Source organism: Massilia scottii (genome assembly GCF_030846495.1).
In the GTDB taxonomy this organism is placed as follows: Bacteria; Pseudomonadota; Gammaproteobacteria; order Burkholderiales; family Burkholderiaceae_D; genus Telluria_A; species Telluria_A violaceinigra.
In genome coordinates, this window is sequence record NZ_JAVCWM010000003.1 from 1 (window position 1) to 115041 (window position 115041).

Annotated in this window: 107 protein-coding genes and 1 tRNA gene (1 of these 108 only partly in view); 47 read left to right on the forward strand and 61 right to left on the reverse strand. The window is 64.2% G+C overall.

Features of this window, described 5'->3' with window-relative positions:
* Together RBA41_RS04195 and queG are read right to left on the reverse strand one after the other, a co-directional pair.
* Positions 1–1335 (reverse strand): DUF6531 domain-containing protein (locus RBA41_RS04195; RefSeq protein ID WP_306621359.1); only part of this gene is annotated, 1335 nt, incomplete at its 3' end.
* Between the two features lie 594 nt (positions 1336–1929).
* The gene (gene queG / locus RBA41_RS04200; RefSeq protein WP_306621361.1) at positions 1930–3021 is read right to left on the reverse strand and encodes a tRNA epoxyqueuosine(34) reductase QueG; all 1092 of its coding nucleotides are present in this window, start codon (positions 3019–3021) and stop codon (positions 1930–1932) included.
* A gap of 56 nt (positions 3022–3077) precedes the next feature.
* Here queG and tsaE point away from each other — a divergent pair, with 56 nt between their 5' ends.
* From tsaE to RBA41_RS04215, 3 genes are read left to right on the forward strand one after another with little or no spacing between them, the layout of a single operon-like run.
* Positions 3078–3563, forward strand: coding sequence for a tRNA (adenosine(37)-N6)-threonylcarbamoyltransferase complex ATPase subunit type 1 TsaE (gene tsaE / locus RBA41_RS04205; RefSeq protein WP_306621363.1), 486 nt, complete (start codon positions 3078–3080; stop codon positions 3561–3563).
* Positions 3527–5008, forward strand: coding sequence for an N-acetylmuramoyl-L-alanine amidase (locus tag RBA41_RS04210; protein ID WP_306621365.1), 1482 nt, complete (start codon positions 3527–3529; stop codon positions 5006–5008). Before tsaE ends, RBA41_RS04210 begins: the two co-directional genes overlap by 37 nt.
* A gap of 11 nt (positions 5009–5019) precedes the next feature.
* Complete coding sequence (locus RBA41_RS04215; protein WP_306621367.1) at positions 5020–5823, forward strand: D-hexose-6-phosphate mutarotase; 804 nt, start codon at positions 5020–5022, stop codon at positions 5821–5823.
* A gap of 4 nt (positions 5824–5827) precedes the next feature.
* Here the strand turns inward: RBA41_RS04215 and RBA41_RS04220 are convergent, their stop codons facing one another.
* Together RBA41_RS04220 and RBA41_RS04225 are read right to left on the reverse strand one after the other, a co-directional pair.
* The gene (locus tag RBA41_RS04220) at positions 5828–6886 is read right to left on the reverse strand and encodes a carbonic anhydrase (protein ID WP_306621369.1); all 1059 of its coding nucleotides are present in this window, start codon (positions 6884–6886) and stop codon (positions 5828–5830) included.
* 109 nt (positions 6887–6995) lie between these two features.
* On the reverse strand, positions 6996–7640 hold the full coding sequence (locus RBA41_RS04225) for a VTT domain-containing protein (protein WP_099875254.1): 645 nt from the start codon (positions 7638–7640) through the stop codon (positions 6996–6998).
* Positions 7641–7822: 182 nt separating this feature from the next.
* Between RBA41_RS04225 and RBA41_RS04230 the strand changes: the two genes are divergently transcribed.
* The 5 genes from RBA41_RS04230 to RBA41_RS04250 all read left to right on the forward strand — a co-directional run bounded on the left by RBA41_RS04230 (position 7823) and on the right by RBA41_RS04250 (position 13201).
* Positions 7823–8755, forward strand: a complete 933-nt coding sequence (locus tag RBA41_RS04230; RefSeq protein WP_306621373.1) for a peptidylprolyl isomerase — start codon at positions 7823–7825, stop codon at positions 8753–8755.
* Positions 8756–9022: 267 nt separating this feature from the next.
* Positions 9023–10900 (forward strand): DNA mismatch repair endonuclease MutL, encoded by a 1878-nt coding sequence (gene mutL / locus RBA41_RS04235; protein WP_306621375.1) that lies wholly within the window; start codon positions 9023–9025, stop codon positions 10898–10900.
* Entirely contained in the window at positions 10897–12126 is a 1230-nt protein-coding gene (locus RBA41_RS04240) for a multidrug effflux MFS transporter (RefSeq protein WP_306621377.1), read from the forward strand. Before mutL ends, RBA41_RS04240 begins: the two co-directional genes overlap by 4 nt.
* On the forward strand, positions 12123–13073 hold the full coding sequence (gene miaA, locus RBA41_RS04245; protein ID WP_306621379.1) for a tRNA (adenosine(37)-N6)-dimethylallyltransferase MiaA: 951 nt from the start codon (positions 12123–12125) through the stop codon (positions 13071–13073). Before RBA41_RS04240 ends, miaA begins: the two co-directional genes overlap by 4 nt.
* A 51-nt stretch (positions 13074–13124) precedes the next feature.
* Positions 13125–13201: transfer RNA gene (locus RBA41_RS04250), tRNA-Met, on the forward strand.
* A 95-nt stretch (positions 13202–13296) separates the two neighbouring features.
* Here RBA41_RS04250 and RBA41_RS04255 read toward each other — a convergent pair.
* A complete protein-coding gene (locus tag RBA41_RS04255) occupies positions 13297–13509 on the reverse strand; it encodes a hypothetical protein (RefSeq protein ID WP_306621381.1) in 213 nt (70 codons plus the stop codon).
* Between the two features lie 24 nt (positions 13510–13533).
* On the reverse strand, positions 13534–14814 hold the full coding sequence (locus RBA41_RS04260) for an SGNH/GDSL hydrolase family protein (protein ID WP_306621383.1): 1281 nt from the start codon (positions 14812–14814) through the stop codon (positions 13534–13536).
* Between the two features lie 109 nt (positions 14815–14923).
* Here RBA41_RS04260 and RBA41_RS04265 point away from each other — a divergent pair, with 109 nt between their 5' ends.
* The gene (locus RBA41_RS04265; RefSeq protein ID WP_306621385.1) at positions 14924–15838 is read left to right on the forward strand and encodes a LysR family transcriptional regulator; all 915 of its coding nucleotides are present in this window, start codon (positions 14924–14926) and stop codon (positions 15836–15838) included.
* A gap of 3 nt (positions 15839–15841) precedes the next feature.
* Here the strand turns inward: RBA41_RS04265 and RBA41_RS04270 are convergent, their stop codons facing one another.
* From RBA41_RS04270 to RBA41_RS04285, 4 genes are all read right to left on the reverse strand, one after another.
* Positions 15842–16186 (reverse strand): putative signal transducing protein, encoded by a 345-nt coding sequence (locus tag RBA41_RS04270; RefSeq protein ID WP_306621387.1) that lies wholly within the window; start codon positions 16184–16186, stop codon positions 15842–15844.
* A gap of 89 nt (positions 16187–16275) precedes the next feature.
* Positions 16276–17427, reverse strand: coding sequence for a CaiB/BaiF CoA transferase family protein (locus RBA41_RS04275; protein WP_306621389.1), 1152 nt, complete (start codon positions 17425–17427; stop codon positions 16276–16278).
* Between the two features lie 12 nt (positions 17428–17439).
* Entirely contained in the window at positions 17440–18594 is a 1155-nt protein-coding gene (locus tag RBA41_RS04280) for an acyl-CoA dehydrogenase family protein (RefSeq protein ID WP_306621391.1), read from the reverse strand.
* Positions 18594–19778: a lipid-transfer protein gene (locus RBA41_RS04285; RefSeq protein ID WP_306621393.1), complete on the reverse strand. Its 1185-nt coding sequence runs from the start codon at positions 19776–19778 to the stop codon at positions 18594–18596. The genes RBA41_RS04280 and RBA41_RS04285 overlap by 1 nt, the downstream gene beginning before the upstream one ends.
* A gap of 102 nt (positions 19779–19880) precedes the next feature.
* Here RBA41_RS04285 and RBA41_RS04290 point away from each other — a divergent pair, with 102 nt between their 5' ends.
* Positions 19881–20516, forward strand: a complete 636-nt coding sequence (locus tag RBA41_RS04290; RefSeq protein ID WP_306621395.1) for a TetR/AcrR family transcriptional regulator — start codon at positions 19881–19883, stop codon at positions 20514–20516.
* A gap of 63 nt (positions 20517–20579) precedes the next feature.
* On the forward strand, positions 20580–22292 hold the full coding sequence (locus tag RBA41_RS04295; RefSeq protein WP_306621397.1) for a cation:proton antiporter domain-containing protein: 1713 nt from the start codon (positions 20580–20582) through the stop codon (positions 22290–22292).
* A 90-nt stretch (positions 22293–22382) separates the two neighbouring features.
* Here the strand turns inward: RBA41_RS04295 and RBA41_RS04300 are convergent, their stop codons facing one another.
* Positions 22383–24347 (reverse strand): AAA family ATPase, encoded by a 1965-nt coding sequence (locus tag RBA41_RS04300; RefSeq protein ID WP_306621399.1) that lies wholly within the window; start codon positions 24345–24347, stop codon positions 22383–22385.
* Positions 24348–24800: 453 nt separating this feature from the next.
* Here RBA41_RS04300 and RBA41_RS04305 point away from each other — a divergent pair, with 453 nt between their 5' ends.
* Together RBA41_RS04305 and RBA41_RS04310 are read left to right on the forward strand one after the other, a co-directional pair.
* A complete protein-coding gene (locus RBA41_RS04305) occupies positions 24801–24938 on the forward strand; it encodes a hypothetical protein (protein WP_157778460.1) in 138 nt (45 codons plus the stop codon).
* A gap of 204 nt (positions 24939–25142) precedes the next feature.
* Positions 25143–25451, forward strand: coding sequence for a PEP-CTERM sorting domain-containing protein (locus RBA41_RS04310; RefSeq protein ID WP_306621402.1), 309 nt, complete (start codon positions 25143–25145; stop codon positions 25449–25451).
* Positions 25452–25512: 61 nt separating this feature from the next.
* Here the strand turns inward: RBA41_RS04310 and RBA41_RS04315 are convergent, their stop codons facing one another.
* The 3 genes from RBA41_RS04315 to RBA41_RS04325 form a co-directional block, all read right to left on the reverse strand.
* Positions 25513–26067 carry a DUF1697 domain-containing protein gene (locus tag RBA41_RS04315; protein ID WP_306621404.1) on the reverse strand — a complete coding sequence of 185 codons (555 nt, stop codon included), beginning with the start codon at positions 26065–26067 and terminating at the stop codon, positions 25513–25515.
* Between the two features lie 3 nt (positions 26068–26070).
* On the reverse strand, positions 26071–26679 hold the full coding sequence (gstA, locus tag RBA41_RS04320) for a glutathione transferase GstA (RefSeq protein ID WP_306621406.1): 609 nt from the start codon (positions 26677–26679) through the stop codon (positions 26071–26073).
* 184 nt (positions 26680–26863) lie between these two features.
* Positions 26864–28492, reverse strand: coding sequence for a sensor histidine kinase (locus RBA41_RS04325; protein ID WP_306621408.1), 1629 nt, complete (start codon positions 28490–28492; stop codon positions 26864–26866).
* Between the two features lie 170 nt (positions 28493–28662).
* Between RBA41_RS04325 and RBA41_RS04330 the strand changes: the two genes are divergently transcribed.
* Complete coding sequence (locus RBA41_RS04330; RefSeq protein WP_306621410.1) at positions 28663–29016, forward strand: hypothetical protein; 354 nt, start codon at positions 28663–28665, stop codon at positions 29014–29016.
* Positions 29013–29855, forward strand: a complete 843-nt coding sequence (locus RBA41_RS04335) for an HDOD domain-containing protein (protein WP_306621412.1) — start codon at positions 29013–29015, stop codon at positions 29853–29855. The genes RBA41_RS04330 and RBA41_RS04335 overlap by 4 nt, the downstream gene beginning before the upstream one ends.
* Positions 29856–29936: 81 nt before the next feature.
* Here RBA41_RS04335 and RBA41_RS04340 read toward each other — a convergent pair whose 3' ends face one another.
* Entirely contained in the window at positions 29937–30278 is a 342-nt protein-coding gene (locus tag RBA41_RS04340) for a hypothetical protein (RefSeq protein WP_099875234.1), read from the reverse strand.
* A 605-nt stretch (positions 30279–30883) separates the two neighbouring features.
* On the opposite strand from RBA41_RS04340, the gene miaB reads away from it, so the two are divergent.
* From miaB to RBA41_RS04400, 12 genes are all read left to right on the forward strand, one after another.
* Positions 30884–32245 carry a tRNA (N6-isopentenyl adenosine(37)-C2)-methylthiotransferase MiaB gene (miaB, locus tag RBA41_RS04345; RefSeq protein WP_306621416.1) on the forward strand — a complete coding sequence of 454 codons (1362 nt, stop codon included), beginning with the start codon at positions 30884–30886 and terminating at the stop codon, positions 32243–32245.
* The gene (locus RBA41_RS04350; RefSeq protein ID WP_306621418.1) at positions 32242–33291 is read left to right on the forward strand and encodes a PhoH family protein; all 1050 of its coding nucleotides are present in this window, start codon (positions 32242–32244) and stop codon (positions 33289–33291) included. Before miaB ends, RBA41_RS04350 begins: the two co-directional genes overlap by 4 nt.
* Positions 33275–33739 carry an rRNA maturation RNase YbeY gene (gene ybeY / locus RBA41_RS04355; RefSeq protein ID WP_306621420.1) on the forward strand — a complete coding sequence of 155 codons (465 nt, stop codon included), beginning with the start codon at positions 33275–33277 and terminating at the stop codon, positions 33737–33739. Before RBA41_RS04350 ends, ybeY begins: the two co-directional genes overlap by 17 nt.
* A 252-nt stretch (positions 33740–33991) precedes the next feature.
* Positions 33992–36328, forward strand: a complete 2337-nt coding sequence (locus RBA41_RS04360; RefSeq protein ID WP_306621423.1) for a hypothetical protein — start codon at positions 33992–33994, stop codon at positions 36326–36328.
* 175 nt (positions 36329–36503) lie between these two features.
* Positions 36504–38108 (forward strand): FAD-dependent oxidoreductase, encoded by a 1605-nt coding sequence (locus RBA41_RS04365; protein ID WP_306621425.1) that lies wholly within the window; start codon positions 36504–36506, stop codon positions 38106–38108.
* 152 nt (positions 38109–38260) lie between these two features.
* Positions 38261–39139: a CorC family transporter gene (locus RBA41_RS04370; protein WP_054268494.1), complete on the forward strand. Its 879-nt coding sequence runs from the start codon at positions 38261–38263 to the stop codon at positions 39137–39139.
* Positions 39139–40695 carry an apolipoprotein N-acyltransferase gene (lnt, locus tag RBA41_RS04375; protein ID WP_306621430.1) on the forward strand — a complete coding sequence of 519 codons (1557 nt, stop codon included), beginning with the start codon at positions 39139–39141 and terminating at the stop codon, positions 40693–40695. The genes RBA41_RS04370 and lnt overlap by 1 nt, the downstream gene beginning before the upstream one ends.
* A 103-nt stretch (positions 40696–40798) precedes the next feature.
* Positions 40799–41710 carry a glycine--tRNA ligase subunit alpha gene (gene glyQ, locus RBA41_RS04380; RefSeq protein WP_306621432.1) on the forward strand — a complete coding sequence of 304 codons (912 nt, stop codon included), beginning with the start codon at positions 40799–40801 and terminating at the stop codon, positions 41708–41710.
* Positions 41711–41727: 17 nt separating this feature from the next.
* Positions 41728–43815 carry a glycine--tRNA ligase subunit beta gene (gene glyS / locus RBA41_RS04385; protein ID WP_306622030.1) on the forward strand — a complete coding sequence of 696 codons (2088 nt, stop codon included), beginning with the start codon at positions 41728–41730 and terminating at the stop codon, positions 43813–43815.
* 11 nt (positions 43816–43826) lie between these two features.
* Positions 43827–44390: a D-glycero-beta-D-manno-heptose 1,7-bisphosphate 7-phosphatase gene (gene gmhB / locus RBA41_RS04390; protein ID WP_306621434.1), complete on the forward strand. Its 564-nt coding sequence runs from the start codon at positions 43827–43829 to the stop codon at positions 44388–44390.
* Between the two features lie 96 nt (positions 44391–44486).
* Positions 44487–45179 carry a lysophospholipid acyltransferase family protein gene (locus RBA41_RS04395; RefSeq protein WP_374709491.1) on the forward strand — a complete coding sequence of 231 codons (693 nt, stop codon included), beginning with the start codon at positions 44487–44489 and terminating at the stop codon, positions 45177–45179.
* A 14-nt stretch (positions 45180–45193) separates the two neighbouring features.
* Positions 45194–46126, forward strand: a complete 933-nt coding sequence (locus tag RBA41_RS04400) for a M48 family metallopeptidase (RefSeq protein ID WP_306621438.1) — start codon at positions 45194–45196, stop codon at positions 46124–46126.
* A gap of 14 nt (positions 46127–46140) precedes the next feature.
* Here RBA41_RS04400 and RBA41_RS04405 read toward each other — a convergent pair whose 3' ends face one another.
* From RBA41_RS04405 to rfbB, 10 genes are all read right to left on the reverse strand, one after another.
* Positions 46141–46698: a YcxB family protein gene (locus tag RBA41_RS04405; protein WP_306621440.1), complete on the reverse strand. Its 558-nt coding sequence runs from the start codon at positions 46696–46698 to the stop codon at positions 46141–46143.
* 45 nt (positions 46699–46743) lie between these two features.
* On the reverse strand, positions 46744–48021 hold the full coding sequence (gene waaA / locus RBA41_RS04410; protein WP_306621442.1) for a lipid IV(A) 3-deoxy-D-manno-octulosonic acid transferase: 1278 nt from the start codon (positions 48019–48021) through the stop codon (positions 46744–46746).
* Positions 48021–49001, reverse strand: coding sequence for a lipopolysaccharide heptosyltransferase I (waaC, locus tag RBA41_RS04415; protein ID WP_306622032.1), 981 nt, complete (start codon positions 48999–49001; stop codon positions 48021–48023). The genes waaA and waaC overlap by 1 nt, the downstream gene beginning before the upstream one ends.
* Positions 49002–49023: 22 nt before the next feature.
* Positions 49024–50418: a phosphomannomutase/phosphoglucomutase gene (locus RBA41_RS04420; RefSeq protein ID WP_306621444.1), complete on the reverse strand. Its 1395-nt coding sequence runs from the start codon at positions 50416–50418 to the stop codon at positions 49024–49026.
* 324 nt (positions 50419–50742) lie between these two features.
* Complete coding sequence (locus RBA41_RS04425; protein ID WP_099875222.1) at positions 50743–51051, reverse strand: H-NS histone family protein; 309 nt, start codon at positions 51049–51051, stop codon at positions 50743–50745.
* Between the two features lie 81 nt (positions 51052–51132).
* On the reverse strand, positions 51133–52227 hold the full coding sequence (locus RBA41_RS04430) for a glycosyltransferase family 4 protein (protein ID WP_306621447.1): 1095 nt from the start codon (positions 52225–52227) through the stop codon (positions 51133–51135).
* A gap of 219 nt (positions 52228–52446) precedes the next feature.
* Positions 52447–53337, reverse strand: a complete 891-nt coding sequence (gene rfbD / locus RBA41_RS04435; RefSeq protein ID WP_306621449.1) for a dTDP-4-dehydrorhamnose reductase — start codon at positions 53335–53337, stop codon at positions 52447–52449.
* Positions 53334–53879, reverse strand: coding sequence for a dTDP-4-dehydrorhamnose 3,5-epimerase (gene rfbC, locus RBA41_RS04440; RefSeq protein ID WP_306621451.1), 546 nt, complete (start codon positions 53877–53879; stop codon positions 53334–53336). Before rfbC ends, rfbD begins: the two co-directional genes overlap by 4 nt.
* Positions 53879–54772, reverse strand: coding sequence for a glucose-1-phosphate thymidylyltransferase RfbA (rfbA, locus tag RBA41_RS04445; protein WP_306621453.1), 894 nt, complete (start codon positions 54770–54772; stop codon positions 53879–53881). The genes rfbC and rfbA overlap by 1 nt, the downstream gene beginning before the upstream one ends.
* Complete coding sequence (gene rfbB / locus RBA41_RS04450; protein ID WP_306621455.1) at positions 54769–55833, reverse strand: dTDP-glucose 4,6-dehydratase; 1065 nt, start codon at positions 55831–55833, stop codon at positions 54769–54771. Before rfbB ends, rfbA begins: the two co-directional genes overlap by 4 nt.
* A 69-nt stretch (positions 55834–55902) precedes the next feature.
* Here rfbB and RBA41_RS04455 point away from each other — a divergent pair, with 69 nt between their 5' ends.
* Positions 55903–56754: a symmetrical bis(5'-nucleosyl)-tetraphosphatase gene (locus RBA41_RS04455; protein ID WP_306621457.1), complete on the forward strand. Its 852-nt coding sequence runs from the start codon at positions 55903–55905 to the stop codon at positions 56752–56754.
* On the opposite strand, the gene RBA41_RS04460 is transcribed toward RBA41_RS04455, so the two are convergent.
* The 6 genes from RBA41_RS04460 to RBA41_RS04485 all read right to left on the reverse strand — a co-directional run bounded on the left by RBA41_RS04460 (position 56751) and on the right by RBA41_RS04485 (position 61458).
* Complete coding sequence (locus RBA41_RS04460; protein WP_306621459.1) at positions 56751–57500, reverse strand: lysophospholipid acyltransferase family protein; 750 nt, start codon at positions 57498–57500, stop codon at positions 56751–56753. The two genes, RBA41_RS04455 and RBA41_RS04460, sit on opposite strands and share 4 nt — an antisense overlap.
* A 91-nt stretch (positions 57501–57591) precedes the next feature.
* Entirely contained in the window at positions 57592–58902 is a 1311-nt protein-coding gene (locus tag RBA41_RS04465) for a dihydroorotase (protein WP_306621461.1), read from the reverse strand.
* A gap of 2 nt (positions 58903–58904) precedes the next feature.
* A complete protein-coding gene (locus tag RBA41_RS04470) occupies positions 58905–59870 on the reverse strand; it encodes an aspartate carbamoyltransferase catalytic subunit (RefSeq protein ID WP_099875215.1) in 966 nt (321 codons plus the stop codon).
* Positions 59863–60381, reverse strand: coding sequence for a bifunctional pyr operon transcriptional regulator/uracil phosphoribosyltransferase PyrR (gene pyrR / locus RBA41_RS04475; RefSeq protein ID WP_099875214.1), 519 nt, complete (start codon positions 60379–60381; stop codon positions 59863–59865). The genes RBA41_RS04470 and pyrR overlap by 8 nt, the downstream gene beginning before the upstream one ends.
* Entirely contained in the window at positions 60365–60757 is a 393-nt protein-coding gene (gene ruvX, locus RBA41_RS04480; RefSeq protein ID WP_306622034.1) for a Holliday junction resolvase RuvX, read from the reverse strand. The genes pyrR and ruvX overlap by 17 nt, the downstream gene beginning before the upstream one ends.
* Positions 60758–60795: 38 nt before the next feature.
* On the reverse strand, positions 60796–61458 hold the full coding sequence (locus tag RBA41_RS04485) for a YqgE/AlgH family protein (protein ID WP_099875213.1): 663 nt from the start codon (positions 61456–61458) through the stop codon (positions 60796–60798).
* A gap of 181 nt (positions 61459–61639) precedes the next feature.
* Here RBA41_RS04485 and RBA41_RS04490 point away from each other — a divergent pair, with 181 nt between their 5' ends.
* Entirely contained in the window at positions 61640–63094 is a 1455-nt protein-coding gene (locus RBA41_RS04490; protein WP_306621466.1) for a cryptochrome/photolyase family protein, read from the forward strand.
* An 88-nt stretch (positions 63095–63182) separates the two neighbouring features.
* Here RBA41_RS04490 and RBA41_RS04495 read toward each other — a convergent pair whose 3' ends face one another.
* The 6 genes from RBA41_RS04495 to RBA41_RS04520 form a co-directional block, all read right to left on the reverse strand.
* A complete protein-coding gene (locus RBA41_RS04495) occupies positions 63183–69056 on the reverse strand; it encodes a hybrid sensor histidine kinase/response regulator (RefSeq protein WP_306621468.1) in 5874 nt (1957 codons plus the stop codon).
* Positions 69057–69084: 28 nt separating this feature from the next.
* Positions 69085–71397: a methyl-accepting chemotaxis protein gene (locus RBA41_RS04500; RefSeq protein WP_306654142.1), complete on the reverse strand. Its 2313-nt coding sequence runs from the start codon at positions 71395–71397 to the stop codon at positions 69085–69087.
* A gap of 44 nt (positions 71398–71441) precedes the next feature.
* Positions 71442–71975 carry a chemotaxis protein CheW gene (locus RBA41_RS04505; protein ID WP_229413365.1) on the reverse strand — a complete coding sequence of 178 codons (534 nt, stop codon included), beginning with the start codon at positions 71973–71975 and terminating at the stop codon, positions 71442–71444.
* A 3-nt stretch (positions 71976–71978) separates the two neighbouring features.
* Positions 71979–72350 (reverse strand): response regulator transcription factor, encoded by a 372-nt coding sequence (locus tag RBA41_RS04510; protein ID WP_054268474.1) that lies wholly within the window; start codon positions 72348–72350, stop codon positions 71979–71981.
* Positions 72351–72367: 17 nt separating this feature from the next.
* On the reverse strand, positions 72368–72769 hold the full coding sequence (locus RBA41_RS04515) for a response regulator (RefSeq protein ID WP_054268473.1): 402 nt from the start codon (positions 72767–72769) through the stop codon (positions 72368–72370).
* A 105-nt stretch (positions 72770–72874) separates the two neighbouring features.
* Positions 72875–73078, reverse strand: a complete 204-nt coding sequence (locus tag RBA41_RS04520) for a rubredoxin (RefSeq protein ID WP_370663816.1) — start codon at positions 73076–73078, stop codon at positions 72875–72877.
* A gap of 56 nt (positions 73079–73134) precedes the next feature.
* On the opposite strand from RBA41_RS04520, the gene thiD reads away from it, so the two are divergent.
* Both thiD and hemL read left to right on the forward strand, forming a co-directional pair.
* The gene (gene thiD / locus RBA41_RS04525; RefSeq protein WP_306621475.1) at positions 73135–73977 is read left to right on the forward strand and encodes a bifunctional hydroxymethylpyrimidine kinase/phosphomethylpyrimidine kinase; all 843 of its coding nucleotides are present in this window, start codon (positions 73135–73137) and stop codon (positions 73975–73977) included.
* Positions 73974–75263 (forward strand): glutamate-1-semialdehyde 2,1-aminomutase, encoded by a 1290-nt coding sequence (gene hemL / locus RBA41_RS04530; protein WP_306621476.1) that lies wholly within the window; start codon positions 73974–73976, stop codon positions 75261–75263. Before thiD ends, hemL begins: the two co-directional genes overlap by 4 nt.
* A 24-nt stretch (positions 75264–75287) precedes the next feature.
* On the opposite strand, the gene RBA41_RS04535 is transcribed toward hemL, so the two are convergent.
* From RBA41_RS04535 to mpl, 11 genes are all read right to left on the reverse strand, one after another.
* Positions 75288–75647: a colicin immunity protein gene (locus tag RBA41_RS04535; RefSeq protein WP_306621478.1), complete on the reverse strand. Its 360-nt coding sequence runs from the start codon at positions 75645–75647 to the stop codon at positions 75288–75290.
* 13 nt (positions 75648–75660) lie between these two features.
* Positions 75661–75990: a colicin E5-related ribonuclease gene (locus tag RBA41_RS04540; RefSeq protein WP_306621481.1), complete on the reverse strand. Its 330-nt coding sequence runs from the start codon at positions 75988–75990 to the stop codon at positions 75661–75663.
* Between the two features lie 191 nt (positions 75991–76181).
* Positions 76182–77147: a magnesium/cobalt transporter CorA gene (gene corA / locus RBA41_RS04545; protein ID WP_306621483.1), complete on the reverse strand. Its 966-nt coding sequence runs from the start codon at positions 77145–77147 to the stop codon at positions 76182–76184.
* A gap of 81 nt (positions 77148–77228) precedes the next feature.
* Positions 77229–77672 carry a DUF4124 domain-containing protein gene (locus RBA41_RS04550; RefSeq protein ID WP_306621485.1) on the reverse strand — a complete coding sequence of 148 codons (444 nt, stop codon included), beginning with the start codon at positions 77670–77672 and terminating at the stop codon, positions 77229–77231.
* Between the two features lie 20 nt (positions 77673–77692).
* Positions 77693–78412, reverse strand: a complete 720-nt coding sequence (mtgA, locus tag RBA41_RS04555; RefSeq protein WP_306621487.1) for a monofunctional biosynthetic peptidoglycan transglycosylase — start codon at positions 78410–78412, stop codon at positions 77693–77695.
* Between the two features lies 1 nt (position 78413).
* A complete protein-coding gene (aroE, locus tag RBA41_RS04560) occupies positions 78414–79241 on the reverse strand; it encodes a shikimate dehydrogenase (RefSeq protein ID WP_306621488.1) in 828 nt (275 codons plus the stop codon).
* Positions 79238–80122 carry an energy transducer TonB gene (locus tag RBA41_RS04565; protein ID WP_306621490.1) on the reverse strand — a complete coding sequence of 295 codons (885 nt, stop codon included), beginning with the start codon at positions 80120–80122 and terminating at the stop codon, positions 79238–79240. Before RBA41_RS04565 ends, aroE begins: the two co-directional genes overlap by 4 nt.
* Positions 80123–80202: 80 nt before the next feature.
* A complete protein-coding gene (locus RBA41_RS04570) occupies positions 80203–82263 on the reverse strand; it encodes a ribonuclease catalytic domain-containing protein (RefSeq protein ID WP_306621492.1) in 2061 nt (686 codons plus the stop codon).
* Between the two features lie 15 nt (positions 82264–82278).
* Entirely contained in the window at positions 82279–82878 is a 600-nt protein-coding gene (locus RBA41_RS04575; protein WP_306621494.1) for a chorismate--pyruvate lyase family protein, read from the reverse strand.
* On the reverse strand, positions 82875–83462 hold the full coding sequence (locus RBA41_RS04580; RefSeq protein WP_306621496.1) for a YqiA/YcfP family alpha/beta fold hydrolase: 588 nt from the start codon (positions 83460–83462) through the stop codon (positions 82875–82877). Before RBA41_RS04580 ends, RBA41_RS04575 begins: the two co-directional genes overlap by 4 nt.
* On the reverse strand, positions 83459–84850 hold the full coding sequence (gene mpl / locus RBA41_RS04585) for a UDP-N-acetylmuramate:L-alanyl-gamma-D-glutamyl-meso-diaminopimelate ligase (protein WP_306621498.1): 1392 nt from the start codon (positions 84848–84850) through the stop codon (positions 83459–83461). The genes RBA41_RS04580 and mpl overlap by 4 nt, the downstream gene beginning before the upstream one ends.
* Before the next feature lie 208 nt (positions 84851–85058).
* On the opposite strand from mpl, the gene RBA41_RS04590 reads away from it, so the two are divergent.
* From RBA41_RS04590 to RBA41_RS04625, 8 genes are all read left to right on the forward strand, one after another.
* Positions 85059–85691, forward strand: coding sequence for a hypothetical protein (locus RBA41_RS04590; RefSeq protein WP_306621500.1), 633 nt, complete (start codon positions 85059–85061; stop codon positions 85689–85691).
* Positions 85688–86257 carry a TlpA family protein disulfide reductase gene (locus RBA41_RS04595; protein WP_306621502.1) on the forward strand — a complete coding sequence of 190 codons (570 nt, stop codon included), beginning with the start codon at positions 85688–85690 and terminating at the stop codon, positions 86255–86257. The genes RBA41_RS04590 and RBA41_RS04595 overlap by 4 nt, the downstream gene beginning before the upstream one ends.
* 138 nt (positions 86258–86395) lie before the next feature.
* The gene (aroQ, locus tag RBA41_RS04600; protein WP_099875194.1) at positions 86396–86833 is read left to right on the forward strand and encodes a type II 3-dehydroquinate dehydratase; all 438 of its coding nucleotides are present in this window, start codon (positions 86396–86398) and stop codon (positions 86831–86833) included.
* 93 nt (positions 86834–86926) lie between these two features.
* On the forward strand, positions 86927–87391 hold the full coding sequence (accB, locus tag RBA41_RS04605) for an acetyl-CoA carboxylase biotin carboxyl carrier protein (protein WP_306621505.1): 465 nt from the start codon (positions 86927–86929) through the stop codon (positions 87389–87391).
* 9 nt (positions 87392–87400) lie between these two features.
* A complete protein-coding gene (gene accC / locus RBA41_RS04610; RefSeq protein ID WP_099875192.1) occupies positions 87401–88801 on the forward strand; it encodes an acetyl-CoA carboxylase biotin carboxylase subunit in 1401 nt (466 codons plus the stop codon).
* Positions 88798–89745, forward strand: coding sequence for a 50S ribosomal protein L11 methyltransferase (gene prmA, locus RBA41_RS04615; RefSeq protein WP_306621508.1), 948 nt, complete (start codon positions 88798–88800; stop codon positions 89743–89745). Before accC ends, prmA begins: the two co-directional genes overlap by 4 nt.
* A gap of 4 nt (positions 89746–89749) precedes the next feature.
* Complete coding sequence (locus RBA41_RS04620; protein ID WP_306621510.1) at positions 89750–91807, forward strand: zinc-ribbon and DUF3426 domain-containing protein; 2058 nt, start codon at positions 89750–89752, stop codon at positions 91805–91807.
* Between the two features lie 8 nt (positions 91808–91815).
* A complete protein-coding gene (locus RBA41_RS04625; protein WP_306621512.1) occupies positions 91816–92763 on the forward strand; it encodes a carbohydrate kinase family protein in 948 nt (315 codons plus the stop codon).
* Between the two features lie 117 nt (positions 92764–92880).
* Here the strand turns inward: RBA41_RS04625 and RBA41_RS04630 are convergent, their stop codons facing one another.
* A complete protein-coding gene (locus tag RBA41_RS04630) occupies positions 92881–93180 on the reverse strand; it encodes a DUF167 domain-containing protein (protein WP_306621514.1) in 300 nt (99 codons plus the stop codon).
* Positions 93177–93707 (reverse strand): YggT family protein, encoded by a 531-nt coding sequence (locus RBA41_RS04635; protein ID WP_306621516.1) that lies wholly within the window; start codon positions 93705–93707, stop codon positions 93177–93179. Before RBA41_RS04635 ends, RBA41_RS04630 begins: the two co-directional genes overlap by 4 nt.
* A 107-nt stretch (positions 93708–93814) precedes the next feature.
* On the opposite strand from RBA41_RS04635, the gene RBA41_RS04640 reads away from it, so the two are divergent.
* Both RBA41_RS04640 and RBA41_RS04645 read left to right on the forward strand, forming a co-directional pair.
* Positions 93815–94036, forward strand: coding sequence for a hypothetical protein (locus tag RBA41_RS04640; RefSeq protein ID WP_306621518.1), 222 nt, complete (start codon positions 93815–93817; stop codon positions 94034–94036).
* Complete coding sequence (locus RBA41_RS04645; protein WP_306621520.1) at positions 94009–94914, forward strand: hypothetical protein; 906 nt, start codon at positions 94009–94011, stop codon at positions 94912–94914. Before RBA41_RS04640 ends, RBA41_RS04645 begins: the two co-directional genes overlap by 28 nt.
* Positions 94915–95274: 360 nt before the next feature.
* Here the strand turns inward: RBA41_RS04645 and RBA41_RS04650 are convergent, their stop codons facing one another.
* The 11 genes from RBA41_RS04650 to RBA41_RS04700 form a co-directional block, all read right to left on the reverse strand.
* A complete protein-coding gene (locus RBA41_RS04650) occupies positions 95275–96051 on the reverse strand; it encodes a ribonucleotide-diphosphate reductase subunit beta (protein ID WP_306621524.1) in 777 nt (258 codons plus the stop codon).
* Positions 96052–96084: 33 nt separating this feature from the next.
* Positions 96085–96276 carry a hypothetical protein gene (locus tag RBA41_RS04655; protein ID WP_306621526.1) on the reverse strand — a complete coding sequence of 64 codons (192 nt, stop codon included), beginning with the start codon at positions 96274–96276 and terminating at the stop codon, positions 96085–96087.
* A 285-nt stretch (positions 96277–96561) separates the two neighbouring features.
* A complete protein-coding gene (locus RBA41_RS04660; protein WP_306621528.1) occupies positions 96562–97698 on the reverse strand; it encodes a ribonucleotide-diphosphate reductase subunit beta in 1137 nt (378 codons plus the stop codon).
* Between the two features lie 94 nt (positions 97699–97792).
* Entirely contained in the window at positions 97793–100753 is a 2961-nt protein-coding gene (locus tag RBA41_RS04665) for a ribonucleoside-diphosphate reductase subunit alpha (RefSeq protein WP_306621530.1), read from the reverse strand.
* 576 nt (positions 100754–101329) lie between these two features.
* Positions 101330–102757: a sigma-54-dependent transcriptional regulator gene (locus RBA41_RS04670; RefSeq protein ID WP_306621532.1), complete on the reverse strand. Its 1428-nt coding sequence runs from the start codon at positions 102755–102757 to the stop codon at positions 101330–101332.
* On the reverse strand, positions 102754–104481 hold the full coding sequence (locus tag RBA41_RS04675) for a sensor histidine kinase (protein ID WP_306621534.1): 1728 nt from the start codon (positions 104479–104481) through the stop codon (positions 102754–102756). The genes RBA41_RS04670 and RBA41_RS04675 overlap by 4 nt, the downstream gene beginning before the upstream one ends.
* A gap of 3 nt (positions 104482–104484) precedes the next feature.
* A complete protein-coding gene (locus RBA41_RS04680) occupies positions 104485–104733 on the reverse strand; it encodes a PP0621 family protein (protein WP_306621536.1) in 249 nt (82 codons plus the stop codon).
* Positions 104730–105533 (reverse strand): cytochrome C assembly family protein, encoded by an 804-nt coding sequence (locus RBA41_RS04685; RefSeq protein ID WP_306621538.1) that lies wholly within the window; start codon positions 105531–105533, stop codon positions 104730–104732. The genes RBA41_RS04680 and RBA41_RS04685 overlap by 4 nt, the downstream gene beginning before the upstream one ends.
* Positions 105534–105599: 66 nt before the next feature.
* A complete protein-coding gene (locus RBA41_RS04690; protein WP_306621540.1) occupies positions 105600–106397 on the reverse strand; it encodes an ABC transporter ATP-binding protein in 798 nt (265 codons plus the stop codon).
* A gap of 1 nt (position 106398) precedes the next feature.
* Positions 106399–107214 carry an ABC transporter permease gene (locus tag RBA41_RS04695; protein ID WP_306621542.1) on the reverse strand — a complete coding sequence of 272 codons (816 nt, stop codon included), beginning with the start codon at positions 107212–107214 and terminating at the stop codon, positions 106399–106401.
* Between the two features lie 64 nt (positions 107215–107278).
* Complete coding sequence (locus RBA41_RS04700) at positions 107279–108253, reverse strand: ABC transporter substrate-binding protein (protein ID WP_306621544.1); 975 nt, start codon at positions 108251–108253, stop codon at positions 107279–107281.
* Between the two features lie 210 nt (positions 108254–108463).
* Here RBA41_RS04700 and RBA41_RS04705 point away from each other — a divergent pair, with 210 nt between their 5' ends.
* The 6 genes from RBA41_RS04705 to RBA41_RS04730 form a co-directional block, all read left to right on the forward strand.
* Entirely contained in the window at positions 108464–108679 is a 216-nt protein-coding gene (locus RBA41_RS04705; protein ID WP_306621546.1) for a hypothetical protein, read from the forward strand.
* Between the two features lie 403 nt (positions 108680–109082).
* Complete coding sequence (locus RBA41_RS04710; protein ID WP_306621548.1) at positions 109083–109481, forward strand: hypothetical protein; 399 nt, start codon at positions 109083–109085, stop codon at positions 109479–109481.
* On the forward strand, positions 109453–110163 hold the full coding sequence (locus RBA41_RS04715) for a hypothetical protein (protein WP_306621551.1): 711 nt from the start codon (positions 109453–109455) through the stop codon (positions 110161–110163). The genes RBA41_RS04710 and RBA41_RS04715 overlap by 29 nt, the downstream gene beginning before the upstream one ends.
* Positions 110164–110209: 46 nt before the next feature.
* The gene (locus tag RBA41_RS04720) at positions 110210–112141 is read left to right on the forward strand and encodes an NHL repeat-containing protein (protein ID WP_306621553.1); all 1932 of its coding nucleotides are present in this window, start codon (positions 110210–110212) and stop codon (positions 112139–112141) included.
* A 153-nt stretch (positions 112142–112294) separates the two neighbouring features.
* The gene (locus RBA41_RS04725) at positions 112295–114178 is read left to right on the forward strand and encodes an NHL repeat-containing protein (RefSeq protein ID WP_306621555.1); all 1884 of its coding nucleotides are present in this window, start codon (positions 112295–112297) and stop codon (positions 114176–114178) included.
* Between the two features lie 140 nt (positions 114179–114318).
* On the forward strand, positions 114319–115041 hold the 5' portion of the coding sequence (locus RBA41_RS04730) for an NHL repeat-containing protein (RefSeq protein ID WP_306621557.1). 963 nt of this gene lie beyond the right edge of the window; 723 of the gene's 1686 nt are visible here — the first part of the coding sequence; the start codon lies at positions 114319–114321; its stop codon lies beyond the right edge, outside the window.

Genomic DNA, 115041 nt, shown 5'->3' on the forward strand with positions numbered 1-115041 from the left:
CGCGGGCTGGCTTTCGCCGACAATCCGCCTCGTGCTGCGATTGACGTCGAATCCAAGGTCGATGCTACGGCTGCTGCCGAGCGGATCGGTGACGATCCGGCTGGTGTGGCTGGGATAAGCAAATGTGTAGCGCTGCGCACCGTCGGCGTGCTCCGTCAGCACGGCCTGCCCGTCTCCGTTGTACGCATACGTGGCGAAGCGCTTGCCATGTTCATCGGTAATTCCGGTAAGCAGGAAGCGATCATTGGGGTCTTCGTAGTGGTACGTACGCGATGACGTCTCGATGCCAAAGCGGTCCAGGTAATGCACACCGATCAGGCGAGCCGTGCCTGCAATGGCCGGGTAACCTTGTATGACAGTCCGCTCATATTCGTAGCGGACGCTGCCGGAAGCGCTGGAGATCAACACGATGACGTCACCGTCCCATGCGATTGTCAGGCTACGACCGCTTTTGTCGACAATCTTGCTAAGCTGATTTTTTACGTCGTAGGTGTAATGCGTGGCCGTGCCGGTGCGCGTATGAACGCTACTGAGCCTGAAATCGTCATCGATCCGGAGGTAGCGCTCGACGATGCCGTCCGGCGTTGTCACAAGCCAGATGGCGTCATCTGGGCCTTGCACTTCCAGGGTCGTGCTTCTGTCGTAGCTGGATTTATATGTGCCGTCGCCCTGCCGCCGGAATTCGAAAGTGCTGCCGTCGCTCAGTGCCCCGGTGACAATCGCTCTGGTCTTGCCAGTCGAGTCTTTTGGCGCAGAAAAGACTCGCTCGAAGGAAAATGACCAGCCCACGCCTGCTGATTGGCCAGCCCCGCTATCACGCACGCTACGGTAGGTGCGCTGGACGCTCAATACATCGTTGGCGCCGCCACCCAGATCGGTTTCATGTTGGATTTTGGCGCCGCTCATAAACTGAACCGGGTTTCCTGCCGCCTCTCCGCATTTCAACGGCGTCGGACGTTCCAGCCCTGCCTTACGACAAAAGCCCTGTCCATAAGTCCGATATCCTGGTTTGCAATGCAGATTGGCCTCTCCATACCAGCGAACGCTGCCTCCGGGACGCAAGCTGTAGTAGCACAGAAACATGTCGCGCCGGTCTTTGTAAGGCCGCATCTCGACAAGCGGCTGTTTCGTGTGATTCCACGCCCCTTTTTGACAGGCAGTAACCGGATCAGTCGTATAACGAATTGGACTCATAATTCCGGTGAAATACCACCAGCCGATTGTCCCCTCTGGTAGGCTACTCTCCGCACACGCATTGCCGAGCCCCACTAGCAGCAGTATCAGCGCGGACCGTATGGGATGAATAAGCGACTGAAACAGGCTTGCGTTGGTCATGGTTTTCCGGTCCTTTGCGGGAGAAGCTGGCGAAAATTGCCAGTTGGAAAACCAAGAATATCGACTTCAATAACTAGAACATTACCTCATCGCACACCATAATGTGCACCGGCTTATTCCAGATCATGCCTCCGAGAAATACGTACATTACGCTCCCGACAAGTTGATGGTCCTTTTCGTGTATTCCGTGCCAGGTACCCGCCCAACATATACGTGATTTTTGTCTTCCATATCCGGCACCCGACGTGATGCATGCTAGACGGCATGAGCGCTGCACCCGCTCCTATTCTTCTCTTGCCGCCCGCCCGCAGCCTCGGCGCGGCTAGTTCCTGCTCAAAGTGCCGGTAATGCGCCAGCAAGTCGGCGCTGATCATCTGCATAGGCGACTTGTGCGGACCGTCGATACGGTGAATTTTCCCGGATCAGCATCCCGCCTCCGCGCGCACAGACCCGCTGATTTGCTTATGTATGAACAAGATCGCCTGACATCGATCTATAGGTCCGCACTTTGTTGTGCTGTTAGAACAGTCCAGCGGATCAAGCTTCCGATCCCATCTATCGGGGACGAGCGCACAACCAGACGCCACCCGCACCTCAAGCATGCCGCTTCAACGCCCACGCCACATGCTCGCGCACCATCGGCGAGACATCATCCGCGCGTGCCTGCAAGGCCGCCACGATCCGTGCATCGCCACGGGCGCCCTCGGCCGCATTGCCCAGCCCGACCGCCAGATTGCGCAGCCAGCGTTCGTGGCCGATGCGCCGGATCGGACTGCCCTCCAGCTTGCGCTCGAATTCCTCCTCGCTCCAGCCGAACAGACTCACCATGTCCGCACTGCCGAGTTCATTGCGTTCATCGAAATCGGGCACCACGGCGCGTTGCGCGAACTTATTCCACGGGCACGCGGTCTGACAATCATCGCAGCCGTACACGCGGTTGCCGATCAAGGGGCGCAGCTCTTCCGGGATGCTGTTTTTCAGTTCAATGGTCAGGTACGAAATGCAGCGGCGCGCATCGAGCCGCCCGGGCGCCAGAATCGCCTGGGTCGGGCACGCCGCGATGCACGCACTGCACTGGCCGCAGTGGGCGCTGGCCGGCGCATCGACCGGCAGCGCCACGTCCACCAGGATTTCCCCGATGAAAAACATCGACCCCGCATCGCGATTCAGAATCAGGGTGTGCTTGCCGCGCCAGCCGATGCCGGCTTTTTCGGCCAGCGGCAGCTCCATCACCGGCGCCGAGTCGGTAAACACCCGGAAGCCCAGCTGCCCGGTCTCGCGCTCGATGCGCTCGGCCAGCTGCTGCAGGCGGCTGCGCAGCACCTTATGATAGTCGCGGCCGCGCGCATAGATCGAAATGACGGCCGCGCCCGGGTCGCGCAGACGCGCCGCTTCGCGCTCGCGCCAGTCGTCCGGGGTGGCCGCCGGCAGGTAATCCATGCGCGCGCTGATGACCCGCACCGTGCCCGGCACCAGCTCGGCGGGACGGGCGCGCTTCATGCCGTGGCTGGCCATGTAATCCATCTCGCCATGACGGCCCGCGTCCAGCCAGGCCTGCAGGCCGGCTTCGGCATGCGACAGGTCGGCGTCGCTGATGCGCACGTCGGCAAAGCCCAGCTCGGTCCCCCAGCGCTTGATGGAGTGCGCCAATGCGGACAAATCGGGTTCGGCGTGGGAAGAATGCATGCTGGGCGGGAGTACAATCGGGGAACTGACAAACATCACAGACCACATTCTATTCCATGCAGCACTTCAAAGCCCACCTCCACGACGAAGCCGGCACCGCCGCACTGGGTGCCGCACTGGCGCGCGCCTTGCTGCCGGGCCTGGCAATCCACCTGCACGGCGACCTCGGCGCCGGCAAGACCGCCCTCACCCGCGCCCTGCTGCACGCGGCCGGCCACGCGGGCACCGTCAAGAGTCCGACCTATACCTTGTCGGAGCCGTACAGCATCAAGCTCGACGGGCGCGCCGTGAACGTCATCCATTTCGACCTGTACCGCATGGCCAGTGCGGAAGAATTCCTGGACGCCGGTTTTCGCGAAGAATTTAATGAGGACAACATCTGCATCGTCGAATGGCCGGAAAAAGCCGATCCGGTGCTGCCGCCGCCCGACCTGAGTGTGTCCCTGCACGTTGCCGGGCTCGGCCGTGATGTAGAATTGCAAGCGTTGTCTGACCTGGGTTTGCTATGCCTCAACCGCCTTACATTCGCACCAAACCTTTGATTCCGGGACCAGTAACCCGGCGCACCATCCTCAAAGCTGGCGGCACCCTGCTGCTTTCCGTGTTTCCCGTCCTGCCTGCCGCCGCCGCGCAAATTCTCGCGGTGCGCGTCTGGCCGGCTGCCGACTACACCCGCGTCACGCTCGAAAACGACAGCGACCTCAAGGTCACCCACTTCACCGTGCCCGACCCGCAGCGCCTGGTAGTCGACATCGAAGGACTGGAACTCAATCCCACCCTGAAAAGCCTGGTGGCCAAGATCCAGTCGGGCGACCCGTACATCAAGCAGGTGCGCGTGGGCCAGAACCGGCCCAACGTGGTGCGCCTGGTGTTCGACCTGAAAGAAGAAATCAAGCCGCAGGTATTTACGCTCGAACCGGTCGGCACCTACAAGCACCGCCTCATTTTCGACCTGTATCCGGTCAAGGCGGTCGACCCGATCGCGGCGATGATCGAAAAAGGCGAGTGGTCGCGCGCCGACGCGCCGGTCGGCAGCCCGGAACTGCCGGCGCCCGCGCCCAAGCCGCCGGTGGCGGCAACACCGGCGACGCCGCCGGCAACCGTGGTGGTAACGCCGCCGGCACCCGTGCCGGCGCCAATCCTTGTGCCCCCGGCCGGCCCCGTGCTGGCCCAGCCAACCGTGCCGGTGCCGAAAACCGAGCTGCCCGAACCGGCCCCGGTGCGTCCCGACCCGCCGCGCGTGGCAGCGCACAAGGGTGACAAGGGCGGCAAGGTGGTGCGCATGATGACCATTGCGCTCGACCCCGGCCACGGCGGCGAAGACCCGGGCGCGATCGGCTCGGCCGGCACGCGCGAAAAAGACATCGTGCTGGCCATCGCCAAGCGGCTCAAGTTCAAGCTGGAGGAGCAGCCCAATATGCGCGTCATGCTCACGCGCGACGGCGACTACTTCGTGCCGCTCGGCGTGCGCGTGGAAAAAGCGCGCAAGGTGCAGGCCGACCTGTTCGTGTCGATCCACGCCGACGCCTTCATGCTGCCGACGGCGCGCGGTTCGTCGGTGTTCGTGCTATCCGAAAAAGGCGCCACCTCGACCGCCGCGCGCTGGCTCGCCAACAAGGAAAACCTGGCCGACGCCATCGGCGGCGTGAACATCCAGAGCCACGACAAGCAGATCGCCGGCGTGCTGCTCGACCTGTCGACGACGGCCCAGATCAACGACTCCATGAAGCTCGGCAAAGCGGTACTGGGCGAAATCAGCGGCATCGCGCGCCTGCACAAAGGCTCGGTCGAACAGGCCGGCTTCGCGGTGCTGAAAGCGCCCGACATTCCATCGATCCTGATCGAGACGGCCTTCATTTCGAACCCCGAAGAAGAAGCCAAGCTGCGCGACAACGGCTACCAGGACCAGATCGCGGCCGCCATCACCAAGGGCATCAAGCGCTATTTCGCGGCCAATCCGCCGCTGGCCAAGGGCCGCCAGACATAAAGGAAGGATTCATGAGCACAATCGAGATGGTCGACTACGGCCAGCTGCCGGCCGTGCGCATTCGCGGCGCCGACGGGGCACAGGCCATCGTCACGCTGTACGGCGCGCACCTGGTGTCGTGGCAGGGAGCCGATGGCGCCGAGCGCCTGTTCTGCAGCGCCGCTTCAAAACTCGACGGCAGCCGCGCCATCCGCGGCGGCGTGCCGGTGATCTTCCCCCAGTTCGCAGAACGCGGAACCGGCATGCGCCACGGCTTTGCGCGCGTGGCCACCTGGCGCCTGGCCGACAGCGGCGCGCACGATGGCGCCGCGTTTGCCGTTTTCATGCTCGAAGATGGCGACCTGGCGCCGGCGCTGGCGCAAGCCTGGCCGCACGGCTTCGCGCTGGCGCTGCGGGTGGAAGTGAACGGCGCCGCGCTGGCGCTGACGCTGGAGGTGCGCAATACCGGCGCCGATGCGTTTGCGTTTTCGGCCGCCCTGCACACCTACTTTTCGGTCAGCCACCTGGCGCGCGTGCGCATCGGCGGGGTGCAGGAAGGCGATCTGCAAATCGACGACAACTTCGACCATATCTATCGCGGCATCGACGGCGCCATGACGCTCGTTGACGGCGGCGCCACCCTGCACCTTGCGCAAAGCGGCTTTGGCGACGCGGTGGTGTGGAACCCGGGTGCGCTCGACGCGGCCGCGCTGAGCGACATGGAGGAAGCCGAATACCAGCGCTTCGTGTGCATCGAACCGGCCCTGATCGAACCGTTGACCCTGGCCCCGGACGCCGCCTGGCGCGGCGCGCACACGATCAGGATCGGCGCATGAAGAGTTAGTTCGATTCCTTGATCATGCGTCCCGAGCTGGCCTGGATCGGCCGGGCGTTGAGCGGATACATGCGGGAAAACAGCGCCATCTGGGCCGGCGAGGCCTGCATCGGCTGCTTCATCACCAGCCACAGCACGCCTTCATTGCAGGGCGGCGTGGTGAGCGATCCCATGAAGGTGAAGTAGTCGCGCCGCTGCGGCAGCACTTCGGCCACATCGAGCACCACGTTCGGATTGACGACATCGAGCTTTTCCAGCGGCAGGTTGTTCCACACGGTCTGGATCATATTGTTTGACTTGCCGCGTTCGAGCAGCACCGCCAGCACCGCCAGCCTGCCCTCCGGGTCCTTGTGATGCAAGTGCACCACCATCTCGAAGCCCTTGCCGTTGACACGTTCCTCGGACGGGCGATGGAAGTGGAACTGCTGCAGCTCGTACGAGCGGTTCTGCACCGTGATGAAATTACCGCCACCGACCGTCACCTGCACCGTGTGGCCGTTATCGACCACGCTGAACCCGGACGGCTTGTAATCGAAGGTAATCTGCTCGAGGTCGACCTTCATGCCATCGCGCAGGTCGATCGGCGACTGGCGGGTGCCGGTGCCGCACTTGGACCACGCCGAATTGATCTTGCCCCAGTTGGCCGGACCGGTCTCGCCTTCGTACGACCAGTGCTCGCTGTGGAACGGGCGCGCCGGCGGCGCCTGGGTGATGGCGACGATCGCCTCACGGCGCGAGACCGCCGCCTTCCTGGCTTTGGCGGCAGCGGCCAGGCGGGCGGCCTGGTTGGCGCGCATGACGGCCAGGCGGGCGGCGATCTTGGCCGACAGTTCGGCTTCGGCATCGGCCTCGCTCAAGGCTTGCGACGCGGCCTCCTTGGCCGACGGCGCGGCCGCTGGCTTGCCGGTGGCCAGCGCCGCCAGCTTGATGGCGTCGGCGGTTATTGGCTTGGCTGCCGGCTTGGCCGCCGCCTTGGCGCCGGAAGAAGCGGCCGCGGGAGGATCGTTGGCGCCTGCCGTCGAGATGGCCAGACTGCAAGCAAAGAGGGCGATCAGGTTGCGCATGATGTTCCAGAAAGTAAGAAATACAGTCTGGTTATCGGCGGGTGCGCGGAGAAACTTGAGTCCACAAAGCAACATCGGCGCGAAAATGTCGCGCCGATGGGGGAAGTGCTTAACGGCTGAGCATCTTGCGGCTGACTTTGTACAAGCCGCCGAGGGCGAGCGGCACGACGGCCGCGCCAACGCCGAGCAGGACGATGAGAGTCAGGTTGTCGCGCACGATCGGCAAGTTGCCAAAGAAATAGCCCGCCGTCACCAGACTGACCACCCACAGGAACGCGCCGGCGAAGTTATACAGCTGGAAACGGGCATGCGTCATGTCCGACACGCCGGCCACGAACGGGGCGAAGGTGCGCACCACCGGCACGAAGCGCGCCAGGATGATGGTCTTGCCGCCGTGCTTCTCGAAGAAATCGTGGGTGCGGTGCAAGGCATCCTTGTTAAGCCAGCGGTAATTATGGGTGAACACGCGTTGCCCGATGGCTTCGCCGATCCAGTAATTGAGGGTATTGCCCGTGACGGCCGCGGTGATCAGCAGGCTCATCAGTATCCAGTAGTCCAGCTCCCCGGTGGCGCAGGCCGCACCCGCAATGAATAAAAGCGTATCGCCAGGAAAGAAAAACAGGACCACCAGGCCGGTCTCGCAGAACACGATGGCAAACAGGACGGCGTAAACGTAGACACCATACTTGGCCAGCAACACTCCCAGCGTCTTATCGACATGCAGAATCATGTCGAAGAATTGCATCAGATCCATAAATATCCTAAAAGGTAGCGCCGCATAATAACATCACTCGGTGCCAAAATTTGTATCTGCCGGCCGGGGAACGGCAAGAAATTCAGGCGCTTCGGAAGTTTCCTGACTGGCCATCTTGCGGATTACAATTGTCGCCAGCGGCGCAGCGGACGCCATGCCAGCAACCGACCTGGAGACAACAGATGGATGTAATACACGGAATAAACAAGGCCAGCCTGCTCGCGGCCCTCGTCGCGGGCGCCCTGGCGCTGCCGGCGCATGGCGCGCGGCCGGCCAAGGAACTGGCGAGCAAGCCGACCGTGGCCGACGTGGTCAAGGCGTCGAAGCCGTCGGACTGGCGCGCACTCGATCCCGACAACACCCTCTATATGGAGGTGCCGGGCGGCCGCGTGATCATCGAGCTGGCGCCCACCTTTGCGCCCAGGCATGTAGCCAATATCAAAACGCTGGCGCGCGAAAACTACTTCGACGGCCTGGCGATCATCCGCTCGCAGGACAACTGGGTGGTGCAATGGGGCGACCCGAACGAAAAGAACCCGCGTCCGATGAAAAGCGCCAAGGCCACCCTGCCCGCCGAATTCACGGTACCGATGAAGAACGACGTCCACTTCACGCGCCTGCCCGACCGCGACGGCTATGCGCCGCGGGTGGGGCACTCGAACGGCTTTCCGTCGGCGCGCGACCCCAAATCCGGGCAAGCCTGGCTGACCCACTGCTACGGCATGGTCGGGGTGGGGCGCGACAACGGCGCCGACAGCGGCGGCGGCTCCTCGCTGTACGTGGTGATCGGGCACGCCCCGCGCCACCTGGACCGCAACATCACGGTGGTGGGGCGGGTCATCTCCGGCATGCCGCTGCTATCGATCCTGCCGCGCGGCCCCGCGCCGATGGGGTTTTACGACAAGCCCGAGCAGCACGTCCCGATCGCCGCGTTCAAGGTAGCGGCCGACGTGCCCGAAGCCGAGCGCAGCAAATTCGAAGTGATGCGCACCGACAGCGCCGCCTACAAAGCGGCGGTCGAAGCCCAGCGCAACCGCGGCGGCCCGTGGACCAAGGTCGCCGCCGGCCACATCGACCTGTGCAACGCCCCCATCCCCGTGCGCGAACAGCAATAATTTCCTAACCGGGGTCAGACCTCCGACTCGAAACTTTTTAGTTTCCTAACCGGGGTCAGAGCTCTGACTCGAAACTTTTTTGTTGCACAACACTTCCCCTGACCGCCATGCCGATGTCGTGGAACGGCGCGCTGTTCACAGTTTGCCGCGCCAGATTTCACAATGTTTCGAGTCAGAGCTCTGACCCCGGTTGTAGGAACTTGACTCAGGTTATGAGAACTCGGGGCGAGGTGCGGCAATCGCGGGAGCAGGGGATATAATTCGCGCATGAACGCTCCAATTTCCGCGCACCGCCCGATCCAGGCCCTCCCCGACCAGCTGATTTCGCAAATTGCCGCCGGCGAGGTGGTCGAGCGACCGTCCGCCGTGGTCAAGGAGTTGCTCGAGAACGCGCTCGACGCCGGCGCCACCCAGATCACCGTGCGCCTGGAAGAAGGCGGCGTCAAGCGTATCGCGATCACCGATAACGGGCGCGGCATCGCCCCCGACCAGCTGCCGCTCGCCCTGGCCCGCCATGCCACCTCCAAGATCGCGTCCCTGTCCGACCTGGAAAACGTGGCCACCCTCGGCTTTCGCGGCGAGGCGCTCGCGTCCATCGCGGCCGTGGCCGCCGTCTCGGTCACCTCGCGCACCGCCGATGCGCCCCACGCCTGGGAAATCGTCGGCTCCCATCACGGCACCGTCGCGCCGTCGTCCGGCGCGCACGGCACCACCATCGATGTCCAGGACCTGTATTTCAATACGCCGGCCCGGCGCAAGTTCCTCAAATCGGAACAGACCGAATACGGCCACTGCGCGGAAGTGGTGCGGCGCATCGCGCTGGCGCGCCCGGACGTGGCCTTTTCGCTGTCGCATAACGGCCGCACCATCGATCACTGGAACGTGAGCGAGATGGCGCGCCGCAGCGCCCATATCCTCGGCAGCGATTTCGCCGAGGCGCGCCTGGCCATCGACGAATCGGCCGGCCCCCTGCGCGTGCACGGCTACGCCGGTCTGCCGACCGCGTCCAAGGCGCGCGCCGATGGCCAGTTCTTCTACGTGAACGGGCGCTACGTGCGCGACAAGCTGCTGGTGCACGCGGTACGCGCCGCCTACCAGGATGTGCTGCACGGCGACCGCTTCCCTTCCTACGTGCTGGCGCTCGACCTCGACCCGGCCCTGGTCGACGTCAACGTGCACCCGTCCAAGATCGAAGTGCGCTTTCGCGACAGCCGCGCGGTGCACCAGTTCGTGTTCCACGCGGTCCAGCGCGCGCTGGCCAAAACCTCGGCCACGGACCACGGCAGCGTGCCGGCGCCGCAGATGGCGGCCGACGTGGGCGGCACGTCGTCGTGGCGCCGCGAGCATGAGCAGACCAGTTTCGGCGCCCAGCTCTCGGCCACCTATTCGCCCTCGCCCTACCCGCCCGGCAGCCGCTACGACAGCCCCGGCGTGGCGCAGACCATGGACAGCTACGGCGCTCTTTTTTCCGGCGCTTCCGGCAGCGCCGATGCGGCCAGCGCGCCGGTCACGCCCTACACCGCGCCGGCCCAGGGCATGTCGAACGATGAATATCCGCTCGGCTTCGCCCTGGCCCAGCTGCACGGTATTTATATCCTGGCCCAGAACACCAAGGGCCTGGTGCTGGTCGACATGCACGCCGCGCACGAACGCATTTTGTACGAGCAGCTGAAAAACGCGCTCGACGCGCAGGTCGGCGGCCAGGAGATGCAGGTCCAGGCGCTCCTGATCCCGGTGACCTTCTTCGCCGACGCGGTGGAAGTGGGCACCGCCCAGGAAAACCGCGAAACCTTGCAGGCGCTCGGCTTCGACATCGCGGCGCTGTCGCCCACCACGCTGGCGGTGCGCTCGGTGCCGGCCCTGCTCAAGAACGCCGATGCGCAGACCTTGGCGCGCGACGTGCTGCGCGATGTGCGCGAATTCGGCGGCTCGCGCGTGCTGATCGAGCGCCGCAACGAGCTGCTCGGCACCCTGGCCTGCCACACGGCGGTGCGCGCCAACCGCATCCTGAACCAGCCCGAAATGAACGCCCTGCTGCGCCAGATGGAAAGCACCGAACGCGCCGACCAGTGCAACCACGGACGCCCGACCTGGGTGCAGCTCGATATCTCATCGCTCGACAAGCTGTTCCTGCGCGGTCAATGACGATGCGCCAGACCGACACCACGGCCCCGCTGGCGCAGTACGCGCATGCGCCTATCCTCCTGCTGATCATCGGTTTCCTGATGCTGCAGCCGCTGTCCACCGATTTGTACCTGGCGTCGCTCCCGAGCCTGGCCACCGGCTTCGGCGCGCCTGCCGCCACCGTGCAACTGACGCTGTCGATGTTCGTGATCGGCTTCGGCGGCGCGCAGCTGGTCATCGGCCCGCTGTCGGACCGCTACGGACGCCGTCCCGTGCTGATTTGGGGCTTGTCGCTGTACGTGGTGGCCAGCCTGCTGTGCGCCGCGGCGCCGAATATCGCCCTGCTGATCGTGGCGCGCTTCCTGCAGGCGCTGGGCTGCTGTTCGGCCGTGATCGTCGCGCGCGCGATCGTGCGCGATGCGTATGCGCCGGCCGACAGCATGCGCGTGATCGCACGCGCCAGTTCGTGGCTTTCGCTCGCGCCGCTCACCGGCCCCATTCTCGGCTCCTACCTGCAGGTGGCCTTCGGCTGGCGCGCCGCGTTCGTGGCGCTGTCGATCCTGTCGGCGCTGCTGCTGGCGGCGGTCGTGCTGCGCCTGCCCGAGACCAATGTGCATAAAAACCCCAAGGCGACCGAGTTCAGTGGCCTGGCGGCGAATTACCGGCTGGTGCTCGGTTCGCGCGAATTCTGGGCCCATGCGCTGCCCGGCGCGCTGTCGTTCGGATCGATCTTCGCCTTCATCTCGGGTTCCTCGCTGGTGCTGATCCGCGTGCTCGGCGTGCCGACCGAGTGGTTCGGCTACTGCTTCGCGGTCGGCGTGTCCGGCTACCTGGCCGGCACCATCGTGTGCCGCCGCCTGCTGCCGCTGTTCGGCGCGGCCGTCACGCTGCGGATCGGCAGCACCATGTCGCTGGCCGCCGGCGCGGTGTTTTTAGCCGCCGTCGGCGCAGGCCTCGCGCATTGGAGCGTGGTGGTGCTGGCCATGTTCATGACGATGGGCGCGCACGGCATCAATTTTCCGGTGTCGCAATCGGGTTCGGTGTCGCCCTTCCCGCAGCAAGCCGGCACCGCCGCCGGTCTGATGGGCGCTCTATATATGAGCGTGGCGTTCGGCGTGGGCACCGCCGTCGGCGCGACCTTCGACGGCACCCTGTATCCGCTGGCGCTCATTTCGTGCGCACTTGGCCTGGCCGTGTTTGCGTCGGTGCGCGTGACCGCCACCCCGGTTGCGAGGGCCACGCCATGACGATGAAGCCATTGGCCGTTGCCATCATGGGCCCGACCGCGTCGGGCAAGACCGCCGCCGCGCTGGCGATTGCAAGCGTCATCCCCGCCGAGATCATCTCGGTCGATTCGGCGCTGGTGTACCGCGAGATGGATATCGGCACCGCCAAGCCCACGCCCGAGGAACTGGCGAGCGCGCCGCACCACCTGATCGACATCATCGACCCGACCGAGTCGTATTCGGTCGCCCAGTTCCGCGACGATACGCTGCGCCTGGTGGCCGAGATCAGCGCGCGCGGCAAACTGGCGCTGCTGGTCGGCGGGACCATGATGTACTTCAAGGGCCTGGCCGACGGCCTCGATGACTTGCCGGTGGCCGATCCGGCCCTGCGCGTTGAACTCGATGCCGAAGCGGCCGTCATCGGCTGGCCCGGCATGCACGACAAGCTGCGCGCGCTCGACCCGGAAACGGCCAACCGGCTCGCGCCCAACGACGCCCAGCGCATCAACCGCGCGCTCGAAATCATCGCCCTCTCGGGCAAGCCGATGTCGGAACTGCTGGCCAAACGCGAAAAAACCGCGCTGCCGTTCGAGTTGCTCTCGTTCGGGCTGGAGCCGTCGGACCGCAGTGTGCTCCACGCACGCATCGCCACCCGCTTCGACCAGATGCTGGGCGCCAATGACGACGCGGGCATCGTGGCCGAAGTGGCCGGCCTGCGCGCGCGCGGCGACCTGCATCCGGGCTTGCCGTCGATGCGCTGCGTGGGTTACCGCCAGGCGTGGGATTATCTGGATGGCAAGATCGACCGCGCCGCCTTGCGCGAAACCGGCATCATCGCCACCCGCCAGCTGGCCAAGCGCCAGCTGACCTGGCTGCGCTCGATGCCGGAGCGGGTGGTAATTGATTGCCTGAGTGACAACCCGGCCGGGCAGATGATGGACTTGATTGTGGCCCAGCAGCAAAAATAATCAGACGGCCTTGACACGCAAAAAGCAGATCTCTATAATCTTGGTCTGTCGGGTGATATAGCTCAGTTGGTTAGAGCACAGCATTCATAATGCTGGGGTCGGTGGTTCAAGTCCACCTATCACCACCACGAACACGGCAAGTAACGATTTGCCTTAAAACTCCTGAGACCTCAACCGCTCAGGGGTTTTTTTACGTTGGCTCCCCCGGCGGTATCCTGGCTCCCTAAGTAAAATTCATGGGCCCGCCCTCACTGTCGATGATGGCGCTCAGGCGCGCCAGGGCGGCGGCGTCGCCCACGAACACGTACAGCACCGGGTCGGTGCCGTCGATCGGCATGCACAGGGCTTCGGTGCGGTTATGGTCGAGCACATTGAGCGCAGCGGTTTGCAGGTCGCGCATCAGCTTTTTATTGCGCGCATCAAAAAAATCGTTCATGGGCAGCTCCTTGGCAGGGTGATTTCATCTCCTTGGACGCCGCCGGGCGCCATCTGGTTCAGTGCGGCGCTCGCTTTTTTCCATCAGCTCGCTCAAATCGAGGGCATGGGCCAGCGCGCGGTAGCCGGCGTCGCCCGGATGCAGATGGTCGCCGGAGTCGTATTCGGCGCGCATGCGCGTGGGGCGGGATGGATCGCGCAGCACCGCGTCGGCATCGAACACCGCATCAAATTCGCCGCCGCTGACGATCCAGCGGTTCACGCGCTGGCGCACCGCTTCCTTGGCCGGGCTGTAATGCCCTTCAAAGGGCGTGCCGGCCAGTGCGCCCTCGAACGGGATGAGCGTGGCGCCGACGATGCGCACATTGTGCGCGCAGGCGCGCGCGATCAGCTGGCGCAAGGCGCTGATGACCTGCTCCGCGCTCATGGCCGCATCGTGCGGCGCGAACGGGCTGCCGGGCCAGCCGATATCGTTTATGCCCATCATGACGATCACGCTGGCCACGCCGGGCTGCGCCAGCACATCCTGGTCGAAGCGCGCCAGCGCATTGGCGCCCATGCGGTCCCCCAGCAGGCGCGCGCCGGAAATGCCGGCATTGACCACGCCCACGCCGGCCGGCGCCAGGCGCTGCGCCAGCACGTCGGTCCAGCGCCGGTCCTGGTCGGGCGAGGAGCCATTGCCATCGGTGATCGAGTCGCCCAGCACCACCACGCTGCGCGCAGCGGCGGGCGCCTCGACCAGCACCGCGTTCAGAAACGCGCGTCCCGCGAAGCGCGCGGCCGCGGGCAGGTCGGCCGCCGCGGTGGCATTACCGCGCACCAGATACGGCGTTTGCTGCGCGCCCCAGTGAAAGGTCGATACCGGTGTGGGCGCCGGGTAGTATGTGGTGATGGCCAGCCGGGCCAGCGCGCCGGCGGGCAGGTCGACCGGATCGCTGACCAGCACCGCACCGGGCGCCGCGCTGGCGTGCACACTGCCGCCAAAGGTCACGGCGCGGCTGCTGCCGCCCACCACCGCGGCGCCGTGGCCGGCCAGGCCGACCCGCATCTGGCCCACCTGCAGCGCCGTTGCGCCATAACGGTTCGACAGCACGATGCGCAGGCGCCGCCCGCCCACGCTCAGCCGCACCACGTCGCGCACCGACTGCTGCTCGAACGACGCCGGCACGCCGACCGGCAGGATGAAGCTGTCGTCCCAGCGCGCCTGGGGACTGGCGCCCCAGCTGGCGACCCAGCGCGTCGGACTCGCGGCCGCAGCCTGCACGCACAACATGAACAGCACCGGCAATGTTCGCACTATCGACATGGTATTTCCCCTTTGAGTGAAGTAGGCGCTCAAGGTAGGTCATTCCTTACCATGCTGGTAGACCGGCAAATCGACTATCATCCATTCCAATATGGAATAAGGAGCGACGATGGATACCCTGCGCCTGATGCACCTGTTCACCCGCGCGGTCGACCTGGGCAGCCTGTCGGCCGTGGCGCGCGAAGCGGGCACCACGCAGCCGACGGTCAGCAAGGCGATCAACGCGCTGGAGGCGCATGTGGGCGTGCGCCTGCTCGAACGCAGCACCACCGGCCTGCTGGCGACCGCGGAAGGCATGCGTTTTCACGAGCGCGCGCGGCGCCTGCTCGATGAGTACGACGATGCGCTGGCGGAGGTGCGCGGCCACGCGCGGCAAGCGCAAGGCCTGCTGCGCGTAAACGCACCGGTGGCGCTTGGCCAGTTTCATCTGAACGCGCTGGCGCAGGAGTTCCTGGCGCTGCATCCCGACATTGAGATCGAGCTCATTCTCGACGACCGCTTCGTCGATCTGGTCGGCGATGGCGTGGACGTGGCCGTGCGCCTGGGCGGCCCGCTGCCGCCCGATGCCGTGGCACGCACGATTGCGGCATCAACGCGCTCGCTGGTGGCGGCGCCCTCGTATCTGGCGCGGCACGCGCGCATCAGGCGGCCGGACGACCTGGCGCAGCACGATTTTCTCCGCTTTGCGTGGCTGGCCACGGGCGACGAGATGGCACTGCAGAGCGGAGGGGAAGTAGTGAAGGTGACGACACGCGGGCGCTATCGTGTCAATAACGCGCTGGCGATTCGCGACAGCCTGCTGGCCGGCGCCGGGATCGGCCTGTGCCCGCACTGGCTGGTGCACGACCTGGTGCAGGCGGGCCAGCTGGCGCGCGTGCTGCCGGCGTGGAGCGGCACGCCGCAGCACGTGGCGCTGGTGTATCCGTCCAGACGCTACCAGCCGGCGCGCGCACGCCTGTTCATGGACTTCCTGGCACAGCGCATCGGCGCCCTGCCAGGATGGACAGCGACGGCCGACCGCTAGCGCTTACTCGGGCTGGCCGACATCGACATCGTCGCTCAGGGTGAAGTCGCCGTGCTCGCGCGCGGCCAGCAGGTCCTGCGCCTGCTGCAGGTACTCTTCGGGCGCCAGCACGCGCACGCCGCCCATGGCGGGCAGCAGGAACTGGTCGGCCTGGGCGTGATTCACGTCGGCCACCACCGCGGGAATGCCGGAAGCGACCAGGAAGCTGCGGGCCAGATGCGCGTCGGTCGGCGTGAAGAATTTCGCGACGATGAGCAGGTCGCGCCCCGGAATCGCTTCTACTTCGGCCGTGCCATCGGCCGTGTCATCCTCGGGGAAGGAGTCGGGGCCGTTCAGGGTATCTTGCATGGTGCCTCCGCATGGTGTTTGACTATCACGATCTTACTCCTGATCGCCGCCGGCGCCGGTTAATCCGGCCACACAAGCGCAACATCCGGTCAAATGACTCCCTGGGCGGCCAGATTGGCAATCGCGGCATCATCCCAGCCCCAGTCCACCAGCACCGCCGCGCTGTGCTGGCCGGGGTACGCAGGCGCACCGCTCAGCTCCGGCACGGTGCGCGAAAAGCGCGGCGCCGGCGCCGGCTGCATGACGCCGTCGACCTCGACGAAAGTGGCTCGGGCGGCGTTGTGCGGATGCAGGGGCGCTTCGTCCAGGTCGAGCACGGGCGCGAAGCAGGCGTCGGTCCCTTCCATCAGCGCGCACCACTCGTCGCGCGTGCGCCGCGCAAAAAGCGCCGCCATTTTGCCGCTCAGGGCGGGCCAGCTGGCCGGGTCCATCTGGGCGTCGAAAGCCGGATCGTCGGTGCCGGCAAGCTTGAGCAGCAGGGCGTAGAACTGCGGCTCGATCGCGCCCACTGAAACGAACTTGCCGTCGGCGCAGGCGTAGGTGTCGTAGAAATGGGCGCCGCCGTCGAGCAGGTTGGCTTCGCGCCCGTTGCTCCAGCCGCCCTGCGCGCGCAAGCCGTACATCATGGCGCCCAGAAGTGCGGCGCCGTCGGTCATGGCGGCGTCGATCACCTGGCCCTTGCCCGAAGTGCGCGCTTCCAGAACGGCGCAGACCACGCCGAAGGCGAGCATCATCCCTCCCCCGCCGAAGTCGCCCACCAGGTTCAGGGGCGGCGCCGGCGGCGCATCGGCGCGGCCCATCGCGTGCAGCATGCCGCTCAGGGCGATGTAATTGATGTCATGCCCCGCCGCCTGCGCCAGCGGGCCAGCCTGGCCCCAGCCGGTGACGCGCCCGTACACCAGCGCGGCGTTGCGCGCCAGGCAGGCGTCCGGCCCGAGGCCGAGCCGCTCCATCACGCCGGGGCGGAATCCTTCGAGCACCACGTCGGCCTTTGCGATCAGTTCCAGCGCGATCGCCTGCGCGGCCGGCTGCTTGAGGTCCAGCGCCAGCGAACGCCGTCCGCGCGCCAGTACGTCGTACTTCGTGCCCAGCATGGGGAACGGGGTGGCCGCGCCGGGCGCGCTCTTGCGCTCGATGCGGATCACTTGCGCGCCCATGTCGGCCAACATCATGGCGGCGAACGGACAGGGTCCGAGGCCGGCCATTTCGATCACTTTGATTCCTGCCAGCGGTCCTGCCATAGTGGTGCGCTCCTAAAGTGAACGGGCGATGATTTCCTTCATGATCTCATTGGCGCCGCCGTAGATGCGCTGCACCCGTGCGTCCACGTACATCTGGGCAATCGGATATTCGAGCATGTAGCCGTAGCCGCCAAAGAGCTGCACGCACTGGTCGATCACCTTGCATTGCAGGTCCGAGATCCAGTATTTGGCCATCGAGGCGGTCACCGTGTCCATCTTGCCCTTGATGGTCTCGTCGATGCAGCGGTCGACGAAGATGCGCGCAATCGTGGCCTCGGTCTTGATTTCGGCCAGCACGAAGCGCGTGTTCTGCATGTCGATCAAGGCCTGGCCGAAGGCGCGCCGCTCGCGCGTGTAGTCGATTGTCAGGCGCAGCGCGCGTTCGATCGCGGCCACGCCGGCCACGCCGAGGATGGTGCGTTCGTACGGCAGCTCGGTCATCAGCTGGGCGAAACCCTGGCCCTCGGCGCCGCCCAGCACATTATCCAGCTCCACATGGGCGTTATCGAAAAACAGCTCGCAGGTGTCCTGGCCCTTTTGTCCGACCTTCTCGAGAATGCGGCCGACGCGAAAGCCCGGGTTGTCCTTCGTTTCCATCAGCAGCAGCGAGACGCCCTTGGCGCCTGCGTCGGCATTGGTCTTGACCACCACCACGACCAGATCGGCCAGGTAGCCGTTCGAGATGAAGGTCTTGGAGCCGTTCACCTTGTAGCCATCAGGCGTCTTGACGGCCGTGGTGCGGATGCCTTTCAGGTCGGAGCCGGCGCCCGGCTCGGACATGGCGATCGCCGCCACCATCTCGCCGCTGGCCAGCTTGGGCAGGTACTTGAGCTTTTGCGCTTCGGTACCCTGGTTAAGCAGATAGTGGGCGACGATGGCGTGCACGTGGATGCCGAAGGCCATGTCGCCACAATAGCCCAGTTCCTCGAACACGATGGCCTGGTGCGCGAAGCTGCCGCCGGAACCGCCATACTGCTCGGGAATGTCGGCGCACAGGATGCCCATGGCGCCGCCCTTGTGCCACAGGTCGCGGTCGACGTGCTGCTGCTCGCGCCAGCGCTGCTGGTGCGGCGCGACTTCGCTGGCCACGAAGCGGCGTACGGCGTCGCGAAAGCCTTCCAGTTCAGGCGTCATCCAGGGCGAGGTGCCGCAAATGTTCATCTCCATCATGCGGCCCGGTACATGGTGACCACGCAGGCGCCGCCCAGGCCCAGGTTGTGCTGCAGCGCGACGCGGGCGCCGTCGACCTGGCGCGCGCCGGCGCTGCCGCGCAGCTGGTGGGTCAGCTCGTAGCACTGGGCCAGGCCGGTGGCGCCGAGCGGATGCCCTTTCGAGAGCAGGCCGCCGGACGGATTGGTAACGACCTTGCCGCCGTAGGTGTTGTCGCCATCGTTGATGAATTTGTCGGCGCCGCCCTCCGGGCACAGGCCCAGCGCTTCGTAGGTGATCAGCTCATTGTGGGCGAAGCAGTCGTGCAGTTCGACGACATCGAGATCGCCCGGGCCGATGCCGGCCTGCGCGTACACCTTGTCGGCGGCGGCGCGGCTCATGTCGTAGCCGACCAGGCGCATCATGTCGCCCGACTCGAAGGTGCTGGGGCGGTCGGTGGTCATGGCTTGCGCGGCGATGTAGACGTCGGCCTTCAGTCCACGCTTTTTTGCGAAGTCTTCCGATACCAGCACCGCGGCCGCGGCGCCGCAGGTCGGGGGGCAGGCCATCAGGCGCGTCATCACCCCCGGCCAGATCATCGGCGCGTCGAGCACGTCCTGGGGTGTGACTTCCTTGCGGAACAGTGCCAGCGGATTGTTCGCGGCGTGGCGGCTGGCCTTGGCGCGGATCTTGGCAAAGGCGTCGAACGGGGTGCCGTATTTTTTCATGTGGGCCAGGCCGGCGCCGCCGAAGTAGCGCAGCGCCAGCGGAATGTCGGGCATGCCGACCAGTTCATCGGTGACGGCGTCGAACGGCTCGAACGGGCTGGGACGGTCGGCGAACACGGAACCGAGCGCGCCCGGGCTCATTTGCTCGAAGCCGAGTACCAGCACGCATTCGGCGGCGCCGCTGGCGATGGCCTGGCGCGCCAAGAACAGGGCGGTCGATCCGGTCGAGCAGTTGTTATTGACGTTGACGATCGGGATGCCGCTCATGCCGACCTGGTACAGCGCCTTCTGGCCGCTGGTCGAGTCGCCGTACACGTAGCCGGCGTAGGCCTGCTCGATGTCGTCGTAGGCCACGCCGGCGTCGTCGAGCGCCTGGCGCGCGGCCAGGGCGCCCATCTGGTCGTACGGGGCGCTGGCGCCCGGCTTGGCGAAGGGGATCATGCCCACGCCAGTGACAAAAACGTTGCGGCTCATGCGCGTCTCCTGAAGTATTTTATGAACTAGGTCGCTCGACCTAGTGCGTCGATTATAGGTCAGCCGACCTGCTTTGCATAGCGCCATGCGATAATCCGGTCCATGTCCAGTCATCTCGCCAGCGCCCTCAAGAACAAAGCCTCCGTCACCACCGAAAAAGGGCTGGGACGGGCCCACGACATCCTGCGCGCGGCGCGCACCCTGCTCGCGGCCGAGGGCTATGCCGGGCTGTCGATGCGCCGGGTGGCACTGGAGGTGGGCATCAGCCTGTCGAACGTGCAGCACTACTACCAGAGCAAGGATGCGCTGCTCGAAGCGCTGCTGCTCTACACGATGGACCTGTTCCAGTCGAAGATGGATTCGATTTCGGCGGCCATGACGAGCGCCCCGCGCCTGGACCAGTTCCTGTCGACCTGCGACATGTTCCTCGACGAGATCACCGACCCGGTCACGCATGCGATCTTCTTCGAGATCTGGGCCCTGGCGTCGCGCAACGCCTTCGCATCGAGCCTGATGGACACCATGATGGCGCGCGAGCGCAAGGCCATCTTCAAGCTCATTCGCGGTCTCAATCCCGCCATCGGCGACGACGAATACCGCCAGCGCGCCATCCTGATGGTGGCGCAGATCGAGGGCCTGATGCTGTTCCGGCTCGATAAAGCCGGGCGCCGCGCCGAATTCGTGGCGGTGCGCGCCTCGGTGCGCAAGGTGCTGCTGGCATTGGCCACGGTGCCGTAGTCGTCCTTACAAGGCCATGTAAAGTATACTGCGGGCTCCGCCCATCACGAGGAGAGCGTCCGTATGCACCACAACATCAGCCTGATCACCACCATCGCCGCCGCACTTGGCTTCGGCCTCATATTCGGCATGATCGCCGTGCGCTTCAAATTGCCGGCGCTGGTCGGCTACCTGGCCGCGGGGATCGTGATCGGACCGGCCACGCCGGGCTTCGTGGCCGATGTGGCGCTGGCCGGGCAACTGGCCGAAATCGGCGTGATGCTGCTGATGTTCGGAGTCGGGCTGCACTTCTCGCTCGACGACCTGATGGAAGTGCGCGGCATCGCCGTGCCCGGGGCGGTGCTGCAGATCGGCGCGGCCACCGGCATGGGGATCGGCATGGCCTACCTGTGGGGCTGGAGCCTGGGCGCCGGCCTGGTGTTCGGGCTGGCGCTGTCGGTGGCCAGCACGGTGGTGCTGCTGCGGGCGCTGGAGGACCTGGGCATACTCGATTCGATCAATGGCCGCATCGCGGTCGGCTGGCTGGTGGTCGAGGATCTGGTCACGGTGCTGATGCTGGTGATGCTGCCGGCGCTGGCCGGCGCCTTGGGCGGAACGGGCCCCGACGGCGCCGCCGCCGGCGCGGACGCGAACATCTGGAAAACCTTGGGGATGACCCTGGGCCAGGTAGCCGCCTTCATTGTGTTCATGCTGGCGGTGGGGCGCAAGCTGTTCCCGTGGTTCTTGTGGCGCGTGGCGCGCACCGGTTCGCGCGAACTGTTTACGCTGGCGGTCGTGGCCACCGCGGTGGGCATTGCCTACGGCTCGTCGGAACTGTTTGGCGTCTCGTTCGCGCTGGGCGCGTTCTTTGCCGGGATGGTGCTGCGCGAGTCGCCCCTGAGCCACCGCGCGGCCGAAGAATCGCTGCCGCTGCGCGATGCGTTTTCGGTGCTGTTTTTCGTCTCGGTCGGCATGCTGGCCGATCCGATGGTGCTGGTCGACAGCCCGCTGCGGGTACTGGCGGTGGTCGGCGTGATCATGTTCGGCAAGTCGCTGGTGGCCTTTGCGCTGGTGGTCGCGCTGCGCTATCCGCTCAATACGGCGCTGACGGTGTCGGCCAGCCTGGCGCAGATCGGCGAGTTCTCGTTCATCCTGGCGGCGCTGGGCATGTCGCTCGGGTTGCTGCCGAAAGAAGGCCAGAGCCTGATCCTGGCCGGGGCGATCATCTCGATCGCGCTCAATCCCATGCTGTTCAAGACGATCGAACCGCTGCAGCGCTGGCTGCGCAGCAAGTCGGATGCGGCGCGCAAGCTGGAACGCTCCACCGATCCGCTGGCCGAGCTGCCGATGTCGGTGCCGCAGGAGCGCCTGAGCGGGCAGGTGGTGCTGGTCGGGTACGGGCGGGTCGGACGCATGATCGCCGATGCGCTCATGGCGCAGGGCGTGCATATCGTGGTGGCGGAGCAGAACCGCGAGCTGGTCGACCAGCTGCGCAAGCGCGATATCGCGGCGGTGGTGGGCAATGCGGCCGAACCGGCGGTGCTGATCCAGGCGCACATCGCGCGCGCGGCTTTGCTGGTCATTGCCACGCCCGATACCTTCCATGTGCGCGCCATGATCGAAACGGCGCGCGCGCTCAATCCGGGGATTCGCACGCTGGTGCGCACGCATAACGAGGAAGAGGCGGAGTTGCTGCGCAAGGAAACCGGCAGCCGGGTGTTCGTCGGGGAGAGGGAGCTGGCGCGCAGCATGGCCGAGCAGATCAGCGTGGATCTGGCGGCGCTGAAGCCACATTAACAACTAGCTCGTCGCTCCCGCACCAAGGCGGCACTCGGCGGGAAGTCGTTTCTGCCAATGGCAGAAACGACGGTTTGGAGGTTGTTGGTATTAAACCGCAGCAGCCTCGGTACACAGCTTCAGATTCCCCAAACGCTGGCCGGCGACGTGAAAGGCCAGCAGGTCGCGGCGCTCTTCCAACAGCGCAAAGACGGCATCCTTCGACAGCACGTACTGGTCGAGCAGGATATCCTTGATCGACTCGATCACGGCCTTGTAGTCGCGGATCGCGCCCAGGGTGTAGCTGTACAACTCGTCCGACTTCTCTTCCACCTGGCGGATCGTGTGCTCGCCGCTGCCTTCGTTCTTCAACTGCGTGTAATCGATCTTCGAGCGCGAATACATCGACAGGCGGTTGACCATCAGGTTGAGCATCTTGGTGGCTTTCTCGATGTCGTTCTGGCTGCCCACGGAAATCCCGCGCGCCCCGTAAAACAGCTCCTCGGCCGCCACGCCGCCGTACAGCTGGATCACGTCCTGCTCCAGTTCTTCGAGCGTACGCAGCGACACGTCGTCGCCCGACTGCAGCACATACCCCAGCGCGCCGAGCTTGGACACCGACTCGGTGCTGATCTTGAGCAGGTGCGATTTTTCCTTGACCTCGGCCAAGGTCATGCCCTGGCGCAGATACGGATCGATCTGCATGAAGAAGTGCCCCAGTTCGTGCAGCGCCACGCGCTCGCGCTGCTTGTGCTTTTCAGCCGTGGTGGCGCGGTCGGTCAGGCCCAGCGTGGCGCGCTCAAAAGCACGGAACATCAGATCGGTGTTGATGATCGCCTTTTCCTGGATCGAGATCATGCTGGCGCGTTCGACCACGGTTTCCAGCAGCGCGGGACTGAGGTTGGCGGTCATTTCGGCAACCTGGCCCAGATCGAGGTCGTTCCAGTCGACCAGGCCATCCTTCTTGCGGCCCAAAAAGTTCTTGAGCAGCGCACCGCGCTCGCCCTTGTTCGGCAGGCGGAAATTGATCTTGACCGAGAAGCGGCGCAGCATCGCTTCATCCATCTCGACCGAGGCGTCGTCGAAGTTCGAGGCCACCACCCAGATCACGCCGGCGCCCTTGTCGCTCTTGACGCCGTCGAGCAGGCCCAGAAGCGTGTTGGCGGTGTCGTCTTCCCACTTCTTTTCGCCGCGGCCGCGCGGCATGAACAGGGTTTGCGCTTCGTCCAGGAAGATGATGCAGCTGCCGCGCGCACAAGCCTTGCGGTACAGCGCATTGAGCGCCTTGGAGCCGCCGCCCACGTAGCCCGATTCGAGCGCCGAGCCGGAGGCCTGGATCAGCGGCACATTGAGCTTCTTGGCCAGGTAGCCAACCAGCTTGGTCTTGCCGGTGCCGGCGGGGCCGGTCAGCATCACGTTGAACGGCTTGTCGATGTTGTGCGACTTGTATTCGCTGCGGTTGCGGATCATGTCTTCGAGGTGCAGCACTTCCTGCTTGATGTCTTCCATGCCGATCAGGTCATCCATGCTGCCTTTGAGCTTGTCCGGCATGATGACGGCGGCGCTCATGCCCATGCCGGGGATGCCGAACTTGATCGCGTACAGGATCAGGAGGATCAGGAAGATATCGAGCGCGTGGCGCTTGAGGAAGGCAAGCGCTTCGGCGCTGGCGGCGTTCTGGCCCTCGTCGAGCAGGACCGCCTTGTGCGAGGCCAGGTAGTCTTCCTTGGCGATCGAATACGGAATGGCGTTCTTGAGCAGCACTTCACGCTCCAGGCTCAGGTGCGAGGTGCTCGGCACCTTGATCACGTGCAGCTGCGGCGCATCCTTGAACTTGAAGACGTAGCGCGGCGACTCCGACAGCGGCTTGGCCACCATCAGGTATTCCAGCTTGTCCTTCTGCGAGGCCAGCGCGGTGATGCGCGAAATGTCCTGGGAATAGACCAGCGGGCTGGTGTCCTGCTCCACGTCGGCGTTGTAGATGGCCAAACCGACAAGCAGGACGAACAGGAGTCCGGCGCCGATGCGCACGTAGACATTCTTGAGGGCGAGCTGGAGCTTGGCAAGATTGGGCATGTGGTTACTCTATGAATGGTGGCTGCGGACGGAATTACTATGCAAACATCGTTTCCTGCCGCGCGATGGTGAGGAGCGGCAGTGACAGCGACGTTCGATATCTGGACCATGAGAATTTCCGCAAACCATGTGGCCAATCGATGTCGCCTGACGGTACAGCTGCACGCCGGGCGACGTGGCACCGGCATGCTCCTTTGCCATCAATTAAATGCCTGATGGCAATAGGGATAGGGGAACTATACCGCCAAAAAAAAGCCAGGTATACCTTGATCTGCTGAAAAAATTTTGCGACGCAACACCTCTGATCAACTCGACAATGCGTCTTGTGGTGGACCTGAGCAAGCTCAAGGCGCGCCCGGGAAATGTCCGTATGTTCGTAACATTTCGTATCAGCCCTTGATGCTAAATGGCGATCATTAGATGATCCTTAAAACCCACGAATGGATTAGTGACATGCGTCGACTCTTCGCTTACTTCGCCGGCCTGTTCGGCGCCCGCCCCCTTGTCGACGACGACCACCTTACCGGTGCGGTCGATCTGTCCGATGCCGCTTACTGCCTGGGATTGCTGTCGCGCGACAGCGAGCCGTAACCCCACGTCAACCCTCCTGTCTTTTTAACAGTTTTCTTGCATTTTGCCGCAGTGCAGCATTTACCGAGAAATGTTAATTCCTCTGGTCAATAAAACATCAAAAAAACGACGTTTATAGCGGAATGGCTTGGAAATCGGTGGTGAGCGTGGTTAAATACATAGCCCGATGATTCGCATTTACTGCTCATCTGGTTGCAATGCAGCATGAGTAATCCTGCGCTTGCGAAAACCAAAAAGAAGAGGAACACCGTGAAAAAATACGCAGTCGCAGCAGCTTTCATGCTCGCCCTGGTCGCCGCCGCACCGGCGAGCGCTATCGAAGTCGTGGACAATCCACAGGCGGCAACCGCCCACATGGATTCCCACCCTCGGATGACCGCCATGGAAATGGCCGCGATGCCTGCCCCACAGATGTCGGAATTGCCCGAGCCTGAAGTGTTCGCGATGATGCTCCTGGGCCTGGTACTGATCGGATACCGCGCGCGCCGCGAAAGTGGCGAGAAGTTCCGCTAATTAAAGAATGCACGAAAAAAATCCCGCCATGTGCGGGATTTTTTTTGCCTGCCCCGCCCCTTCAATCCTTGACGGTGCCGGCGCACAGCGCCTGGAGCTTGCAGACCGTGTTCCAGTTGCGCGAGGTCATGCCATCGCCCAGCAGCTTGCCCATCGCCACGGCGATTTTGCTGTCGAGCACGCCAGCGGGACACCACAGGTAGGCGGCCAGGTCCGCCACGGCCAGTTGTTCCGGCGCCCAGTCCAGCGCCGCCAGCGGCGCCAGCAAGGCCGCTGCGCCCGGGTCGCTGAACGCGAATACCAGCAGGCGCGCATGATCGTTGGCCACCGGCAGCAGCGGATTGGCGGCGACGATACGGTCGAGCTCGTCGCTGACGAGCACCATCACCCTTGCCGCCACGCCCAGCTTGACCACCAGCGCATCCTGGATCAGGGCCGCCAGCGCCGCCGGCGCCTGGCACGGGGCGTTGAACACCACGTTGCCGCTATTAAGCAGCGTGCGCACCTCGGTGCAGCCCAGTTCGCCGACGAGCTGGCGCAGGTCGGCCATGGCGATGCGCTTGGCGCGGCCGACGTTGATGCCGCGCAGCAGGGCAATATAGCGTTGCCGGGTCATGACTTACTTGAGCAAGCCTTCGTCGCGCAGCGCCTGCTGCACCAGGGGACGCTCGCCCACGCGCTTGTGGAACGCTTGCAGCAGCGGAAAGGCCGACAGGTCGAACTTGACGATATTCGCCCAGTTCAGCACGGTAAACAGATAGGCATCGGCCACCGTGAACCGGGCGCCGGTCAGGTACTCGCGTCCGTCGAGCATGCGTTCGACATAGCCGAAGCGCAAGGTCAGGTTGGCGCGCGCATAGCCGGTCAGTTCTGCGCCGGCGTTGGGACGGAACAGCGGGCTGAAGTTCTTGTGCAGCTCGGTCGAAATGAAATTGAGCCACTCGATGAGCACGTAGCGCTCCGGGGTGCCGGCGGCCGGCGCCAGCTTTTTCTCGGGAGCCAGGTCAGCCAGGTACTGGACGATGGCCGGGCCTTCGGTCAGCAGCATGCCCTGTTCGGTGTCGAGGGCGGGCACGTATCCCTTGGGATTGATGGCGCTGAAGTCGGCCCCGCTGGCAGTGACCTTCTTTCTCAAATCGACGCTTTCGGTCGTGAATGCCAGCCCTGCTTCGAGCAGGACGATGTGGGGAGAGAGGGAGCAAGCACCGGGACTGAAGTACAGTTTCATGATGGTCCTTTGAGAGGCAAATGGGCGCAGCCAGCATGCCTGGCGCGGAGACGGGGGCGGCACCCGGCAAGGGCACGGCCAAAGAATGGCAAGCGTACAATAAAACGAGCGCTCGCGCTTGGGCACGCGCAAGGGTGGCGCTCAGCGCCTGCCGCGGGCGACGCTCATCCGCCGCAACCGGCTGTCAAGCCTGTACGCCCGGCCCCGCCGGAAGGGTGTCGGCATTGGTCCCGTCCCCGGCCTTGGCCCCGGCTTTGGCCTCGGCCTCGCCATCGACCGGCGTCACGCGCGGGATGCGCAGGGTGAAATGGGTGCCCTGCCCCAGGGTACTGCTCACGGCGATGGTGCCGATGAACTGCTTGACGATCAGGTTGTACACGATATTGAGGCCCAGCCCGGTGCCGCCCTGGCCGCGCCGGGTGGTGAAAAACGGGTCGAAGATGCGGTCGAGCGCCTCCGGGGCGATGCCCCTGCCGTCATCCTTGACGTGCAATTCGACCACGTCGCCGTCGAGGCGGGCGCTGATCATGATTTCGCCGGCGGTATCGACCTCGAACGCGTGCTCCACGCAATTGAGGGTCAGATTGGTGATGACCTGGGCGAAGGCGCCCGGATAGCTGTCGAGCACGATCTCGTCGGGGCAATTGAGCACCAGCGTGATCGGGGTTTTCTTGAGCTTGGGCTGGAGGCTGGAGACAATTTCTTCGATGTATTCGTGCAGGCCGAAGGGGCGGCGCGCCTCGCTGGTCTGGTCGACCGCGATCTGCTTGAAGCTGTGGATCAGGTGCGCCGCGCGGTAGCAATTGTTCATGATCAGGCGCGCGCTTTCGCTGGCCGTCTCGACGTAGCGCAGGATATCCGACTTTTTCAGGCCGGCGCCGTTGACGGCAACTTCCAGCTCGTCGGTGGCGGCCTTGAGCACCGAGGCGCTGGTCAGGGCGATGCCGACCGGGGTGTTGATTTCGTGCGCGACCCCGGCCACCAGGCTGCCGAGCGAGGCGAGCCGTTCAGCCTGGAGCAGGGATTCCTGGGTCTGGCGCAAGTCCTGCAGCGCCTGGGCGGTCTGCTGGGCCGAGCGGCGCGCCGCATCTTCGGCTTCGCGGATGCGGCCGATGGTCGATTTCAAGCGGCGCTGGATCTGGTTGAAGCCGCGGATCACGTCGCCGAGCTCGTCGCGCCGGTTCTCGGGCAATTCCTCGACCTCGTCGCTGCCGCGCGTGGCCAGGTCGAACAGGCCGTCGCGCAATTGCTTGAGCGGCTCGAACACCACCCGCAGCGACAGCGCCAGCGCCGCCACCAGGATCAGGTCGAGCACCAGCACATCGATCACCTTGCGCATCAGCTCGGACGCGAGGGTCTGGTCGATCTGGGCGCGGCTGAAATTGATCACCACCCGCCCTACCGACACCGGCTTGATCGAGGCGCTGGCCGAGCCGCCCTCCAGGAACACCAGCGGGGCGTCGACCGCCTGGCCGCCCGGTTCCGGGGCGCGCTCGACCGCCACCAGCTTGCCGTCCGGCGCGCGCACCTTGCCCGCGAACAGGCCGACCGAGCTGTCGTAGACGCGGATCGACACCACCTCGGGCGGCAGCATTTCGGCTTCGACGATGCTGTCGACCTTGGATTTGTCCAGGTCCCACAGGGCCGATGGCAGACTGATCTGCAAACGCGTGATCACGCCCTTGCGCAAGCGCTGGTTGCTTTCTTCCAGCGCCTTGCCCAGCGAATACTGGGTAAAGCTGCCGGAAATGCTCAGCACCAGGGTGACGATCACCACGAAGAGCAGTTTCAGCCGGCTTTGAATACTGAACATCCGATTCCTCCCGATCACCAGCGTATGCGCGCGATGCATCTCCGAATGTACGGTAAGCCCTTCCCCTTGGCAAGAAATTGAGGTGCCTACCTGTGCAAACTAAGGTTTTTGCGTGGCGCACAGCCCGGATCAGCAATGGTAAGATCGTAGCATTACGAGGGAGGATGCCTATGAGCGCAGCTTACCAGCACCTGGCCCTGGCGGAAGTGGAGCCGGGAATGGTTTTGTCCGACGACCTGCTCGACCGCCAGGGGCAAGTCCTGCTGCCCAAGGGCGCCATCCTGACCGACCGCACCATCGCCTTGCTGCCGAGCCACGGCATCGATGCCGTGCCCGTGCTGCGCAGCGGCGCCGCGGCGCCGGCCCCGGCCGCGCCGCGTAGCGCGTCCGACCTGGCGGCCAGCGGACAGCGCCTGGCCAGGCTGTTTCGCAAGCACCAGCCGGAAGACGCGCACGACTGGGCCACCAGCGCCCTGCGCCGCTACGTGGAAGATTACCGCGCCGCGCGCGAGGTCGCCTTGTGAGCGCCATCGTGCTCGACGACGTGCTGCGGCGCCTGGCCGACCTGCCCTCGCTGCCGGCGGTGGTGATGGAACTGCTCACCAGCATCGACCAGGAAGACATCGACATCACGGTGCTGGCCAGGAAAGTCTCGCACGACCAGGCCCTCACCGCCAAGACCCTGCGCCTGGCCAATTCCTCGCTGTACGGCTTGCAGGTGCGCGTGACCACCATCCAGCAGGCGATTACCTACCTCGGTTTCCAGACCACGCGCAACCTGATCACGGCCTCGGCCCTGACCGGCTGCTTCGCCGAGGGCCGCTGCCCCGCCTTCGACCACAAGGCGTTCTGGCGCCACTCGATCGGCACCGCCTGCTGTGCCAAGGTGCTGGCGCGGCGCGTGCGTTTCAACCAGGATTACGCCTTCACGGCCGGGCTGCTGCACGACATCGGGCGCCTGGTGCTGGTGAGCAGCTATCCGGATTTGTATCAGCAGGTAATGCAGTTCCGCGCGGTCAACGACACGTATGTGCAAGATGCCGAGATGGCGGTATTGGGTGTGGACCATGTGCAGGCCGGCGTGGCGCTGGCCGAGCACTGGAATTTTTCGGATACGATGAAGATGGCGATCGCCTTCCATCATGATCCCGGCGCGCCTGATGCAGGCTTGCTGGCCACTATCGTGCATGTGGCCAACGCCGTCGTGCATGCGCTCGACCTGGGGCGCGAAGACGACGATCTGGTGCCCGCGGTGTCGCCGGTTGCATGGACCGCATTGGGACTGAACGAAGAATGCTACCTGCAAGTGTTCCGCGAAACCGAACTGCAGTACGAAGAAATCACGATGATCCTGATGGGCTGACCGACCCGCCTCTGCGTGCAGAGGCGGAATCAGGCGCCCCGTTCCGCTGGCATGACAGCTGAAACCGCCATGCCGGAGGACTTAGTGCGCATAGTTACCGGACGTCGAGGCGTCTGGTGGCGTGCTTTTTTCCTCGGTCGCCTTTGGACGGCCTTGGGCATCCGACAGGCGATACTTGGTGCGGCGGTCGCCCATCAGGTCGCGCAGGTCGCGGATGCTCATGCCGGTCACTTCGTGCATGCGGATCAGGAGCGAGGCGCCAACCGGCAGACGGTGGTGGCGGATCTTGCTGATGACCGGTGGCGCGACTTCGAGCATGCGCGACAGCGCAGCATCGTTTTTCAGTTGCATCTTGCCAAGCAGAATGTCGAGCAGGTGGTTGGGGTTATAACTTTCCTGTGATGCCAGAGCATGGTGTGCCATGATTTACCTCGTGGTGAGTGGTTGAAATAATGCCGTTACGAACTATGTTAAAGACCCATACGCGTCTTAATAAGTTCCCGGAAAATCGCCCTTGAGCGTGATTAAACAGAATAAATCTGATAACTGGCTTAAAAGCACGTTCCCGGATCGTATGCGCTCTGCGCTACTCACTTCCAACGCACTTGAATTGCAAACTAATTATGAGACTCATATGCCTTTAGTACAACTTACCCGCGCATAGGTGTCATTGTTTGAAATCAAGGTATCCGCCGGAAAGCTTGTCACATAGTCATTTCAACACATGGGGATAAATTGTGGCGCACGCAAGAACATTTCTTGTGTTCAGTCCGCCTTGAGAATTCCATCGGAACTCATTGATTTACAAGAAGAAATAGGTAGTGTGCAATGAAGCAATTGTGAAAGATTATTGTGCGAAACTTTTCTCCGCGATACGCAAGAGTGACGGGTGGCTAGCTCGACCGTTGATTTTGCGCAATGAACGGCCCCCGGAAGCGTGCATGTCGCGGGAATGGCCGCCCCCGCTGATTTACGATAAACTGGCAACCCCGCCTGAAACCAGGCTGCAGCGCCACGTTGATCATTCCATGCAGAAAAAAGTCTTCATCAAAACCTTCGGTTGCCAAATGAACGAGTACGACTCGGACAAGATGGCCGACGTGCTCGGCGCTTCCGACGGCCTGGTACGCACCGACACGCCGGAAGACGCCGATGTGATCTTGCTCAATACCTGCTCGGTGCGCGAAAAAGCGCAAGAAAAAGTGTTTTCCGATCTCGGCCGCCTGCGCGAGCTCAAGCTGGCCAGGCCCGACCTGCTGATCGGGGTCGGCGGCTGCGTTGCCTCGCAGGAAGGCGCGGCCATCGTCAAGCGCGCGCCCTACGTCGACATGGTGTTCGGCCCGCAAACGCTGCACCGCCTGCCGCAGATGATGCGCGAGCGCCGCGCCAGCGGCGACGCCCAGGTCGACATCAGCTTTCCCGAAATCGAAAAATTCGACCACCTGCCGCCGGCCAAGGTCGACGGCGCCTCGGCCTTCGTGTCGATCATGGAAGGCTGCAGCAAATACTGCAGCTACTGCGTGGTGCCCTACACCCGCGGCGAGGAAGTCTCGCGCCGCTTCGAGGATGTGCTGACCGAAGTGGCCGGCCTGGCCGCCCAGGGCGTGAAGGAAATCACCCTGCTCGGCCAGAACGTGAACGCCTTCCGCGGCGTCATGGAAGGCGGCGACGTCGCCGACTTCGCCCTGCTGCTCGAATATGTGGCCGACATTCCCGGCATCGAGCGGATTCGCTTCGTCACCAGCCACCCGAAGGAATTCACCCAGCGCCTGATCGACGCCTACGCCAGGATCCCGCAACTGGTCGACCACCTGTACTTGCCGGCCCAGCATGGCGCCGACAATGTACTCAGTGCCATGAAGCGCGGCTACACCGGCCTCGAATACAAGTCGATCATCCGCCGCATCCGCGCGGTGCGCCCGAACATGTCGATTTCGTCCGACTTCATCGTCGGCTTCCCGGGCGAGACCCAGGCCGACTTCGACGCCATGATGAAACTGATCGCCGACGTCGGTTTCGATACCAGCTACAGCTTCATCTTCAGCAAGCGCCCCGGCACCCCGGCCGCCAACCTGGCCGACGACACCCCGCACGAGGTCAAGCTGGCGCGCCTGCAGCAGCTGCAGGCGGCGATCGACGCCAACACGCGCAAGTACAGCGCCGCCATGGTCGGCACGGTGCAGCGCATCCTGGTCGAAGGCCCGTCCGTGAAGAACGCCGCCGAACTGCAGGGCCGCACCGAAAACAACCGGGTCGTCAATTTTGAGCCCGGCATCAATGCGAGCGCGCTGATCGGCCAGATGGCCGACGTGCGCATCACCGAGAGTTTTAACTACACCCTGCGCGGCGAACTCGTTGCGCGCGGTGACACTTTAGCCTGCGCCAGTTGAAAACCAAGACACCCATCCAGCCTCACTACTTCATTCCCGAGCCGCTCGACAACACGCGCCTGGCCCACCTGTGCGGCCCGCTCGACGAAAACCTGCGCCAGATCTCGTCCGCGCTCGACGTGACCATCTTCCGGCGCGGCGAAAAATTCATCGTCAGCGGCCATAACGCCGAACACGCGGTCCAGATCCTGGAACGCTTCTACGAGGTCGCCAACAAGGTCGTCCCGATCGAGGAAGTGCAGCTGGCGCTGGTCGAACAGCGCTCCGGCCTGCACAACCAGCACAGCCCGGACAGCACGCCGACCGAAGCGCTGCCCGACATCGAAATCAACAGCCCGGTACTGAAAACCCGCCGCCACGACCTGCGCGGGCGCACCCCGCACCAGATCCAGTACCTGCGCTCGATCCTCGAACACGACATCAGCTTCGGCGTCGGTCCCGCCGGTACCGGCAAGACCTACCTGGCGGTGGCCTGCGCGGTCGATGCGCTCGAACGCGATGCCGTCAAGCGCATCATCCTGACCCGCCCCGCGGTGGAAGCGGGCGAGCGCCTCGGCTTTTTGCCGGGCGACCTGACGCAAAAAATCGATCCGTACCTGCGCCCCCTGTACGACGCGCTGTACGACCTGCTCGGTTTCGACCGCACCCAGAAAATGTTCGAGAAACAGGTGATCGAGATCGCCCCGCTGGCCTACATGCGCGGACGCACGCTCAATCACGCCTTCGTCATTCTCGACGAAGCCCAGAACACGACGGTCGAACAGATGAAGATGTTCCTGACCCGGATCGGCTTCGGCAGCAAGGCCGTGGTCACCGGCGACGTCACCCAGGTCGACCTGCACAAGACGCAAAAGAGCGGCTTGAGCGACGCCGTGCATGTGCTGAAAGACGTGCGCGGGATCGCCTTTACCCAGTTCTCGAGCGCCGACGTGGTGCGTCACCCGCTGGTGGCGCGCATCGTCGATGCCTACGAGAGCGCCGCCTCGGTCGACGACCTGGTCGCCTTGCCGAAACCTGCCGCAGCTAAAAATGTCCGCAAAAAATAAGCTTTCCCTCTCGGTCCAGTATCCGGACGCCCGCCTGCAGGAATCGATCACGCGCCAGAAAGTGCGGCGCTGGGTGCAGGCGGCGCTGTTCGCGCCGGCCGAACTGACCATCCGCTTCGTCGACGCCGAGGAAGGCCGCATCCTCAATCGCGACTACCGCGCCAAGGATTACGCCACCAACGTGCTGACCTTCGCCTACAACGAAGGCGAAGACATCGGCGAGGATGAGCCGACCCGCGCCGACATCATCCTGTGCACCGACGTGCTTGAAAAAGAAGCGCTGGAACAGAAAAAAACCGTGGAAGAGCACAGCGCCCACCTGATCGTGCACGGCGTGCTGCACGCGCAGGGCTACGACCATGACGACGACGACGAAGCAACCGAGATGGAGCAGCTCGAACGCGACATCCTCGCCGCCCTCGGCTACCCCGACCCCTACGCTTCCTGATGCTCCGCGTGGGCACGCCGTGTCCACGCATCCCGCCCCCCCGGCGGGGGCGCGCCCCACCCCACCGTATTTGCACAGCCATGACCTGCGTCCGGATTCGGCAGCGCTTCCACCATGGCACCTGTCACTTTCATGCCACAATGCTAACACTTTGATGGACCCGGGACAGGCCTCTGAAGTACCATACGGAAAAATTTAAATCGTCAGTACGGCGGCGCTCCTGCGCGGCACAGCACCTTTTCCTGGACCTCCGTGACCACTTTTCTTTACCTGCAGCGATTCGCCAACGGCGAGCCCGCAGCCATGCCTTTCGATGTCCTGATCTCCATCCTCGCGCGCCACGGCAAACTTGGGCGCGGCTTGTACGACACTGAAATCACCTTCGCAGCCGGCCAGACGGCCGCCGGCGCCACCATCATCGGCGAGCGCACCGGCGGCGCGCTGTGCGTCGGCTTCGAGCGTCCGCGTTTCGACGCGCCCCTGCGCGCGCTGGTGTGGGAGTGCATGCGCGAATTGGGCTGCGCCGTCTTCGACGACGCGCTCGACATGGTCTGCACGCCGCTGCACGGCGCCCCCGGCCTGCCGCCGGCCATCGGCGCCGCCTGCGCCAACGGCGTGCGGCGTATCGACAGTGCCCAGCAGCTCTGGCCCGAGCAGCTCGAAGCGAGCCTGCCGGCCGTGCCCCCCCCTGGCCTGGCCTACGCCAACGCCAACCGCAACGGCCCGCACCTGCAGTTGTTCGACGAGGGCGACGCTGCCGCCAACGCCTTGACGATCGAGCTGGCGACGCGGCCGGAGGCCTGCAATACGGCCACCCTGCGCGTGCTGCGCAACCTGGCCGCGCGCGTCGACGCCGCGATCGGCGCCAACCCCGGGCACCAGCCGTTCTACCGCTTCGCGCACGACGCAAGCTCGCTGCTGTTCCTCGCATCGGCGCAACTCGGCCCGCTCGCCCACAGCGCCACCATGGTCAGTCCCGGGCCGGGCCTGAGCGCGCACCGCCCCGGTTTTGCCAGCGACCGCGAGGTATATGCGAGCGCCCACGCCGAACAGGCCAGGCTGGTCGCGCACGTGCACGACAAATACCGGATCGCCCTCGATGGCAGCGGCACCAGCATCACCGTGCTGGCCGGCCTGCTCGACAAGCTGCACGTCTTCTACATGCACGAACGCAGCAAGCAGCCGGCCAACGCCGCCTTCAGCAGCCCGATCGCCACCAGCTGGGCCATCCGCGCCGGCTGCTACCTCGGGTCCGTGATCGCCAGCCAGATCGGCGGCCAGTGGGGCTACGTCACGCGCGGCCAGCAGCGCCTGATGGTGGTGCGCACGCACCGCGCTCGCGTGTGCCATCCGCACCTGCAGGTGCTCGACCACATCGTCAACGGCACCCGCGACAGCGTGGCGCGCTGGTATGCCCAGTTGGCCGTGAGCGACGCCAGCGCCTGCGCGCGGGTCGACGACATGGCTTGCCGCATCCCGCGCCTGTGCGCCATGCTGCTCGGACAGGACGCTGTCGCGGACGCCGCCGGCCTGCCGCTCGAAGCGCAGCTGCGGCGCGATCAACTCGACTACAGCTTCGCCTCGCTGCGCCCGCTCGAAGCCTGGCTGGTGCAGGTGCGCCAGCGCCACAGCGCCGGCAAGGTTGCGGCGCCGCTGCTCGCGCGCCTGGTCGACGCGGCCGGTGCCTATCTCGGTGAAGTCATCCGCAGCAATACGCCCGACCCCAGCCAGTGGCAATGGATGAACTACGACGACATGGTGCGCGCGCATCCGGCCTTTGCCCGCCAGCGCCCGCGCGCGCGCGATTTCCTGGTTTTTCTCGACAGCGTCGAACACACCACCTACCCGCTGGCCACCGTCAGCGCCTTGCTGACCGATGCGCGCGCCGAATCGCTGCAGGACTACGCGCGCAAGCTGCTGCCGCAGGGCGCCGACGGTGCCAACCCGCTGGCGCCGGGCGATATCGAACAATGGCCGGCCGAACCCAGGATGGACCTGGCGCTCGACCAGATCCGCAACGCCGTCCTGAAGTGGCGCCGCGCGGCCACGCCGGCCGACTACGGCACGATGTACGCGGACAATCCGGGCTGGCTGGGCAACGACAGCCTGGCCGACATCTACCGCCGCCAGCACCTGCTGCTCGAACGCGGCATGGTGGTGTGGGCGTCGCTGGTACAGGCCAATAACGCCCTGTTCGCCGAGGGACCGCACGACATGCCGGCGCTGCTGGCGTACAGCCTCGATCGCCATTTTGAAGCGCGCCCGCAAGCCCTGCAGCGCGTCTCGCAAGAGCTGTCCGCGTACAAGGGCAAGGGCAAGGATACCCCGGCGCCGCTGCAGCACATCACCACCTGCCTGGCCAATGAGCTGCAACGCCCGCAAGACCTGGCGGTGCCGGACATGCTCACGCGCCGCCGCGTGATGATCTCGGCCTTCCTGGCGATCCGCAAGCACATGCCGGCCGACGTGATGCAGGGCGCGTGGTTCCCGGTGCTCACGCACCCGGACACCTTGTGCCTGATGATCGCGCCGCGCCAGTTCTGGCCGCAGGAACTGGTCAGCGCGTGGAAGGGCGGCGCGATGGTGTAACGGCGGCCGGTGCGGCAATGTAGTATTTCCCGCACTCGCGCGCGGCTTGCGGGCCTACATGAAAAGGTAAATCCGCTCACCCGGTTTTGTACGGCATCGCACTGTAGCAATCGGCAGGACAGGCTCTACTTGGTTTTCTCAAAAAGAGGAAAACCAAGACAGGAGGAACCTGCCAATGACAGCAGCAAAGACAGCCGCAGCAAACGACGTACACGGTACGACATCCGCATGGCTCGCCACGGCGAGCCTTCCGCGCTACTCCCCCCTGACGAGCATTGAACGCGCCGATGTCTGCGTGATCGGTGCCGGCATCGCGGGCCTGACCACTGCCTACATGCTTCTGCGTGAAGGCAAATCGGTGGTGGTGCTCGACGCCTTCGGCGTGGGCGCCGGCGAAAGCGGGCGCACCACCGCGCATTTTTTCCCGCCCGACGAACGCTTTTTCGACATCGAACGCAGCTTCGGCAGCGACAAGGCCGCGCTGGTGGCCGATTCCTACCGCAAGGCCACCGACTGCGTCGAGTCGATCGTCCGCACCGAGCATATCGACTGCGAATTCGAGCGGCTCGACGGCTACCTGTTCAATCCCGACGGCGTCTGGAGCGACATTCTGGAACGCGAGTACGCGATTACCACGCGCCTCGGTTTGAACGTGCGCCGTTTCGAGCGCGTGCCGGGCCTGCACTTCGATACCGGTCCGTGCCTGCGCTTTGCGCGCCAGGGCCAGTTCCATCCGCTCAAATATCTCGACGGACTGGCGCGCGCCATCGACCGCCTGGGCGGCCGCATCTACGACCGCACGCGCGCGCTCGACCTGCGCGGCGAGCAGGCGCGCCAGCGCGTCACGACCGAACATGGACAGGTCGATGCGGCGGCCGTGGTGGTGGCGACCAATACGCCGTTCAACGAACGTGTTCTCATGCATACCAAGCAGGCCGCCTACCGCAGCTACGTGGTGGCGCTGCGCGTGCCCAAGGATGCGCTGCCGCGCGTGCTGCTGTGGGATACGGGCGACCCGTATTACTACGTGCGCCTGGCGTCGGCCGGCAGCGGCGCCGACCATGAACTGCTGATCGTGGGCGGACGGGATCACAAGAGCGGGCAGGATGCGCATCCGCAGCATCGCTACGACGAGATCGAAGCGTGGACGCGCCAGCGCTTTCCGATCGCCGGCGAGGTGGCCTGCCGCTGGTCGGGCGAAGTGATGGAGCCGTCCGACGGCATCGCCTTTTTGGGCCGCTACCGCGCCGGCCAGGAGAACGTGTACATGATCACGGGCGACTCCGGCAACGGCATGACGCACTGCACGGCCGGAGCGATTCTGGTGACGGACCTGATCGTCGGACGCAGCAATGTGTGGGCCGAGCTGTATTCGCCGTCGCGCAAGGTGCTGCACGGGCTGGGCGATTTCATTACCGGGCAGGCCAACACGCTGGCGCAGTACACCGACTGGCTGCGCGGCGGCGATGTGGAAAGCGCCGACCAGATTGCGAGCGGCGAAGGCGCGCTGCTGCGCGATGGCGGGCGATTGCTGGCCGTGTATCGCGGCGAGGATGGCGGGCTGCAGGCGGTATCGGCGGCGTGCACGCACCTGGGCTGCGCGGTGCACTGGAACGCGGGCGAGAAGTCGTGGGACTGCCCTTGCCACGGCTCGCGCTTCGCGCCGGACGGCGAGGTGCTGCACGGGCCGGCGAGGCGCGCGCTGACGGCGGCCACGCTGGAAGGAGAAACGGGTGCTGGGACGCATCCGGCAGCGGAGGACGAGCGCAGGACTGATTGACGCTAACGTCGCCCGCGCGCCAAGGCGGCACTCGGCGCGGGGGCGACGGGGGATCGCCTGCGAGGGGGGCCGGAGTCCGGTTCCGCTCAAAAAACAGGCACTTGCGCTTTTGGTGTATCCTACGCCTATCGCAACAACGGCTCACGCCAACTATGCCAGAGCACCCTTATGACGTCCGAACGGACGCCAAGACCCACCGGTCACTGTTTGAACGCCTGACCGCACTGATCTCTCCCGAGCCCGAAAACCGCGCCGAGCTGCTTGAAGTCCTGCACGACGCCCATGAACGCAACCTGATCGACGCCGATGCGCTGTCCATGATCGAAGGGGTGTTCCAGGTCTCGGACCTGTCCGCGCGCGACATCATGGTCCCGCGCTCGCAGATGGACGTCATCGACATCAGCAAGCCGATCGAGGAATGGATGCCGCAGGTGCTGGAAACAGCCCACTCGCGCTTCCCTGCCATCGAAGGCGAACGCGACAAGGTCATCGGCATCCTGCTGGCCAAGGACTTGCTGCGCTATTACGCCGAAGAAACTTTCGACGTGCGCGACATGCTGCGTCCGGCCATCTTCATCCCCGAATCGAAACGCCTGAATGTGCTGCTGCGCGATTTCCGCGCCAATCACAATCACATGGCCATCGTCGTCGACGAATACAGCGGCGTTGCCGGTCTGATCACGATCGAAGACGTGCTTGAGCAGATCGTCGGCGACATCGAAGACGAATACGATTTCGATGAAGAAGAAGACAACATTCTGTCGATCAAGGAAGGCCAGCTCGGCCCGCGCTGGCGCATCAAGGCGCTGACCGAGATCAGCCAGTTCAACGAAGAACTCGGCACCAGCCTGCCGGAAGACGACGTCGACACCATCGGCGGCCTCGTTGCCAGCCATCTCGGCCGCATGCCGCACAAGGGCGACGTGTTCGATGTCGCCAACCTGCGCTTCGAGGTGCTGCGCGCCGACGCGCGCCAGGTTCACGTCTTGCTGGTAGAAAAACTGCCGCTGCCCGAAGACGAACACGATTGATGTTGCGCCGCTCGACCGTTCCGCTCGATCCGGCGCTGCGCGCCCCCCGCACCACGCTGCTGCCCATGCTGTTCGCCGCCCTCGCCGGCGCGACCAGCGTGCTGGCGTTCGCGCCCATCGGCTGGTGGCCGCTGCAAATCCTCGCGCTCGCCTTTTTGTTCTACCAGGTCGGCATGGACACCAATGTCCGCCGTAGCAGCCTGATCGGCTGGGCCTTCGGCTTCGGCTGGTCGGTTGCCGGCATGCATTGGCTGTACATCACCATGAATCGCTTCGGCAACATTCCGGGACCGATGGCGGTGGCGGCCGTGTGCCTGCTGGGCCTGTACATGGGCTTGTTCGGCGCCTTCGCCGCCGGTATTTCCACCTGGCTGCGGCGGCGCTGGTCGCTGCCGGTCGCCAGTTTCCTGCTGCTGGTATTGCCGTTCGCCTGGGGCTTGTCGGACTGGATGCGCGGCTGGATCATGACCGGCTTCCCCTGGGTTGCCACCGGTTACGCCCATAACGCCAGCCCGCTCGGCGGCTACGCCCCCATCGTGGGCGTGTACGGCATCGGGGTCATTGCCGCCGTGTGCGCCAGTTGCATCGTCATGCTGACCCAGCGCGCGCGCTGGCCCGGCATGGGCTTGCTCGGCGCCATCCTCGCGGCCGGCTATGGCCTGACCTTCGTCGCCTGGACCGCAGCGCAAGGCCAGCCGATCAGCGTGCGCCTGCTGCAAGGCAACGTCGAGCAAAAGAAAAAGTTTGATCCAGCTCATGTCATGCGCGCGCTGGACATGTATCGGGGCATGATTACCGCCCAGCCGGCCGACCTGATCGCCCTGCCGGAAACAGCCGTCGCCAGCCTGCCTGAGTACCTGCCGCCTGATTATTTGCCATCGCTCAAGAAATTTGCCGCCGACAGCGGCAGCCACGTGCTGTTCGGCATCCCCATGTCCGACGGCCCCGACAGCTATGCCAACAGCGCGGTCGGCTTCAGCCCGTCCGGACAATCTTACCGCTACGACAAGCACCATCTGGTGCCCTTCGGCGAGTTCGTGCCGCTGGGTTTCCGCTGGTTCGTCGACATGATGCGCATTCCTCTGGGCGACATGAGCCGTGGCGCCGAAGTGCAGCCGGCGTTTGCCGTCAAGGACCAGCTGGTGTTGCCGAATGTCTGCTACGAAGACGTCTTCGGTGAAGAAATTGCCATGCAACTGCGCAACATGCCGCAGCCGGCCACGATGCTCCTCAATGTCTCGAACCTGGCCTGGTTCGGCGAATCGGTGGCGATTCCCCAGCATGTGCAGATGTCGCAGATGCGTTCGCTCGAAACCGGCCGTCCGATGCTGCGCGCCACCAACACCGGCGCGACGGTCGTGATCGATGGCCGCGGCAAGATCGTCAATGCATTGCCGATGTACACGCACGGCACCTTGTCTGCCCAGGTGCAAGGGATGGGCGGCATGACGCCATTCATTCGCATGGGTAATTATCTGTTCCTCGCACTGGCGGCGCTGGCACTGGGTTTTGCCTGGTTTTCCGGTCGCACCTATGCAAAAACGCAGCAAACATGACATTGTCGTCACTTGCCCCCCAGCGTCCCGCTAAAACCCGCTAAAATTGGTCGTTTTAGCAAACTCATTCGTTCGCGCCGTCAGCCGCGCGACAGCCACCAAGATGCTCACATTTCAACAAATTATCCTGACCTTGCAAACCTACTGGGACAAGCAGGGCTGCGCCTTGCTCCAGCCATACGATATGGAAGTCGGCGCGGGCACCTTTCACACGGGCACTTTCCTGCGCGCGATCGGACCGGAACCCTGGCGTGCCGCCTACGTGCAGCCGTCGCGCCGCCCGAAAGATGGCCGCTATGGCGAGAACCCGAACCGCATGCAGCACTACTATCAGTATCAGGTGGTCCTGAAACCGGCGCCGGAAAACATCCTCGACCTGTACCTCGGTTCGCTCAAGGCGCTCGGCCTCGACCTGCAAAAGAACGATGTGCGCTTCGTCGAGGACGACTGGGAAAGCCCGACCCTGGGCGCCTGGGGCCTGGGCTGGGAAGTCTGGCTGAACGGCATGGAAGTGACGCAATTTACCTATTTCCAGCAAGTGGGCGGCCTGGACTGCAAGCCGGTGCTCGGCGAAATTACCTACGGCATCGAACGGCTGGCCATGTACCTGCAGGGCGTCGAGAATGTGTACGACCTGGTCTGGACGGAATGGGAAGAAGACGGTGCCAAGAAGTCGCTCAGCTACGGCGACGTGTTCCATCAGAACGAAGTCGAGCAATCGACCTATAACTTCGAACACGCCAACACCGACCTGCTGTTCACCCAGTTCGCCAACCACGAATCGGAAGCCAAGCGCCTGATCGAACTCGAACTGACCTTGCCGGCCTACGAGCAGATCATGAAGGCTTCGCACAGTTTCAACATGCTCGACGCGCGTGGCGCCATTTCGGTCACCGAACGCGCCGCCTACATCGGGCGCGTGCGCACGCTGTCGCGCCTGGTCGCACAAGCCTATTACGACTCGCGCGAAAAACTGGGATTCCCGATGGCTCCCAAAGCGCCGCTCGCCGCCTGAAAGATAAAACTAGAATGATGAACAACACCTTGCTGGTCGAACTGCTGACCGAAGAATTGCCCCCAAAAGCGCTGGCCAAACTGGGCGCCGCTTTCGCCGCCGGCATCGCCAACGGCTTGAAATCGCGCGACTTCCTCGGCGACGACAGCGTGGCCACCGCCTACGCCTCGCCGCGCCGCCTGGCTGTCTCGATCACCGGCGTGCGCGCCATGTCGCCCGATAAATCGGTGCGCGAAAAAGTCCTGCCGGTCAGCGTCGCACTCGATGCCGAGGGCAAGGGCACCGCGCCGCTGGCCAAGAAGCTGGCCGCACTGGGCGTACCCGACCTCGATATCAGCACGCTCGAACGCGCCGTGGACGGCAAGGCCGAAAGCCTGTTCTACACCCGCAGCGTGGCTGGCAGCGCGCTGCACACCGGCCTGCAGGCCGCGCTGGAAGAGTCAAGCGCCAAGCTGCCGATTCCCAAATTAATGAGCTATCAGCGTCCGGACGGCACCACCGTGCAGTTCGTGCGTCCGGCCCACAAGCTGGTCGCCCTGCATGGCGAGGCCGTCGTGCCTTTGACCCTGCTTGGACTGGCAGCCGGCAAGCAGACGCTCGGCCACCGCTTCCTGACCGACGGCGCGCCCCTTGCGATCGCGCATGCCGACCAGTACGCGGCCACGCTCGAAGCGCAGGGCAAGGTCATCGCCAACATCGACGCGCGCAAGGAAAAAATCCGCAGCGCCCTGCTGCAAAAGGCCGGCGCCGACCAGGTCCTGATGCCCGAGTCGCTGCTCGACGAAGTGTCGGCACTGGTCGAGTGGCCCGTGGTCTACGAGTGCCACTTCGAGGAAGAATTCCTGGCCGTGCCGCAGGAATGCCTGATCCTCACCATGCAGACCAACCAGAAGTATTTTGCGCTGACCGATGCCGAAGGCAAGCTGCGTTCGCGCTTCCTGATCGTGTCCAACATCGAAACAAGCGATCCGCAGCACATCATCGGCGGCAACGAGCGCGTGGTGCGTCCGCGCCTGTCCGACGCCAAGTTCTTCTTCGAGCAGGATAAAAAGAAGACGCTCGAATCGCGCCTGCCGCTGCTGGCCAATGTGGTCTACCACAACAAGCTGGGCACCCAGGCCGCGCGCTCGCAGCGCGTGGTGGCCATTGCCACCGACATCGCCCACACCATGGGCTACAACGAACAGCTGGCCGCGCGCGGCGCGCAACTGTCCAAGGCCGACCTGCTGACCGACATGGTGGGCGAGTTCCCTGAGCTGCAAGGCATCATGGGCACCTACTACGCGCGTCACGACGGCGAGCCGGAAGAAGTGGCGCTGACCGCGACCGAACACTATCAGCCGCGCTTCGCCGGCGACACCCTGCCGTCGACCGACACCGGCACCGCCGTGGCGCTGGCCGACAAGCTCGAAACGCTGGTCGGCATCTGGGGCATCGGCCTGCAGCCAACCGGCGAAAAAGATCCGTTCGCACTGCGCCGCCACGCGCTCGGCGTGCTGCGCATGCTGGTCGAAAAGCGCATGGACGTGTCGATCATCGCGCTGCTCGGCTACGCCAACGCGCGCTTCGAAGGCATTGCCGGCTTCACCGATCCGGTGCTCGACGTGCGCGCCTTCATGTTCGACCGCCTGCGCGGCGTGCTGCGCGAGCGGGGCTTTAGCGCCAACGAAGTCGAAGCCGTGCTCACGTCGCACGTGGACCGCCTGCACGACATCGTCGAGCGCCTCGACGCGGTGAAAGCCTTTGCCGCCCTGCCGGAAAGCGTCACCCTGGCCGAAGCGAACAAGCGCATCACCAACATCCTCAAGAAAAATGGCGCCGTCACCGGAGAGCCATCCGAAGCGCTGCTCAAGGAAGACGCCGAACGCACCCTGTTCGCGGCCATTACGCGCGTGCGCCCGGAAATCGATGCGGCTTTTGCGGCGCGCGACTTTGCCGGCACGCTGAAAACCCTGGCCCAGTTGCGCGACGACGTCGCCAAATTCTTCGACGACGTCATGGTGATGGACGAGGATCTGGCGCTGCGCAACAACCGCCTGGCGCTGCTGTCGGTCCTGCACGGCATGATGAACCGCGTCGCCGACATTTCCAAGCTGGCGGCCTAGGAGAGAGCTGCATGAAGATGATCATCCTCGATCGAGACGGCGTCATCAACCACGATTCGCCGGCCTTCATCAAGTCGCCGGCGGAATGGATTCCGATTCCCGGCTCGCTCGAAGCGATCGCCCGCCTGAACCAGGCGGGTTATCGGGTGGTCATCGCCTCGAACCAGTCGGGCATTGCGCGCGAACTGTTCGACATGGCGATCCTCAACGCGATCCACCAGAAGATGCACGCCAGCGCGCAGCAGGCCGGCGCGGCCATCGACGCCATCTTCTTTTGCCCGCACGCGGCCATCGACAACTGCGACTGCCGCAAGCCGAAGCCCGGCATGTTCGATGAAATCTCCAAGCGCTTCAAAATCAGCCTGAAAGGCGTGCCGACCGTGGGCGACTCGCTGCGCGACCTGCAGGCCGGTTTCATCAGCGGCTGCACGCCCTACCTGGTCCTGACCGGCAAGGGCGAAAAGACACGCGAAACCGGCGGCCTGCCGCCCGGCACCCAGGTCTTCCCCGACCTGGCGACGATGGTCAGCGCGCTGCTCAAGGTCAATGCCGCGGCAGCGCATATCCCCATCTGATTGTCGTATCCGACTCCCTCACCGACTCACGCATCCCCGGAGACTTCTTTGCTTCATACCATTCTGTTCCTGCGTTCCCTGCTGTTTACCGTGGTCATGGCAATCGCCACCATCGTGTGGGCCTGCGTGTGCTTCCTGGCCGCGCCGCTGCCGTATAACAAACGCTTCTGGGTCACCTCGCGCTGGAACGTCTTCGTGATCTGGTGCGCCAGGGTCATTTGCGGCATCCATTATCGATTCAAGGGCTACGAGAACCTGCCCGACGAACCGGCCATCGTGCTCTCCAAGCACCAGTCGGCGTGGGAGACGATTTTCCTGCTGCCGAACCTGACCCGCCCCCTGGTATTCGTCTTCAAGAAGGAGATTTTGTATATCCCCTTCTTCGGCTGGGCCATGGCGCTCCTGCGCATGATCCCGATCGACCGCAAGCAGGGCAAGCACGCCTTCAAGCACGTGGTGGCACATGGCAAACGCCGCCTGGCCAACGGCCAATGGATTATCATGTTCCCTGAAGGGACGCGCATCCCGGTCGGACAAAAAGGTAAATACAAAAGCGGCGGAACGCGCCTGGCGATCGAAACCAATGCGGTGGTGGTGCCGATCGCGCATAATTCAGGTGAATGCTGGCCCAAGAACTCTTTTCTGAAACGCCCCGGTGTGATCACGGTATCGATCGGCAAGCCGATTTCGCCGGACGGGCACACTCCTGACAGCTTGATGCAAGAGGTAGAAAATTGGATAGAATCCGAAATGCGCGTCATTTCGCCCCACGTCTACAGCGCTGGCTGAGTGGGGTCGGCGCCATGATCCAGGCAGCGGCGCCGCAGCAGACCGAGTCTTCTCCCAAGATCAACGGCGACCAGCTCGAACTGTTCGCCCAGGATTTTTTTGCGGCGCTGGAACCGGCCGCAAAGCAGTCCATCGCGCCGCAGCCGCTGTTCAAGGCGCCGCCGGCGCCGCCCAAAGTCGTTTTCCCCACGCCGGTGCGCGCACCGGACGCGCCGCCGCTGCGGCGCATCCAGCTCGGTTCCCACAACCTCGAATTTGAATTGCGCCGTTCCAGCCGGCGTTCGATCGGTTTCATGATCGACGACCATGGCCTGCGCGTCACCGCGCCCAGGCGCATCACCCTGGCCGACATCGACAACGCCATCCGTGCCAAGCAGCGCTGGATCCTCACCAAGCTGCGCGAACGGGGCGAGCGGCGCGCGCTGCGCCAGGAACGCGCGCCCGTGGTGTGGGTCGACGGCGCCCAGCTGCCCTACCTGGGCGCGAACATCACGCTGCGCCTGGAAGACGCGCCGCGCAGCCGCTGCGAGTTCGATGCCGATGCGCGCGTGCTGACGGTGGGCGTGGTGGCGGGACTGGCCGAATGGCAGTTGCAGGAGCGGGTGAAGATCTGGTTCCAGGCCGAGGCCAGGCGCCTGTTCGCCGAGCGGCTCGACCTGTATGGAGAAAAGCTGGGCGTGCGCCACGCCTCGCTGACGCTGTCGTCGGCCGGCACACGCTGGGGTTCGTGCACGGTCGACGGCCATATCCGCCTGAACTGGCGCCTGATCCACTATGCGCTGCCGCTGGTCGACTACGTGGCGGCGCACGAACTGGCCCACCTGATCGAAATGAACCACAGCGCGCGCTTCTGGGCCAGGGTGGAGTCGGTATATCCCGATTACGACGGCGCCAAGACGGCGCTCAAGCAGCGCTCGCAGGAAATGCCGGTGGTATTCACCGCCTGAAGCGCGGCGCGCCCTCAGAGCCGCGTGGCGGCGCGCACCGACTCGCCGAAGCGGACCATGCTCTCGCCCTGCGCGGCATTCAGGCAGCGGAACGGCACCGGCAGGGTACCGCGCTTGAGGACCATCATGAAGCCGCGCGAATAGCGCCGGATCGAGCACACATCGCCCCACGGTACCAGGGTCACGCCGCTGCCGCTGGCGCGCACGATGCCGTGCGTGTCGATCGTGAATTCGTAGGTATTGCGGGAACGCCCCTGCGTGACGAAATGCAGGGCCGCGGACGATGTACTCTTGGTTTGCATCCAGTACGTAGCAAGAGTACCGATGCGACGGCGGCGGATGATATATCCGGCATGCTGCCACATGAAGCTGACGTATTCCGGCAGCGTATAACGCACCGAAAACTGCACCGTTTCGGGTGCGCTGGCTGGCACCAGGCCCGGTCCGAGTACCGGCAGCGGCATCAGCGGCGCATCAATGGTGACGCGGCTCGCTGAATCGAGCCGTTCGCGTTGAACCAGCACGGCGACGGGTTTGCGGCTGCCCACCGGCTTTGGATGAATGAACCACATGTGTTTCCCCAGTTTCTATTTGTTGTGATCACATGTTACCAAAGCCTAATAAATCAATCGTCGCAATAAACCAACTGTGCGCGCCGTCGCGCCACGGTGGCGTTGTGCATATGCGGCGGCCTGCGCTCCCATGGCGGCGCGCGCGGCCGGGTCGGCGAGCAGGCGCGCCGCTTCGCTGAGCAGCGCGGCGGCGTCCGGCACGCGGATGGCGCCACCGTCGGCGATGGCGTCGTCGGTGGCCAGCGCAAAATTGAAGGTGTGCGGCCCGACCAGCACCGGTTTGCCGAGGGCGCAAGGCTCGATCAGGTTTTGCCCGCCCAGCGGCAGCAGGCTGCCGCCCACGAAGGCCACGTCGCATGCGGCGTAGTAGGCGAACATCTCGCCCATCGAGTCGCCCAGCAGTACCTGGGTGTCAATCAACTGCGCGACGTCCTCCTGCCCGATGGCCGAGCGGCGCCGCAGCGAAAAGCCGCGCTCCCTGACCAGCGCCGCCACCTCGTCGAAACGCTGCGGGTGGCGCGGCACGATCACCAGCAGCGGCGCCGGGCCGGCCGGCATCGCCATCTTCCTGAACGCGTCGAGGATCAGCGCTTCCTCGCCGTCGCGCGTGCTGCCGCACAGCAGCACCGGGCGTTCGCCGATGCGCGCGCGCAGCCAGGCACCCGTCTCCAGCGCCGCATCGGGCACCACCACATCGAACTTGATGCTGCCGGTGACTTCCACGTTCGGCGCGCCGAACGAGCGCAGGCGCGCCGCATCGGCCTCGGTCTGGGCGGCCACCAGGGCGATGCCCCGGCCGGCATCGGTCATCAGCTTGCCGAAGCGCTGGCCGCGCCGCAGCGAGCGTTCCGACAGGCGCGCGTTGACCAATGCGACCGGAATGCGCTCGCCGCAGGTGGCGATCAGGTTGGGCCAGACTTCGGTCTCCATCAGGATGCAGATGCGCGGCGTGAACTGGCGGATAAAGCGGTTCACCATGCCCACCGTGTCGTAGGGCAGATAGGCCTGGATCAGGCGCTCGCCATGTCTGGAAAACAGCGCCTTGCCGGTGGCGCGTCCGGTAGGGGTCATGTGGGTCAGCAGGATGCGGCTGTCGGGATAAGCCTGGACCAGTGCGTCGATCAGCGGTTCGGCGGCGCGCGTTTCGCCGACCGACACCGCATGCACCCAGATCGTGTGCCAGCCGGCCACGCGGCCGCCATAGAAGCCGAGCCGCTCGCGCCAGTGCTGGCGGTAGCCCGGTTCCTTGAAGCCGCGCCACCACAGTCGCCCCAGCACCAGCGGCAAGGCCAGGTACCACATGACGCTGTAGAAGGTGCGCATCAGGCCGCGCCCCGCAGCTGCTTGACGGCGGCCAGCACCTCGGCCACGGCGGGCGGTGCGCCCTTGTCGCCCAGGTTGATGATGTGCGGCGACCAGTTGCCTTCGGTCTTCCACTTGGGCGAGTCGCAATAGAGCTCGATCACGGGGCGCATGAAGGCGGCGGCGATGTGGGTCAGGCCGGTGTCGACGCCGATCGCCAGCGCCGCGTTGCGCGCCAGGCTGACCGCTTCATCCATCGACAGCCTGGGCAGCACGGTGGCATTCGGCAGGCTGGCCGCCAGCGTGTCGGCTTCGGCCTTTTCAAGCGGCGAACCCCACGCCAGCAGCACCGGCAAGGGCGCCAGCGCGCGGCCGGTGGCGATCCAGTTCTCGGGTGCCCATTTCTTGGCGTCGCGTGCGGTCCCGTGGAAGAACACCGCGTAGTCCCCGGCCGGCATCCATGCCGGGCGGTTGGCGTGATCCGGTCCCGGCAGGCCGAAGTCGGGCTGGGTATCGACCGCGTAGCCAAGCGCCGCGGCGGCCACCAGGCGCCCGCGCGCGACCGCGTGCGTGCGCGGATCGGTAGGAATGCTTTGGGTGTGGAAGATGCGCGAGATGCCTTCGTAGCCCGAGCCTTCGCTGCCGTTGGCCAGGCCGACCTTGCGCCCGCCCTTGGTCACGCGCGCCGCACCCATGATGATGCCGGTCTTGAGCAAGCCCTGGGTATCGAACACGTAGTCGTACTGCTCTTCGCGCACAGCCTTGAAGAAGCCGCGAATTTCCATGCGCGTCTCCTTCTTGCCGAGGCTCTTGCGCCAGCGCCGCAAGGCGAACGGAATGATGCGGCGCACGTGCGGGTTCAGGCGCACCAGGCTGACATAGCCCTCCTCCACCACCCAGTCGATGTTGGCGTCGGGATGGTGGCGCAGGATGTCGGCCACCATCGGCAGGTTGTGCAGCACGTCGCCCAGGGACGACACGCGCACCAGCAGGATGTTCAGGCGCGCCAAGCTTGGCTCGCGCTCAGAACGGCAGTTCGGCGTCGGGCCGCACGGCCACGATCACGCGCCTGAATTCGCTCTGGATGCGGCGCAGCGCTTCCGGCGTTTCCGCTTCAAAGCGCATCACCACCACCGGCGTGGTGTTGGAGGAACGCGCCAGGCCGAAACCGTCCGGGTATTCGACGCGCAGGCCATCGATGTCGATGATGCGCTCGGAGCCGGGGAAGGTGGCTTCATTGCGCAGGCGCTCGATCAGGGCCGCGTTCTCGCCTTCGGCCAGATGCAGGTGCAGTTCGGGCGTGCTGTCGGACTGCGGCAGCGCGTTCATCATGGCCGACGGATCGCTTTCACGGGTCAGCAGTTCCAGCAGGCGCGCGCCGGAATACAGGCCGTCGTCGAAACCGTACCAGCGGTCCTTGAAGAAGATATGGCCGCTCATTTCGCCGCCCAGCGGAGCACCGGTTTCGCGCAGCTTGGCCTTGACCAGCGAGTGGCCGGTCTTCCACATCAGGGGACGGCCGCCATGCTTGGAAATCCATGGCGCCAGGTGGCGCGTGCACTTGACGTCGTACAGGATCTCGGCGCCCGGATTGCGCGACAGGACATCGGCCGCGAACAGCATCATCTGGCGGTCCGGATAGATGATCTGGCCATCCTTGGTAACCACGCCCAGGCGGTCGCCGTCGCCGTCGAAAGCGATGCCGATTTCGGCGTCGGTCTCCTGCAGGCAGCGGATCAGGTCCTGCAGGTTTTCCGGATGGGCCGGATCGGGATGGTGGTTCGGGAAGGTGCCGTCCACTTCGCAGAACAGTTCGATCACTTCGCAGCCCATGCCGCGATACAGGTCGCCGGCAAAGGCGCCGGCCACGCCGTTGCCGCAGTCGACCGCGATTTTCATCGGGCGCGCCAGCTTGACGTCGCCGATGATGCGCTCCAGGTAAGCGGCGCGGATGTCGTGGGTGCTGTAGGCGCCCGGCGTGGCGGCGGCGCTGTGGTCATGGGCGGCAATGCTGTCGGTTATGCTGTGATACAGCGCCTGGATGGTCTCGCCGTGAATCGCTTCGCCGGCCAGCACCATCTTGAAGCCGTTGTAGTTGGGCGGATTGTGGCTGCCCGTGACCATGATGCCCGAGGCCGCGCCCAGCACGTTGGTGCCGAAATAGACCATCGGCGTTGCCACCACGCCCAGGTCGATCACATCGACGCCGGACGCCTGCAAGCCTTCTGCCAGCGCTGCAGTCAGTTCCGGACCGGACAGGCGCCCGTCGCGGCCGATCACGACGGTGCGTTCGCCCTTGGCCAGCGCGGCCATGCCGAACGCCTGGCCGATCTGGCGCGCGATGCCGGCGTCGAGCGTGCTGCCGATGACTCCGCGAATGTCGTAGGCTTTGAAGATCGTCTTGGAAAGTGGAAGCATGGGATAGAAACCTTAGGAAAGTCGCGGCGCGGCAGGATGCTGGCGGGAACCTTGGAAAACCGTAGCGAGCGGTGCAGGTTTCGTTCGAGACGCGCAGCCGTACGAAGGTACGGTGAGCATCGCAGGGCGAAACTTGCGCCGCGCAGCAGGTTTGTCGAGGTTCCTGGCGTGCGCCATGCAGGAACAGGCGGTACCGGGCTTGCAAACAGTGCGTCGGGATGAATGAGGGGGAAAGCGCTTAAAAGAACGTGGTTGATATTGTAGCGGCAAGCGGGGCTGTTGGGAATTGCCGGCCCGCCGATCCTGCCGCTACATGGAAAACGACTAGACGCGCAGTTTGTCGATCGATTTGCCGCCGTCGATCCATTCCTTTACCCATTTCGGCTGGCGGCCGCGGCCAGTCCATTGTTGGGCTGCATTGTCCGGATGACGATAACGCACGGCCACGCTGCCGGTCTTGGCGCGGATGCCGGTACCAATCAGGTCCTTTAGTGGCACACCAACGCTCTGTGCAATTGCCAGAATCTGTTCGCGCGCCTTGGCGACTTCCTGGTGCTCGCGCTTCTTCATTTCTTGCTTGATTTGATCCTGCAGGTTGCGCAGGTCACCAACGGACATATTTGACAGATCCATCATCGTTCCTTCAAAGTGGGTTGAAACAAATTAAGTGAAATCTCACCAATTGTCGCAATATACTACATCCGTGTATTAATGCTAGTCCTTCTTGCGAAGTATGAGCCAGCGGGGTGACTTAAATCGAACAATACGCGCATACAGCCACACATAACTGACGACGAACAATAAACAGAAAAAAATCAATACGCCCGTGTCTTTCCAGAACACCGTGGCCGGGATTACCGCCATCAGGGAAAACATCCACAGGTAGGGCGATGTTAACGAATTGCGGCGCATCAGGGCGCGCGCTTCTTTGCGTCCGACCGCCCATTGCACGATGCGCCGGAAAATCAGGCTGTGCAGGTGAATTCCATCGGGCATCGCGGGGGATTTGCCGCGCAAGAACATGCGGCGATAGGCGGAGAAAATCGTTTCAAAGGCCGGATATATCAACAGCAACGCCGCATACCAGGTCGACACTTCGGGGTTGCGCATTACCAGCAGCAGCGCCAGTTCGCCCAGCATGAAGCCGATAAAATACGCACCGCCGTCGCCCAGGAATATCAGGCCGACCGGGTAATTCCAGATCAGGAAGCCGGCCGTGGCGCCCGCCACCATCAGCGCCGCCACCAGCACGAACACATCGCCCACCTGCCATGCCACATAACCAAGCGAGATCAGCATACAAATGGTTACCACGCTGGCCAGACCATTAAAACCATCGATGATATTAATCGCATTGGCGATCCCGGCCACCGCCAGCACGGTCAGCGGCACCGCCACCCAGATATACATGATGCGCCACGAACTGAAGGGAAAGTCAATACGGTCGAGTTTGGCGTCGAGCAAGAAATAACCAAGCAAGGCGGCCGCCATCGTCAATACCAGGCGGCGCAGGGCGCTGACATTGCCGGTATAGTCTTCGACGATGCCGCCGACAAATGCAACGCCCGCGCACATCATCAGCGACATCAGCCAGCCGGCCATGGCCGGCACGCGCCAGATCGAAATGAGCGCGCTGATGACGACCGCCATGAAAATCGGCAGCCCGCCAATGCGCGCCACGGTATGCGAGTGGACTTTTTGGACGCCGAAGAAATCGGCATCGAGCGCGGGGCCATGCAGCCTGGCCTGCTTGATCACAAGCAGGGTCAGCAAGGCGGAAGCGACAAAACTCACGAGAAATGAAAACATTATTATTTATATATGCAAAAACGCGGGCAGGCTCGTGCCCTACCCGGCGGACCAACGCATGCGGTGAATGTTGCCGTCGCCATGATCTGGTGTGAAGGTAATCCGTGATTGTACCGGATTACCTGCCCCTTAATTACGCCACAATGGGGGCCTGCGGGCGGCGATGCGCAGGTTTTATGCAAAAAAGAGCGCCATCGGCGCCTGTTGCGGCGCTTTTGCTCAATCCTGCGCGAGGCCGCCGCTTGCGGCCGCTGTCGCCAGGCAATCGGCCAGGGCGGCGTGCCAGTCCGGCAATGGGCCGCACAGGGCCATCAATTTGCTGGAATCTAAAAGGGAATTGGCGGGCCGGCGCGCGCTGGCGCCGTACTCGGCGGCGGTGATCGGGATCACCTGGCAGCTTGACCCGGTAGCGGCAAAAATCGCTTCGGCAAAGCCGGCCCAGCTGGTCTGGCCCTGGCTGCTGAGGTGGTACAGGCCGCCGTGCCGCTCCCACCACGGCGCGCCGCCCGCCAGCGCCAGGCCCAGCAGGCGGGCGCTGGCATCGGCCACCGTGCGGCTCCAGGTGGGTGCGCCGTGCTGGTCGGCGACGATGCGCAACTGCGCGCGGTCGCGTGCCAGGCGCAGCATGGTCAGCAGAAAATTATTGCCACGCATGCCATACAGCCAGCTGGTGCGCAAAATCAGATGTGGAATCCCGGCGGCGGCAATCGCCTGCTCGCCGGCAAGCTTGCTCTGTCCATAGACATTCAGCGGCGCCGGCGTATCGGTCTCGATGTAAGCGCCGCCGCTGCTGCCGTCGAACACGTAATCGGTGGAATAATGCAGCAGCGCGGCGCCCAGCGCGCGGGCTTCCTGCGCCATCAGGGCGGGCGCATCGGCATTGATGCGCAGCGCCAGCGCGCCCTCGGCTTCGGCACGGTCCACGGCCGTATAGGCGGCCGCGTTGACGATCAGCGCGGGCCGCACGGCGCGCAGCACGGCGCGCAGCTGGTCCAGATCGGCCAGGTCGCACGCGCCGCGCCCGGGCATGACCAGTTCGCCCAGCGGACGCAGGCTGCGCGCCAGTTCATGCCCGACCTGCCCGCTTGCGCCGGTGAGTAAAATCCTCATGGAAACACGTCGGACTGCGCCAGCAGCGCACCCTTGCTATCCTTGCCCGATAACATGGGCAACCCGCGCAGGGGCCACTCGATACCGATATCGGGATCGTTCCAGAGAATCACCCGTTCCAGCTCGGGCGCCCAGTAATCGGTGGTTTTGTACTGGACTTCGGCGCTCTCGCTGGTGACGATGAAGCCGTGCGCGAAGCCGGGCGGCACCCACAGCTGACGCTGGTTTTCGGCCGACAGATCGAGTCCGATCCAGCGCCCGAAAAAGGCCGACGATTGACGCAAATCGACCACCACGTCATAGACGGCGCCGGCGCTCACGCGCACCAGCTTGCCTTGCGGCTGGGTGATCTGATAATGCAGGCCGCGCAACACATTCCTGGCCGATTTGGAATGATTATCCTGGACAAAATGGGCGGCGACACCGGTCAGCTGCTCGAATTTGCGCTCGTTGAAACTTTCGAAGAAAAATCCCCGGTCGTCGCCGAACACGCGCGGCTCCAGGATCAGCACTTCGGGAATGGCGGTGGGCGTGACTTTCATCAGAAAATCCTATCATTTAAGACTTGCAGCAAATACTGCCCGTAAGCATTATCTTTTATCGCTTGGGCCAGCGCTTCCAGGTCGGCGGCGCTGATAAAACCCTTGCGGTAAGCAATTTCCTCGGGGACCGCGACTTTCAAACCCTGGCGCTTCTCGATGGTGGCAATGAATTGCGAGGCGTCCAATAGCGATTCATGGGTGCCGGTATCGAGCCAGGCCAGTCCGCGCCCCATCACTTCCACCCGCAATTGCCCGGCGGCCAGATAGGCACGGTTAACATCGGTAATCTCCAGTTCGCCGCGTGCGGAAGGCCGGATCGACGCGGCGATGTCGCACACCTGCTTGTCGTAAAAATACAGACCGGTCACCGCGTAATGCGATTTCGGCAGCCGCGGCTTTTCCTCGATCGACAGCGCATTCCGGTCCCGGTCGAATTCCACCACCCCGTAACGCTCCGGATCGTGCACGTGATACGCGAATACCGTGGCGCCATCGGCGCGGGCATTGGCCATGTTCAATTTATGATCAAGTCCATGACCGTAATAAATGTTGTCGCCCAAAATCAATGCCGAAGGCTGCGCGCCGACAAAATCGCGCCCGATAATGAACGCTTGCGCCAGGCCATCGGGCGACGGCTGCACCGCGTAGCGCAGGTTAATGCCCCAGGCGCTGCCGTCGCCCAGCAGCGCGTGAAAACGCGGCGTATCCTGCGGGGTCGAAATGATCAGGATATCGCGCATCCCGGCCAGCATCAGGGTCGTGAGCGGATAATAAATCATCGGCTTGTCGTACACCGGCAGCAATTGCTTGGAGACGCTGGTGGTGACCGGATACAGGCGCGATCCGGAGCCGCCCGCCAGGATAATGCCCTTGCGCGCCAGCGCCGCCGTCATGCCGCCGCTCCCGCATCCGCCAGCCCGTTCCGATAAGCGCCCGAGGCGATAGCGGCCGCCCATGCGCGGTGCTCCAGGTACCAGCGCACGGTATTGGCGATACCGCTGCCGAACGTCTCGGCCGGGGCCCAGCCCAATTCGCGCTGCAGCTTGCCGGCATCGACCGCATAACGCCGGTCGTGGCCCGGGCGGTCCGCCCCATGCACGATCTGGCTGCGATAACCGGCCGCGCCGACCGCGCGCGGCAGCGCGGCGTCGAGCAGATCGCACAGGGTGTGTATCACATCGATATTTTTCATTTCATTGCAGCCGCCGACGTTATACACCTCGCCCGGCCGCCCGGCCTCCAGAATGCGGCGCAGCGCCGCGCAGTGGTCGCCCACATACAGCCAGTCGCGCACCTGCTGCCCGTCGCCGTACACCGGCAGCGGCTTTCCGGCCAGCGCATTGGCAATCATCAGGGGAATCAGCTTTTCGGGGAACTGGCAGGGACCATAGTTGTTCGAGCAATTGCTGGTCAGGGTCGGCAAGCCGTAGGTGTGATGGCAGGCCCGCACCAGATGGTCCGACGCCGCCTTGGAAGCCGCATACGGGCTGTTTGGCGCATACGCGGTGCGCTCGGTAAAGGCCGGCTCGCCCGGCCCCAGGGTGCCATACACTTCATCGGTCGACACGTGCAGGAAGCGAAACGCGCTTTTCTGCGCGCTGGCCAGGTCCTGCCAATACGCGCGCGCCTCCTCGAGCAGCGCGAAGGTGCCATTGATATTGGTGGCGATGAACTCGCCCGGGGCGTCGATCGAGCGGTCCACATGGCTCTCGGCGGCGAAATGGAGCAGCGCGCGCGGGCGGTGCCGCTCCAGCAGCTGCGCCACCAGAACGCGGTTGCCGATATCGCCCTGCACGAACAGATGGCGCGGGTCGTCCTTGAGCCGCGCGAGATTATTCAGATTGCCTGCATACGTCAGTTTATCGAGATTCAATACCGGCTCGTCGCCGAGCGCGAGCCAGTCGAGGATGAAATTGGATCCGATAAAACCGGCACCACCGGTTACAAAAATCATTTAGTATCCGCGGAGGTCGGAAATTTGAAACCACGATTTTATGTGAAACGCGCCGGTACTGGAATTTAATTGTTAAGAACTTACGTAATTGGCGACCTGCAAGGGTGCGCCCACGAAGCCGCCGTCCTGCTCAATCGGATCGAGGAAGATGCGGCGGGACAGGCGCGCGTGCTGTTCGTGGGGGACCTGATCAACCGCGGCCCGGCCTCGCTCGACGCCTTGCGCCAGGTGGCGGCGCTCGCGCGCGCCAGCGGCGGCAAGAGCGACGCCCTGCTCGGCAACCACGACCTGCACCTGCTGGCGGTCGCCGTGGGCGCGCAAAAGATGTCGAAGTCCGATACGCTGGGCGCCATCCTGGCCGCACCCGAGCGCGACGAATTGATCGACTGGCTGCGCCATCGCCCGCTGGCGATGATGGCCGAAGGCCACCTGCTGGTGCATGCCGGCGTGGCGCCCCAGTGGGATGCGGCGCAGACCATGGCGCTGGCGGCGGAAGTCGAAGCGGTGCTGCGCGGGCCTGGCTGGATCGATTTTTTGCGCGACATGTACGGCAACGAGCCGGCGCGCTGGGACGATTCGCTCAGCGGCCTGGCGCGCCTGCGCTGCATCGTCAACGCGCTCACGCGCATGCGCCTGTGCGCGCCGGACGGCACCATGGACTTCAAGGAAAAGGAAAGCGCGGGCGCGCCGCCGGGGTCAGGCCTGCTGCCCTGGTTCGACGTGCCTGGCCGCCGCAGCGCCGGCACCCCGGTGGTGTTCGGCCACTGGTCGGCCCTCGGCCTGCTGCTGCGCCCGGGCGTCATCGGCCTCGATAGCGGCTGCGTGTGGGGCGGCAAACTGACGGCCCTCTGCCTGAACGACCGCAGCCTGCTGCAGGTCGACTGCCCCGAGTACAAGCAGCCCGGCAAACAGAAGGCCTAGCGGCCGACGATTTCCCGGGACAGCGCCGCGCCCACCGCGGCATGCGCGGCGGCGCACACGTCGCGCCGGTGCGCGCCGGCGGCATTGATCGGCTCAGAGCACACCAGGCGCGCGAATACCGGCGGGCCGGACAGAATCGCCACCAGGCTCTGGGCGAAGGTCATATCGCCGATAAATTCAATCGATGGGTGCAGCAGCCGCTGTGTATCGTCCATATAGCACACCGCATACGGCTGCACCATCACCTTGGCGTCCACCGCCGCCTCGAACAGATTGGCATGGAAGGGCATCAGGCTGCCCTGCTGCGCCGTGGTCCCTTCGGGGAAGAAGGCGACGCGCTCGCCCTGCTCCAGCTTGAGCACCAGGCCCTTGAAAATCTGGCGCAGGTCGCGCCGGTTGCCGCGCGCGAGGAATACCGTGCCGGCCTTGTCCGCCAGCCAGCCAAGCACCGGCCACTCGCGGATTTCGGACTTGGCCACGAAGCGGCACGGGTACAGCGCATTGATCACGAAGATATCGAGCCACGAGACGTGATTGGCCACCACCATCGCGTGCGCCAGCGCCGGCACGCCGGTCGACGGCATCACAGTCACACCACAGATGCCCACCAGACGGCGCGACCAGCTCTGGGTCACGCGGTCGCGCAGCCGGTGACTGGCCCACGGGAACACGAATGCGCACGCGGACAGGCCGGTCAACAGATGGAAAAACACGCGGCACAGCCGGAAATAGAGCTTGATCTTCACATGACACCAAAGGGACGGAAATGCCGGGTGCATGCATGCCACCCGGTGTGCATGCGGCGTCGCGCGCCGCATGCCACTTTAAGCGCTGAAGCTAGCGCTGAAACGCGATGCGTCCGCCCACGATGGTCGCCTTGACCTGCCCGGCCAGTTCGTAGCCGAGGAAAGGCGTGTGCTTGCCCTGGCTGGCCAGCGCCGACGCTTCGACCGTCCAGCGCGCGGCCGGATCGAACACCACCACATCGGCGGCAGCGCCCGGCGCAAGCTGGCCGACCGTCAGGCCGGCGATGCGCGCCGCGTCGGTCGTGATCTTGGCGATGGCGCGCGAGAGCGGGGAGCTTGACCCGGCCGCGCCGTGCTGCATGCCGGCGTAATCGTCGGCCCACTTGATCGCCAGCGACAGCAGCAGTTCCAGCCCGGTGGCGCCGGGCGAGGCTTCGCCGAACGGCAGCAGCTTCTCGTCGTCGTCGACCGGGGTATGGTCGGAGCAGATCGCGTCGATGGTGCCGTCGTACAGGGCGGCGCGGATCGCATCGCGGTCGCGCTGGCTGCGAAACGGCGGCGTGACGCGCGCGTTGGAATCGAAAAAGCCGATGTCGGCGTCGGTCATGTGCACATGGTGCACCGCCACGTCGCAGGTGACCGGCAAGCCTTCCTTCTTGGCCGCGCGCACCAGGTCAAGGCCCGCGCTTGAGGACATGCGGCACAGGTGCACGCGCGCGCCGGTGGCGCGCACCAGTTCGAACACGGTGTGCAGCGCGATCGTCTCGGACATGACCGGCACCCCGGCCAGGCCGAGGCGCGACGCCAGCGGCCCGCTGTGGGCAATGCCGCCGCGCCCGATGTGCGCATCCTGCGGACGCACCCACACGGTGAAGCCGAAGGTTTTGGCGTACTGCAGGGCGCGCAGCAGCACCGTGGTGTCTTCGATGACTTCCTCGGCCTGCGAAAAGCCGATGCAGCCCGCTTCCGTCAGCTCCATCATTTCGGTCAGGGCCTTGCCCTTCAGGCCCATGGTCAGCGCGCCCAGCGGGTGCACGTGCGCCTGCTGCAGTTTGCCGGCGCGGTACTTGAGCATTTCGACCAGGCCCGGTTCGTCCAGCACCGGATCGGTATCGGGCGGACAAATCAGGCTGGTCACGCCGCCCTGCATCGCCGCCTGCATCTCGGACTTGAGGGTGGCCTTGTATTCGTAGCCCGGCTCGCGCAGGCGCGCCGACAGGTCGACCAGGCCGGGAGCGACCACCAGGCCGGTGGCGTCGATGCTGTTGCCGGCATTGAATCCGGCCGGCGCGCTGCCGGTCGAAGCGACCTTGCCGTCGACGATAAACAAATCCGTTACAGCGTCGATGCCGTTGGCCGGGTCGATCAGGCGCCCGTTCTTGATATGAAGATGGTTGTTCACGTTCACCCTTGCGCTCCTGCCAGAATACTCATTACCGCCATCCGTACCGCGATCCCGAACGTCACCTGCGGCAAAATCACCGCCTGCGCGCCATCGGCCACCGCCGAATCGATTTCCACGCCCCGGTTCATCGGGCCCGGATGCATGACGATCGCATCGGGCTTGGCCAGCGCCAGGCGCTCGGGCGTGAGGCCGTAGCTCTTGAAATACTCCTGCGCCGACGGCAGCAGCGCGCCGCTCATGCGCTCGTTCTGCAGGCGCAGCATGATGATGACGTCGACGTCTTTGAGGCCCTCGTCCATGTTGGTGAACACGCGCACGCCCATCTGTTCCAGCCCGCCCGGCAGCAGCGTGTGCGGGCCGATGGCGCGCACTTCCGGGACTCCCAGGGTGGTCAGGGCATGGATGTCGGAACGCGCCACGCGGCTGTGCAGGATGTCGCCCACGATGGCCACGCGCAGGTTGGTGAAGTCCTTCTTGTAGTGGCGGATCGTGTACATGTCGAGCAGGCCCTGGGTCGGGTGCGCGTGGCGGCCATCGCCCGCGTTGACCACGTGGACGTGCGACTGCTTCGTATCGATCAGGTGCTTGGCGATCAGGTAGGGCGCGCCCGACTGCGCATGGCGCACCACGAACATATCGGCGTGCATGGCCGACAGGTTGTCGATGGTGTCGAGCAGCGACTCGCCCTTGCTGGCCGACGACGCCTGGATATTGAGGTTGATGACGTCGGCCGAGAGACGCTTGGAGGCGATCTCGAAGGTGGTGCGGGTGCGCGTGGAGTTCTCGAAGAACAGGTTGAACACGCTCTTGCCGCGCATGAGCGGCACCTTCTTCACTTCACGGTCGGAGATGCCGACAAAGCTCGACGCCGTGTCGAGGATATGATTGACGATCGATTTGGGCAGCCCTTCGATGCTTAACAGGTGCTGCAGTTCGCCATTTTTATTCAGTTGCGGATTAAGCATGGTCTTCTTCTATGGTGAGCGAAAATTGCCCGTCGCCGGCACGCGCCAGCGCAAGCGACTGATTGGCTTCCAGCGCGACCGAGGTGGCGACGAAATCGGCCGCCACCGGCAGCTCGCGCCCGCCGCGGTCGGCCAATGCCGCCAGCATGATGCGCGCCGGACGGCCATAGTCGAACAGCACATTGATGGCCGCGCGCGTGGTGCGCCCGGTGTAGAGCACGTCGTCCACCAGCACGATGTGGGCGCGGTCGACGTTGAACAGGATGTGGGTCGGTTTCACGTCCGGATGCAGGCCCTTCTTGGCAAAGTCGTCGCGGTAGAACGAGACGTCGATGAAGCCCAGGCGGTCCTTCAGGCCCAGATCGGCCGCGAGGCGTTCGGCCAGCCAGGCGCCGCCCGAGTGAATGCCGATGATCGCCGCGTCCTGCACCCCGTGCAAGCCATCGCGCACCTGGCCGAGCAGCGTCTGGTACAGCGCCTCGGCGTCGAACTGCTTAGTTGTTGTTGGCATGGTCGTCAAAGTATTGTTGCAAAATGATGGAGGCGGCTTGGTCGTCGATGATCTGGCCGCGTTTGGCGTGGATCACGGCCGACGAATAGCGTTCGTCGACCAGGGTGACCGGCAGGTTGAAGCGCCCGTGCAGCTGGTTGGCGAAGCGGCGGCAGCGCAGGGTCATGTCGTGTTCCGTGCCGTCGGGATGGCGCGGTTCGCCCACCACCAGGCGGGCCGGGGCCCAGGCGGCGATCAGGTCGCCGATCTGCTTGAAGCGGGCCGCATTGTCGATGGCGTTGACCACCGCGAGCGGCTGCGCCTGACCGGTCAGGGTGTTCCCCATCGCGATCCCAATACGCTTGATGCCGAAATCGAAGCCGAGTACGAGTTCAATCACCGCTTCAGCCACGCGCGCAGTTCCCGTGGTGCCGGTCAAGCATGGCCGGCCTCGGAGGCGAGCATCAGCGGGTCGATGCCCAGCAGCTTGATGGCGGCGTTGTAGCGCTCCTCGATCGGCAGATCGAACAGCACGTGCGCGTCGGCGCCCACCGTCAGCCAGCCATTGCGGCCGATTTCATCTTCCAGTTGGCCGGGGCTCCAGCCGGCGTAGCCGATGGAGACCAAAAGGCGCTGGGGGCCATCGCCGTTGGCTACCGCTTCGAGCACGTCGATCGAGGTGGTGAAGGCCACGTCCTCGGTCACCGTCAGCGACGACGAATAGCGCGCGCCGGGCGTGTGCAGCACGAAGCCGCGGTCGTCCTGCACCGGGCCGCCGAACATGATCGGTTCGTTGACAACGGCCGTGCGCAGGCCGTCGGCCAGTTTCAGGTCGATGCGCTCGAACAGCACTTCCATGGTCATGTCGGTCGGCTTGTTGATGACGACACCAAGCACGCCTTTGTCGTTGTGCTCGCAGATATAGACGACGGTGCCGCCGAAAATCGGGTCCTGCATGGATGGCATCGCTATCAGGAAATGATTTGCCAGGTTCAAGGTGGACGCCGATGCCATGGCGTTGCCCTCGTCGAGACGAACTTCGTCGTCCTGCGACATGCCGGGCACGGGCAGAGTTTTGCCGATTTTGCTTTTCTTCATACGCGTCACTCTCTCTGCTCGCTCTCTGATGTTTACTGCTAGTATCCGGGCTGGCAAACGATGGAATTTTCGATAGTTTACACTGATTTGTGGCCTCCACCACCGGAAGCGCCATCACGCGCGCAGCTAACTGCGATGGTAGCCGATAATTCCCCTTCCTTTCTTGACACCGAACACCATCATGACATTGAGTAAATCGCTCGTCTGGTTCCGCCGCGACTTGCGCGCCTTCGATCACGCCGCACTGCATCATGCGCTAACATCGTCGAATAGCGTTTATTGCGTGTTCATTTACGATAACACAATCCTCGACAGTTTACCGCGCGCGGACCGCCGGGTCGAGTTCATTCATGCCAGCCTGGCCGAACTCGATGCGGAGTTGCGTCAATTGGGCGGCTGCCTGATTGTGCGCCATGCCGACGCGGCGCAGGCAATTCCAACACTTGCCGCGCAATTGGGCGTGGATGCGGTCTTCGTCAACGGCGACTACGAGCCGCAGGCGATCGCGCGCGATGCCGCCGTGGCCAGCCGCCTGGAGGCCGAGGGCCGGCGCTTTTTCAGCTACAAGGACCAGGTCATTTTCGAGAAAAGCGAGGTGCTCACGCTGGCGGGCCAGAACTTTTCGGTGTTCACGCCGTACAAGAACGCCTGGCTCAAACGCATGGCGGCCGAACCGGATTGCGTGGCGCCCTATCCGGTCGAGCCGCATGCGGCGCGCCTTGCGCCTCCCATCGACGATGCGCCCTTGCCGACGCTGCGCGAGCTCGGTTTCGAGCCGACCAATCTGTCGGCCTTGTCGATCCCCACCGGCATGAGCGGCGCGGCGCGGCTGTTCGAGGACTTCATCGGGCGCATTGCCGATTACGGCGAGGCGCGCAACTACCCTGTGCTCAAGGGGCCGTCGTATCTGTCGGTGCATCTGCGCTTCGGCACCCTGTCGCTGCGCCATCTGGTGCGCACGGTGACGGAGCTGATCGCGCGCGGGGCCGGCGGCGAAGGCGCGCCGGTGTGGCTGTCGGAACTGATCTGGCGCGATTTCTACGCCATGATTCTGTTTAACCATCCGCACGTCGTCGAACGCGCGTTCAAGCCGGCCTACGATGCGATCGCATTCGAGACCGGGCCCGAGGCCGACGAGATGTTTGCCGCGTGGTGCGAGGGGCGTACCGGCTATCCGCTGGTCGACGCGGCCATGGCGCAGCTGAACCAGACCGGGTACATGCACAACCGCCTGCGCATGGTCACGGCCTGCTTTCTGATCAAGGACCTCGGCATCGACTGGCGCCGCGGCGAAGCGTATTTCGCGCGGCACCTGAACGACTACGATCTGTCGTCGAACAATGGGGGATGGCAGTGGGCGTCGTCGTCGGGATGCGATGCGCAGCCCTATTTCAGGATTTTTAATCCGGTGACGCAGTCCGAGAAGTTTGAAGCGAAGGGAAAGTTCATCCGGCGTTATCTGCCGCAGCTCGATGGCTTGTCGGACAAGGAGATTCACGCGCCGTGGACCGTGCCGCCGATGGTGCTGGCGCAGAAGAAGGTCGTGCTGGGGAAGGATTATCCGGCGCCGATTGTCAGGCATGACGAGGCACGGGCCAAGACGCTGGAGCGGTATGCGGTGGTGAAGGTCAACTAACGTCGTTCCCGCGCCAAGGTAGCGAAAATAAAAAACGCCTTGCACCGTTTGACCGGTGCAAGGCGTTTTTGTCTTTGCTACTTACCGCTTAATGCGCTACCGGCATCTCGCGATTGAGCAAACCGGCAATCGCCGCCAACAGCATATCTTCCTGGAACGGCTTACCGAAGTAGGCATTCACACCCAGATCCAGCGCGTAGTTGCGGTGCTTGTCCGCGGTACGCGAGGTGATCATGATGATCGGGATCTCGTTGGTGCCGCTGTTGCCGCGAATATTGCGGGTCAAATCGAAACCATCCATGCGCGGCATCTCGATATCGACCAGCATCAGGTGCGGCACCGTCTCTTGCAGATGTTCGAGCGCATCGACGCCGTCCTTGGCCAGCACCACCTGGTAACCCTCGCGCTCCAGCAAACGCTGGGTCACTTTGCGCACGGTCAGCGAATCGTCGACCACCATGATGACAAAGTCGGCTGCCCGCGTCTCGGGCACCACCGCCGTCGTTTCCACGACAATGCGCTGACGCGTTTGCGGATGATGGTCGAGGTGATGCGACAAGGCCACCGGATTAAGAATGAGCACGATATCGCCCGAACCGAGCACCGTCGCACCGGAAATGCCGATCATGCGCGACAACTGCGGCCCGATATTTTTAATAACGACCTCGCGGTTACCCTGGATATCGTCAACCTGCACCGCCAGGCGGTCGGCGCCGCTCTTGAGCACCATCACCGGGCACGAACGCTGCGACAGCGGACGCGCTTCGGCATCGCCCAGCAAAGTCGGCAGATAATGCAGCGCCACCTTCTGGCCCTGGAATTCCACGAAACCTTCGGCGTGCGCGGCGTTGACGGCCGCTTCTTTCATCTGCAGCACCTGCTCCACCAGAATCGATGGCAGTGCAAACGTCTTGGAACCGCTGGTGGTCAGCACGACCTGGGTGACCGCAAGCGTCAGCGGCAGGTGAATCGTGAAGCGCGCGCCCTTGCCTGCCTCGGTGGCAATCGCCACCCGGCCGCCAAGCGCTTGCGCTTGCGAGCGCACCACGTCCATGCCCACGCCGCGGCCGGCCAGTTCGGTCAGCGCATCGGCGGTCGAGAAGCCCGGTTCGAAAATCAGGTCGGCCGCTTCGGCGTCGGTGACGACGGCATGCGGCGCCAGCAGCCCGTTTTCACGTGCCTTGGTGCGAATACGCGACAGGTCGAGACCTGCGCCGTCATCGTTGAACTGGATGACCACCTCGTTACCCTGCTGGCTGACCTGGATCAGCAGCTCGCCCGTTTCGGCCTTGCCGGCCGCACCACGGCGGGCACGCGATTCGATACCGTGCACGATGGCGTTACGCAGCAAGTGCTCGAACGGCGCGGCCATCTGCTCCAGAACGCTGCGGTCGATTTCGACCGTGCCACCCCGGATATCCAGGTTGACCCGCTTGTCGATTTCTTTCGCCGTCTGGCGCGCCACGCGGAACAGACGCTCCGACAGGCTGGCAAACTGCACCATCCGCACCCGCATCAGATCCTGCTGCAGATCGCGCGTCAGGCGCGACTGCACGTTCAAGTCGTCGGTGGCGCCGTCGACCGTGCGCGTCAGGCTTTCGTGGAACGACGCAACGTCGTTCACCGATTCGGCCATCATCCGCGTCAATTCCTGCAGACGGGTAAAGCGGTCGAATTCGAGCGGATCGAATTCGCGTTCGCTGGAAATCGACATACGCGACGAAATCTGCGATTCGGCCTGCATCTCGACTTCGCGCAGCTGGCGGCGCAAGCGTCCCAGATTGTCCGAGAAGTCGCTCAGCGACGCCTTCAGGGTCGATACCTGGCTTTCCAGCTTCGAACGCGTGATCGACACTTCACCGGCCTGGTTGACCAGGCGGTCCAGAATGTCGGCGCGCACACGCACCAGCGGGGTACGGGTCTGGGCGGCGTGGGCATCGTCCACGCTGCCTGCAGCCGCCGCGGCCAGGCCTGGCACCGGCACGACGCCGAGGGCAGGCTGCTGCAATTGTTCGAACAGCAGAAGCGCGTGATCGTAGTTGGCCATCAGTTCGTCGAACGCGGCTGGCGTCGACGTTCCGGCGTGGACCATGTTCTCGATCTGCGTTTCGATCTCGTGGGTGTGCTGACCGAGGCGCATGGCACCGGCCATCCGTGCACTGCCCTTGACCGTGTGCAGCGTACGCAGAAGCTGCTGTACCGGGGTGGTATCGGACGGATTCTGCTGCCACTTGCGCAGGTTGTTGCCGATTTCCGGCAACAGGTCGGTACCCTCTTCCAGGAACACTGGCAGCAGGTCGACGTCAAGGTCATCGGCGAAGGCCGTTTCGGCCACCGCAGGCGCGGCTGGCGTCTCCGACTCCGGCTGCAACAAGGCTTCGAGCAGCGGCACATGCGCCGTCATCGGCTGCATCGGCACGACTGCCGCCGGTTCCGCTTCGACGACCGGCTCGGCTTCGGCCACAGCTTCTTCGATCACCGGCTCGGCTTCGAGCACGGCTTCTTCGATCACCGGCTCGGCTTCAAGCACAGCTTCTTCGGCCACCGGCTCTTCAACCAGCAGTTCGGCTTCAAGCGCAGCTTCTTCGATCAGTTGTTCTTCAAGCACTGGCTCGGCTTCAAGCACAGGTTCTTCGGCCACCGGCTCTTCAACCAGCAGCTCGGCTTCAAGCGCAGCTTCTTCGATCAGCTGCTCTTCAAGCACTGGCTCGGCGTCAAGGACCAGATCTTCGGTCACCGGTTCGGCTTCAATCACCGCTTCGGCTTCGATCATTGGCTCGTCGAGCACCGGTTCGGCTTCGATCACCGGCTCGGCTTCGGGCAGTGCCTCCTGGTGTTCTTGCACCATCGGCTGCGCCGGTTCCGGATTGTCCAGCAGCGGCACATCGAACGGATCTTCCTCGCCGAACAGGGCGTCGACCGCGTCGACTTCCGGCTCGGACACCGTCTGCGCCAGGGCCGATTCGCGTTCCGGCATCACTGGCGGCTCTGCCACCAGGCTGTCGAGCGTATCGGCAAACAGGCCATCGAGACGGCGTGCCAGGTCTTCGTCGGCGCCCGCGAACACGGCAGCCGCTTCCTGGGCCGCGAGCTGCTCGCGCAACACGTGCAGGCGTGCCACCAGATCCGGTTCGGCCGGCGCCAGTTCGCCGAGCGCGAAGCGCTGCAGCATCTGGCGTACGCGGTCGATGGTTTCGTCGAGCAGGTCGCGCTGGGCCTCGTCGAAGACCGGCGCGGGGCTCTTGAGCACCATCTCGACTTCGTAGGCGATTTCGCGCAGGGCGTGGAAGCCCACCGTGGCCGAGGTGCCGGCCAGGGTATGCGCGGCTTTTTCGGCTTCCGGCGTGACCTGGCGCTGCGGCTCGTGACGCCATTCGGCGAAGTCCTGGCTCAGCAGGCGAACCAGTTCGTCGGTCTCGGCGAGGTAAATGTTATACAGCGGCAGCGGGATTTCGAGTTCGCCAATGCGCTTGGTGTTGTCGTCGGCCGCGGCCAGGGTGCCCGGTACCGGGAAGTCGATGACGTTGCCCGGCGCCGCGCTCTCCGTTGCCGGCAGGGCGATGATGTCGTCCAGGATCATCGGCTCGAAGGAGTCGTCGATCGCGAAGTGTTCGTCGTGATGCTCGTCCACCGGCGTTGCCGCCTGCACCGGCTCGTCGGCCATGGCCGGCGTGGCCTCGGCCGGCGCCGCGTCCATGGAGAAGGCTTCGCCATGCTGCACGCGTTCGGCGGCGGCGACCAGCGCTTCGCTGGTGCGCTGCGAGCTGCCGGTGGTCGCGAGCTGCTCGACCCAGACGGTCATGTCGGCGGTGGCGCGGGTAAGGAGCGAGAGCAGGTTGGCGTCGGCTGCGCGTTCTTCCGACAACCACAGGTTCATCACTTTTTCGACGGCGGCGGCGCCTTCGGCGAAATTGTTCAGGCCGACCATGCGGCCGCTGCCCTTGAGCGTGTGGAAGGAGCGCCGCAGCATCGTCAGCGTTTCCATATTGGTCGGCATGCTTTGCGCCGCCGGCAGGGTCGAGCCGACAAAAGCGAGCACTTCCTGCGCTTCGGAGATGAAGATTTCGAGCAGTTCGGCTTCGATTTCGTCGTCGCCCGGCGGTGCGGGTGCTGCCACCACCACCGGCGCCTTGATTTGTTCTTCGACCACCACCGGCGCCGCCGGCGCAGGCGCCTCGGCGACCGGTGCGATCTCGATCACCGGCTCCTGGTCGAACTGCGATTCGCCGTGCGCCGGTTTTTCAAACGGTACGGCGCGCAGCATGCCGTCGTTGCTGTCGAACGTGAAGCGCTCGCGCGCCTCGTCGACGTTCTTGGCCAGCATGTCGACAAAAAAGCCCAGCGCGCCGACGTTTTGCGCGATGTTCTGCAGCGACGCGGCTTCGAGTTCGGGATTGCCTTCGGCCGCGGCGAGCGTGCGCACCGCATCCTTGACGTGCAGGGCGGCGCGCATCGCGTCTTCCTGGTCGAGGATGGCGACGGCGCCCTGCAACTGGTGCAGCACCGGATCGATCTGGGCCAGGGTGGCGCGCTTGCTGGTGTCGGAGTAGTAATCGTCGAGGACTTTTTCGACCTGGCGCAAGCCGTTTTTCATTTCGGCGGCCAGCACGGCGACGGTTTGCTCGTGCTGGATGCGGCGCGACAGGTCGCCCTGCCATTGCGGCGCTTCCGGCGGCGTTTCGCCGGCGCCGAGCGCCAGCAGACGCGCGCCGATGACTTCGGCGTGGGCGTCGAAATCGTCCGGCAGCTGGCGGATCTTGTCGAGGCTATTCTCGATGAACAGCATGGCCGTGGCCATTTCGAGACTGAAGACGCTGTTGCGCTTGGAAGCGGCGGAATCTTTGGTGACGCGCACCATCTGGTGCTGCAGGCGCGCCAGCGCCGGGGCGCCCAGCTTTTCGCCTGCCTCGGCCAGGGTGGCGAGCAGTTCTTCAAATTCGGTTTCCAGCGCCGGCAGCGGTTCGACCGAGAGCCGGTCCCAGTTGCCCTTGGCCTTGGCCAGCGCTTCCTTGGCGGTCTTGAGCGCCTCGGCGTCGATGCGGCCGTAGCGGCGCGTATCGTAATCGGCCGGCACCATGCCGTCCAGATGATAGGCGCGGCGCAGGGCCAGCGCCGTCGGCGGCGGATTGGGTACGGCGGCCATGAAGAACAGGGCGTCGCGCAGCATCGTTTCGGGCAGGCTGACCTGGCCTTGCGAGAGGCGGCGGATCTGCAGATTGATCAGGCCGAAGAGCTGCTTGACATACAGGTCGCTGGCCAGATGGCCTTCGGCCACCAGTTCGGCAAAGCCCTGCATCGCCATCCAGAAGGTGCGCGGCAAGGGCTGGTCCTGGGCGTCGGCCACATGGGCGATCGCTTCGAGCAGCACTTGCGCGTGCTGGCGCTGGCCCGCCTGGTCGGCGCTTTTCAGGAACGGCAGCAGCGCTTTTTCAAAGCGCGTGCGGCAGGCCGCGTAGTCCGGCGCGCTGTCGGGCGCCACGTGGCGCTTGAGCGACACCGGCGCCGACAGGTCGGCGAAAAACAGGTCGGCCGGGTGAATCCGGTCGGCGCCCAGCATTTCCTTGAGCGCGCGGTAATACGGGAACAGGCGCGCCGGCTGCTGCGGCGCGCCCGAAAGCAGTTCTTCGAGATACTCGATCACCGCCTGGTAAGCGTGGGCGATGACTTGCGCGCGCTCGGGCGTGCAGTCGAGCAGGCCATCCTTGAAGCGGTCCAGCGCGTTTTCCGCGGCCTCGGTCATGGCGCCGGCGCCATCGACATCGACCATCTGCAAGGCGCCGTGCGCCTGGTGCAGATAGGCTTTCGCATGCTTGAGCGAACTTGCCTGGGCTTCCGCCGTATGCTCCGCCGCCTCTGCCAGCGCGGTATTGGAGCGGCCCAGCGCATCGCGGATCTCGCTCATGACCCAGGACAGCGGTCCTGTGTCGAACTGCGGTACGTGCGAATTGTCAGTAGTGGTCATGCTTACCTTGATAAATCAACCGGGGTTCTCAAGCCACCACGCGGAAGCGCGATACCGAGTTTTTCAGTTCCTGCGCCAGCAGCGACAGCTGGCGAATCGATTGTGCGGTTTGCTGGGTACCGTCCTGGGTGTTTTCGGTCACCGACAGGATGTGCTGAATGTTGTGCGCCACATCGTTCGCCGATGTCGCCTGCAGCTCCGTCGCAAACGAAATGCCCTGAATCAGTTCCGCAAGGCGGTTCGAAACGCGCGAAATGTCGGACAGTGCGGCACCCGCGGCATCGGACAGCCTGGCTCCCTCGACCACACCCTGCGTCGATTTTTCCATAGCGGCCACCGCGTCGTGGGTATCGGTCTGAATGGTACGCACCAGCGCGCCGATCTGTTTTGCCGCTTCCGCCGAACGTTCCGCCAGTCGCTGAACCTCTTCCGCAACCACCGAGAAGCCGCGTCCCGCTTCACCGGCCGATGCCGCCTGAATCGCCGCGTTCAGCGCCAGTACGTTGGTCTGTTCGGTAATGTCGGAAATCAGTTCCGTGATCTCGCCAATCTCCTGGGACGATTCGCCCAGCCGCTTGATTCGTTTCGAGGTTTCCTGGATCTGCTCGCGGATCTCGTGCATACCCTTGATCGAGTTTTCCACCGCCGTCGAACCTTGCAATGCCGCCGCAACCGACTGGCGCGCAACCTCTGCCGATTCATTCGCCGACTTCGATACGTCGGTAATTTCGTTCGCCATTTTCAGAACCGTCTCGGACGCTTCCTGAATCTCGCGCGACTGCTGCTCGGTCGCCGCCAGCAGGTCGGTCGAAATGTTCTGTGCGTTGGTCGATGCCGAGGTCACCTGCTCCGCCGTCGTCGTCACGCGTTCCACCAGACCGCGCAGCTCTTCCACCGTGTAGTTCACCGAGTCGGCGATCGCGCCGGTGATGTCTTCCGACACCGTTGCGTGCACGGTCAAGTCACCATCGGCCACTTCCTGAAGTTCGTTCATCAGGCGCAAAATAGCGGCCTGATTCTGGTCGTTGGTCGCTTTCGCTTCTTCTTCCTTCGACTGCGCCAGCTGGCGCATCGATTCCGCTTCCTGGCGACGCACATCGGCGCCGCGGGCACGGGTACGGGAGTCTTGCAGCATGACGCGGGCGATACTGACGCCGACGCCCAAGGTGAACATGGTGGCCATGGCCATTACCCAGAACCAGGCATTGTTCGAATCCTGCTCGGTACGAAAGCCCACCTGCACCTTGGTCAGCAGCGCCTTGACTTCTTCGTTCTCGTAGAAGATCGACTGTTCGGCGCCTTTGGCGGCCGTGAATTTCGGCAGGTTGTCGAGGATCGAGGCCACCAGTTTCTGGTAGGTGTCGAACTTCGACTTGATCAGTTCGAGCTTGACGCGCAGTTCCGCGTCTTTCGTGGCCGAGAGCTGCATCGTCTCGTTCCCGTTCAGGAAGCCTTCGACCGTGGTACGGAAGGTCGTGGTGTCGCGGCCCAGCTGGAACGCGGTTTCGGAACGGATACCGCCGGAGGTCAGGAATTCGCTGGCGCTGCGCGAGAGGCGCTGGGTCAGCATCATCAGGCGCCCGATGGCAGCCAGTTCGCGTGGCGTGCCGCCGCGCTGGACTTTTTCGTTGAGCAGTTCTTCGGTCATCGACAACAGCTCTGGCGAGAGGGTGTCGAGCTGGCGCAAGGTCTTTTCAAAACCGGTCAGTTCCGGCTTCATGCGCAAGATGGTGCCTGCCGAATTGTCGGAGGTAACCCACTTGAGCTTCGCAGCGGCGATCAGCTTGTTCATGCTGGCCGGTGGCGTCGGCAGCTGCACGCCGCCGATCTTGCCGCCGCGCTGGAGCGCGGTCAGGTCGGCCGTCAGCTGGGCGCGGCTCTGCTCGAGCTGCACGAAGGCTTCCTGGTTACCCTGGATCGCGTTAGGCGCCGCTTTACCGATACGCTGGGAGTGCATCAGCGCGTCGGACGCGATCTGCGTCTGGGCCGAAGCGTCGGAGCTGCTGGCCGCGTTGCGCCACAGCGCCACCACGGTGACCAGAATGCCGGCCACGAACACCATCAGCAAAATACGCAGCTGGCGCGGCAGCGACAGGTGGCCGATCAGCGGCAGGCGCGCTTCGCTACCGCCGTCGTCGTCGTCGCCGCCTCGCTTGCGGCCCATGATGTTCGCCAGGCGCAGCTCGTCGTGCTGATCGAGTTCGGCGCGCAGGCTGTCGTCCACCACGTTCTGCGCGGGCGCGCTGTCGTCCTTGTTCAAGGCCGCAGCCTCCAGATCGGGACCGAATTCTGTATCCGGTACCGGCTCACCCTTTGGGGTACTCTTCCATGCAAATCCCATTCCAGCTCCCAGTTTCTTAAGGTATGGCCACTTATGACTGCGGCTTAAAATCCAACGTGCAAAAACCGCGCATCGGTGACGAGGGCCGCCAGGTCGAGCGGGATCCATTCGTTTGCATCGGTATCGCGTAATCTGTCGCCGACAACTTCCATGTCGCCGGCGTGTCGCAGGCCGTACACCCGGGCCACCAGCAGGCCGCAGTTAAAGCCCAGGTGGGTGGCCAGGGTGACGATCCGGCTGTCCGGGCCGGTCACCGTTTCGGCGCCTCCCTGGAAGCGCGCAAAATCGATCAGGCCGACCAGATTGCCCCGGATATTGGCTAGCCCCAGGTACCAGGGCTGCGTCAGCGGCACCACCGTCACCGGCGGAATCGGCACGATTTCGCCGGCCTGGGTCAGGTCGAGCAGGAAGCGCTCGGCGCCGATCAGCACGCCCAGTTGATTGACGCGCGCGCCGCTGTTGGTACGGGCCGCCTGCATCCGTTCGAGCAGCTGCACCTGGTACTGGCGCAAACGGGTGCGGCGTCCGGCGCCGTCCGACGGCGCGGAGGCGACTGGGGCGAAATCGACGTCGCTCACGGCTTAGGCGCCGCCGAGGGCAGCGATTTTCGCCAGCAGCAGTTCGGCGTCGACCGGCTTGACCATGTAGTCGCGCGCACCCTGGCGCAGGCCCCAGACGCGGTCGGTTTCCTGGTTCTTGCTGCTGCAAATGATGATGGGCACGTCGCCGAGGTCCGGGTCGCGCGCGATGGTGCGGGTGACCTGGAAGCCATTGGCGCCAGGCATGACCACATCCATCAGGATCAGTTCAGGTTTGTCTTCCTTGATCTTGAGCAGCGCTTCCTCGCCGTTTTCGGCGGTGGTCACGGTGAAGCCGGCTTTGACCAGGATATCGGTCAGGTAGTAACGCTCGGTCGGGGAGTCGTCGACGATCAGGATTTTTTGTATGGCCACGGTAGGCTCCAGAAATATTATTTTGAGTCGGCGTCGGCAGTATGTTCGCGCACCGCGCTGAGCAGACTGTCTTTGCTGAAAGGTTTGGTAAGGTAGGCGGAAGAACCGACCATCAGGCCGCGGGCACGGTCGAACAGGCCATCCTTCGATGAGAGCATCAGCACCGGGGTGGCATGAAAACGCGCGCTTCGCTTGATCAGCGCGCAGGTCTGGTAGCCATCGAGGCGCGGCATCAGGATGTCGCAGAAAATCAGCGACGGATGATGGTCGTTAATCTTGGCCAGGGCATCGAAACCATCTTCGGCCAGCACCACCTGATACCCAGCCTGGGTGAGAAAAATCTCGGCCGAACGACGAATCGTACTGCTGTCGTCGATCACCATGATTTTCAGTACGTTCGGTTGCGGCAATGTCGTCATTTTCAATTTCACTCAACATGAGCCTGAACGATATCATAGGGCAACCCTTTTGTCCCCTTAATGTTGCGGCCAGTCAACATGTGTCGGCAATAAGCCTCATGGCGATTAGATAACAGTCATTTCGAAGTCATCTTTACGGGCGCCGCACTCGGGACAGGTCCAGTTCATCGGCACATCGGCCCAGCGGGTGCCGGGGGCGATGCCCTCTTCCGGGATGCCGGCGGCCTCGTCGTAGACCCAGCCGCAGATCAGGCACATCCAGGTCTGGAAAGCGGCGCCTGCTGCGCCGGTTGTTTCATTGCTGCTCACGTTGACTACCCTTCTATCTAGTAAAATGCCGAATCAGGCATCTTAATCTACCGGCCGTGCAAATCCAAACTTCTCCTCTGATCTTAACGTTCGGCGTGTCCGACCCCATAGGCGCCACCGGCATCCAGGCCGACCTGGCGTGTTTTTCGGCCCTCGGCTGCCACGGCCTGTCGGTCATGACCGGCATTCTCATTGCCGACACCGCGCGCGTCGAAGACGTGCAGGAAGTCGACGCCGACTGGGTCTGCGACCAGGCCCGCGTGGTCCTCGAAGACATGACGGTGGCCGCCTTCAAGGTGGGCGCGCTGACCAGCGTCGAACAAGCCTCGGCGATTGCCGAAATCGTGTCCGACTATCCGGACGTGCCACTCATCCTCGACCCGTTTTTATCGAGCCTGCCCGATTCGGGCCTGGCCGACGACGACATGCTGATCGCGATCCGCCAGATCCTGGTGCCGCAGGCGACCGTGCTGCTGCTCACGCAGGTGGAACTGGCGCGCATGGCCGAGACCTGGCGCGACGGCGGCGGCGACATGCTCAAGGAAGATGTGGCCGAACTAACCGGCATGGGCTGCGCGTATGTGCTGGTCAAATGCACCGCAACGAGCGGCAACGGCGCCGCCGCGCAGCTGGCCAACACCCTGTTCGACGAGAACGGCGTGGTCGGCACCTTCAACTGGCAGCATTTGCCGGGGCCGTTCGTGGGCGCCGGCAGCACCCTGTCGGGCGCGCTGGCCGCGCTGATGGCGCGCGGGGTCGGCGACGATGCCGTCGACGCCATCCAGGCCGCCCAGGAATTCACCGTCGGCGCGCTGGCCAACGCGCAGCGCTTCGGCATGGGCAAACTGGTGCCCAACAAATTTTTCGCCCACCCTATTCCCTCATCGAGCAAGCCATGACCACAGAATCCCTGAATAACACGCTGTTCGCGCGCGCCCAGAAAACCACGCCGGGCGGCGTCAATTCGCCGGTGCGCGCCTTCAAATCGGTGGGCGGCACGCCGCGCTTCATCACCCGCGCCGAAGGCCCCTACTTCTGGGATGCCGACGGCAAGCGCTACATCGACTACATCGGTTCCTGGGGCCCGGCCATCGTCGGCCACGCCCATCCGGACGTGGTGAAGGCGGTGCAGGACGCGGCCGCGCGCGGCCTCTCGTTCGGCGCCCCGACCGAAGGCGAAATCCTGATGGCCGAGGAAATCTGCCGCCTGGTGCCGTCGATCGAGCAGGTGCGCCTGGTCTCGTCGGGCACCGAAGCGACCATGAGCGCGCTGCGCCTGGCGCGCGGCGCCACCGGACGCGACAAGATCGTCAAGTTCGAGGGCTGCTACCACGGCCACGCCGATTCCCTGCTGGTCAAGGCCGGCAGCGGCTTGCTGACCTTCGGTAACCCGACCTCGGCCGGCGTGCCGGAAGACTTCGTCAAGCACACCCTGGTGCTCGACTATAACAATGTGGCCCAGCTGGAAGACGCGTTCGAATCGATGGGCGACACCATCGCCTGCGTGATCGTCGAACCGGTGGCCGGCAACATGAACCTGATCAAGGCCACGCCGGAATTCCTGCGCGCCATGCGCGAGCTGTGCACCAGGCACGGCGCGATCCTGATTTTCGACGAAGTCATGTGCGGCTTCCGCGTCGGCCTGGGCGGGGCGCAGGAACTGTACGACATCGTGCCGGACCTGACCGCGCTGGGCAAGGTCATCGGCGGCGGCATGCCGGTGGCGGCCTTCGGCGGTCGCGCCGAGCTGATGCAGAACATGGCGCCGATCGGGGCCGTGTACCAGGCCGGCACCTTGTCGGGCAATCCGGTGGCGGTGGCGGCGGGCATGACCACGCTCAAGCTGATCCAGGCGCCGGGTTTCTACGAGAAGCTCGGCGCGCAGACCGCCAAGCTGGCGGCCGGGCTGGCGCAAGCGGCGAAAGAGGCCGGCGTGCCTTTCTGCGCCGATTCGGTGGGCGGCATGTTCGGGATTTACTTCAGCGATGAGGTGCCGGGCAGCTATGCGGAAATGATGGCGGGCGACAAAACCCGCTTCAATGCGTTTTTCCACGCGATGCTGGACGAAGGCGTGTACTTCGCACCGGCCGCGTTCGAGGCGGGGTTTGTGTCGGCGCAGCATGATGATGCGGTGATCGAAGAGACCATCGCGGCGGCGCGCCGGGTGTTTGCCAAGCTGGCGTAAAGATTAGCCGGTCAAACTGAGGCCCTAGCCGGGCTGCTGTTTTTTCGCCCGGTGCGGCCAGCCCGTGAGCGGCGGCGCGGTCAGGATGAATGCGCTGTGCGCCGGCGCTTGCGAGGCGATAAAACGCGCCGCGTCTTTATTGTTGCGGCTTGCCTGGTCTTCATCGAGCGGCGGATCCTGGCCATCCCAGATACAGTCCAGCCGCGATTCGAATCCTGGGGCATGCCAGATGCCGCCTTCCACCCGTGCGATCACCAAGCCTTGACGGGCTGCCTCGGCGCACACCAACAGCGCGGCATCCGGCGACAGGCGCATATTGACGCTCCCATTCATTTGAAAGAAAGCGTCCGGCGATTCATAGAGACAGCTTTTATCGATGTTCATGTGAAGGTCCTCGTCACTCCCAGATAATACGACTATCCGGCTTCCAGTAAGGGTCGTTCTTATCGCTGATGTGGACAACTTCTCCGGTGCGGTCGTTGACCACGATATGGCCGCCGTCTCTGGAGCCATAGACTGTCGCGGTATCGCGCCGCCCATATCCATCGCCGGTCTTTCGAGGCGTTCGATTATCGCTCGATCTCCCAACCGGCTCGCTGTTGATCAGATCAAGCACCTCTTGCTCGGTCCAGCCGCGCGCCTCAAGCTGCTCCAGTATCTTGTCATCAATGATCATGGCGCCGCGCTCACGCCAGATTGAATCTTGGTAGCGGTGAGCATGATCCATATGGCGGGGCCAATGCGCGGCGAACCAGCGGCACAGGGCAAGGCGCTACCAGCAGGCAACGGAGGCATGGTCGTCGTTTCGGCTTGATTGCTATCAAGCCTAGTTTAGCGTTACCTGCCTATACGGTAGAACCAATCGAGCCAAGGTTGAGATCGGTCAACGCGCGAGGTGGATGCGAAAACAGCGATGTTTTACTTCAACCAACCCCGGCGCAAAAACACCCACACCGGCGAAATCATCGACACCAGCATCAGGGTCAACGCCAGCGGATAGCCGTACTGCCACTCCAGCTCCGGGAAGGCCTTGAAGTTCATGCCGTAAATACTGGCGATCAAGGTCGGCGGCAGGAACGCCACCGAGGCCACCGAGAAGATCTTGATGATCTTGTTCTGGTTAATGTTGATGAAACCGACTGTGGCATCCATCAGGAAGTTGATCTTGTCGAACAGGAAGGATGTGTGGCCGTCCAGCGATTCGATGTCGCGCAAAATCTGCCGCGCTTCCTCGAACTGCTCGGCATTGAGCAGCCGCCCGCGCATCAGGAAACTCACCGCGCGCCGCGTATCCATCATATTGCGCCGGATACGCCCGTTCAAATCCTCTTCGCGCGCAATCGCATTAAGCGCGTCCGCCGCGTCCTTATCGGTGAATTCCTTTTGCAGCACCAGCCCGCTGACTTCTTCCAGGTGCTGGTAAATCCCTTCCAGCGAATCGGCCGAATACTCGGCGTCGGTGGCGTACAGATCGAGCAGCACATCCATATAGTCGGCGATCGATCCCGGCCGCGAGCGGGCGCGCATGCGCACCAGGCGAAAGACCGGCAAATCGTCGGTGTGCACCGAAAACAGCATCTTGCGCGCGAGAATGAAAGCGACCGTGACCACGCGCGACGGGCCGTCGTCTTCTTCCAGCAGGAAGTCGGTGCGCAAATGCAGGTCGCCGTTTTCCGCTTCGTAATAGCGGGCCGACGCTTCGATATCCTTGACTTCGTCTTCGCCAGGCAGAATCACGCCGTAGATTGTCTTGACCCAGGCCCGCTCGTCGTCGTTCGGATCGGTCAGGTCGACCCAGACCGGCGCCACGTTTTCCAGATCCGCGCGGGACTCGATCGGTACCTGATTGAGTCGGCCATTTTGTAGGACAAATACGTTGATCATGCGCTTTCTCGGCCGGATTCAAAACAGCGCAAGTGTACCCGTTAGGCCTGAGCCCGGCCACCCCGAAACACGTAAATCGGGTCAGCGCAGCTGTTTTTCGATGATTTTGTCGAGGACCGGGTTCGAGCCCGGCGATGCCTTCTCCACCGGCGGCTTTTTCGGCGCTTCGAAGCCCTTGGTATCGTGGATCTCGATGACCTTGCTGGTGCGGTTCTCCGGCGTGCAATCGGTGTTGGAAATGACGGTCTTGCCGTTGATGACGCATTTGCGCATCACGCCGTCGCCCTTGCCGGTCACGCCATTGACGGCGTCCCTGGCCGAGTCGATCACCTTGCCGGCCGGACTGGTGCCGACCATCTTGCCGGCCTTGGCCGCGCCTTCGGCGAACAGATTGCGCTCCGAACCGATGGAAAACAGGGCGGCCATGCCAAGCGCGGCCAGCAGGGCCGAGCCGATGGCGCCCCAGAACAGGGAAATCGCACCGCGCTGGTAGCTGCCGCGCTGGTAACGCAGAGGATGGAACATGGTCATCTCCTGATGAGGGATTAAGGCAATTCCGCCGAACTCATGCGGTTGACGATCAGCGTGGTGCGGCGCGCCAGGTAGCTCGAGCTGCGGTGCCGGTCGTAATAGCGCGGATTGGGCAGCATCACGGCCAGCTTGGCGGCCTGCGCCACGCCCAGCTTGGCCGCGCTGGTGCGGTAATAATAGCGCGAAGCGGCCTCGGCGCCGAAAATGCCGCGCCCGAATTCGGCCACGTTCAGGTAAATTTCCAGGATGCGCTGCTTGCTCATGACCGTTTCGAGCATGAAGGCGATGATCATTTCCTGGCCCTTGCGCAGGTAGCTGCGCGAGCCGGACAGGAACAGATTCTTGGCCAGCTGCTGGGTGATGGTGGAACCGCCGCCGACCACCTTGTGCCTGCGGTTGTTGCGCTCGTACGCTTTCTGCAGCGCTTCCCAGTCGACCCCGTCGTGCTCGGAAAAATTGGCGTCTTCCGAGGCGATCACGGCGCGCTTCAAATTCTCGGAAATGCGCTCGTAGGGCACCCATTGCTGCTGCAGCACGGCCTTGGGGTTTTTCGCGCGCATCAGCGCCAGCTGCTCGTTCATCATGCTGGTGGACGAGGGATTGAACCAGACCCACCAGCAAATCATGAGGAAGAAATACAGCTGCACCAGGGCGACGATCAGCAAGGGGCCGAGGAACAGCCACTTGATCCAGCGCCGGCCTCCCGCCTTGCCGCCCTTGCCGCCCTTGCTCATGTCATACGCCCTGGCGCAACCGTTCCAGGATGGCCGCGGTATCGGGACGGGCGCCGCGCCACAGCAGGAATGCTTCGGCGGCCTGCTCGACCAGCATGCCCAGGCCATCGCGTCCGATTGCGCCATGCTCGCTGGCGAACAGCATGAAGCGGCTCGGCACCTTGCCGTACATCATGTCCAGCGCCAGCGTGCCGGCGCGGAAGGCGCTGCCCGGCACCGGCGGCAAGTCGTCGGCCAGGCTGGCCGAGGTGGCGTTGATGACCACATCGTACGGCCCGGCAATGTCCTCGAAGGCGCAGGCGGCCAGGCGCTGGTCCTGCGCCAGCTGGGCGGTGAAACGTTCGACCAGGGCGCCGGCCGTGGCCACGGTACGGTTGGCGATGGTCAGTTCGGCCGGCAAGGCGGCCAGCAGCGGCACGATGACGCCGCGCGCCGCGCCGCCCGCGCCCAGCAGCAGCACGCGCTTGCCTTCCAGGTCGATGCCGGCATTGCGGGTGATGTCGCCCACCAGCCCGGCGCCATCGGTGTTGTCGCCGATGATGCCGCCGCTGCTATTGAACACGAAGGTATTCACGGCGCCGGCCGCGCGCGCGCGTTCGGTCAGGCGGTCGGCCAGGTCGGCGGCCTGCAGCTTGAAGGGCACGGTGACGTTGGCGCCGCCATAACCGGCGGCCACCAGCGCGCGCACGGTCACGTCAAAAGCGTCGAGCGGCGCCAGGCAGCGCTCGTAGAGCATGTCTTGCCCGGTCTGCAGGGCAAAGGCGGCGTGGATCTCGGGCGATTTGCTATGGGCAATCGGGTTCCCGATGACACAGTAGCGCTCGCTCATCGCGGGTCGCCACGCGACTCGGCTTCCAGCTTGTCTTCGCGCGTGAACTTGAAGCGCGTGATGATGACCCACAGGTCATCCTTGTCGGAAGAGAGCATGTTTTTCGGAAAAGCCCCGAACGGCGCGGCGCGCCGCACGATGGCCAGCGCAGCCTTGTCGAGCGCCGGATTGCCGGAACTCTTTTCGATGCGCACCCCGCCATCCTTCTGGTAAATGGTGCCATCCTGGAAAATCGGAATGTACACGGTCAGCTCGCCGTACAGCTTCTTGCCGTCGCGCTGGGGAAAGTTCAGGGTGCCGATATCCTCGACCCGCTTTTGCATGGTCTTGTAATAGATCGCATACCCGACCGCTTGCGTGCTCGGCGTGATGTAGGTCTTGCGCGGGCGCTTGTTCTGGTCTTCGATGCGCTGGGCAATCTCGGCCGTCTTGCGCGCCAGCGGTCGCGTGCTTTCGATCAGGTCGGCGCCATCGCGGTCCGGATCGGGCTTTTCCTTCTCGGTGACCGGCGAGGCTTTCAGGGACGAGTCGCGCGTCGTGGTCAGCAGGTTCTGCTGCATCTGCTCAAGCTCGGTAATGCGGCGCAAGGTCGATTTGACGCTCTCGCCGGTCTCGTTCTTGCGCATGTCGGGCAGGGGCGAGGCGGCGCGCCCGCTGTCGGCATTGCCGCCGCCATCCAGATTGGCCTGGGCCAGGGCATCGGCTTTCAGCGGTTTGTTGGCATGCTTGGCGTTGACCAGGATGACTTCGAGGCCGGGATCGGCCGGGGTCAGGGTGAACGCCTCGGGCGCGACGAAACGGACCGCCAGCAGGGCCGCGTGCACCGTGACCGAAACGGCGACGGCGATGGACAGGGAGCTTAAATTTTGAAAGTGCTTCACACGATACCGGGAAGAATCTGTTGAATCAGGGAACGGCCATTCTACATTCTAATGGCCGCCGTGGCGATGCTGACAAGAGACTAGCCGGCCGCCGGTTCGCTGGTGATGACGGTGACCGCGCCTTCGGCTTCCGCCGCTTCGGTGGCGGCCGCTTCGCCGCTATCGGGGGCGGCAGTGTCCGGCGCTGCCGTTTCTTCTTCCTCGTAGTCGAGGTCGGCATCGGCGGCGATCTCGCTGCTGGCGGGCAATTCCAGCAGGCGCGCTTCGATCGTCAGCTCCAGCTCGTCCCAGCGCAGGATGTCGAGTTTGACCTGGGCCCCGCGTGCCACCTGCGGCATGCCGGGCAGGCGGATGATCAGCGGAATGTCGGTCAGGCGCAACACTTCATCCTTGAGCACCACCGCGTCGACCTGGCGCTGGTCTTGCTGGCCGAGCCAGCGCAGGCACCAGTAGCGCTCCATGTTCTGCTGGTGATCGTTGTAGGCGGCGTAGGCGGCGTCGAACGCCGAGACGATGGCGAACAGGTTGGCGTCGCGCGGCTTGAACGGGGCCACCAGCGGCGCCGTCACGCCGTGCTCGGCGCAAGCGAGGATCTGCCACTGGTTGACCAGGTCGGTATAGCGGCGCAGCGGCGAGGTGCTCCATGCGTACTGATCCACGCCCAGGCCCTGGTGGGGGGCGGCGTGGGTGACCATGCGTACCTGCATCTTGGCGGCCCAGCCGGCGCCGCTGCCCGCGCCTTGCGAACGGTAAATACCCGGCACGCCCGAGTCGTGCATCAGCTTGCCCCAGGTGCTGTTGGCGAAGATCATCAGCTCGGCCACGATCTTGTCGAGCGGGGCGCCGCGCTTGCGCCGCAGTACCGTCACCACGTCGTCTTCGACGTAGAAATTGAAGTCGACCCGGTTGTTCTGCTCGGGTTTCAGGCCAAAGCCTTCGCGCTTGACCATGCGCGCCGCTTCCAGGGTGAGCGCCCACTGCCACAGTACGCCCAGCTCGGCCTTGTGCGGATACTCGCCGGTGCCGGCGGCCAGCGCTTCTTCGCTGACCACATCGTCCAGGTCGTTGTTGCGCAGATTGCTCTTGATCGGCACCAGTTCGGCGCGGGTGACGGTCGACTTCACGCTCCAGTCGGCCGGGTCGAGGGTGGCGTACAGCGACACCGCCGGGCACGTCTTGCCTTCGGCCAGGGTGAAGGCGGCCACCAGCTCGTCCGGCAGCATGGTGATTTTGTCGCCCGGCATGTAGACGGTCGACATGCGCGCGCGCGCCATTTTGTCGATGGCGTCATCAAGCCGAATGCCCAGGCCCGGCGCCGCGATGTGGATGCCGACCCGCACCATGCCGTCGGCCAGGGTGACGACCGAGAAGGCATCGTCGATTTCGGTGGTGGTGACGTCATCGATCGAGAACGCGGCCACGTCGGCCAGCGGCAAACTGGTCGGCACGCTCGGCACCGTCACGGCGGGGAAACCCGAGCCGCGCGGGAAATTCTCGAACAGGAAGCGCGCCATGTGCAATTGCTTGGGCGAACCGATGCCGCCGGCGGCCAGCATCAGGCGTTGCGGCGTGGTGTGCAGTTCGTTGCAGGCGGCGTCGAGCGCCTTGAATTCGATACTGTTCTTGTCCGGCTTGAACAGCAATTGCTGCACCAGCGGACGCATGGCTTCCGGCAAGCGGTTGGCCTTGAGCTCGTCCACATAGCCGGCCTGGATCAAACCCTGCTGTTTCTTTTTTTCGATGCCGGCCTGGGCCGCGCGCAGGGAGGCTTCCGGCGCCGCCTTGTAGCGTCCGCGACCCTTTTTATAGAAGTAGATCGGGGCGCCGTGCAGCGCCAGGATTAGGCCGGCCGCTTCAGACGGCAGCGGGGCGTGGCCGAAATACTCGGCGCCCAGCTCGGCGAAACCGAACTCGTCCTGGCCGGCGACTTCCCACAGGAACTCGAAATCGACGTCGGCGGCGACCGCCTTGGCCGCTTCCAGCAGCTCGGCCGCGGAGGGCTTTTCGTACTGCAGCAGCACGTCCTTGACCTTGACCTTGGTGCGCTTACCGCTTGGCATTTCGACCTGGTAGGCCTCGCCCGCTTGCGACAACACGGTGCCGACCTTGAAATCGCCGGATTCTTCAAAAAATAGATTCATGTGAATGCTTTGTCTTTACTTGGTATTGTTAGTTGGCGCCGGGGTCGCATCGCGCCGGGCCAGTGCCGCAACCGGGGGCAGGAACACCTCGGTCACGAGCAACATGCCCCGGTGGCGGCGATACAGGCAGCGCCGTGCATATAAAACAGTGTCGCCCGCCAGTTCCAGGTCCAGGGCCGCGCGGGCGCGCTCCATCAGCGGGTGGCCGGCGCGGATGCGCGCAAATTCCAGTTCGCCGCGCGTCACTTGCGGGTCGTAAAACAGGGTGCTGCCGAGCGAACGTTCGCCCAGGCCGCCGAACAGCGGCCAGTCGCTGGCGCTGGCCGACAGCGGCACCACCGTGTGCGCGAACACCACCGGCGTGTCGTCGCAGCGCAACAACACCTCGCGTTCCAGCACCTGTACCGCGCGCGGCAACTTCAGCGCGCCGGCTTCGTCCGCCAGGCACGGGGCGCGCCGCTGGTGCAAACGCTGCACGCGAAATGCCTCGCCATGCGCCATCAGGCGCGCCGTGAGCGAGCCGCCGCTGGTGAGCCAGTCGCGCAGCGCCGGCGGCGCGTTGACACGGTTCACATGCGGATGCCACAACGCCTGGCGCAGCGAGGCGCCCCTCACCGCACCGGGCCCGCGGCGCCGTCCAGGCAAAAGGCCAGGACCTCGTCCACGTAGAGCCCGAATTCGGCGATGGCGTGGTCGCTGCCATCGATCACGTGCTGGCGCGCGCCGGCGTAATGGGCCGTCATGTCGCGGTAATCGAGCACTTCGTCGCCGCTGGCGGCGATCAGGAAATAACGCTCGGGCCGGGTGATGGCCGGCACCGCCAGTTCGCCCAGTTCGTCGATATATGCGCGCTTGAATTCAAAAACTTTGTCGGAATGATACTCGGTCGTGACGCCGACGTGCTTGTCGAGGTCTTTCAGGGGGTAGACCGCAGGGTTCAGCAGCACTGCGCGGCAGCCGAGGCGCTCGGCCAGCCAGGTGGCGTAATAACCGCCCAGCGAGGAACCGATGATGGACAGTTCGCCGGCATCGTAACGTTCGACCAGGGCCAGCGCCAGCGCCATGGCTTCTTTCGGCGAGGCCGGCAGCTGCGGGCAGATCAGCTCGGATGCGCGTCCCAGCGCCGCCATCTTCTCGCCCACCACGCGCGCCTTGAACGAGCGCGGCGAAGAGCGGAAACCGTGCAGGTAAAGAATCATCGGGCCAGCGCCTCAAGCAGTTTCTGGTGCACGCCGCCGAAGCCGCCGTTGCTCATGACCAGGATATGGTCGCCCGGCTGGGCCGCGTCGACCACGGCCTTCACCAGGAAATCGATCTGGTCGAAGCTGTGGGCGATCGCGCCCAGCGGACACAGGGCGTCGGCCAGGCTCCAGCCGAGCGCCTGCTGGCTGCCGAAGCCGAACACCAGGTCCGCTTCGCGCAGGCTGCCCGGCAAGGCATCTTTCATCGAGCCGAGCTTCATGGTGTTCGAGCGCGGTTCCAGCACGGCCAGGATGCGGCCCCGGGCCTTGTCGCCGCTGCCGCCGTGGTAGCCAATGCGCTGGCGCAAGCCGTTGACGGTGGTGGCAATGGCCGTCGGATGGTGGGCGAAATCGTCGTACACGGTAATGTCGCGCACCATGCCGCGCACTTCCATGCGCCGCTTGACGCTCTCGAAGCGGGCCAGCGACTCGGCCGCCTGCGCCACCGGCACGCCCACGTGGCGCGCCGCGGCAATCGCCGCCAGCGCGTTCAGGCGGTTGTGCTTGCCGGTCAGGCCCCAGGCCACGGTGGCCACCACCTCGCCCTTGAAGACGACGTCGAAGTTGCCGCCGGCATGTTCCGTCATGGTCCAGTCGACCCCGTCGCTGGCGCCGAACATTTCCTTCTCGCTCCAGCAGCCACGCTTGAGCACGCGGCCGAGCGAGGCTTCGTCGCCGTTCACGATCAGGCGCCCCACGCCGGGCACGGTGCGCACCAGGTGATGGAATTGGGTTTCGATGGCACCGATATCGGGGAAGATGTCGGCATGATCGTATTCGAGGTTGTTCATCACGGCCGTTTTGGCGTGGTAATGCACGAACTTGCTGCGCTTGTCGAAAAAGGCCGTGTCGTATTCGTCCGCTTCGATCACGAAGAAGATCGATGGCTCCGCACCCGACAGGCGCGCCGAAATGCCGAAGTTCATCGGCACGCCGCCGATCAGGAAGCCTGGCGCATAGCCGGCGTCTTCCAGTATCCAGGCCAGCATGGCCGAGGTGGTGGTCTTGCCGTGCGTGCCGGCCACGGCCAGCACCCATTTATCGTGCAGGATGTGTTCGCCGATCCACTGGGGGCCCGACATGTACGGCAGGCTGCGGTTCAGGATTTCCTCGACCAGCGGATTGCCGCGCGCCACCACATTGCCGATCACATACAGATCGGGCTTGAGCTGGGTCTGCTCCGGGCTGAAGCCCTGGATCAGTTCGATGCCCTGGGCTTCGAGCTGGGTGCTCATCGGCGGGTAGACATTGGCGTCGCAGCCGGTGACCTTGTGGCCGGCCTCTTTCGCCAGGACCGCGAGGCCGCCCATGAAGGTGCCGCAAATGCCGAGGATGTGAATATGCATGATGTCGGGGTGTGGCCAAATGAATGAATACGCGATTTTACCCGACCCAATGGGATGGCTTGAAAAACCGTAGCGAGCGGTGTGAGTTTGGGCCGAGAAGCGCAGCCGTACGAAGGTACGGTGAGCATCGCAGGCCCAAAATCGCGCCGCGCAGTAGGTTTTTCGAGCTATCCCATGGGATTTACCGTTCCAGAGTATTATCTCGCTCATGATGCCTACCCCGATTGACGATCTCTCCCTGCTGCGCGCGGAAATCGCCGCCGTCGCCGCGCGCATGATTGCCCAGGACGGCGCCGACTACGCCAGCGCCAAGCGCAAGGCCGCGCTGCAGGTGCTCGGCGAGCGCGCCGACGCTGCCAACCTGCTGCCCGACAACGCGCAGATCGAAGACGCCGTGCGCGATTACCAGGCCCTGTTCCTGGCCGACACGCAGCCGGCGCGCCTGCTCGCGCTGCGCCAGGCCGCGCTGCAAGTGATGGATGCGCTGGCCGAATTTTCGCCCTACCTGACCGGCGCGGTACTGAACGGCACCGCCGGCGAGCACGACGACATCGAGCTGCAACTGTTCGCCGACAGCGCCAAGGAAGTGCAGATTTACCTGCTGAACCGCAACGTCACCATCGACATTTCCGAAACGCCCCACTTCAAGGGCGCGCGTTACGACCCGGTCGAGACGGTGAGCTTTTTGTGGCATGGCGAAGGCGTGCACGCCGAACTGTATGAAAAGCACGACTTGCGCGGCGCCCTCAAGCCACGCGCCGACGGCCGCTTGCAGCGCGCCGATGCCGCCACCGTGCGCAGCATGATGACACCCCCGACTTCACCCCAGGACCCGACATGAACAAGCAGACCCTTTTCACTTTCGCCGGCATTGCCGTGCTGGCCGGCGCGCTGGGCGCGTATGTCGGCGTGCGCACCAAGCAGGAACCAGCGCTGGCGGCCACCACGCCGGCCGCCGGCCCCGCTGCCGGCGCCGCCGGCACGCCGGTCGAGTCGCTGTTTGCCGAAACCATGAACGACCCGGCCGGCAAGGCCCAGGCCCTGTCCCAATGGAAGGGCAAGCCGCTGGTGGTCAATTTCTGGGCGCCCTGGTGCCCGCCGTGCGTGGAAGAAATGCCGGAACTGGCCGACGTGGCGCGCGAGCACAGCGCGAAAAACATCAACGTGATCGGCATCGGCATCGATTCGCCGACCAACATCGCCGAATTTGCCACCAAATTCAAGATCACCTATCCCATCTACGTGGCCGGCATCAGCGGGACCGATCTGTCGCGCAAGTTTGGCAACACCGCCGGCGGGCTGCCATACACCGTGCTGATCGGGGCTGACGGCCTGGTCAAGAAAACTTATCTGGGGCGAATCAAGTTCGACGAGCTCAAGGCCGACCTGGCCGCGCTCAAGTCTTGAGAGGCAAAACCCTTGGTGTAACCGTGCTTTACGGTACGGAATGCACCAATAAGTAATTTCAAGCAATTTTTTTCGCTTGCCAATGCCCGCCGTTGGCGGCAAAATGCGGGACTTTCGCGTAATAACGTACCTTCAACCATGGCAAAAAAGCTCCTTCTGCTCAACGGCCCCAACCTGAATCTGCTGGGGACACGGGAGCCTGAGGTGTACGGCAAGGCAACATTAGCCGACATCGAGAACGCTGCGACAGCCCAGGCTGCCGCGGCGGGTGCCACGCTATCTTGCTTTCAGAGCAATCATGAAGGGGCGCTGATCGATGCCATCCATGCCGCCCGGCTTGACGGCGTGGACGCCATTGTCATCAATCCGGGCGGGCTGACGCATACCAGCGTGGCCTTGCGCGATGCCCTGGCCGGCGTTGCCATCCCGTTTGTGGAAGTCCACATCTCGAATATCCATCAGCGCGAAGCATTTCGCCATCATTCTTTCCTGTCCGCCATTGCGCAGGGCACCATTTGCGGGCTCGGCATTGATGGATATCGCTTTGCCATCGACTTTGCGCTTAAAAAGCGTTAATCTACTGGCATCTTCAAGCATTATGCGCGGTTATGCTTTTATCATGGGCACGCCGCATACTCTTAAAACACAATAAATTCCAAGGGGTTTCACATGGATTTACGAAAACTCAAGACCTTGATCGATCTCGTCGCCGAATCGGACATCGCTGAACTCGAAGTAACCGAAGGCGAGAGCAAGGTCCGCATCGTCAAGTCATCCGCAATCCCGCAGAATCAAATGGTCATGATGCAGCCGCAAGGCATGCAGCAGCACTACGCCGGTGCCCAGGCCCCGGCACCGGCTCCTGCCGCCGCCCCCGTGGCCGTGCCGGCCGAACCGACCGGCCACATCGTCAAGTCGCCGATGGTCGGTACCTTCTACCGTTCCTCGGCGCCGGGCTCCCCAGCCTACGTCGAAGTCGGCTCCACGATCAAGGAAGGCGAGACCCTGTGCATCATCGAAGCGATGAAGCTGCTCAATGAAATCGACTCCGACGTGTCCGGTGTCGTGACCAAGATCCTGGTCGAAAACGGCCAGCCTGTCGAGTTCGGCCAACCGCTGTTTGTGATTGGCTGACCGACCACTATGTTCGAAAAAATTCTCATTGCCAATCGTGGAGAGATCGCGCTACGTATCCAGCGCGCCTGCCGCGAGATGGGCATCAAGACCGTGGTGGTCCACTCCGAAGCCGACAAAGACGCCAAGTACGTGAAGTTGGCCGATGAATCGGTGTGTATCGGACCGGCGCCATCGTCCCTGAGCTACCTGAACATGCCGGCGATCATCAGCGCGGCCGAAGTCACCGATGCCGAAGCGATTCACCCCGGCTACGGTTTCCTGTCCGAGAACGCCGACTTCGCCGAACGCGTGGAAAAATCCGGCTTCGTCTTCATTGGTCCGCGTTCCGACTCGATCCGCCTGATGGGCGACAAGGTCTCGGCCAAGCAAGCCATGATCCGCGCCGGCGTGCCGTGCGTGCCAGGCTCGGACGGCGCCCTGCCGGACGACCCGAAAGAAATCATCCAGACCGCGCGCCGCGTGGGCTATCCGGTGATCATCAAGGCAGCCGGCGGCGGCGGCGGACGCGGCATGCGCGTGGTCCACACCGAAGCGGCCCTGCTCAACGCCGTGGCGATGACCAAGACCGAAGCCGGTACCGCTTTCGGCAATCCGGAAGTGTATATGGAGAAGTATCTGGAAAATCCGCGCCACGTGGAAATCCAGATCCTCGCCGACGAACACAAGAACGCCGTCTGGCTGGGCGAGCGCGACTGCTCGATGCAGCGCCGCCACCAGAAAGTGATCGAAGAAGCGCCGGCGCCGGGCATTCCGCGCAAACTCATCGAAAAGATCGGCGACCGCTGCGCAGAAGCTTGCCGCAAGATCGGCTACCGCGGCGCGGGTACCTTCGAATTCCTGTACGAGAACAACGAGTTCTACTTCATCGAGATGAACACGCGCGTGCAGGTCGAGCACCCGGTCACCGAAATGATTACCGGCATCGACATCGTGCAGGAACAGATCCGCATCGCCTGCGGTGAAAAACTGCGTTTCCGCCAGCGCGACATCATGCTGTCGGGCCACGCCGTCGAGTGCCGCATCAATGCCGAAGATCCGTTCAAGTTCACCCCGTCGCCGGGACGCATCGTCTCCTGGCACGCGCCGGGCGGCCCTGGCATCCGCGTCGATTCGCATGCCTACGCCGGTTATTATGTGCCGCCGCATTACGATTCGATGATCGGCAAGGTCATCGCCTACGGCGCCACGCGCGAGCAAGCCATCCGCCGCATGCAAATCGCGCTGTCGGAAATGGTGGTTGAGGGTATCCTGACGAATATTCCGCTGCATCGCGAACTGATGATCGATGCGCGCTTTATCGAAGGCGGCACCAACATCCATTATCTCGAGCAGAAACTGGCCGACAAGCCGGACCTGCCGAAAGGCCCGACCAGCCCTAACAAATCGGAAACGAAGGCAGACGCATGAGCTGGACAGAAGTTGTCATTGAAATTGCACGTGAACATGCAGAAGCGCTGTCCGATGCGCTGATGGAAGCCGGCGCCCTGTCGGTGTCGGTGGAAGACGCCGACGAAGGCACCGACCAGGAAAAGCCGCTGTTCGGCGAACCTGGCATGGAACCGACCGAAGCGGCGTGGGAACACAGCCGCGTGGTGGCCCTGACCGACGTCGACGCCGACCAGGCCGCCATCGTGGCCGAAGCGGCCGCGGCGATTGGCATCGACACCGCGCCTAGCTTCACCACGCGCGCCGTGGCCGACGAAGACTGGGTGCGTTTGACCCAGTCGCAGTTCGCGCCTATTCATATCGGCAAGAACATCTGGGTCGTTCCGAGCTGGCACGAAGCGCCGGATCCGGACGCCCTGATTCTCGAACTCGACCCGGGCCTGGCGTTCGGCACCGGCAGCCACCCGACCACGCGTTTGTGCATGGAATGGCTGGAGGCGCATCCCGCCCCCGGCAAGACCGTGCTCGACTACGGTTGCGGCTCCGGCATCCTGGCCATGGTGGCCAAGAAAATGGGCGCGGGCGACGTGGCCGGTGTCGATATCGATCCGCAAGCGATCGAATCGGCGCGCGACAATGCTGCTCGTAACCAGTGCGAGATCGACTATTACCTGCCAGACAGCTTCGCCACCTCGGCCAAGCCGCATCACGCCACCGGCAAGTTCAACACGGTCGTGGCCAACATCCTGTCGAGCCCATTGAAACTGATGGCGCCGATGCTGGCCGGCCGGGTCGCCCCGGGTGGTTCGCTGGTGTTGTCGGGCGTGCTCGCGCGCCAGGCGGAAGAAGTGGCCGAAGCGTATGCGCCGTTCATCACGCTGGGCGTGTGGGCGGAGCAGGATGGCTGGGTAGCACTGCACGGCCAGCTTGGCAGCAACGTTCCACCTACCCCTCGCGGTCAATAAAGGCATGGCGCTCGCCACTCGATGCCCCCATTGCAGCACGACTTTCCGGGTCGCTTCCGACCAGCTGAAGTTACGTGGGGGCATAGTGCGCTGCGGCGCCTGCAATGAAATTTTTGATGGCAACGCGGCACTGGTCGAACTCGACGCGCTGCCGCCAGCGATGCCCTCCCCTGTTGCCGAACCGCCTGCCGCCCCGGCGGTAAGTACGTTCACCGATCCCGGCAATACCGTGTCCACGCTGCAAATGGATACTTCCTTCGTTCCGGTGTGGCTCAGGCAGCAACCGGCGGCGGAGCCTGTTCCTGAACCTGAACCCGAGCTGGTGCATGCGCCGGAACCGGAGCCTGTCGCGGAACCGGAACCTGCACCCGAACCTGTACCCGAGCCGGAACCGGAACCCGAACCTGCACCCGAGCCGGAACCGGAACCGGAACCAGCGCCGCCACCGCGCCCGAAACCCTTCATCCCGCTCTCGATCGCGACCTTTGTCGAGCCCGAGGACATGTATGACGAGCCTTACGCGGCGCCTTACGTCGAGCCGGAACCGCAGCCCGCAGCCTGGCGCGGCAAGGCCAAGACGCCCTGGCCGACGATCGATATCGGCGCGCCCGATGCATCGCAGCCGGCGCCATTTCCGGCCGACATGCCGATCGATGAAGAAATCGTTGCGATTGCACCACCAGAAGACCTGTCCGAGCCGGAATTTGGCGAGCTGAGCTTTGACGAGTCGGTGCTCGATCTGACCTACCCGTCTGCCCCGGTACGCGATCCGAACGCACGCATCGAGCCGGTATTGTTCGAGCCGGAGCGCAAGGAGCCGACGTTCGTCGAGCCCTTGTTCGTGGAGCCGCACTTTGCCGAACCAGTTTTCGCGGAAGCTGCCCCGGCCGAAGCGCCGCCAGCGCCCATCGTGGCCGAGCCGCCTGCCGCGGAGCAGGTGTTTATCGCGTCTGCGCCGATTGAACCGGCGCCGGCCGCGCCCGCGTTTGCCGAGCCGGTGCGCGTCGAGCCGGTCGTTGCCGAGCCTGCTCAGTTCGAACTGCCGCCGCTCGAATCCGCATTCGAGGAGCCGGTCCGCGCCGAACCGTCCCAGTTCGAACTGCCGCCGATCGAGCCCGCGTTCGACGAGCCGGTCCACGTTGAACCAGCCGCGCCCGAGCCAGCCCAATTCCAGCCACCGCACGTTGAGCCGGCCTTTGACGAACCGGTCCACGTCGAGTCACACGCTGCCAAGCCAGCCAGGTTCGAGCCGCAGCTGGTTGAGCATGCGTATGACGAGCCGGGGCACACCGTGCTGGTGCTTTCCTACGCCGAAGAAACCACCCCGCACGACGACCAGGCCCGCAGCGACGCATTGCTGAACCCAAACACCGAACCGCTCGTGCGCGACCTGGAGCATGCCCCGCTGCCGCTGCTGCGCCAGTCATCGGGCGATAATCCGGCGCACAAGCCGGCGAAGAAGGCAGCGAAGAAGGGGGCCAAGACGCCGGTCGCGCCACCGCCACCGCCTCCCGCGCCGGTTGCCGCCGAGCCTGAGCACGACGAGCCCGATTTCCTGCGCCGCAGCCGCGAACTGGAAGAAAAACAAGGCTCGCGCCGCATCGCGATGCTGCTCGGTGCGGTCTTGCTGGCCATCCTGCTGGTGGGCCAGGGCGTCACCACCTTCCGCAACATCCTGGTGGCCAAGTTCCCTGTCATCAAGCCTGTGCTGGTCTCGGCCTGCGCCACGCTTGGCTGCAAACTCGAACTGCCGGCCCAGATCGACAGCCTGAGCATCGAAACGGGCGAGCTGCAATCGCTCGGTGCCAACGCCTTTACGCTCTCGACCCTGCTGCGCAACCAGAGCGACCTGACCCAGGCCTGGCCGAACATCGAACTGGCGCTAACCGATGGCAACGACAAGACCCTGCTGCGGCGCGTGGTCGTGCCGGCCGAATACCTGCCCAAGGGCACGGTCGCGGCCAAAGGCTTCGCGGCGCGCTCCGAACAAGCCGTCAAACTGACTTTTGAAGTAAAACAGATCAAGGCGTCCGGCTACCGCATCGCCATCTTCTATCCATAAGGCACATCATGACCAAGACCACATTGATCTGCGGATCGCTCGCATTCGACAAGATCATGCAATACAACGGCCGTTTCGGCGAAACGCTGCTGGCCGACCAACTGCACAAGGTCAACGTCTCCTTCCTGGTACCGACCTTGCGCACCGAATACGGTGGCTGCTCGGCCAACATCGCCTACAACCTCAAGATGCTGGGCGGCGAGCCGCTGATCATGGCCGCGATCGGCCAGGATGGCGGCGAGTACCTGGAACGCTTCGAGAAGCTCGGCATCGAGACGCGCGCGATCCGCAAGATCACCCACTCGTACACCGCGCAATGCTTCGTCACGGCCGACCTCGACAACAACCAGATCAACGCCTTCCACCCTGGCGCGATGGAATTCGCGCATGAAAACAATGTCGGCGACCAGGGCGCGCTGCGCGTGGCCATCGTCGCCCCGGACGGGCGTGGCGGCATGATCAAGCACGCGCGCGACTGCGCGGCGCTGAAAGTACCGTTCATGTTCGACCCGGGCCAGCAATTGCCGATGTTCAGCGGCGGCGAATTGATCGAATTCATCAACCAGGCGACCTACGTGGCCGCCAACGACTACGAATTCGAGATGCTGATGGACCGCACGGGCCTGACCCTGGCCGACATTGCCGGCCGCCTGGAAGCGCTGATCGTCACGCGCGGCGAGAAGGGTTCGGAGATTTACACCGGCGGCAAGCGCCACGAGATTCCCTGCGTGCAAGCGGCGGCGGTGGTCGATCCGACCGGCTGCGGCGACGCCTACCGGGCCGGCCTGCTGTTCGGCATCACGAACGACCTCGACTGGCCAACCACAGGCCGCCTGGCGAGCCTGATGGGCGCGATCAAGATTGCGCACCAGGGTGGCCAGAACCACGTCGTCACGGCCGCCCAGATCGCCGACAAGTTCGAAGCCGAGTTCGGCTACCGCTACCAAGTTGCCTAACCGGGGTCAGACCTCCGATTCGACAGATTTTTAATTGCCTAACCGGGGTCAGACCTCCGATTCGAAACGTTTTTGTTTCTAATCGGAGGTCTGACCCCGGTTAGGAAACTAGTTGCTTTACTTCAGCAGTATCTGCGCGGCCTGCTCCGGCGTCAGGGTCGCCGACACCACTTCGACCAGCTTGCGCTTGCTGGTCAGCCCGTGCGTGATCGTGAGCGCGCTTTTCGGCACGCCCAGTTCTCTCGATAAATATTTGATCAAGGCCTCGTTGGCCTTGCCTTCGATCGGCTGCGCCTGCAGCTTGAGCTTGAGCGCGTCGTCGAGCACGCCGATCACTTCGGTCTTCTTGGCATTCGGGGTGATCTGCACCGCCAGCCGCAGCGCGCCCGGCAATGCCGAACACCAGGCCCGGCTCATCGCAGGCCGAACAGCATCTGCACCAGGATGTGCACGATCTTGAGCAGGATCATCGCCACCATCACCGACAGGTCGATCCCGCCGATCGGCGGCACCACTTTGCGCAGCGGACGCAGCAAGGGGGCGTTGAGGGCCTGCACGAAGGGCGCCATCGGTGCCTGCGGGTTGACCCAGCTCAGGATGACTTCGATGAACAGCAAGCCGATGAAGCCATACAGGATCCAGGTCAGGAAGCGGTACAAGGCCATGATGGCCACCATCTCGAACGAGGCGCCGAAGAACAGGATCACGGACGTCGCCAGCGCCACCACCAGAAAGGCGCCGACCAGGCTGGCCCAGTCGTAGCCACCCACGCCGGGAATGACGCGCCGCATCGGCAGCACCATCCAGTCCGACAGGGCGTAGATAAATTGCCCGAGCTGCGACGGCGGACGCACGCGGATCGCCTGCATCCAGAACCGCAGTAACAGGACCCCACCAAGAATGGTGGCGATGGTGTCGACGATCAACTGAACAATACTGTACACGTGCTCTCCTTAAAAAAAAACCGCTGTGTGATACGAGTCACACAGCGGTATTTTGCCTGATCCAGGCCCAACAACCTGTTACGGACGGCTGCTGGTCGGGAAAGGCCATGCTGCTGCCGGAGCCAACACAGTTTTCGCCGCTGGCGCCGGAGCCGGTGCTGCCGCTGCTGCTGGTGCAGGAGCTGCTGCCAGCTTCGATGCTGCGTCGGCTTTCGGTGCAACTGCCTTCTTCGGCGCTGCTGCTTTCTTTACAACCGGCTTGGCTGCCGGAGCGGCAGGAGCCGCTGGCGCCGCTGCTGGCTTGGCTGCTGGCTTCGCCGCAGCCTTAACCGGCTTTTTTGCTGCTGGCTTAGCCGCCACCTTTTTTGCTGCTGGCTTTGCTGCTGCTTTCGCTGCTGGCTTTGCTGCTGCTTTAGTTACTGCTGGTTTTTTGGCGGTCGACGTCGCTGCTGCTTTTTTGGCGGCTGGCTTGGCTGCGGCTTTGCTGGCTGCTGGCTTCGCTGCTGCTTTTTTAGCGGCTGGCTTGGCGGCCGGTTTGGCTGCGGCTTTCTTCGCTACCGGCTTGGCTGCTGGCTTCGCTGCCGACTTGGCTGCTGGCTTGGCCGACGACTTCGCTGCGGCTTTTTTCGCTGCCGGCTTCGCTGCTGCCTTCTTCGCTACCGGCTTGGCCGTGGCTTTTGCCTTGGCTGCTGGCTTGGCTGCCGCTTTTTTGGCGACTGGCTTTGCTGCTGCTTTTTTAGCGACTGGCTTGGCGGCCGACTTGGCTGCTGCCTTTTTCGCTACTGGCTTGGCGGCCGGCTTGGCTGCCGATTTAGCTGCCGACTTGGCTGCTGGCTTGGCGCTGGTTTTTGCCGCGGCTTTTTTCGCTACTGGCTTCGCTGCTGGCTTGGCTGCGGCTTTTTTCGCTGCTGGCTTTGCTGCTGGCTTGGCTGCGGTTTTCGCTGCGGCCTTTTTCGCTGCCGGCTTGGCTGCAGGTTTGGCTGCGGCTTTCGTGGCTGGCTTGGCTGCGGCTGCTTTCGCAACGACTTTCTTCGCTGGTTTCTCGGCAGCGGCTTTCGCGGCTGGTTTCTTTACTGCGGGTTTCTTAGCGGCTGTTGCCATTTGGGTTCTCCTTCATCTGAGATGGGAAAAAATCACGCTACAAGATTTAAAACCCGTCCGACCCGTAACTGGAGGTCAGGCGAATTATTCATCGGCACAAACGTGATCGTGTTTATGCTAATGAATTCGGCACCAGCTGAACTGCTGCAACTCCTCAAGTTTGCAGCGCTTCAGCTATAGTCGTTTCTGAAAACAGAGACGACGGATACGGTGTTCATGGTTCGCTGTCCACATCCAAAAGCCCACAACCGTAAAAGAAAAAGCCGCCATGCCTGAACCGGATCAGGCAGTGCGGCTTTGTCTTTTGCAGAAGTTTAAGCACATATCTGTTGAATCAGCGTCCCATTTTGATCGATGATTTTGTCGTCGCGCGCGGCTTGCATCTTCGCGTTCACGTTTTGACAAATTCAATCACGTAAAGTACACGAAAACCTTGTCAGTGCGCAACCAGCACACTGCGTTTCGCTTACTTTTTTTTTCGGCGGCGCGCGCGCCATGCGCGCCGCGCGTTTTGAAAATCGTTTATTCGCAGTTCAATGCGCCGCCGCTTTGGTACCTCGTCACGCGCGTCCCGGCAAAGCGGCGCTCCTTTTTCAGGCCGATCATCGCGCTCATCGACGGGCGCGGATTTTCTTCCTGTGCACACAGCGCGCCGGGTCCGAACCGCTGCGCGCGGCGGTGCGCGATGAAGCGCAGGCAAGCGTTGAACGTGGCCGCGTCGGGGCCGGCACAGCGCGCACGATGGCGTCGCCGGCGCGCGCATATTCGAGGTCGGCCGATTGCAGATACAGCGCCTGATCTCTTCGCCGACAGCCGCCCTCCACGGCAGCGGATTTTCCATCGTGATCGTGACGATCGCGTCGGGCGCAAAATTGCAATGCATTGATTCGTCACGCAAAATGCTCCGATAGCGCTGCGCCGCACCCATCGTTTTGTTGTGCCGCCCGAGCGCGGGAATCGAAGTAAAGCCGGCGTAAAAGAACACGCCTTCGATCACGCAGGCGAACACCATCGGCGACTTCAACGGCCTCCGATCGTCCTCCACGGCATCCGTGGCGAAGGCCGGATCGGTCAGGGGATTGATGATCGGAATGAGGATTTCACCGTTGCCGCGGATCGCTTCGGCCTCCTTGCAGGCGTTGGAAATCTGCGCCTCATCGCGGCCCGGGACGCCACGATGTACTGCCAGCCGTGCGTGCGAATCGCGATATCGAAGGCCGTATGCGGCAGGTATTGGCGGCATTCGGGCGCGTGATGTGGCGCCCGGTTGCGAGCGTCATGTCGTTCGCGGCGGACGAACCGGCGCCCGCAACCACGCTTGAATTTCTTTTTGCGAGACGACGCTCGTCATCGTCAAACCGTTGGGATTTTTCCACAACTCTGTCGCACTGCATGACGCGCTCGCGCAGTTCGCGTTGCGCATGCCACCGGTCGATGCACCGACGCTCGCGCCATTGGCCGTGTTCATGTCGTGGCGCCGCGCGCACGTCGGCGCGCGCCTGCCTGTCTGCTCGTGCGCATGCTGTCGGACGCCGGCGGCGTGAAAGCGCTGAAAGCGGACATCGTGGAGTGCGCTTGATGTCCACCCTTGCAGTCGCTGCAAGATAGCGCAGAGCTTATGAGAGAGTACGGCCATCCTCGTCTTGTTCGACGAGCATGGCCGTAAACGGACTCGGGCGAACATGGATAGTCCGCCCGAAGCTTGAAAGACAATCGATTGAGCAGAATCCTTCCTCGGCTCAATTCTCTGGGCTTACTCCCAGTTCAATGCACCACCGGTCTGATACTCGGTCACGCGCGTCTCGAAGAAGTTGCGCTCCTTTTTCAGGTCGATCATTTCGCTCATCCACGGGAATGGATTTTCCTCTTGGGCGAACAGCGCGTCCAGGCCGATCTGCTGCGCGCGGCGGTTCGCGATGAAGCGCAGGTAACCCTTGAACATGGTCGCGTTCAGGCCGAGCACGCCGCGCGGCATGGTGTCTTCGGCGTACGCATACTCCAGGTCGACCGCTTCCAGGAACAGCGCCTTGATCTCTTCGCGGAAAGCCGGGGTCCACAGCAGCGGGTTTTCCATCTTGATCGTGTTGATCAAGTCGATTCCGAAATTGCAATGCATCGATTCGTCGCGCAGGATGTACTGATATTGCTCCGCCGCACCCATCATCTTGTTCTGGCGTCCGAGCGCCAGGATCTGGGTAAAGCCGACGTAGAAGAACAGCCCTTCCATCAGGCAGGCGAACACGATCAGCGACTTGAGCAGCTTCTGGTCGTTCTCCACGGTCCCCGTGGTGAAGGCCGGATCGGTCAGGGTATTGATGAACGGAATCAGGAATTCATCCTTGTCGCGGATCGACTTGACCTCGTTGTAGGCGTTGAAAATCTCCGCTTCATCGAGCCCCAGCGACTCCACGATGTACTGGTAGGCGTGGGTGTGGATCGCTTCCTCGAACGCCTGGCGCAGCAGGTACTGGCGGCATTCCGGCGCCGTGATGTGGCGGTAGGTGCCCAGCACGATGTTGTTGGCGGCCAGCGAATCGGCGGTCACGAAGAAGCCCAGGTTGCGTTTGACGAGACGACGCTCGTCATCGGTCAAACCGTTGGGATTTTTCCACAACTCGATGTCGCGCTGCATGTTGACCTCTTGCGGCATCCAGTGATTGGCGCAACCGGCCAGGTATTTGTCCCACGCCCATTTGTATTTGAACGGGACCAGCTGGTTCACATCGGTCTTGCCGTTGATGATGCGCTTGTCGTCGGCGTGCACGCGCTTGGCGACCGATGCGGCATCGGCGTCCGTTACGGCTACGGGTTCGGTACCCGTTTCGGCGGCGCTTGGCGCCACGGGGCGCGCGGCTGGCGCGCTGGCTGTTTCATCGTCCCAGGACAACATGGTCATTTCCTCTTTTCGTCTGTCTTCAATTCGGTATTGCGCGGAGCGCCGTGGCGCTCCGCCTCTTTGCCGGATGACTCCGGCGATGACACTATTACTGGCAGGCTTCGCATTCCTCGAAGCCATCGTCGCCCGGACGCAGGTAGCACGCCGCGCCGTCTTCCTCGGCCGCCGCCGCGGCTGCCGTCGCTGCCGCTGCGCTCGCCGCCACCTTGGCCGCCGTATCGGCCGCCGCGCCCATCGCGTGGGCCGACATGCCGCCGTCCACCGCCACCGCGTTCAGCGCGCCGGTCTTGGAAGTCGACTTTTCCATGTGGGTCGCCGCGATGGTGCGCAGGTAGTAGGTGGTCTTCAGGCCGCGCAGCCAGGCCAGCTTGTAGGTCTCGTCGAGCTTCTTGCCCGACGCGCCAGCCATGTAGATGTTCAGCGACTGGGCCTGGTCGATCCACTTCTGGCGGCGCGATGCCGCTTCCACCAGCCAGCTCGGCGAAACCTCGAACGCCGTTGCGTAAATGTCACGCAAGTCTTGCGGGATGCGGTCGATCTTGGCCAGCGAACCGTCGAAGTATTTCAGGTCGGCGATCATGACTTCATCCCACAGGTCGCGCGCCTTGAGGTCGCGCACCAGGTAAGAATTGATCTCGGTAAATTCGCCGGACAGGTTCGACTTCACGTACAGGTTCTGGAAGGTCGGTTCGATGCAGGCCGACACGCCGATGATGTTCGAGATCGTCGCGGTCGGGGCGATCGCCACGCAGTTCGAGTTGCGCATGCCGAACTGCTTGATGCGCTCGCGCACCACGGTCCAGTCCATGGCCGACGACATGTCCACTTCCAGGTAGCCGCCGCGTTCCTCGGCCAGCAGCTTGATCGAATCCTGCGGCAGGATGCCGCGGTCCCACAGCGAGCCGCTGTACGACTCGTAGCGGCCGCGCTCTTCGGCCAGCTCGGTCGAGGCCAGGTAGGCGTAGTAGCACACCGCTTCCATCGAGGAATCGGCGAATTGCACCGCCTGGTTCGACGAATAAGGCACGCGCATCATGTGCAGGCAATCCTGGAAGCCCATGATACCCATTCCCACCGGACGGTGGCGCATGTTCGAGTTGCGCGCTTTTTCGACGGCGTAGTAATTGATATCGATGACGTTGTCGAGCATGCGCATCGCGGTGCGCACGGTTTTCTGCAGCTTGACCGGGTCGAGCTTGCCTTCTTTCATGTGCGCCGGCAAGTTCACCGAACCCAGGTTGCAGACGGCGATTTCCGACTCGTTGGTGTTCAGGGTGATCTCGGTGCACAGGTTCGAGCTGTGGACCACGCCGACGTGTTGCTGTGGCGAACGGATGTTGCATGGATCCTTGAAGGTGATCCATGGGTGGCCGGTTTCGAACAGCATCGACAGCATCTTGCGCCACAGGTCGAGCGCGGCGATCTTCTTGAACACGCGGATCTCGCCGGCGGCCGCTTTGGCTTCGTAGCCGGTGTAGGCCGCCTCGAAGGCCTTGCCGACCTTGTCGTGCAGGTCAGGCGTTTCCGATGGCGAGAACAGGGTCCAGTCGCCCTTTTCCATCACGCGCTTCATGAACAGGTCGGGAATCCAGTTGGCCGTGTTCATGTCGTGGGTGCGGCGGCGGTCGTCGCCCGTGTTCTTGCGCAGGTCCAGGAATTCTTCCACGTCCATGTGCCAGGTTTCCAGGTAGGCGCACACCGCGCCCTTGCGCTTGCCGCCCTGGTTGACCGCCACGGCGGTATCGTTGACCACTTTCAGGAACGGCACCACGCCTTGCGACTTGCCGTTGGTACCCTTGATGTGGGCGCCCAGGGCGCGCACCGGCGTCCAGTCGTTGCCCAGGCCGCCGGCGAACTTGGCCAGCAGCGCGTTTTCCTTGATCGCGTCGTAGATGCCTTCCAGGTCGTCCGAGACGGTGGTCAGGTAGCATGACGAGAGCTGCGAGCGCAGGGTGCCGGAATTGAACAGGGTCGGGGTCGAGCTCATGAAGTCGAACGACGACAGCAGGTTGTAGAACTCGACGGCGCGCGCTTCGCGGTTTTCTTCGCGCAGCGACAGGCCCATGGCCACGCGCATGTAGAACGCCTGCGGCATTTCGATGCGCACGTCGCGCACGTGCAGGAAGTAGCGGTCGTACAGGGTTTGCAGGCCGATGTAGCCGAACTGCAAGTCACGGTCGGCGACCAGGGCCTTGGCCAGCTTGGCCAGGTCGAAGGTGGCCAGGACCGGGTCCAGCAACTCGTTCTCGATGCCCTTGGCGATGTATTTCGGGAAGTACTCTATATAGTGTGCCGCCGCTTTCGCTTGCGGCACTTCTTCGCAGAACACTTCCTTGCGGATGGTGTGCAGCAGGATGCGGGCGGTCACTTGCGAGTAAGCCGGGTCCTTTTCCATCAGCGCGCGCGCAGCCAGGATGGCGGACTTGTGCAGCTCTTCGACCGGCACGCCGTCGTACAGGTTCTTGACCGTTTCGGCCAGGATGGCGTCGGCGTCGACGTGTTTTTCCAGGCCGACGCAGGCGGCGGCGATCAGGTCGCGCACCTGGTTCATGTCGAGCAGGCGGCGCTGGCCGTTTTCAGTGACGTGGATTTGCGGCGCGCTCATTTGCGCGGAGGCACCTTGTGCCTCCTTCTGCAGGCGGCGCTCTTCCATGTGCTTGGCGCGGTACAGCACGTAGGCACGCGCCACGTCGTGCTCGCCCGAGCGCATCAGCGACAGTTCGACCTGGTCCTGCACGTCTTCGATGTGGAAGGTGCCGCCCGATGGCTGGCGGCGGATCAGGGCGGAAACGACGTTCTCGGTCAGTTGCTCGACCAGTTCGCGCACGCGCGCGGAGCCGGCGCTCTGGCCACCGTTAACGGCCAAAAAGGCCTTGGTGACGGCGATCGAGATCTTCGACGGTTCAAAGGCGACGACAGCGCCGTTGCGGCGGATGATGCGGTAGTCGCCGCGGGCGGCGACGGCGGCGGCACTGGTCGGTGCTGGCTGGCCTGCTGCTCCAGGTGTGATGTGCAATTGGTTGATCGAAGAATCTTGGGATGTTTGCATTGAACCTCCTGGAGCGGCGGGCTTTGGTCTGCCGCCGGTTGTTATCAAGTGGACGGCGTCAATCAACCGTCCCCAACAAATATAAAAACAAAAAAACTACCCCCGCCAGCCTGGAATGTCGAGGCCGGCGCCGTAAGGCAATGGTGGGTGGATTGCGTTAAAAACTGGGCTTGCCGTGCTGCGTTATGGATGCTGAGTTATCGGTGGCAGAGCTTCAAAAACCACTATATCTAGTCGATTCATCAAATGTGGGACTAATTGTAGTACCTCACCCGGGGAGTGGCAATAGAATTAAGTAGCAATATTTTCCTGTGCGTCGCTTGACTTTTTTGACTCAGGCCGCATGAAGGACTGCCCGGTTAGCACATACTAACGGGTGCCCTTTTTTGAAGCAGCCGCCAGCGCGCGCGCCTGCCGTTTTTGCGTCGCGGGGCAGCATTATAAACCGTGGGGGGAGTGGGCGTTGGAATGGGCCTGGAAGGACGCCACCCGGCTATCTCGTCGCCCCCGCGCAGGCGGGGGCCCATTTATTTCTGCGCAGACGCGCCATAGGCCCCAGGTGTCGGCCGCCGCACCCTAGCCCTCCGGCTCCTGGATATCGAGCTTCTGCATCTGGTAGCGCAGCTGCCGGAAACTGATCCCCAGCAGCAGGGCCGCCTGGGTGCGGTTGAACTGGGTCTGGGTCAGCGCGCGCAAGATGATCTCGCGCTCGACCTGCTCCAGATAATCGGGCAGGCTGCTCGGCAACTCCGCCGGCCCGCTCGCGCTCACCGGCGCAGCCGCTGCCTGCGCTGGCGCCGCCACCGGCGCCGGCACCGCTTCAGCGACGGGCGCCGCCCGCTCGGCCACCCGCGCGCCCTTGAGCGACAGGTCGCCCACTTCGATCACGCCGTCATTGGCGAACGCCAGCGCCCGCTCCAGCACGTTCTCCAGCTCGCGCACATTGCCCGGGAACGAATACGTGCTCAAGGTTTCCAGCACCTGCGGCCCGAGCGCGGCCTGCTGCCCCGGTCCGGCCAGGCGCGCCAGCATGCCATTGACCAGCACCCCCAGGTCGTCGAGCCGCTCGCGCAGCGGCGGCACGCTCAATTCGATCACATTCAGGCGGTAAAACAGATCCTGGCGGAACTTGCCGGTCTCGACGCACTGCGCCAGGTTCTGGTGCGTGGCGCTGATGATGCGCACGTCGACCGGCTCCTCGCTGGTCGCGCCGATCTTGCGCACGCGCCGTTCCTGGATCGCGCGCAGCAGCTTGACCTGCATCGCCAGCGGCAGATCGGCCACTTCATCGAGCATCAGGGTGCCGCCGTTGGCCGCATGGAAAAATCCGTCGCGCTCGTCGGCCGCGCCCGTGAACGCACCCTTGCGGTAGCCGAAAAACTCGGCTTCCATCAGCGCTTCGGGAATCGCGCCGCAGTTCACGGCAATGAAGGGCTTGCCCGCGCGCGAACTGCGGGCGTGGATTTCGCGCGCCACCAGTTCCTTGCCGCTGCCCGATTCGCCCGTAATCGCAATCGGCGCCATCGAGCGCGCCAGCCGTTCGATCTGGTTGCGCAGCGACTGCATCACGGCCGATTCGCCGATCAGGCGCGAGGCGGTGCCGGCGGCGGCCGGGCTGCCCGACTGCGTGGCCGGGGCCGACAGGCGCAGGGCCGACTGCACCATCACGCGCAAATCGTCCAGCACCACCGGCTTGGACACGTAATCGAAGGCGCCCGCCTTCAAGGCCACCACCGCGTTTTCGGCGCTGCCGTAGGCGGTCACGACCGCGATCGGGGTCGATTTGTTGGAAGCGTTCACTTCCTGCACCAGTTCCAGGCCCAGGCCGTCGGGCAGGCGCATGTCGGTCAGGATCAGGCCGTAATCGTTCTGCGCCAGGAAGGCGCGCGCCTCGCGCAGCGTTTCGGCGCTGTCCACATCGAGCCCCATCCTGACCAGCGTGATTTCCAGCAGTTCGCGTAAATCCGCCTCGTCATCGACGACCAGTACGCGGGGTGATGTCATGTTGTTGCCTTTCTGTTACTAGTGGCGCCGCGCGCTCCCAGCGGCTGCGCGAACGAAATCACAAACCGGCCGCTGGCCTTGCGTACCCCGAAGCCGCTGGCGTCGAAGCGATACTCGTAATCGAGCATCGCCGCGTTGTTCAGGCACAGCTCGCGCGCCAGGTACAGCCCCAGCCCGGTGCCCTTGCTCGAGGTCGTATAAAACGGTTCGAACAGGTGGGCCCGCACGTCGGGCGTGATGCCCGGCCCGTCGTCCTGCACGTGCAGCTCCATGCCGCCGGCCGCATCGGTGACGACGTACACGCGGATACAGCCCTCCCCGCCGCTGGCGTAGCGCAGCGCATTGGTCAGCAGGTTGATCAGCACTTCGCGCAGGTGCAGCGCGTCGAAACGCACCGGCACGGCTCCAGTGTTGCCCAACCACACTATATCATTGGCGACCCCTTGGGTTTCGTCAAATTCGGTTTTCAACTCATTCAAAAAGGGGCCGAGCAACAACGGATCGCCGTTGGGCTGGACCTTGCGCGACAATTGCAGTATGTCTTCGACCATGCGGTTCACCCGCGCCACATTGTCGCCGACGATCTTGAGCAGGCGCGCCTGGCCCGGCTCGTGCAAGTCTTCCGCCAGCAGGGCGGTGGCGTGGCCGATGGCCGAGAGCGGATTGCGCACCTCATGCGCGATACTGGCGGTCAGGCGTCCCATCGAGGCCAGTTTCAGTTCCTGGGCCTGGTTTTCGATGGCGGTGACGTCCTGTAAAAAGATAACGCAGCGCTCGGACGCCTCGTCGACCGTGTCGACCCGCGCGAAACGCAGCTTGAGGTGGGCCGCCAGGTCGCGCCGCCCGCTCCAGGCTGCCGTGCCGGCGTCGCCGCCGCCGCCGCTGTCGCGGTACGGCTTGACGGTCACGAAGGCGGCGCGCAGCCCGCCCACGGCCGGTCCGACCTGCTGCTGCCACTCCGAAAACGCATACGCAACCGGTTCCAGCGCAGGCACCTCGGACAGGGCGAAGCCGCTGTCGCCGTTGGCCAGTCCCAGCATGTGCTGGGCGGCCGGGTTGCCGGCGAAAATGTGCCCGTCGCGGTCGACCACGAGGATGCCGTCGTCGACGTCGGCGATGATGATCTGGTTGATCGCCTGCTGGATTTTCAGGTCGGCGCCGTGGCGCGCGGCCAGTTCTTCCTGCCGGATCAGCTTGGCGGCAAGGCGGCTGACCACCATCACGATGGCGAAGAAGGCGGCGCCGTACAGCCCGGCCTGGGTGAGCGGCATGCCGGCCATGCCCAGGAACACCTGGTACAGGGAATCGATCAGCAGGAACAGGGTGACCAGCGCGGCCGAAAACAGGGCCAGCAGGCGCGGCGCCAGGATCGCGGCGCCGGCCAGCGGGAACAGGTACAGGATCACCAGGCTGCCGCGGCTGGCCGCTGCGGCCATGTACAGCACCGAAATGACCGCGATGTCGACCGCGATCTGCACCACCACCTGCATCAGGAAGTGCTTGCGCACGTACACGCTGGCCAGCACGAACGCGCCGGCCAGCGCCAGGTAGGCGATGCAGGTTTCGGTATACAGATGATGGCCGGTGCCGGCCGCGTCTTTCTGGTCGAACGCCAGGTACGCCAGCAGCACCAGCGAAATGACGATGCGGGTGGCGGTCAGCGCCTGCAGCGAGCGCCAGAATGTTTCGCGCGACTCTGCCGACAGCGCGCTCCAGAAGGACATCACTCAGGCGGGCGGCAAACGGGCGTGGTCCGGGCTGCAATACTCCCGGCCGCCGGCCTTGACCGCTTCCGACTCGGGGAAGTACACGTGGCAGTGGGCGCAGGCGATCATGGTTTCGGCTTCGCGCGCCGCCGGCCGATCCTGGCGCGGAGCGGCGCCCTGCCCCGGCGGCGGCATCATGCCGCGCAGCTTGCTGCGGATGGCCGCGATCACCAGCGCCACCAGCGCGATCCAGAACAGAATGCGTATCATGCCAGCCCCCGGTGCAAAACGACTTCAAGAACGAAACGGCTGCCGACATAGGCCAGCACCAGGGTGGCGAAACCGGCCAGGGTGAAGCGCAGCGCGGTCTTGCCGCGCCAGCCGCGCCAGCGCCGTCCGGCCAGCAGCGCGGCGAACAGGACCCACGACAGCAAGGTGAAGACGCTCTTGTGATCCCACTTGAGCACGGTGCCGAACACCTGCTCCGAAAACACGATCCCCGACAGCACGGTCAGGCTGAGCAGCACGAAGCCGATCCAGATCAGGCGGAACAGCAGCTTTTCCATGGTCAGCAGGGCCGGCAGCTGGTCGAGCGCCGTGGCCAGCCAGCCCGCTTGCGGGTTGCGCGCATGCAGGCGCGTTTCCTGCAGCGCCATCAGGACCGCGTGGAAGGCGGCGATGGTCAGGGTGCTGTAGGCCAGGATGGCCACCGAAATGTGCCAGCCGAAGGCCGGGGCGCGCCCTTCGAGCTGCAGCACGCTGCCCGGGAACACGGCCGGCAGCAGCGCGGCGGCTGCGGCGCACGGCATGACCAGGCGGCGCAGGCCGTCCAGCGCGAAATTGCGGTTTTCGACCCAGTAGGCGGCCACCGAGATCCACAGGGCGGCGGAAATCATCAGCGCAAAGCCGATCCGCACGCTGCCGGGCGCCATCATGTCGAGCCACAGGGCGGCGCCGTGCAGCAGCCAGGCCCCGGCGGTGACGCCGGAAATGAGCGTGCCCCGGGGCGTGGGGAGAATGGCGCACACCGCGTACAGCAGCGCCGCTGCGATAAGTAAGTAAGTCTGCATGCTGCAAGTTTACACTATCGGCGCGCGCTGGCGGGGACGGCGTGAGGGCGCCGCCTCCAGCCTGTCCTAATCGACTGCCGCCATGCGCAACTCGTCGTTGTGATGGCGCTGCTGCTCTTCCATGACCAGCTGCCCCAGCTCGCGCTTGAGCGCATTGAACTCGGGCGCGGCCGGGTCGCGCAGGCGCGGCAGGTCGACCATGACGTCGCGCTTGACCGTGCCCGGACGGTAGGTCATCACCACGATGCGGTCGGCCAGGTAGATCGCTTCCTCGATGCTGTGGGTGACGAAAATGATGGTCTTGCCGGTGGCGGCCCAGATGCGCAGCAGCTCGTCCTGCAGGTTGCGCCGGGTCAGCGCGTCGAGCGCGCCGAACGGCTCGTCCATCAGCATGATCGGCGAGTCCAGCGCCAGCACGCGCGCAATCGCCACCCGCTGGCGCATGCCGCCCGACAAATCCTTGGGAAAGCGCTGGCGAAAGTCGCTCAGCGACAGCATCTCCAGCAGGCGGGCCACGGTGGCGTCGATGGCGGCCTTGGCCACGCCCTTGATTTCCAGGCCGAAGGCGACGTTCTGCTCGACCGTCATCCAGGGAAACAGGGCGTACTCCTGGAACACCATGCCGCGCTCCGGCCCCGGCCCCGTCACCGGGTGTCCGCCGGTGCGGATGGTGCCGCGTGTGGGCAGGGCAAAGCCGGCCACGGCATTGAGCAGGGTCGACTTGCCGCAGCCCGACGGTCCCAGCAGGCAGGTGAATTGCCCGGCCGGGATGTCCAGGTTGATATCCTTGAGCGCGACCAGCTCGCCCCCGGCGCTGCTGAATGTCTTGTCGACGCCTTCGATACGGATCGGTGATGCAGTCATGTCAGTTCTCCAGGCCGCGATGCCAGCGCAGCAGGTAATTGTTCAGGCGGTTCATGCCGACGTCGATCGCCAGCCCCAGCATGCCGATGGTGATCATGCCGGCCATGATCTTGTCGGACCAAAAATACTCGCGCGCTTCCAGGATGCGAAAACCCAGGCCATTATTCACCGCGATCATTTCCGAGACGATCACGACGATGAAGGCGGTACCGATCCCGATCCGCACGCCCGACAAAATATAGGGCACGGCGGCCGGCAGGATCACGCGCACGAACATGGTGCGCTGGCTGGCGCCCAGGTTGCGCGCCGCGCGCAGGTAAATGCCGTCCACCTGGCGCACCCCGGCAATGGTATTGATCAGCACCGGAAAGAACGCCCCCAGCGCGATCAGGAACACGGCCGGCGGATTACCCAGCCCGAACCACAGGATCGCCAGCGGAATGTAGGCGATCGGCGGGATCGGGCGCAGCAGCTGCACCAGCGGATTGAGCCAGGCGTACACGCGCGCGTTGGCGCCCATGGCCAGCCCGAGCGGCAGCGCCAGCCCGGCGCCGATGGCAAAACCGAGCAGCACCCGGTACATGCTGGTGAGCGAGTCGACCATCAGTTCGCCCGACACGGCCCAGGCCAGCCAGCTGCCGTCCGCGTGCGGCTGCAGCGGCAGCAGGTACTCGATCCATTTGTGGAGCACCGCCAGCGGCGACGGCAATACCTGGGGATTGACCAGGCCCTGCACCGCCGCCAGCTGCCACAAGGCGATCACCACGGCCGGCACCACCAGGCCGATTCCCACTTCACGCAACTGTCTGCTGTTCATGCCACCTCCGGAAACGTTGTTTTCATGCTGTTGATACTGTCGGATTGTCGAACGGGGAGCCTGCTCACCTCACCCCCATGCTTTTCTTGGCCGCGTCGAGCAGCTCGGTCCTGACCCAGTCCCTGGCCAGGGGCGGACGCACCATGCGCCCCACGCCGGTGTTGACCATGGTGTCGGTGGTGATCTGGATATGCTCGGCCGTCACGTCCAGCGAATACGGCGCATTGCTGATCGCATCCTCGAAGTCGTCCCTGGTGATCTGGCCCTTGTAGATCACTTCGCGCACGTATTTCTCGGCGATGGACGGATGGGCCATGAAGGTGCGGGTCGCTTCGACGAAGCAGCGCATGAACTTGTCGGCCAGTACCCGCTTGCCGTTGTAGAAGGCTTCGGTCATCACCATGGTGCGCACCGGCTCGCCGATCGGCGTGTCGTAGGGTTTCATCACTTCCATCCCGAAACCCTTGTTGATGGCTTGCGACGATTGCGGCTCGGACTGCATCATGGCGTCGATGTTCCTGCCCATCAGCGCCTGGTTCAGGTCGGCGAACGGCAGGTAGATCACGTGCACATCCTTGCCGGGTGCGCTGTCGACGCTCATGCCGAATTTTTTCAGCTGCGCCATCAGCAGCACTTCCTGGATGCCGCCGCGCGTCACCCCGACCTTCCGGCCTTTCAATTCCCGAATGCCCCTGATGCCGAGATCGGACCGCGCCACCAGGCGCGCGCCGCCCTTGGCGAAACCGGCCACCACGAAGATCGGCGCCCCGCTGGCGCGCCCCGAAATGGCCGCCTCGGACGCGGTCGCGCCGACATCGAGCTCGCCGGCGATGATCGCTTGCATCACATCGAGCCCCTTGGCGAAAATCTTTTCCTCGACCTTGATGCCGCATTTGGGCGCGATTTCCTTGATGTACGAAACGGCGCCGAAATGCGCGAACTTCAGGTTGCCAAGACGGATCACATCCTGGGCGTGGCTGTGGCTGGCGGCGAACAGCGCCGCCAGTACGATGGTCTTGCCGATGAACTTCCCTGTCATGCCTGTCTCCGTTGGATGGTGCAGAGTCGATGAGGTACCGCGCGTGTCGTCATGCATGCGAATAAGACGCAACCGATCGCCGTTTGCCGGACCGTTGCCGCACTCACTCGCGCTTGCCTCGGAGAAAGATAGCCCGGAGAGAAACCAATGTCTAACGACTGGCGCAAGCTTTGCGCTGATAAGATGACGCCCCCCCAGTGAAAGAGATCAATGAAACCCATTTTGCATAAGCGTGTCGGCGCACCGTTGTTTTTCATGATGGTCGGCCTGGCCGCCATGACGACCGCGCAGGCCGGCGAGCGCCGCTGCACCTTTTATGAAGACCCGTCGGCCGACGGCAACGTGTTCGAGCCGCCGCGCTGGCCGGCATGCCGCTCGACGCCGCCGCCCAGGATCGCCTGCGCCCTTTCGACCCCTGCTGGCTGAACGAAACGAGCGAGTGGGGCGGCCACAATCCGCATAACGACCCCGCGCTCAAGCGCGCTCTGGAAGGGTGGCAAACCGAACGCGCGCGCGCCGGCGGACCCAAGCTCGCCGCGCTCGCCATCGCCGGCAAGGACGCTTCCGTGCTGAACTGCCCGGCGGACGCGTTTCGCAACGCCACCCGCACCCTGGGCATCCGCCTGGCCAGCTACGGCAGCGACGGCGCCACGCTGCGCGACTGGATCGTGGGCCAGGATGCCGTGTTCGCCCACCGCGATGCCGGCCGAGGCCCTGGCCGGCGCGCCCCACTGGCTGCGCATGGACCGCGCCTACCAGCAGGCAGCCGCCCACTTTTACCGCGGCGCCTACCCCGAGGCGGCGGCGCGCTTCGACGCCATCGCCCAGGATGCGGCATCGCCCTGGCACGTCACCGCGCCCTACCTGGCCGCGCGCGCCGGCGCAGGTACTGGCCCGGCTCGACGCCGAACTGGGCAGCGCCGCGCCGTCCGCCACGATCGGACAGGACGTGCGCGACTACAGCTACGCCTGGCGCAGTACCGCGCCCGCCGAACGCGGTCAACTGGCGTATGGCGCCTGGCTGGCGGCGATGCGCAGCGCGCGCGCCGCCAGCGCCTCCCCGGCCGAAGCGCTGCGCCAGTGGGAAACGACGCAACAGTTGCCGTGGCTGGTGGCGGCGCTCACGCTCGCGACAAAGCAGGCGCCGCCGCCAGCGGCGCTGCTGGCGGCCGCCCAAGCTGCGCGCCGAGCTCGAAACGGTGGCCTGGACGCGCGCCCTGCCGCTTGACCGGCCCGATGTGGCCACCCGCCTGGCACCCGCCATCAAGGCGCGCTTTGCCGGTTCGGGTCCGCTGGTGGACCAGATGCTGGCCGAAACCAATCCGGCGCTGCGGCGCGGCATCAGCGCCATGCTGCTGGCGCGCTATCCGGGCATGGTCGGCAACGTCAGCCCCTTCATCCGCTACGAGACAGACCCCGCCAAGTTCGCCCACCCGGTCATGCGCGCCAGCAACGACCTCGAACGGTCGCGCGAGAACTGGTGGAGCGTGTTCGCCGGCGGCACCCCGACTTACGGCAAGCGCGTCGCTGCGCCCGCCATGCCGGCCTTTTTGGCGGCCGGCGCGGCGGCCACCTTGCGCGCCGAGCGCGCCACCCTGGCGGCTTTGCCGAGTGGAACCGACTATCTGGCCGGCCTGGTCATGGAGCACGCCACGCGCGAGCCGGGCGATGCGCGCCTGCCGCAGGCGCTGTCGATGCTGATCCGCGCCTACGGCGGTGACGCCAGGGGCCAATACACGGCGCCCATGTTCAAGCACTGCACGCGCATTTCGCGCGCAACGAATGGGCCAAACGCACGCCGACCCACCGCTGACGGTCGCGCCGGCGCCGCCATCCCGATGAACGGACGAGGCATCGTGGCCGCAGCTAGCGCCCACGATGCCTTGCCGATACACAACGTTACAGATTAATTAATAGTTTCAGAATACACTCGCAAAAACCAACCAGGAGTTAACAATGAATTCACGCTCGTTTCAGCTGCGCCGCATGACCCTCCAGATGGGCGCCGCGGCGTTCCTGACCGCCTGCGGCGGCGGCGATGGACCGACTCCAACGCCGACGCCGACGCCAACACCCACACCAACGCCGACGCCAACACCAACTCCGACCCCGACGCCGACCCCGACGCCCACACCAACCCCGACGCCACCGCCAACACCGACCTACCCCGGCCCCGCGCTGCCGGCAGGACTGACCCTGATCGCCGGCGATACCGGCAGCATGATCAGTACCGACGGCACCGGCCTCGACGCCCGCTTCGGTTACATCCGCGATGCCCTGATCGACAGCAAGGGCACGGTATACGTCAGCGAGACCAGGATCGACACCCGTGGCATCTTCATTGGGACCGGCCCGACTATCCGTGCGTTCGGACGGGACGGCGTGGTACGCACCGTGTTGTCCGCCCCCGTGCCCGCCGATGAACCAGCCCTCTCCCTGCCGCCCAGTGGCGCCGCCCTGTCATTCGACCGCAACGAGCAGATACTGGCAAGAGTCGCGAGCACGACCTACCTGATCCGAAAAGACGGCAGCACGACCCAGGTACCGAACGACATCGACCCTTCCTACACTGTCAGCAACGCGGCCGGCATGCGCTACCGCATCAACTTCAGCGAGGGCGGGGGATTTAGCTCGATCACGCGCATCGGCGCCGACGGCAGCCTGACTCCGTTGGCGGGGAGCGACGTGCGCTCTTCAGAACCGCGCGACGGCCAGGGCGCCGCGGCCCGCTTCACCGGCATCTACCGCGTGGAGGTCGACCCGGCCGGCAATCTGTATATGATCGACGCGAAGACGATACGCCGGGTCACGCCGGACGGCCTGGTGACCACCTTGGCTGGCGTCGCCAATTCCACATTGCCAGCCCAGGATGGCAGCGGTAGCGGCGCGTACTTCGACGAGCCCCGATCACTGGTACTTCATGACGGCAAGCTGCTGCTGCTCGACACTAACGGGCTGCGCCTGATCAGCACCAGCGGCGTGGTCCAGACCATCGGTCCCAAGCTGCCGGGCGCGCATTACCTGCTGTCCGACCGCCAGGGTAACCTCTACGTCGTCTATAAAAACCATGTTTCCCTGCTTGTCCCCGATGGCGCCGCAGTGCTGTTTGCCGGCAAGCCCGACCTGTCCAAGCTCCCGGTGGACGGTACCGGCGCCGCCGCCCGCCTGGTGCGCCCGCAGTTCATGACGGCCGACAGCGCAGGCAATCTGTTTGTCATCGAAGAGCAACCGATCGGCTACCGCAGCACCGGCTATGTGGCGCAAGGCGTGTTTCTGCGCAAGGTGGCGCCGGACGGCAGAACCACCAGCACCTCGACGCCGAGAGGTTTTCCGAGCGGCATCGCGGCGGACAGGGCGGGTAATGTGTATGTCTCGGCCTTGGCTTACAGCGAACCAGTCCCTTGGGCGGGAGGGAAGCACGGTGCCGTGATTCACAAGGTGGGCAGCGACGGCGTCTGGAGCGTGTTCGCCGGCGTCGATGGTGAACTGGGCAAGCAGGATGGCATCGGCGCCGACGCCCGTTTCAACGCGCCGTCGATTCTCGGCTTCGACAATGCGGGCGACCTGTATGTACAGGACGAGGGCAATGGTTTGCGCCGCATCAGCCTGGCCGGTGCCGTGACCACGGTCGCCGCCGTGCCGCCGGAAGTGGGCCGGGTCGGCGACGATGCCGGCAACCATTACGTCGTCGACAGCGAGCACAGCACCATCTCGCGGATCAGCGCGGCCGGCGCGTCCACTATCGTGGCGGGCATACGGGACCACGCCGTGACGGTGCTCGGTCCCCTGCCCGGCAGCATCGAACGTCCGCGCGGACTGGTGCGGATCGGCATCAACAGCGTCGCCTTCATCTCGGGCAACGCCATCGTCAGGCTGGCGCTGCCCTAAACGGCGTGCCGGCACCCGGTTACCCGGCCGGCCTGGCTATGGAGCCCACCGCGCGCCGCGCGGTGGGCTCCCACGATGCCTTCACGATACACAACGTTACATATTAATAAATATTTTCAGAATACACTCGTTAAAACCAACCGGGAGTTAACGATGAATTCACGCTCATTTCAACTGCGCCGCATGACCCTCCAGATGGGTGCCGCGGCGTTCCTGACCGCCTGCGGCGGCAGCGATGGACCGACGCCAACCCCGACACCAACACCAACACCAACACCGCCCCCGACGCCACCTCCGGCCTACCCCGGCCCCGCACTGCCGGCCGGCCTGACCCTGATCGCGGGCGACACCGGCAGCATGGTCACGACGGACGGCACCGGCGTCGACGCCCGCTTCAGCTACATCCGCGATGCGCTGATCGACAGCACGGGCACCGTGTACGTCAGCGAGAGCACGATCAACAGCATCGGCGTGTTCGTGGGAAGCGGCGCCAGCATCCGCGCCGTCGGACGCGATGGCGTGGTGCGCACCGTATTGACCACCCCGAGGCCCGAAGATGAAGCGACGCTGTCCCTCACGCCTCTCGGCGCTGCCCTGTCGTTCGACCGCAACGGGCAGGTACTGGCAAGGGTCGGGCGCACGAGTCACCTGATCCGGCCAGATGGCAGCACGGCCCAGGTGCCGTACGACCCCGACCTTTCCTTCGTCGTCGGCAACGCGGCCGGCGTGCGTTACCGCATCATCTATAGCGAGAGCGCTTACCGGCATACCGCGATCGCGCGCATCGGCGCCGACGGCAGCCTGACCCCGCTGGCGGGGAGCGACGCCCGTTCGCCAGCGCCGCTCGACGGCCAGGGCGCCGCGGCCCGCTTCACCAGCATCAACCGGGGCGGCGTGGTGGTCGACCCGGCCGGCAACCTGTATCTGTTCGACGCGAAGACGATACGCCGCGTCACGCCGGGCGGCCTGGTGAGCACGCTGGCCGGCGTCGCCAACTCCACCTTGCCGGCCCAGGATGGCAGCGGCAGCGGCGCCTACTTCGACGGCCCCGGACTGATGGCACTGCATGAGGGTCAGCTGCTGGTGCTCGACAATAGCGCTCTGCGCCAGGTCAGCACCGCCGGCGTGGTCAAGACCATCGGCCCCGCACAGCCGAGCGCACGTCAACTGCTGTCCGACGGCCAGGGGAATGTCTACGCCGTCCACGAAAATCATGTTTCCCGGCTTGCCCCCGACGGCAGCATGGCGCCGTTCGCCGGCAAGCAAGATCTGTCCAAGCTGCCGGTGGACGGCACCGGCCCCGCCGCCCGCCTGGTGCGCCCGCAATTCATGACGGCCGACCCCGCAGGCACGCTGTTCGTCGTCGAACAGCAGCCGACCGGCTACCGCAGCACCGGTCCCTATCAGCGCAGCGGCGTGTACCTGCGCAAGGTGGCGCCGGACGGGACCACCACCAGCCTCTCGACGCCGAGCGGCCAGCCGAGCGGCATCGCGGCTGACAGGGCGGGGAATATGTATGTCTCGGCGTTGGCCTACAGCGAACCAGTCCCCTGGGCCACGGGGAAACATGGCGCCGTGATTCACAAGCTGGGCAGCGACGGCGTCTGGAGCGTGTTCGCCGGCGTCCATGGCGAACTCGGCAAGCAGGATGGCATCGGCGCCGCCGCCCGTTTCAATGCGCCGGCGATTCTCGGCTTCGACCATGCGGGCGACCTGTACGTACAGGACGAGGGCAATGGCTACCGCCGCATCAGCCCGGCCGGCGCCGTGACCACGGTCGCCGCCGTGCCGCCGGAAGTGGGCCGGGTCGGCGACGAGGCCGGCAACCGCTACGTCGCCGACAGCGAGCACAGCACCATCGCGCGGATCAGCGCGGCCGGCGCGTCCAGTATCGTGGCCGGCATTCCGGACCGCGCCGTGACGGTGCTCGGCCCCCTGCCCGGCAGCATCGAACACCCGCGCGGACTGGTGCGGGTCGGCATCAACAGCGTCGCCTTCATCTCGGGCAACGCCATCGTCAGGCTGGCGCTGCCGTAAACGGCGCATCGGCCCGCATGCAAGACCGGCCCGGCGCCGGTCTTTTGGTTAACTAATAAAGCTAATTATTCCCCCACCCTGACTTTGTTATTCATCGCCCCGCACTACAATCGTTAAATTCAAAACACCAGGAATTGACGATGACCGCACGCTCGTTTCAACTGCGCCGCATGACCCTCCAGATGGGCGCCGCGGCGTTCCTGACCGCCTGCGGCAGCGGCGATGGACCAGCCCCGGCACCCACGGCCACGCCGGCTCCGGCGCCGCCTTCAGCCTACCCCGGCCCCGTACTGCCGGCCGGACTGACCCTGATCGCCGGCGACATCGGCAGCATGGTCAGCGCCGACGGCACCGGGCTCGATGCCCGTTTCACCCTGATCACCGACGGCGTGGTCGACAGCATGGGAACCATGTATCTGGAGGAACGGGACCTGGGCATGAATACCGACACCTTCCGGCCCGGATTCGTGATTCGCGCCGTCACGCCCGGCGCCGTGGTACGCACCTTGCTGTCGCGCCCCGCACCGGACGGTGTTGAAGAGATGCGTGGGCTGCGGCTCGAGCAGGACCAGTTGCGCGTGCACACCTCCGTGGCAACCTATCTGTTCACCCGCGAGGGCACGCTGCACAGCACCGGCCCCGTGTCGGAACCGGTGCCCAGGCCCGACCGTACGGATGGCGACGGCAACGTTTACTGGTTCCGGGACGGCATCGTCTGGAAGAAGAGCGCGGCCGGTAACGTGACGCAACTGGCCGGCAGCGCCGGCAGCAAGGGGCAGGCGGTCGATGGCCGCGGCAGCGACGCCCGCTTCGACCAGTTTCAAAACATGACGCTGCACGATGGCCGCCTGGTCGTGATCGAC

Coding starts and splice junctions, on each gene's coding strand:
- queG (WP_306621361.1), bottom strand. CDS start 3,021: ATGCATTCTTCCCACGCCGAACCCGATTTGTCCGCATTGGCGCACTCC.
- tsaE (WP_306621363.1), top strand. CDS start 3,078: ATGCAGCACTTCAAAGCCCACCTCCACGACGAAGCCGGCACCGCCGCA.
- RBA41_RS04210 (WP_306621365.1), top strand. CDS start 3,527: ATGCCTCAACCGCCTTACATTCGCACCAAACCTTTGATTCCGGGACCA.
- RBA41_RS04215 (WP_306621367.1), top strand. CDS start 5,020: ATGAGCACAATCGAGATGGTCGACTACGGCCAGCTGCCGGCCGTGCGC.
- RBA41_RS04220 (WP_306621369.1), bottom strand. CDS start 6,886: ATGCGCAACCTGATCGCCCTCTTTGCTTGCAGTCTGGCCATCTCGACG.
- RBA41_RS04225 (WP_099875254.1), bottom strand. CDS start 7,640: ATGGATCTGATGCAATTCTTCGACATGATTCTGCATGTCGATAAGACG.
- RBA41_RS04230 (WP_306621373.1), top strand. CDS start 7,823: ATGGATGTAATACACGGAATAAACAAGGCCAGCCTGCTCGCGGCCCTC.
- mutL (WP_306621375.1), top strand. CDS start 9,023: ATGAACGCTCCAATTTCCGCGCACCGCCCGATCCAGGCCCTCCCCGAC.
- RBA41_RS04240 (WP_306621377.1), top strand. CDS start 10,897: ATGACGATGCGCCAGACCGACACCACGGCCCCGCTGGCGCAGTACGCG.
- miaA (WP_306621379.1), top strand. CDS start 12,123: ATGACGATGAAGCCATTGGCCGTTGCCATCATGGGCCCGACCGCGTCG.
- RBA41_RS04255 (WP_306621381.1), bottom strand. CDS start 13,509: ATGAACGATTTTTTTGATGCGCGCAATAAAAAGCTGATGCGCGACCTG.
- RBA41_RS04260 (WP_306621383.1), bottom strand. CDS start 14,814: ATGTCGATAGTGCGAACATTGCCGGTGCTGTTCATGTTGTGCGTGCAG.
- RBA41_RS04265 (WP_306621385.1), top strand. CDS start 14,924: ATGGATACCCTGCGCCTGATGCACCTGTTCACCCGCGCGGTCGACCTG.
- RBA41_RS04270 (WP_306621387.1), bottom strand. CDS start 16,186: ATGCAAGATACCCTGAACGGCCCCGACTCCTTCCCCGAGGATGACACG.
- RBA41_RS04275 (WP_306621389.1), bottom strand. CDS start 17,427: ATGGCAGGACCGCTGGCAGGAATCAAAGTGATCGAAATGGCCGGCCTC.
- RBA41_RS04280 (WP_306621391.1), bottom strand. CDS start 18,594: ATGGAGATGAACATTTGCGGCACCTCGCCCTGGATGACGCCTGAACTG.
- RBA41_RS04285 (WP_306621393.1), bottom strand. CDS start 19,778: ATGAGCCGCAACGTTTTTGTCACTGGCGTGGGCATGATCCCCTTCGCC.
- RBA41_RS04290 (WP_306621395.1), top strand. CDS start 19,881: ATGTCCAGTCATCTCGCCAGCGCCCTCAAGAACAAAGCCTCCGTCACC.
- RBA41_RS04295 (WP_306621397.1), top strand. CDS start 20,580: ATGCACCACAACATCAGCCTGATCACCACCATCGCCGCCGCACTTGGC.
- RBA41_RS04300 (WP_306621399.1), bottom strand. CDS start 24,347: ATGCCCAATCTTGCCAAGCTCCAGCTCGCCCTCAAGAATGTCTACGTG.
- RBA41_RS04305 (WP_157778460.1), top strand. CDS start 24,801: ATGCGTCGACTCTTCGCTTACTTCGCCGGCCTGTTCGGCGCCCGCCCC.
- RBA41_RS04310 (WP_306621402.1), top strand. CDS start 25,143: ATGAGTAATCCTGCGCTTGCGAAAACCAAAAAGAAGAGGAACACCGTG.
- RBA41_RS04315 (WP_306621404.1), bottom strand. CDS start 26,067: ATGACCCGGCAACGCTATATTGCCCTGCTGCGCGGCATCAACGTCGGC.
- gstA (WP_306621406.1), bottom strand. CDS start 26,679: ATGAAACTGTACTTCAGTCCCGGTGCTTGCTCCCTCTCTCCCCACATC.
- RBA41_RS04325 (WP_306621408.1), bottom strand. CDS start 28,492: ATGTTCAGTATTCAAAGCCGGCTGAAACTGCTCTTCGTGGTGATCGTC.
- RBA41_RS04330 (WP_306621410.1), top strand. CDS start 28,663: ATGAGCGCAGCTTACCAGCACCTGGCCCTGGCGGAAGTGGAGCCGGGA.
- RBA41_RS04340 (WP_099875234.1), bottom strand. CDS start 30,278: ATGGCACACCATGCTCTGGCATCACAGGAAAGTTATAACCCCAACCAC.
- miaB (WP_306621416.1), top strand. CDS start 30,884: ATGCAGAAAAAAGTCTTCATCAAAACCTTCGGTTGCCAAATGAACGAG.
- ybeY (WP_306621420.1), top strand. CDS start 33,275: ATGTCCGCAAAAAATAAGCTTTCCCTCTCGGTCCAGTATCCGGACGCC.
- RBA41_RS04365 (WP_306621425.1), top strand. CDS start 36,504: ATGACAGCAGCAAAGACAGCCGCAGCAAACGACGTACACGGTACGACA.
- RBA41_RS04370 (WP_054268494.1), top strand. CDS start 38,261: ATGCCAGAGCACCCTTATGACGTCCGAACGGACGCCAAGACCCACCGG.
- lnt (WP_306621430.1), top strand. CDS start 39,139: ATGTTGCGCCGCTCGACCGTTCCGCTCGATCCGGCGCTGCGCGCCCCC.
- glyQ (WP_306621432.1), top strand. CDS start 40,799: ATGCTCACATTTCAACAAATTATCCTGACCTTGCAAACCTACTGGGAC.
- glyS (WP_306622030.1), top strand. CDS start 41,728: ATGAACAACACCTTGCTGGTCGAACTGCTGACCGAAGAATTGCCCCCA.
- gmhB (WP_306621434.1), top strand. CDS start 43,827: ATGAAGATGATCATCCTCGATCGAGACGGCGTCATCAACCACGATTCG.
- RBA41_RS04395 (WP_374709491.1), top strand. CDS start 44,487: ATGGCAATCGCCACCATCGTGTGGGCCTGCGTGTGCTTCCTGGCCGCG.
- RBA41_RS04400 (WP_306621438.1), top strand. CDS start 45,194: ATGATCCAGGCAGCGGCGCCGCAGCAGACCGAGTCTTCTCCCAAGATC.
- RBA41_RS04405 (WP_306621440.1), bottom strand. CDS start 46,698: ATGTGGTTCATTCATCCAAAGCCGGTGGGCAGCCGCAAACCCGTCGCC.
- waaA (WP_306621442.1), bottom strand. CDS start 48,021: ATGCGCACCTTCTACAGCGTCATGTGGTACCTGGCCTTGCCGCTGGTG.
- RBA41_RS04420 (WP_306621444.1), bottom strand. CDS start 50,418: ATGCTTCCACTTTCCAAGACGATCTTCAAAGCCTACGACATTCGCGGA.
- RBA41_RS04425 (WP_099875222.1), bottom strand. CDS start 51,051: ATGGATCTGTCAAATATGTCCGTTGGTGACCTGCGCAACCTGCAGGAT.
- RBA41_RS04430 (WP_306621447.1), bottom strand. CDS start 52,227: ATGTTTTCATTTCTCGTGAGTTTTGTCGCTTCCGCCTTGCTGACCCTG.
- rfbD (WP_306621449.1), bottom strand. CDS start 53,337: ATGAGGATTTTACTCACCGGCGCAAGCGGGCAGGTCGGGCATGAACTG.
- rfbC (WP_306621451.1), bottom strand. CDS start 53,879: ATGAAAGTCACGCCCACCGCCATTCCCGAAGTGCTGATCCTGGAGCCG.
- rfbA (WP_306621453.1), bottom strand. CDS start 54,772: ATGACGGCGGCGCTGGCGCGCAAGGGCATTATCCTGGCGGGCGGCTCC.
- rfbB (WP_306621455.1), bottom strand. CDS start 55,833: ATGATTTTTGTAACCGGTGGTGCCGGTTTTATCGGATCCAATTTCATC.
- RBA41_RS04470 (WP_099875215.1), bottom strand. CDS start 59,870: ATGCTTAATCCGCAACTGAATAAAAATGGCGAACTGCAGCACCTGTTA.
- pyrR (WP_099875214.1), bottom strand. CDS start 60,381: ATGCCAACAACAACTAAGCAGTTCGACGCCGAGGCGCTGTACCAGACG.
- RBA41_RS04485 (WP_099875213.1), bottom strand. CDS start 61,458: ATGAAGAAAAGCAAAATCGGCAAAACTCTGCCCGTGCCCGGCATGTCG.
- RBA41_RS04490 (WP_306621466.1), top strand. CDS start 61,640: ATGACATTGAGTAAATCGCTCGTCTGGTTCCGCCGCGACTTGCGCGCC.
- RBA41_RS04495 (WP_306621468.1), bottom strand. CDS start 69,056: ATGACCACTACTGACAATTCGCACGTACCGCAGTTCGACACAGGACCG.
- RBA41_RS04500 (WP_306654142.1), bottom strand. CDS start 71,397: ATGGGATTTGCATGGAAGAGTACCCCAAAGGGTGAGCCGGTACCGGAT.
- RBA41_RS04515 (WP_054268473.1), bottom strand. CDS start 72,769: ATGACGACATTGCCGCAACCGAACGTACTGAAAATCATGGTGATCGAC.
- hemL (WP_306621476.1), top strand. CDS start 73,974: ATGACCACAGAATCCCTGAATAACACGCTGTTCGCGCGCGCCCAGAAA.
- RBA41_RS04535 (WP_306621478.1), bottom strand. CDS start 75,647: ATGAACATCGATAAAAGCTGTCTCTATGAATCGCCGGACGCTTTCTTT.
- RBA41_RS04540 (WP_306621481.1), bottom strand. CDS start 75,990: ATGGATCATGCTCACCGCTACCAAGATTCAATCTGGCGTGAGCGCGGC.
- corA (WP_306621483.1), bottom strand. CDS start 77,147: ATGATCAACGTATTTGTCCTACAAAATGGCCGACTCAATCAGGTACCG.
- RBA41_RS04550 (WP_306621485.1), bottom strand. CDS start 77,672: ATGTTCCATCCTCTGCGTTACCAGCGCGGCAGCTACCAGCGCGGTGCG.
- mtgA (WP_306621487.1), bottom strand. CDS start 78,412: ATGAGCAAGGGCGGCAAGGGCGGCAAGGCGGGAGGCCGGCGCTGGATC.
- aroE (WP_306621488.1), bottom strand. CDS start 79,241: ATGAGCGAGCGCTACTGTGTCATCGGGAACCCGATTGCCCATAGCAAA.
- RBA41_RS04570 (WP_306621492.1), bottom strand. CDS start 82,263: ATGAATCTATTTTTTGAAGAATCCGGCGATTTCAAGGTCGGCACCGTG.
- RBA41_RS04580 (WP_306621496.1), bottom strand. CDS start 83,462: ATGATTCTTTACCTGCACGGTTTCCGCTCTTCGCCGCGCTCGTTCAAG.
- mpl (WP_306621498.1), bottom strand. CDS start 84,850: ATGCATATTCACATCCTCGGCATTTGCGGCACCTTCATGGGCGGCCTC.
- RBA41_RS04590 (WP_306621500.1), top strand. CDS start 85,059: ATGATGCCTACCCCGATTGACGATCTCTCCCTGCTGCGCGCGGAAATC.
- RBA41_RS04595 (WP_306621502.1), top strand. CDS start 85,688: ATGAACAAGCAGACCCTTTTCACTTTCGCCGGCATTGCCGTGCTGGCC.
- aroQ (WP_099875194.1), top strand. CDS start 86,396: ATGGCAAAAAAGCTCCTTCTGCTCAACGGCCCCAACCTGAATCTGCTG.
- accB (WP_306621505.1), top strand. CDS start 86,927: ATGGATTTACGAAAACTCAAGACCTTGATCGATCTCGTCGCCGAATCG.
- accC (WP_099875192.1), top strand. CDS start 87,401: ATGTTCGAAAAAATTCTCATTGCCAATCGTGGAGAGATCGCGCTACGT.
- prmA (WP_306621508.1), top strand. CDS start 88,798: ATGAGCTGGACAGAAGTTGTCATTGAAATTGCACGTGAACATGCAGAA.
- RBA41_RS04620 (WP_306621510.1), top strand. CDS start 89,750: ATGGCGCTCGCCACTCGATGCCCCCATTGCAGCACGACTTTCCGGGTC.
- RBA41_RS04625 (WP_306621512.1), top strand. CDS start 91,816: ATGACCAAGACCACATTGATCTGCGGATCGCTCGCATTCGACAAGATC.
- RBA41_RS04630 (WP_306621514.1), bottom strand. CDS start 93,180: ATGAGCCGGGCCTGGTGTTCGGCATTGCCGGGCGCGCTGCGGCTGGCG.
- RBA41_RS04640 (WP_306621518.1), top strand. CDS start 93,815: ATGCTGCTGCCGGAGCCAACACAGTTTTCGCCGCTGGCGCCGGAGCCG.
- RBA41_RS04650 (WP_306621524.1), bottom strand. CDS start 96,051: ATGCCGCCAATACCTGCCGCATACGGCCTTCGATATCGCGATTCGCAC.
- RBA41_RS04655 (WP_306621526.1), bottom strand. CDS start 96,276: ATGAACACGGCCAATGGCGCGAGCGTCGGTGCATCGACCGGTGGCATG.
- RBA41_RS04660 (WP_306621528.1), bottom strand. CDS start 97,698: ATGTTGTCCTGGGACGATGAAACAGCCAGCGCGCCAGCCGCGCGCCCC.
- RBA41_RS04665 (WP_306621530.1), bottom strand. CDS start 100,753: ATGCAAACATCCCAAGATTCTTCGATCAACCAATTGCACATCACACCT.
- RBA41_RS04670 (WP_306621532.1), bottom strand. CDS start 102,757: ATGACATCACCCCGCGTACTGGTCGTCGATGACGAGGCGGATTTACGC.
- RBA41_RS04675 (WP_306621534.1), bottom strand. CDS start 104,481: ATGTCCTTCTGGAGCGCGCTGTCGGCAGAGTCGCGCGAAACATTCTGG.
- RBA41_RS04680 (WP_306621536.1), bottom strand. CDS start 104,733: ATGATACGCATTCTGTTCTGGATCGCGCTGGTGGCGCTGGTGATCGCG.
- RBA41_RS04685 (WP_306621538.1), bottom strand. CDS start 105,533: ATGCAGACTTACTTACTTATCGCAGCGGCGCTGCTGTACGCGGTGTGC.
- RBA41_RS04690 (WP_306621540.1), bottom strand. CDS start 106,397: ATGACTGCATCACCGATCCGTATCGAAGGCGTCGACAAGACATTCAGC.
- RBA41_RS04695 (WP_306621542.1), bottom strand. CDS start 107,214: ATGAACAGCAGACAGTTGCGTGAAGTGGGAATCGGCCTGGTGGTGCCG.
- RBA41_RS04700 (WP_306621544.1), bottom strand. CDS start 108,253: ATGACAGGGAAGTTCATCGGCAAGACCATCGTACTGGCGGCGCTGTTC.
- RBA41_RS04705 (WP_306621546.1), top strand. CDS start 108,464: ATGAAACCCATTTTGCATAAGCGTGTCGGCGCACCGTTGTTTTTCATG.
- RBA41_RS04710 (WP_306621548.1), top strand. CDS start 109,083: ATGCGGCATCGCCCTGGCACGTCACCGCGCCCTACCTGGCCGCGCGCG.
- RBA41_RS04720 (WP_306621553.1), top strand. CDS start 110,210: ATGAATTCACGCTCGTTTCAGCTGCGCCGCATGACCCTCCAGATGGGC.
- RBA41_RS04725 (WP_306621555.1), top strand. CDS start 112,295: ATGAATTCACGCTCATTTCAACTGCGCCGCATGACCCTCCAGATGGGT.